Raw genomic sequence first — 114,752 nt, forward strand, 5'->3', positions numbered from 1 at the left:
AATGACGGAAAAGGGAAGGGAATGATGGAAAAGGGGGTCGGGAATGACATAGAAGAGCCGGGAATAACAGACTTTTTTCGGGAATGACAAAATGGGAATGGGAATGACATGAAAGGGGAAGGAATGACAGGAAGGAGAGTGGGAATAGCAAGAAGAAGAGTGGGAATAGCAAGAAGAAGAGTGGGAATAGCAAGAAGAAGAGAGTCGATTAATCGCAGGAGGAAAAGGTGATTGACAAATCGGGATTATCCTTTATAATTGAAATATTGAAGGGGATATCGTGTGTTTTTGAAAACTCCATCCGGGAAATCCCGGGTTGTATATCCTGTTACTAATAGCATTACCGGATGAAGTATGCTATAATGCAACCGTGAATTGACTTATCAAAATCCGGGAGGAACCGATGCGAGATTGTGTCGAAGGCGATTATCGTCCGAAACTGAGATTTCTTCTGCTGGCGGTTATTTTACTGCTGACGGCGGTTGTGGTTTTCAACTGCGGTGACGACAAGGGGACCGATTCCAATAACAACAACAATGGCTCCAATGTGGTCGGGCCGGAAGGGGGCACGGTTTCCGATGGCGACGGTTCATCGGTAGTCATCCCGGCCGGGGCGCTCGACGCCGATATAACCGTCAGTGTCAAGACTATCAGTGAAATTGATGATTTACCTGACAGCCTGCTGTCGTACGGTTTGGGGTTGTACGGAGCGATTGAACTGGGACCGGACGGCCAGCAGTTCAATACCCCGGTAACGATAACATTCCCGATCGATACTCAACTTACCGCGGGCGACAGCCTGCCGTTATTTTCCTGGGTGCCGGAGGATTCCTGCTGGCAATGTGAAGGAGTTTTCGCGGAGGTACAGGCAGGGGGAATGTCGGTCAGCGCCGAGGTGACTCATTTTTCCCACCATACGGTCTGGGGTTCGGTTGGCGGCGGCGGATTATTCGATGGTTTTGCCTGGGAGAAAGGGCCGGAAGCGGCCTTTTACGAGTTCGTCGATTTGTATGATACCTGGCAGGATTCAAAGATCGTAGAGGGGGGCGAATCCGACGGTTGTTGTATGAGTGTGGTGAAAAGGAAATTTTATTTCGAATATCACTAGGACGAAATAAACCTTAATCTGGAACGGGAGGTGGAGGGCTGGACCACGGAATGGGACCGGATGGAAATATACGAACAGGTTCTGACCAATGAACTCAACGGAATGTATGCCAGACTACGGGCGGAAATTTACTGGAACCATGACGATGTGGCGTTACGAGTGTGGGCCAATCCGGATGTGATCGATGTGGCTTCGGATAATCCGACCACGGAGATCCAGATTGATTTCGATTGCGATAACGCTCCGGAGGACGGTGCCATGATAAATCTGTCAACAACCGGTCCGGGGTATCTCGATGTTTCCTCGGTCGTTTCGGGATCATCCAGCCACGGGACCTCGAAGGCTACGCTGACGGCCACCGACAGCGGCCAGATTGTGGTCACGGCATCGTTTACCGCCTGCCGCAACAACAGCGAACAGGATATCGAGGCCAGTGCCAATATTGATGCCGTAAAGGATGAAGGCTGGGCCGGTTACGGATACTATGTGTTCGATCATTCCCCGGGGACCTGGACGTTCCATGACTCGATATATTTCGGTTACATATTCAATGTCGGTGAGGACGGGCAAATCACCGGCGAGGGGACGGGTTATCACCATGTGACGGTTTCTCCGACCGATTGCGCTCTGTTGAGTATCAATGCTCCCGAGTTTCCGATGTATGTGTCGGGGACGACTTTCGGCGATAATTTCGTATTCCAGATATTACCGGTCAGCCCGGCCACTTATCCGGTGGATTTCACGATGCAGTGTGATGATGCCGTCATGACTATTGACGCCTATCGTTACCTTGAAGCGTCGGTGCTTGGTATGCATGTGATTTTCAATATGCCCCCGCAGACTAATTCGGAGGACGAAGGGTCGGGGTCGGAGGATTTCGGCGAGTCCTACCCGATTATGTTCGAGTACTATCTTATGATGAATGAGCTTTAATGCCTGTTTGGCCCGTGTGGGCGGTTTAACCATGTTGTCGGATTTCTCGTGAATGCGCCGGAAAGCTTATTTTCTCGTAAGCTGATATATCGGGGCCGTAACGTGAACTGTTTAATCTCAGGATTGAAAACCCAATCCACGGCAGTTGCGGGATGCCGGATATTTTCTAATTGCGGCGGCCCATTATTCGAAGCAACATTAGAAACAGATTGATGAAATCAAGATAAAGTCTCAGGGCCCCGATAATGGAGTTTTTGCGTTCGGTTTCCTCGCCTTCACCCGCGACAAAACCGCCCTGTTTGATTTTCTGAGTATCATAAGCCGTCAGGCCGACAAAGACCAGGACACCGACAAAAGTCACGATCCAGTACAGCGTTTGATTGTGGAGAAATAAATTAACCAGCGAGGCGATTATCAGACCGATCAGGGCCATGAAAGCCAGGTTACCGATAGTGGTCAGGTCCCGTTTGGTAACATATCCATAGAAGCTCATAATACCGAAGGTTCCGGCCGTAACAAAGAAAGTAGAAGCGATCGAGGCCCCGGTGTAGAGGACGAATATAACCGAAAGAGTCAGCCCGTTAAGAATTGAATAGGCGATGAAAACCGAAGTGGCGGTCAGGGCCGACATTTTGTGTATCCGTGCGGTGAGGAAGACCACGGCGACCAGTTCGGCGATAATCAGGCCGAAAAAGACGATTCGATTCTGGTACACAAAACCCAGAAGGCCTTGTGCCGATGCGGTGTACATGGCAACCAGGGCAGTAATAGCCAGAGCCAGACACATCCAGCCGTAGACTTTGGTTATCAAGGCTTGTTGAGCCTCCTGAACATGGGGCAGGGCGTAATCAACTGTATTCATAGAGATTTCCTTTCCGATAATTTGTCATCATATCTGTCTCTTCTTTATACCCAAAAACAGATTCGCTTTCAATTATAATTGTAACAATCATTCAGAATACTCGGTTTCCTGAATATTTTGCCTGAAATCATAGTATATTAGATAAACAAGGAGAATTAATATGGGCGGAGCAGTTACCGGCGGCGGAACGGCCGCCTCGATGGCCGCGATAATTGCGGCCCGAGAGGCCGCCAGGAAAAGACAGGAGGAGGAAGATATGACCGGGTACGATAAGGATGATATGGACGGATGGGAATTTAAAATCGTTCGAAGCGCAACCGGCAAATTCAAAAAATACGAAGAGGTGCGGAAGGTTTGTGATGAGGAAGCCAAAGCCGGCTGGGAGCTTTTGGAAAAATTCGATGACTATCGGATACGGTTCAAACGCCGGGTGGAAAAGCGGGCCGGGGATCAGTTTTTAAATGCGGATCCATATCGCACCAATACCGGATTATCATCCAATGTCCTCGGCCTGACCATTGCCGGGATAATCATTTTTCTGGCGGGCATGGCGGGCTTGTTGTTTATTCTGATTGGCCGGCATTAGAACCAGGGGCCCGAATCGACTAAAGTAAACATAGGATACTGGATCAATCGGGCATTCAAAGTCATGTACCGGAGACTTTTTTTAATTGGATGGAGTGCTATTGAGAATTTTATCCGTCTTTTGAGTGAATAACAGAATCTCAATAACCGGGCCATTCGACCTTGATATGTTATCAGGTCTTATCCGTACCAATTGGTTGATTGCCTCTTGTTTGAAACAGCATCGGAGCGATCAGCAACAACAAACCTGAAATCATGAGAATTATGCACCAGGCAATGGCAAGATACCCTTTCCATTCCGGCATATTGATACATGGAACAAAAAATCCAAAAGCCCCTGTAAGTATGGAACATACTGATCCGCAAATCCTAAAAATCGGCAGTGATTTTGTTCCTGGGTCAGCTTTTCCCGAATGAATTATTTTGTAAACGAAACTCAGGGAAATCCAGGCAACGGCGCCGGTCCACAGGGCCGGATAGTAATACCCGTCAGGCTGATTAATCATGATAAAAATAACGCCAAATAGAGTCAGAACCATTGGCAGAAATACCATCATCTTGTACAGCCGAAGAGACATAAAACTCTTCATGGAAGCCTCCTGTTTTTCGGAATTCGTGATCCTGTCACTTTATTGAAAATACGTTTTTTCTTAAGATAGTCCCAGCATAAAGCGTAACATGCGGATCGTCCCATTCTTGCCGAATTCACCCACTTCCATCTCAGGGCCGACACACGAGGGACATCCTCCCTGACAGGGACATCCGCCAACCTGCTCCAGACAGGCCCGGAAAAGGTCATCGGAGATATTGAACAACTTTTCCGAATACCCGACCCCCTCGGGAATATTTTCATATATGTATATGGTCGGCAACTCGGTGAAGGGTGAACGGACCTGCGAGATCGAGCGCAGGTCATGCGGATCGCACATCATCCACAACGGGGCAATCTTGCCGAGGATATTGGCCACGCCTCTCAGGGAGCCGCCGAACTGCTCGCCCTCAAGATTGATCCGGAAACGGATATCACCGGGGAAGGAGTACCAGAAAGAATGAGTGCTTAATTCCAGTTCGGGTAAATTGAGTTTGCCGGAACCGACATTTTCATGGGTGTGGAACTTGATTTTTTTGAACAGCACCGTGACTGAAGTCACTTTGACTTCACCCCAGGCCATCCGGCAATCGCCGGATTGTTTTTGATCGGCTACGGAAAGGACTTTCAGATCGGTTTTGGTTTCGGCGTCGGTATAGTAATCGACTTCGGTTTCTTTGACATAGGCTTTCCGTCCCTCCCAGTCGAGTTCGGTGACCTGGTACTGGTCGGCATCATGGAGATAAATCGCCTCGGGGTGCAGGAAAATCGGGGCCGAATAATAATCGATTTCACCTATCACACGGTTGTTGTCGGTCTCGTTGAGGATGACGAAATTTTCGGGCGAGGCTGAGCGAAGCGACACCCCCTGGGCGGGGTAGATTTCCGATGACCAGTGATATTTGCCGCCCGATTTCCGGAGGATATTCTGTGATTCGAGATAATCAAGAATTTCCCCGGTGCCATCGGGGCGGAAGGTTTCATCGACGGACAGCGGTAATTCGAAACTGGCACATTTGATATGATTGGCGCTGATGATCAGGTTGTCGGGGTCAATGATACCCATCTCCGGGGTCCGTTTGAGCAGGTAGTGCGGATCGCGGGCCAGGAACTGGTTGATGGCCGAGCTGTTGGCCACGAAAATAGTCAACGAAATTCCCGAACGCCGTCCGGCCCGTCCCGCCTGTTGCCAGACCGAGGCAATGGAACCCGGATAACCGCAGATGATGGAAACATCAAGGGCGCCGATATCGATCCCGAGTTCGAGGGCATTGGTCGAGACCACCCCGGTAATGGCTCCGTTTCTCAAGCCCGCTTCGATCTCGCGGCGTTGATTGGGCAAATATCCTCCCCGGTATCCGGCCACGCGAATATTTTTTCCGAAAGGTTCGGCGAATTTCTCTCTTAAGTATGACAGCAAGATTTCGACCTGGAGGCGGTAATGGGCGAAAATAATGGTTTGAATTCTCTCCCGTATAAAATATTCGGCCAGTGACAGGCTTTCGGTCAGGGATGATTTTCGTATTCCGAGCTGGCGATTGACGATCGGCGGATTATATAATATGAAGTATTTTTCCCCGGTCGGGGCACCGTTGTTGTCGATCAGTCTGACTTTCTTTCCGGTGATTTTTTCGGCCAGCTCGGCGGGATTGGCAATGGTGGCCGAGGAGGCGATAAAAATCGGGTCGGAGCCGTAGAAGCGGCAGATTCTTCGCAACCGCCGAATGACATTGGAGAGGTGCGATCCGAAAATACCGCGATAATGATGAATCTCATCGATGACGACATACTTGAGATTCTCAAACAATTTGATCCACCGGGTGTGATGGGGCAGGATACCGGTATGGAGCATATCGGGATTGGTGACGACAATGTGTCCGGCCGATCGGATCAATCGCCGGGCGGTCTGAGGAGTGTCGCCATCGTAGGTGAAGGTCCTGATATCGACATCAAGAGTATCGATCAAGCCGGTCAATTCGGCCAGTTGATCCTGTGAAAGGGCCTTGGTGGGGAAGAGGTAGAGAGCGCGAGTCGATTTGTTTTTGATGATACTGTCGAGCACCGGCAAATTGTAACAGAGGGTTTTGCCCGAGGCCGTCGGAGTGACTATCACGGTATCTCTATTATCATGGATGCTGTCGACAGCTTCGCGCTGGTGGGAGTACAGCTTCTGAATTCCCCGTGTTTTCAGCACACGCACCAGTTTTTCATCGAGAAAGTCCGGGAATTCGCGGAATTCTCCCGGTTTGGGCGGGAAGATTTCCCAGTGCACGATATTCCCGGCAATGGCCGGATCGGTTTTAAATGACTCAAGAATCTGCGGCAGGTTCATGTTATTCAGTTAATCCCCGTCAGGCGACGCTGGCAGATATCACAGAATTTTTCACCCTTGCGATCGATATCGAGCATATCCTGGCTGTAGTAGTTGATACATTTGGGATTCCGACAACTGGGAATTTCGAACAGGTGCGACAGTTGATGAATCGATTGCTTGAATAGCCGATCGTACACCTTCATGTCGTTTTCAGGCAGACCGTAAAATTCCTGGCGTAGTTTAAATAATGATATCACGGCCGTTCCCAGCACGATATCGGAATACCCGAGAACAAAAGGCTCATCGGGTAGATAAATATCTTCCTCGCAAACGCCGAGAATCAGCTCCCGTGAGTTGGCCTTGACCCGTTCCAGTTTGGCCAGGATGATGCTGGCGTAATGCTGGGAGCGGATGACATTGTAGGCTTCCTCCGGGATTTTCATGCCTTTGAGAATATCCACCGAGCGGCCGAAAATCGGACCGATACTGGTAGCCAGCCGGTTGACCATCATGAAATCTACATCGCCCAGCGGAACCACCACGATTTTACTTTTCTTCAGCAACATCAATTATTCTATTCGGCCGTAAAAAATTTGCTTTTTGATCCCAGAGGGGAAACCCGGACTTCCATTTTGGCGGCGCATTTCGGACACCATCCGACGAAGGCATCTCCTTTTTTATTCAAATAAATCCGTGAATATATGCGGCAACATTTGAACAGAACCCCGATATGGGGCCGCCGGGGAGTATTAGAATCTCCTTCATTCGGCATGTTCATTTAGTGCCTGCTCCGGATGGCAAGATATTCATTCATTATGTTGACCGATGCCGAGGAACCGATACGCTGAGCGCCGGCTTCGATCATGGCCAGGGTATCGCCCAGGGTCCGGATGCCCCCGGACGCTTTAACCTTGATTCTTCCGGAGGCCGCCTTGTATAACCCGGCAACATCATCGGTTGTTGCACCGCCAAAAAATCCGGTGGCCGTTTTTGCGTAATCCGCTCCGGCGTTGACTATAGCTTCCACCGCTGTATCCCTTATGGTCGGGGTGATTTTGGGCGTTTCAATAATGACTTTAAGCAGGCATTCTTTCGGAAGATGTTTCCTTACCTGTGAGATTTCGTCCTCGACTTTATCATATTCCCCGGAAACCATCCAGCCGATATTGGCAACCATGTCGATTTCATCGGCGCCGTCCTCGACGGCCCGGACCGCCTCGGCGATTTTAATGGCGGTGGTATTAGCCGAGAGGGGAAATCCGGCCACCGATATGATCTTGACCGGGGCGCCGGATAACTCCCTATGGGCCTGAGTTACCCAGCAAGGATTAATGGCAATACCATAGAAATCATTTTCAACCGCTTCACGGCACAGTTTGATAATAGCGTGGTGGTCGGTCTCCGAGGTCAACAGTGAATGGTCGAAATATTTATTCAGGTTGTCGATCATATCTCAATACGCGCTAAGCCGGTTTTTTCTCTATATCTTTTAAAAAACTTGTTCCCGGGAAAGTATAGTCGATCCGGAATATTTCCGCAAGGGTTTGAGCGATATCGGCAAAAGTGGTTCTGGTCTCCAGATTAACTCCGGGTTTTATCTCCCTGCCGTAAACGAGAAGAGGGACATACTCCCGGGTATGATCGGTGGAGTTTTTCAGGGTGGGGTCGCAACCATGATCGGCGGTGATAATCAGCAAATCATCGGTTTTCATAATATCGAGAATCTCCGGTAACCGGGAATCGAAATACTCCAGGCCGCGCGCGAAGGCTTCGGTGTCATTGCGATGTCCCCAGAGCATATCGAAATCGACCAGGTTGGCAAATATCAAACCATATTCGGTTAAAGATATTTCGTCAATCACTTTATCGATGACTTCGGTATTGTTCCCGGTTTTAACGGCCCGGCTGAAACCGCGGGAGGCAAAGAGGTCGGATATTTTCCCGACCGATACAGTCGGTATCCGGGCGGCTTTCAATTTGTCGAGGATAGTATCCTGCGGTGGCGGCAGGGAAAAATCGCGCCGGTTGGGAGTCCGGTTGAAATCCCCCGGTTGACCGATAAAAGGCCTGGCAATAACACGACCCACGGCATGGGGGCCGGTAAGAAGTTCCCGGGCTATGAGGCATATCTCGTAAAGGCGATCGAGGGGGATTACATCTTCATGAGCGGCCAGTTGAAAAACCGAATCGGCCGAGGTATATAAAATCAGAGCGCCGGTTTCAAGATGCCGCTCACCGAGTTTTTTGATAATCTCCGTTCCGCTGGCCGGGTAATTGCCGATGGTTTTCACACCGGCACGCTTTTCGAATTCTGCCACCAGGTCGGGTGGAAAACCATTTGGATAAACCGGGAAAGGCTGTTCGAGAATTATTCCGCCGATTTCCCAGTGGCCGGAGGTAGAGTCTTTGCCGGGGGATTGCTCCGTCATGCGGCCGTAACAGGCGGCGGGAGATACAACCGGTTCAATCCCGGTGATGGGGACGATATTGCCCAGACCCAGTCGCCGGGAGTGGGGCATATGCAACCCTCCCTTCTCAAGGGCGATATTGGGCAGAGTGGCCGCTCCGGTGTCGCCATAGGCTTCAGCATCGGGCAATTCGCCGATCCCGCAGGCATCAAGAATTATTAATAAAACCCGTCGGATCATATTAGGAAATTTACCGGATAAATAGGCCTCATCAAAATAAAAAAAAGCGGTCGATTCCGACCACTCTTTTTGGGCTATTTTATTATCAGGTTACAAATTTTCAATTTCAACAAGGCGGCTTGTGAAATTTCTGATCTCATCGATTTTAAAGTTAATTTCCTGTTTGCCGCGGGTTAGAATACCTTCCCGGACCACATGCGAGGTTTCCTCCTCGCGGACAATCGTACCCAGGGTGTAGGCGAAATAAACGACCCCCTCGACATCGATACGGTCATGACCGCTGGCAGTAATGTCCGGATCTTTTGAAAGGTTGTCGGCCAGAGGAATGAACATGGTTCCCTTATATTCGATAACGGCGCAATCATAACCGGCCTCCCTGACCAGGGCTTTGATTTTATAGGTCGTCGAGGCATCGGTGGTTCCTGTGTTCAACACCGCCTTAACGGTATGATTCCAGTTATAACCGACCGAAACCGGTTCCTCGGGGTACATCGGTGAGGTTTGTTCGAACAATTTTTTATAATAATCGATGGTTTCCGCGGAGGTTTCATCCCCGGCGATGATGTCGATTATTCTCCCGCGGGGATCCATTACAAAATCGGTACTCCAGACCCCGGAATCGGATACTGCGGAAGCGGGCGCGATCTCATTGGCTCCGGAAGGCTCGGTGCTGTAAACATAGTGCAAACGGCCATTGCCGTCATCCGTGATGGCGGCCGTTTCCATGGTATAGGATATTTTCTGAGGCTTTTCTCCTGAATCGACCAGCTTCCCGTTTTCATAAATGGTGGAATTGATTTCACCATCGTATTTATAATGAAATTTTTTATCGGTCGGGAATTTATAGGCAAGCTTAACTTCCTTTGGCCCCGATTCACAGCCGGTCAGTATCAATAATTCGAAGGCAAGGATCATTATCATAATTACGGGTTTGAGTTTCATGGTCTCATACCTCACAAGTTTATGCCGAAGTGACCTGCCATCAGATGTCCGCCCATGGAACCCGGCGGGGACATCATCATGGATCCAAGAATGTCGGAGTCGGGTTTTATGTTTAAAATTAATGATTCGGTTTTAAATTCATCGGATTCAAGACTGGTTTGTAAGGTCCCCGGTTTATTCGGGACAAAGCTGTCAATGGACAGGGAGACAAACAAAAACACCAGAGAGGCGGCCAGGGGAATCAGGATACTTTTCCATGATGATGAATCCTCGGCGGTAGAAACGGGCAGGCTGTTCCATGAGCTGACCTCATTGATCCTGACGCGATCGAAGATGGATTGTTCCAGGCCGTCCCAGTAAAGCTGGCCGGGGTCGGGAATAGTGTCCGATTTGAGAATAGCCAGCAGGGTTCGTTCTCTGTCCAGCTCTTCGCGACAGACCGCGCATAACTCCAGATGATTCTGCAGACGTTCGCGGTCAGCGTCCGAAATACAATTGGCGAGGTAGTCATCGAAGTACTCAATGGCCCGATTGCAATTCATGGTAAAACCGTCTATATTTTTTTTCTGATCCATTTTTTCAATTTTGTTCTTGCGATATGAAGATTTGATCGGACCGTAGCCTGGGGACACCCCAGAGACCGGGCGATTTCCTGTTTGGAAAATCCCTCAATATCATGCAGGATAATCGCCATCTTTTGTTTGGGCGGCAGATCCTGAATAGCTTCCTTAATGGCCGCCGCGATTTCGGTATTCTCGAGGCTCTGATCCGGGCTGACGATTCGCTCGGCCAGTTCTTTTTGAACTTCCGGCAGAAAAGCCAGATCGTCAACCGAAACGAAATTTTTTCGACGCCTGCGAATCATATCGATTGAATAATTAGTGGCAATACGCAAAATAAAACTGGAAAAATATTTTATGGAGCCTAATTCCTGTCTTCGTTCATAGAGCCTTACGAAAGTCTCCTGCGTTACTTCGTCAGCATCAAGATGATTTCCCAGCATTCGATAGGCGATCGAATATATTTTCTTTCCATACCTCCTGACCAGTTCGGCAAAGGCCCCCCGGTCATTGCTGATCAGTCTTTCGATCAGCAGTTTAAGATCATCGTTCATTGACACCGGCATTCCTGTCGGCAATTATTAGACGTCAAGATACCAATACCGTTTAAAACTAAATCATTGACTCTAACCGGCTAAAAGATTATGATTCAACCCTGTGTTGTCAACTGTTTTTAAGACAACAGTTTGTATATGGCGGCAGACGGTTTGGAAGATTATTCGAAATTTCGAAGAAAAGTGCTGATAACTTCCGGGGTGGGGACCTTTATGGCGACCCTGGATTCTTCGATAGTCAATGTTTCTTTGCCGACTATCAGCCGGGAATTGATTACCAGTATAACCATGGTTGGCTGGGTAATTTTATCATATTCCATTGCGCTATTTTCGCTTTTAATGATTTTCGGGGCCTGGTCGGAGAAAAAGGGCTTTCAGTTTTCGTACAAGTATGGCTTTGCCATTTTCGGGATCGGTTCTTTCCTTTGCGGGGTTTCTTTTAATATATACATGTTAATCCTGTCGCGGGTTTTGCAGGGTGTCGGCGGAGCCCTGTTGATATCAATCGGGCCGGCGTTGATTACCCACAGTTTCCCGGCATCGGAACGAGGGCGCGCCTTGGGAGTGATCGGGATGGTGGTTTCAACCGGTCTGATGCTCGGTCCGCCGCTGGGCGGGTTTATAATCGGACTTATCGGATGGCGCTGGATTTTCTGGGTCAATATCCCGGTCAGTATATTTGGTGTTTACTACGCCATAAAATGTCTGTCAGATTTTCCCGTTACCGATCCGGATAAAAAAATCAGCATTCCCGGTGCCGTGTTTCTCTCGGTCGGGCTGTTAACGCTAATGATTACCTTGCTTTTATTCAGCCGGGATATAATTAGTATTGCATATATAATAGTATTAATATTTGTTTCCAGCCTGTTTCTGATGGTCTTTTTTTATTTTGAAAGCCGGCCGGAGACAAGATTAATCGGGGTAGAAATATTCAAGAATCGGGTTTTCAGTTTTTCGGGTGCGGCTATGTTGTTGATATTTATTTCCCTCAGTTCCATAACGGTGTTGATGCCATTTTATCTGGAAGAGGTCAAGAAACTGTCGCCTGAGCAGGTTGGGTTGTTTCTATCCATAATTCCTATATGTGGTTTTTTTCTGGCCACTCCGGCCGGTTATCTGGCGGATAGAATCCAGGCCAGGGTAATATCCAGTCTTGGGGCCACCCTGCTTCTGATCGGAATTTTGTTCACCAGATCTCTTACGGGAGCCTCGACAACCATGCAAATTATTATTCCTCTTCTTCTTGCAGGAATCGGAATGGCCCTGTTTTCAACGCCCAACACCTCTACCCTGATGGGTTCGGTAAAGAAATACCAGCTTGGTTCGGCCTCGGGTATTCTGGCGACCATCAGGACCCTGGGAATAACGGTTGGGGTGGGTTTAAGTGTTTCGATTTTCAGCTATTACCGCCAAATCGGGTTGAATAAATCGGGTGAAGAGCAAGCCTCGTTTATTTTCGGATTCCATTCGGTTTACAATATTATTTTATTTTTTATTACTTTGGCCATCATTTTCAGCCTTATTCGCGGCAGAAATATGAACTCGGAAGGTCGCCCTTAAGTTATATGGGTTGACAAACACTCAAATCTTAATATTTTATCAGGCTAATCGAACTAAACCGGGTGATTAAGATATGTATTCAATGACCGGATATGGCAAAGCCGTATACAAAACCAAGGATCTGGCGGTTTCCGTGGAAATTTCCTCGGTTAACAACCGTTTTTTAGAATATTCATTTCGTTTGCCAAAACAGATTTCGTTTCTTGAAGCGAAATTCAAAGAACTTATTTCATCACAGATCAGCCGGGGGAAGATTAATCTGGCGGTCAGCTATGAAGATTACGGGATCGGGGTGGATCGGCTGGTGGTTAACAGAAAGCTGGCCGATGAGATGTATCGGCAGTTGGCCGAGATGAAGAAAAAATATAAGTTGACCGGTTCCATTGAATTGACCCATCTGCTTGGTTTTCATGAGGTTTTCAAGGTCGAGAAGTCGGATGATATCGAGGATCGGATCTGGCCGCCAATGAAAAGGGCGGTGGAAAAAGCGCTTAAGGATTTAGGCGCCATGCGAAAAAGGGAAGGCGCCAATCTTAAGAAAGACCTGGTTGGAAGGCTTAAAATTCTCAACCGGAAAATAGGTCTGGTGGAAAAACTGGCCGATGAAAATGTCACGGCATACCGGCAGAAATTGACCAAAAGGATTCAGGATATCCTTGAAAACCGGGCTCTCAATACAACCCGCCTTGAAGAAGAAGTGGTGTATATGGCGGAACGGGCCGATATAACCGAGGAGTGTGTCCGGTTTAAAAGCCACCTGAAGCAGTTCGATGCCGACCTGAAAAAAGGCGGTTCCCTGGGTAAGAGATTGAATTTTATACTCCAGGAGATGAACCGCGAAACCAATACAATCGGTTCCAAGTCGGCCAATACCGAAATTTCTCATCTGGTGCTGGGGTTGAAGGAGGAGGTGGAGAAGATGAGGGAGCAGGTTCAGAATCTCGAATAAGTCTTCGGATACATTTCATTAAGGCATGAAAAACATAAAAGTCAAGGGCAAGATCGTCATTATTTCCTCGCCGTCGGGAGGCGGGAAATCATCTATCTGTCAAAGTCTTCTGAAAAAAAATCGGAGGTCCGGCTGGAAATTTTCGATATCTTATACGACCCGTCCGAAGCGGCCCAATGAAAGGGATGGCCGCGAATATTTCTTTGTCGATCATGCCGAGTTTATGAGACTCCGCGATCGCGGCCAATTCGCCGAATGGTGCCAGGTCCATCGGTTTTATTACGGAACCCCGCGGCAACCGCTGGAGGAGGTTTTGTATAACGGTGGAGTGATGATTCTGGATGTGGATGTTAAAGGGGCGCGAAAACTTAAAAAAGAATATGAAAAAGCCGTTAAAATATTTATTCTCCCGCCCAGTCGGGGCGAATTGAAGCGGCGATTAAAGCAAAGGGGAACCGAAGACGATAAGCATTTAAAGATTCGTCAACGGCGGGCTCTGAGTGAAATGAAATTATATAAACAATTCGAATATACGGTGATAAACAGAGACCTTGAAACGGCCGTCAATGAAGTCGATATGATTATTAAATCCCTTCATTGCCGAAGGAATAATCTCGATCTGGAACAAATTGGCCGAATAATTGGTTGAGCAGTTGAATTCATTGGAGGAATAATGGGGAGAGTATCATTCAAAGATGTCGACAAAATGACAAAAAATCGCTATGAGGCGGTTCTGATTGCCGCCCAGCGGGCGCGTCAGATAAATTCCATGAGGCTGGCCCAGCTGGAAAGAATGGCCGAAGAGGATATAACGATTGATGGCCGCAAGGTAACCACGATTGCTCTCCAGGATCTGGCCCAGGGCAAGTTAAAATTTCGCAGAACCGAAGAAGAGGAAATTTCCTGATTAGAACATGGCAAAGAATCTCCTGATAGTTGAGTCGCCGGCCAAGTCGAAGACGCTCAAAAGGTTTCTGGGGCGCGGTTTTGAAATTCTGGCGACCATCGGTCATATTAAAGACCTGCCGAAATCCAAACTCGGGGTAGATACCGATAACGGATTTTCTGTCCATTATGAGACGATAAAGGGCAAGAGCAAGGTCCTCAAGAAATTGAAGGAATCGGCCCAAAAGTCGGAAACGGTTTATCTGGCTCCCGACCCGGATCGGGAAGGCGAGGCGATTGCCTGGCACGTGGCGCAGGAATTGAAAGGAACGGGCGAAATAGTGCGCGTCACTTTCAATGAAATCACGAAGTCTGCGGTTCTGGAAGCGCTGAAAAACAAGCGAGAGATCGATGAAAATCTGGTCAATGCCCAGCAGGCCCGCCGGGTGCTGGATCGCCTGGTCGGCTATAAGGTCTCGCCGTTTCTCTGGAAAACGATTGCTTACGGTTTATCGGCCGGGCGAGTGCAGTCGGTGGCCCTTCGGATTATATGCGAGCGGGAAGAGGCTATCGGTGATTTTGTCGAAGAGGAATACTGGGAAATCGAGGCTCTTCTGGCGGATAAAAATAAGGTTCAGATACTCTCCCGACTGGTCAAGATAGACAATCAAAAACCTAAAATAGAAAATAAAGAGCAGGCCAATAATATCGCCGCCGATCTGGAAAAGGCGGAGTTTATTGTATCATCGGTCACCAAAGCGGAGCGCAAACGGAAACCGTCACCGCCCTTTATTACCAGCACTCTGCAACAGGAAGCGGCTCGCCGGTTCTATTTCACGCCCAAAAAAACGATGATGATCGCCCAGCAACTTTATGAAGGAGTGGAACTGGGGGACGAGGGTCCGACCGGCCTGATTACATATATGCGAACCGACTCCACCCGGATTGCCGAATCGGCTCTGACGGCCGTAAGGGTGTTTATCAAGGATACTTACGGCGATGCCTACCTGCCCAAGAGCGCTGTCAGATACAAAGCTCGCAAGGGAAGCCAGGATGCCCATGAGGCGATTCGTCCGACCTATATGGATCATTCTCCGGACAAAGTGAAAAAACTGCTGACCAAAGAGCAGTTTAAAATTTACAGCCTTATCTGGGACAGGTTTGTCGCCAGCCAGATGTCCCCGGGAGTGTATGATACGACTTCGGTGGATATCGGCGCCGGCAAATACCTTTTCAACGCGAGGGCCCAGGCTCTTAAATTCGATGGGTTCTTAAAATTATATCAGGAAGCAAAAGATAACGGTAATGGAAATGGTAATGGTAATGGCGAGGAACCTCTGATTGATTATATTCCGCAACTGCATGAAGGAGACCGACTGAATCTGGTGGAATTAAAACCATCGCAACATTTCACCAAACCCCCGGCCCGTTTCACACAGGCCACGCTGGTGAAGATACTTGAAGCCGAGGGAATCGGGCGTCCCTCGACCTATGCCACGATTGTCTCCACTTTACTTGACCGGAAATATGTCGAATCCAAAGAGCGTCGTCTTTTTGCCACGGATTTGGGAAGGACGGTCAACAGGATTCTGGTGGACAGTTTCCCGGCCATATTCAGTGTCGAGTTCACGGCGCATATGGAGGATGATCTGGATCAGATCGAAACCGGCAAGGCCGACTGGGTCAAGGTGATCCGGGAGTTTTATAATCCGTTCGATAAAAGGCTGGCAACATTATCCTCCAAGCAACAGGAAATCAAGGAATCCCTGACGGAAAAAACCGAAGAAATCTGTGAGAATTGCGGTTCTCCCATGGTGATTAAATGGGGCCGCAATGGCCGTTTTCTGGCCTGCTCCGGATACCCGGAATGTAAAACGACCCGTCCTCTGGCCGGGGAGACCGAGGAGGTTGTGAAGACCGATGAGAAATGCGAGAAATGCGGTTCTCCGATGGTCGTCAAGACCGGGCGGTTCGGCAAGTTTCTGGCCTGTTCGGCCTATCCGACCTGCAAAACAACCAGACCTCTTCCGACCGGGGTAAAATGCCCCCGGGAGGGATGCGGCGGTGATGTGGTCGTGAAGAGATCCAAGCGCGGAAAAGTCTTTTACGGATGCAGTAATTACCCGAAATGCGATTTTGTGGCCTGGTACAAGCCGGTCAATAAGACTTGTCCGCAGTGTCAGAATAATTATATGTACGAGAAGGTTTCTCAGAAGCGAGGAACCTATCTGGCCTGTCCGACCTGCAAGCATAAGGTTTATCTGGAGACCGAGGAAAAAGAATAATCCTTTCGGTCGTCATTTGTTCCGCTCAAATCCAATTTTAATTGACCTGCGTATCATTATGGGGTATTATTTGATATGCTCAAAAAGGCCCTTGAAAACTATTTAAGATATCTGGCTGAAAAACGTCGTCTTTCTCCGGGTTCGGTTGAAACCTATCGTTACCATCTTACCCCCTGGATTGATTTTCTTGAACAGGAATATCCCCCCGGTTCACCGGATTCCAAAATAACCGCTATTCTTTTAAGGAAATACCTGGCCGGAAGACGCCGGGAATCGATCTCGCTTCGGACGCTGGCCGGTTTTATTTCGGCCCTGTCCGTTTTCCAGAAGTACCTGGCCGCCGAAAAAAAATATGAGAGTTATCTCTGTAAACTTGGCCGGCTTAAATACACCCAGAAAATCCCGGATTTTTTATCCCAGAAGGAGGCCGGAGAGCTTTTTGATCTTATCGGCCGCGATAATTATCCGGCCTGGCGTGATTATATGATGGTGTCGCTGTTTTACCTGTCCGGGATAAGACGGGCCGAGATGGCAGGCCTGAAACTGAGCCATATTGATTTTTCCAGAAGAATTATGAATGTTCTGGGCAAGGGCAATAAAGAGCGGATGGTTCCATACGGAACCTCACTGGCCGTGGATTTGGAACACTACCTGGCCGTTCGAGAGAGTTTTATTTCCGGAAAGGATAACCATCACGGTCATCTTTTTTTGAATTACCTGGGTGGACCCCTGACGGTTCGATCGATCGACCGGATAGTCGGGAAATATTGCGCCCGGTTGGGGAAGCGAGTTACGCCGCATATGCTTCGTCACAGTTTCGCGACCCATATGCTGGAAAACGGGGCCGATATTCTGGCCATAAAGGAACTTTTAGGTCACAGTTCTCTGGCTACCACCCAGAAATATACGCATGTCACCACCGAGCAATTGAAGACGGTATACCGTAAGGCTCATCCGCGAGCCTGACACGAGGGAATGATTATGAGAATGCATGCAACGACAATATTATGTTTAAGGTACAAAGGGGTCGTGGCCATCGGCGGCGACGGGCAGGTTACTTTCGGTGATACGGTCATGAAATCGAAGGCGATCAAAATCCGGAAGATTTACGGAGATACCATTCTAACCGGGTTTGCCGGGGCGGCGGCAGATGCCATGGCGCTGTTCGAGCGATTCGAGGCCAAAATCGAGGAATTTGCCGGGAATCTGCCACGGGCGGCGGTCGAACTGGCCAAAGAGTGGCGGACCGATAAGTACCTTCAAAAACTGGAAGCTCTTCTGGCCGTGGCCGATAAGAAAAATTCATTGCTCATATCGGGCACCGGCGAGGTGGTCGAACCAGACGACGGTATTCTGGCTATCGGTTCCGGTGGACCGTATGCTCTGGCCGCGGCCAGGGCGATCATAGCACTTAATCCGAAAATGTCGGCCGAGGAGATCGTCCGCAAGGCTCTTGAAATAACCGCCGAAATCTGCATTTACACCAATGAACATATCACCGTGGATACCATAAAATGATCAATAAAGAAATTCTGACTCCCCGCGAAATTGTCGAACATCTCGACAAATATATCATCGGCCAGGATAAGGCCAAGAAATCGGTCGCCATTGCCCTTCGCAATCGCTGGCGCCGCCGCGAGGTGACCGGCGAAATCGGGCGGGAAATTCTGCCCAATAATATTCTTATGATTGGTCCGACGGGGGTCGGAAAAACCGAAATCGCCCGGCGTCTGGCCGATATGGCCGGGGCGCCGTTTATGAAGGTCGAGGCCTCGAAGTTTACCGAAGTCGGCTATGTCGGGCGGGATGTCGAGTCGATGGTCCGCGATCTGGTTGATCTGGCCGTTAATATGGTCAAGCAGAAAAGGTCCGAGGAAGTGGCCCAGAAAGCCCGTGAAAATACTAATGAAAAGATACTTGATCTGCTGTTACCGCCGAATCGAAAATCTCTGCCTGTGCCGGGGCAGGAAGTAAAGGCCGAGGAACCGAAAATCCAGGATAGCGGGACTCGGGAGAAATTCCGGCAGAAACTGGCGGAGGGCAAGCTTGAGGAGCGGATTATCGAACTGGATGCTCCGCAGGATCGTTTTCCGGTGGTGGAGATTTTTTCCCCGATGGGCATGGAGGAACTGGGGATTAATTTCCAGGAAATGTTTTCCGGGTTGATGCCCAAGAAAACCAAGCGGCGGAAAATGACGGTGGCCGAGGCGAGGAAATTTATCTATTCCGAGGAGCTTTCCAAGCTGGTTAATATGGATGATGTCATCACCGATGCTCTTGAGCTGGCTCAGGAGGCCGGGATTATCTTTATCGATGAGATCGATAAAATCGCGGGGGAGAAATCCAAGGTCGGTCCCGATGTCTCCAGAGAGGGTGTTCAGCGGGATATTCTGCCGATTGTCGAGGGATCGGCGGTGATGACCAAATACGGGATGGTGATTACCGATCATATTCTTTTCATTGCGGCCGGGGCTTTCCATTCCTCGAAACCGTCCGACCTGATTCCCGAATTGCAGGGCCGGTTTCCGATTCGGGTGGAACTGGAATCGTTGACCTCGGAGGATTTCGTGAGGATTCTTTCCGAGCCCAAAAACGCCCTGGTGAAGCAGTATATCGCCCTGATGGAGGCTGATGGGGTTCAATTGGTGTTTGAAAGCAAGGCGCTTAATCGTATTGCCGAGATTGCCGAGCAGGTCAATACGGAGACCGAAAACATCGGGGCCCGCCGGCTTCATACGGTCATGTCGACTCTTCTTGAGGACATCATGTTCGATGCTCCCGGGAAAAGCAAACGGATCAAAATCACCGCGGCTCTGGTGGATAAACGTCTGAAGGAAATTATCCAGAGTGAGGATTTGAGCCGGTATATTTTGTAGCGGATTTTAATTGCATTATAAAAAGGGTGCGAGGGTCGCACCGGTTTATTTAAAGGAGATCAGATCATGACACGCGGGACCTTCGCGACCGCTATTAACTGTATGGACGGCCGGGTACAACTCCCGGTGATCAACTTCATGAAGGAAAGATACAAAGTTGATCATGTCGATAAAATAACCGCCCAGGGTCCGATAAAAATTCTATCGGAAAACAGGGATATGAAGATCGTCGAGGCCATTCGGGAACGCGTCGCCATTTCGGTCGAACAGCATGGTTCGAAAGTAATCGCCATCACCGGTCATCATGATTGTGCCGGGAATCCGGTGGATCGGGGTATCCAGCTGAAACAACTGGATAAGACGGCCGCCCTGGTGAGAGGCTGGGGATTTAAGGCGGAGATTATCAAGCTATGGATTGATGAAAACTGGGAGGTCACTCCGGTCGAGTAATCGAAAAATACAATCCCATTTCAAGTCGATCAGCGCGAAATATAATTGGCCAGATTCAAAAATTCCGGGCTGTTGATAAGCATTTCAATAATCTTTCTGATGTCATCGGAGACGTTTTTCAACTGGAATCCGGCCCGGTAATAATAGGAGTCGTCATCCTTGCGACTCCACAGATTGCAGGCCTCGAAGGTTAATTCCGTGACGCCGTTAATACTCACGGGTAATTCCAGCCTGAGGTGAACCGGCCCGGTAGCGGTGATATTTTTATCCCCGATTAACATAATGCCTTCGGTCGAGATATCTACCAGGTTCCCGAATGGCTGTCGGGTGTCCAGATTGAAGACATTAATTCTGATACCCGGACGGGCCCGCTCATGTTTTCTGCGATCATTCATAGGTTGTCCCTTATATCCGAAGAGTGCCGATGTTGATACCTGATGCCGATTTCGATCACACCTTATGGGCATGAAGACTGTATCAACATGTCTATTTTAATTATCGACAGGCAGGGCTGTTATTTTAATTAAACCAGCCGATCTGTCGATGGCGATAAGATTATCACTTTCAATTTCATTTCTTTGCCATATATCGGATTTGCCGCGGCGTATAGATATTAAGTGTATGAGACTCATCAAAATACGGACAGCCCGGGTGAGGGCCCGACTGAATTGGAGGCGGAAGAAGGCGATGAAGAAGGTTTCGGTGAACTTCTGAAGTTCACCCTGCCGGGATTTATCGCGGCTTTTATTGCCGGAATCTTTCTGGATCAATTGGGTTTTCAAAAAAGCGGAGTCGGGCAGTGGTTGATCCGAACTCTGGCCGGGGAAGGAGAATCTCTTTTTGAAGGCATCTTCTCCCTGCGCCGGCGATTGACTCGGGCGGCCGGATCGATGGCCGAAGCCTATGGGTGGGGGAAATTACTGGGAATGCTGGTTCCTTGGCTGGTTGACTGGGGAAGCCGTCTGGCCGGAGTCGATGTCTATGGAGTCGATAGCTTTTATATTCCCTATTTTTATGCCATGTCGGACCAGATCGGGGCCAATATTTCCGGCTCGATATATCTCCGTAAAAAGGAAGGTTCCTGGCGATCGGCCGCTGGCAAATACTTCCGTCATCCGGTTATGCTGACCAGCCTGGCGATCATTCTAATTGTCCCCGTCGGGCTTTTATTGGTCCGTTTATCTGGATTCAGTCCGACCACCCAGAAATATACCGCCCTTGAGACCATCGCCGCCAATCTCTGCTGGCTTCCGGTCGTGGTTGGCTGGCTGGCGGATCGCAAATCCGCCAAATAGAAAGGTGAAACAATATTTTCCGGCCACTTTGATTTCCGAATCCATTTCTCGAACATGTATCCTCCGTTACAATTTGAAACAATTAAACCCCTTGATTTTACGAAAGTCTGCCGGATTCCAACCGAGATTATCATCAGGTATGGGAAAATTCCGACACCGATCGGAAAGTAGAAAACAACCCACAGGAGGTAAACATGATTAGCGAAGTCCAGAGCAACATGAGTATGTCGTCGGACATGATGTTGCAGATGCGCGAAGAAATGTTCGCGAAAATCGATCTGAACGGCGACGGTCAACTGGATCAGGATGAAATCCAGCAAATGATGAATCAGAGACCGGCGCCTTCGGAGCACGCGCTGAACGCCGAGGAATTCCTGGCGCAAGTGGATACGGATGGCGACGGCGTGATCAGCAAAGAGGAATTCGAGGCGATGGAGCCACCCAAGCCGCCGACCTACAATCTGGCTGATATTATGGGTGAAGGAAACTCCCAGGAATCGATAGAGTCCCGGATGACGGGCAGCCTGCTGGATATTCTAAGCTGAACGATCCCTTCTCATCTCTCTATCAAGGCAGAATGATTTTTTACTTATTCTGCCTTTTTTTATTTTTATTTAATTAGTCTTTTTTGGTCCAGCGGTGTCATAAATTAAGATATGGATCAATTATATACCGGTTTTAAACTGCAGTCACCGATCAGATATGGGGTGCTGGTGGTCCGAACCCACGATCAGGGGATCCTGGCCGACCGAACCTGTTTTACCGCATCCGGTTTCACGATCCTTGAAGAAATCGGCCCGGGGGATTTCAAGCGGGTTGTCAAGGATATCCGGCCCGATATCGTTCTTATAATCGGTGAGCTGAAAACTTATCATGATGTCGCCATATGTCGGGAGATTTGCGGCGGTTTCAATGGATTAGTGGTGGCTGTGGCGGTCAACGACGCCACCCAATTCGAATCTGTTATCCTTGAAAACGGCGCCGATGATTTTATAAGCGGTCGGTTTTCAATCGATAGTCTTCTGGCCCGTATGAAAGCCCTTATTCGCCGGACCCAGAGCCCAGCCAGTCAGACCGGAAATGGTCATAATGGCAACGGCCTCATCAGGATCGGAGATCTGGAGATTAATGGTACAGGTCGAATGGCCAGCCTTGATAATCGTGAAATCCCGCTGACGACGGCAGAATTCGACCTGCTATGGCTTTTGGCCAGCCGCCCGAATCAAATTGTTTCCCGGGATGAGTTATATCGGGAACTTATGCGGATTGAGTATGATGGTCTTGACCGATGTGTCGATCTGAGGGTTTGCCGCCTGAGAAAAAAACTGGGCGATTGCGGTAAAAAACCGCGAATGATCAAATCCGTTCGAAGCGAAGGCTATGTTTTGGTAGGTGAGCAGCTTAAGTGAAGCTGTTTTTGGATTTTCTCGACAACAATTTCCCCGGAATTAATTTAAATAAAACATCAGGCCTGATGGATTTTGATATCTCCAAAAGTGGTCGAGGCCGTAATCTGGAGTTTATCGGGAGCCGAATCATAATCCTCGGTGCTGGCGGTCAGGCCGGCCGAAAATCCCGAAGCGGCCTTACCGAATAAGTAAATATCTCCCATGGTCGATGAAGCGTAGGCGCTGGCCGCCATATCCGAAGGGACGATAATGGTAACATCGCCAAAAGTGCTCGCTATAACAAGGCGATTGGCACCGGACCGGAGTATTCCGCCGGCCAGGTTAATGGAAATGTCGCCAAAAACGCAGGAATAACTTCGACCGTCAATATCCATCCCCCGGGCCTCAATATTAATGTCCCCGAAAACGTGGGAATGCCCGGTTCGGGAGTCATTTCCGATCTTAATATTGACATCATCATACATCGATGTCGTCTTATTCCGGCGTTTTCTGAAAATCAGGGCGATACCGATTATTATCAGAAGCAGGGGCCAGAGGTCACGAAACAGGTGTCGAGTCGGATAGTGGATGATATCCAGGTTATTCAGTAAAATCCACAGGCCCAGGACGAGAATAACCGCTCCCCAGAATTCCTTACGTTTGAACATATTTAATCCTCCATTGGATTGGGATACGTCTATTTTAACCAAAATGTTGCGATATGCAAGAGAAACCTGGATGGTCGGATTCAATTATTCCGGGCAACTATTACAATCTTGACACAGGCGGATTCGGAGTATTATATTCGTCGGCTTTTAAAAGATGGAAAGGAGGGCGCATGCCCAGATCATTTACCGAGATCACCGATTTGACCGCCGGTGAAATTCATGAGGTTTTCGAGTTATGCCGGAAGATGAAATCCGGCGAGATAACGCCCCGGCCGCTGGCCGGGAAATCAGTCGCCTGTATCTTCACTAAACCGTCCCTGCGAACCCGGATATCTTTTGAGGTGGGAATTAACGAGTTGGGGGGGAATGCCCTCTACGTTACCGATAATGAGATCCAGATCGGCAAGCGCGAATCGGTTCATGATGTGGCCAAAGTTCTTTCTCGATTCGTGGGATTGATCATGATTAGGACCTTCGCCCATACCGATGTGACCGGACTGGCCAAATATGCCACGGTTCCGATTGTCAACGGGTTAACCGACCTGGTCCATCCCTGCCAGATCATGGGGGACTATTTTACGCTTCTTGAACACCGCCGCAAAGACCGTTTTGCCATCGCCTATCTTGGTGACGGCAACAATATTGCCAACAGCTGGCTTAACCTGGCCAGCCGGATTCCCCTTGATCTTCGGATCGGAACGGCCCAAGAAACGCCGCCGAATAAAGCCCTTTTGGAACGAGCTCGGGCCAACAAGGAGAGCCGGATTACAATAACCGAGGATCCTAAAGAAGCCGTCAAGGATGCCGATGTTATCTATACGGATGTCTGGGCCTCAATGGGCCAGAAAGACTTATTAGAGGAGAAGCAAAGGTTATTACGTAAATTCCAGGTAAATGCGGCGCTATTGGCCGGAGCCAGCTCCGATGTGTTGGTTATGCACTGCCTGCCGGCTGAGCGGGGGAGGGAAATTACCGACGAGGTTATGGATGGTTCTCACTCGGTCGTCTTCGACGAGGCGGAAAACCGACTGCACATCCAGAAAGCAATCATGACCTTCCTGCTCGAGCATTAGGAATCATTGCCGTCATGGCCGGCACCCGGTTAAGAGGGCCGCGAAAGGAGATGCCGTATGCGTTCAAAATTCAGTCTTCCGGGATTCGGCCTTGTTTTGATGGCGATCCTCGCGTTGATGTTCGCAGGATGCTCGGATGACAGCACAACCGTCATCTATGACGACAGCCTGACCAATGGTGATCCCGAAGATCCGGAATTTCTTCTGGTACAGGATCGGGTGAACGATTTCTTCACTCAGACACAGGAAGATTTCCTGCTCGGGTTTGAAAATATTTACCAGTTGCCGACCGATACCGAAGAAGTCCGTAATATGTACGGTCCTATGGGACCGGAGGATATCGTCAATTATGTTTATGCCAATGGCTGGCATATTACGTATGTCGAACGCAATAACGCCTATTTCAACGATTTCTTCCATGATTCCGTGCAATTTCAGATCGACAGCGAACCGGTGGAAGAACCGACCGGGCTCGATCTCCTGCATTACATTCGGTACTGCGGGTATGCAACCAATGTGACCGATGAGACGCATACGGATTACAATGGCCATGTCGATCTGATCTTTGAAGATCTTGACACGGAAACCTGCACAATCAATGGCACCAACAGCAAGCTACTCGAATATACTTATATATGTCCCGAATCGACCGTGGTGTCGACATATGACTTCGACAATACGATAAGTGATGTCAATGTAAATGAGGTTCCGTCTTATGGCTGGTCCGGCAGTTATCCGGTTACCGGCGAGATGGTCATCACCGTCGCTCAAGTTCGCGATGTCGATTATGGTTCCGGCAGTCAAATCACGGTTCGTAACTGGTCGGTTTCGGTTGAAATTGAAGATGGTGTTGCGGCAGTGCGGGTGGTCAGCGATGATTTAGTCTGGGATTATGAGATGGAGCTTTGATCCTTGAATCCGGAAAAGACACTATTAAACGGTAATATAAAACCCGGCCTTGCAGCCGGGTTTTTTTGTTGATTGACAGTTTTCTGAAAATCAGTAAATTAAAATATATGAAGGAAATAGCCAAATATTCAGGATGTTTTATTTGCGGTGAAAAAAATTCTATCGGTCTGAAATCTCGCTTTTATTTTACCGGAGAAAAGGCGATCACCGATGTCGTTGCGGAGAAGCAGTATGAAGGTTATCTGGGTATTTATCACGGCGGGATAACCGCGGCATTGCTCGATGAGGTCATGATTAAAGCCTTGCTGGCCCGTGAAATATATGCCTTGACGGTCGAATTGACGGTTCGTTTTCAAAAGGCTATTCGGATCGGCCAGAAGTTACATTTCGAAGGATACCTGGAATTACAGAAGGGTCGTCTGTTCGAAACCCGGGGGAAAGTTATGGTTGAGTCGGGAGACGTGGTCGCTTCGGCCAGCGGTAAATATCTCCGGGTCGATGGGGATATGCGCATGGAATTGATGGAATCTCTGGAACCGTGATAAAGACTCTGCGTATTGATTTATAACGGGCGAAATACCCAATGATAAAGCAAATTTACATATGTTGATATATTACCTCAGTTTTGATTGGAAGACCTCACCGCCGATAAATATTTTTTGAGAGCTGAATAATGGGTCCAGCCAGGATTTTTAACGGAATATTGTTGGTTTTTTGTCTGTTTTCAGCGGCCTATTCCGCGGATTTATATCTGCTGGATATTGATAGTTACCGTGAACTTGGTACGGCCCGGAGATTTGTCGATCACGCCCGGGGCCGGATCGGGTCCGGATTTGTTGTCGATCTTGATAAAACCACTGCGGGAGATATGGCGGCTGAGGGATTAAAGATCAGTCTGCTGGCAGAGGATATCGATTTCAATGGAGTTTATTATATCAGCCGGATTCACCCGGAACCATCCCAGACCGTTCTGGCTTTTGAACCTCTGGTTTCCGCCGATGGGCGGCATCTGGTGGAACTGGCTCCGGCCGAGGCAGGGATTTTGAAAAAAGACCGTTATACGGTCATTCCCGTATCGGGCCTGGAAACGCCCCTGTTTTATAACCCGCCGGTGGTCATGGCCGAATATGAGGATTATTATCCGCTGGATACGCTGGCCGATCGGGTCAGTCAGGATTCGCTGTACAGCTACGATACGCGTCTGGAGGCTTTTCAGACCAGATATATAACGACCGATTCCATTCTCGCCGCCCGGGATTGGCTGATCAGTAAATTTCAGGAATTCGGCTATACCGAGGTGAGTACCGATGTTTTTTATTATACCAGCGGGACGACATCATATGGTTGTTATAATGTCCTGTGTTATAAGCAGGGATCGGCGGAACCGGATAAACTGATAGTCATCGGAGGTCATTATGATTCTATCAATCACGATTCCCCGCCCACGATTTATGCCCCCGGGGCCGATGACAACGCCAGCGGAACGGCTGTGGTCCTTGAGATAGCCCGGATTCTTAAAGATGTGGACACCCGGAAATCATATCTTTTTGCGGCCTTCACGGCCGAGGAAGTGGGTTTGTTCGGTTCGCAACATGTGGCCTCGAATCTCTATGATGAGAATGCCGATGTCGAGTGTATGCTCAATTTCGATATGGTGGCATACAGCGAGGATGCCGTCAACGATGTTACTTTTTTCAGCGGCAGTGATCCGGTCTATGCCAATGTTTTGGCCGAAGCCGCCGGAAGGGTGACGACATTGTTGCCGTATTATGGTGGTGCGGCCGGCAATTCCGATCATGCTTCGTTCGATGATTATGGTTATCTGGTGGCCTATACCCAGGAGGGTGATTTCAATTATGACGGCTGGCATACCAATCTGGATATCAGCAGTCGGCTTGATTTCCCGTACTTCGAGGAGATCGTCCGGATGACGGCCGCGGCGGTGGGACATATCGATGTGGCCGCCAGTCCGACGCCGATCGATGAGATCCGGGATATCGGTGACGGGCAGTCTCTGCGTCTGATCTGGGACAATTGCGACAATACGTATTCGTATAAAATGCTCTTTGGGACCCAGTCGGGGGTCTATTCGGATACGGTGGATCTTATTACTCCGCCCTGCTCCTATGATTTAAACGGGCTGGAAACGGGAGTAGAATATTACTTTGCGGTTATGGGTATCAACCCGGATGGGATCGGTCCGCTTTATTTGATTGAGAACAGCGGGGCTTCATATATCGAGCCGCGGAAACCGACCGGCATAAGTGCGGAACCGGGGTATCGCAATATCAGTCTGAGCTGGAATCCCAATATGGAACTGGACTTAAGCCATTACCGTCTATTGCGCCGTCCTTCCGGAGGAACCTGGGCGGTTTTACAGGACGACCTGACGGAGACGGAATTCGAAGACAGTAATGCCGGCGGGCATATTGTCTATGAGTACCTGGTCCAGGCGATTGATAATGATTTCAATCTTTCCGACAGTTCGAATATTGTCAGCGCCATGGCGGCCACTTTTGACTACCCGCTGTTACTGGTCGATGAAACCGGATCGACGGGCTGGCTCAGTCCCTCCGAAAGCGCCCAAGCGGCCTTCTATGACAGTATTTTCACCGGTCTCGATTACGATAAGGTCAGCGTTGGAACGACGCCGGATCGTATCGACAGAATTACAGTCGGGCAATATGGTTCGATTTTCTGGGTCGATGATGATCAGACGGTGCAGGTTTTATCCAGTTCGGTGGATACTCTGAATTGGTATCTGGGGTACAATAACGATCTTTTTGCGGCAGGCTGGCAGACGATATATTATATGGCAACACCAGCCGCAATGTCGCCGGGCGGATTTTTATATGATAATTTCGGGATATCCGATCTGGATATGAACCTTGATTTCGATTTTATCGGGGCTGAGGGACAGAACGGCTGGCCGAGTGTTCAGACCCGGACGGATAATGCTATCGGCGGTCTGTTTCCCAATATTCCTGTTTTTGGTGTTAACCCGGGAGCCGAGGTAATATATACTTTTGATTCCGAAACCGATGATCCCGCGTTTGAAGGCCTTCCGGCCGGAGTGGCCTATGATACGCCGCAGGGCAAAAGAGTGGCGCTGGCTTTTCCGCTGTATCATCTGACCGAAGCGGGAGCCCAGGCTCTGATTGCCAGAGCGGCCGAGTATTTCGGCCTTCAGGATTATTACCTGTATGGCGATGTCAATCACAGCGGGAATATCAATATTATGGACGTTGCCTACCTGATCAGCTATTTGTACCGGGGCGGTCCAGCTCCGGTTGTTCTCAATCAGGGTGATCCCGACGGCAATTGTGAGACAAATATTCTTGACGGTGTGTATATAATCAACTATCTGTATAGAAAAGGACCGGAACCTCAGGCAGGATGTATTGAATAATTATTATGATCGGAAGATATATCGATCTGATTAAATACGCGTTGATTTTGATTATCCTGATTCCGGCGGGAGCCCATTCATTTCGGCTTCGGCAATTGGAATCGATTCCACTGGAGGGAGGGGCAAAAGTTTATGGACAGGCCTCGGGTAATATCGTTATTGCCTCGAAATCAGGATTGAAATTTTTTGATTGCCGCTGGAAACCTCGTTTTGAACTGGCTCCCGATTCAGCCGTGCGGAGTGTCGTGGCCGAAAGCGGTCTTTATTACGGTATCGAGGGGCAAATTCCGAGTCTCAATGGCCGGGCGCCAGTCAATATCATTAATATTTATAACGCCCGCCAGTTGCCTCTCTGGTCGGCCTATGATCTGGCGTCGGGGGAATATTACCTTTCACCCGATGGCAACTTTCTGGTGGTTGCGTCCGGAGCCGAGGGATTGAACGATTACGAATTGCTGATATATCATATTGATCGCCAGGTGATAAAAGTATCTATTGGATCTTTCGTTGGTCTCACAATTTCGTCCGACAGCAAATTCATTCTGGTCGATTGCGGTTCCAGAGGGGTAAGATTATTGAATTCCGATGGTAAGATTCTGGGGAAATACGATTACCAGAAAAAATATGCTTTTTCGGAAGACGGCCGCCTGGCGGGATTCTATGTCAACGGCCGGATAACAATAATTGAGCCGGGGAAAAACGAGCGCCGCCTGGACTTTCAAAAAACCCTTCTCAATGATATGGTCATTCGGGATGATCTAGGACGGCTGGCACTTGCTTTTTCTGATGAATTTATCATGGCAGACCTGAAGGATGGCAGAGTCCTTTGGAAATATCCTCCCAATATCAAGCTGGGCAAATATGTTTCCGCCGATATCTCTCCCAACGGTAAATTCGCGGCCGGCGGGGTTGACGTTTCCCGTGGAAGTGATGTCGATATTGCGGAGAGACATGTCCAGGGTTTTATCCATGTTTATGATATCGGTGGCCAGACGGTGGAGAAGTTTGAAGTCGGGTACAGCGGTTACGGTCAGGGAATGCCCGAGGTGGTTTTTTCTCCGGACAACCGGACAATAGTGGTACAGACGAAAGATTCACTCCATGTCATCGGTATTTATTAAAACCTGAATTGCTTTGCATATCACCTATTGCTTCTCCCTGATTGTTTTTTTTAATTCCCGCAACAAAGGTATATTCTCTTTTGCCAAAAGAGGTTAACATTTGTTGTTGCATGACTATTCCAAAGGATGCCTCCCGGCATCTCAATTGCTTGAAAAGCTCTAATAATTACATATTTCCCGAGGATTGTTGTCATGAAGCCAAATCTTAAAATTGTTCCGACTTCGGAAATTCTGCCCTTGACCGGTTTTAGCGAGAAGAAAGTCATTTATCTTAAGAATATTATCGAGAATTCGGAGTCAATAAAAAACCCACTGGCGCTGGCGGCGGTAGAACATAAGTATTTACTGCTCGAGGATGCGGCCTTGCTGGAAGCCATCCGGCGGGCAAATATCCACTTTGTTCCGGCCCAGGTGATTCGGCTGAAAAAGAATCTGAAAATATATGCCAATTTATTTGCCAAAGATCCTGTTGATTCCTGCTTGGATGATTTCCAAGCCAGATTCCCGCGTTCCTGCCGGTTTGTAAATGAAAGTGCTACCGGGGACTTCAATAATTCTCATACCATCTTTGCCCCCGGTTCGGGTAAACAGGATGAAAAAGTTTTGGCCATTAAGAAAACCGGGGCAGGTTACATTTCGCCCCTTGTCTTTGATTTCCTGGAATATCTCGCCTGTTCCTGCACCCTGATCGAAAAAATATTCCCGTCGGAATGGCGGGCGGTTAACCTGAAAAAACATGATCCCCCGGAACTCCTCCGCATTACCAATCTGACCGGCACCGATCTCCGTTTTTCGGGAATGAATGGTTATTTGCTTCCTTCCGGCAGTCTCAGGGTGGAATTCGGTAGCCGGATTATCGGCATAAATTTTCCGGTCCGGGTCCTCAATGAGGGCGTTCCTGCCCATCAGAAGGAGCAATTCCTTTACGACCTGGTCAACTTCCGATTGAAATCCGGATTCTCAGAGTATATCAAGAGCGGAGTCTACCTCCTGAATTACTGATTGATGTCCATTATTTAGTTGTCTCGCCGATGGCGCCATAATAAATTAATCGCGTTATGGTGGTGATATTCCAATCGCTTTGTCTGGAATGCGGGGGGTGTGTTCCCCTGTGTCCCGAAGGGGCCCTGTTTTTATCATTTGAAAAAATAGAATGCGATCAGGATCTTTGTACCATGTGCAGGGTCTGTATCGAATTTTGCCCCACCGGGGCCATAGGAGAGGATTCCCTTGTCGAGGTATGACGCGGTTATTATCGGGGCGGGACCGGCCGGGGCGATGGCGGCGCACGAAATCGCCGAAGCCGGGTTTAAGGTGCTGATCCTGGAGAAACACCATCGTCCCGGGCGGCCCCTGTGTTGTGCCGAGGCGGTGACCCGACAACCCCTTCATGACCTGCTGGAACCCCTTGAAAGCTGGATCAAAAGCCGTATCAACCGGGTGAAAGTATTTGGTCCCTGGGGATATTCGTTCGAGGTCTATCATCCGGAGGCCGGTTACATTCTGGATCGAACGGTTTTTGATTATGATCTGGCAAGCCGGGCGGTGGAAGCCGGTTGCCGTCTGGAATGCGAAACCATCGGCCTGAGACTGGAATGCGGGGAACGATTATTTTCAAAGCTTGAAATCCTTAAACCCGGCGGGGTCAAGAACATGGTGGAAGCCCCGATTTTTATTGCCGCCGATGGAGTCGAATCCGGAATCGCTCGCCGGGCGGGAATTGACAATGATATTGATCCGACCGAAGTTGAATCGTTGCTTCAATATCGGCTGGAGGATATCTCCCTCGATCCGGAAACCATGGAATTCCACATGGGTCATGACATCGCGCCGGGCGGCTATTTATGGGTTTTTCCCCGGTCCTCATCAGCAGCCAATGTCGGTCTGGGGATTACGATCAAGGGGCAGCGTTCGATAAGACTGGAGAATCTCCTGAACGGGTTTATAGAAAGTCGTTTTAAACATTCAAAGATTGTCGAGAAACACTGCGGCCTGGTACCCAAGTATCAGGGTCGGAAGGCGTTCCGGCGAGGCAATTTACTGGTGGTCGGGGATGCTGCCCGGGCTTTGGATTCTCTGACCGGGGCGGGGATCATTAATGCCATGAAATCGGGTCGTTATGCCGGCCGGGCGGCCGTCGAATATCTTTCGGGAAGAATTACCGGTATTGACGATATTGAGGAATTGTATCCGGGGCGGTTTTTTGAGGAAAAAGAGAAGGAACTGGATTTATATTTAAAATTGAGACAGATGTATTTGCGTCTTACTGACGATGAAATTAAAGATATTATTGAAGTTCTTGACAATTATTTTGGGGGTAAGACAGTCAGGAGTGTCAATGCCTTTAAACTGCTGGCCCATCTGACACGAACCAGACCGCGTTTGTTGCGGCTGGTTCGGCATTTAATCTAAAGCGGTCGGCGATTAAGCGGGCAGATTTTTGACAAAGGACATTAATTTGGATTTATCCCTGGCCGCCTTGTTTTTATGAATTACGCGATGCTGAGCTGCCTTATCTATGGCGCTGATGACACTGTTGATCATGTTCTCCGCTTCCGGGCGAGATTGGAGACTCCTCAGCGACTTGATCGACTTTTTCATAAACGAACGAGCATTGCGATTCCGCTCGCGCTGGATAGTCGATGTTTTCATCCTCTTCTTACAAGACTTATGATGCGGCAATTTATTTATTCCTTTCCAATATAAATTTTAGCCTTTTAATATATACGTTAATTGAAAATTGTCAATGGATAAACTTCGCAGTCAATCATTCGCCGGTTCGGCCGGCACGGTTTCCCTGGCCACCGCTTTTTCGCGGGTTTTGGGTCTTATCCGCGAGCAGGTAGTGGCCTATTTTTTCGGAGCCGGGATGGCTACCGATGCATTTGTGGCGGCCTTCAGGGTCCCCAATCTGCTTCGTGACCTGTTCGCCGAGGGTGCCCTGTCGTCGGCATTTATTCCGGTTTTTAAGGATAAAATGGTTAAAAGCGGGGAGGAGGCCGCATTCCGGCTGGCCAATCTGACATTATCGGCCCTGTTATTGATTGTCGGCCTGGTGGTGGCCATCGGAATAATCCTGACTCCGGGTATAATTTATATTTCGGCCAACGGTTTCACCTCGGAGCCGGCCAAATTCGAAATGACGGTCAACCTGACGCGAATCATGTTCGTCTATCTGCTGATGGTTTCGGTTTCGGCGGTTTTGATGGGGATTTTAAACTCGCTTGGCCGGTTCGGAATTCCGGCCCTGTCTCCGGCTCTTTTCAATATCGGGATGATCCTGGCCCCAATTATCCTGTATGATTATTTCAGTCTGCCGATCTATACGCTGGCGATCGGGGTGGTAGTCGGCGGTATCGGGCAACTGGTTTTTCAACTGCCCTCGCTTTATCGGGTCGGCTTTCGATTCCGATTTATGTTCAGCCTGGCCGATGAGGGGATACGCCGAATCGGTCGGCTGATATCGCCAATGATTATGGGACTTTCGGCCTCGAGAATAAATATCCTGGTTAATACTCTTCTGGCATCGATGCTGATCGAGGGGGCAATGTCATATCTTAATTATTCTTATCGTCTGATGCATTTCCCACTGGGGGTATTCGGGGTGGCACTGGGAACGGTGACACTCCCGCGGGTTTCCGATGATGTGGCGCGAAATGAAACGGCCAGGCTGGTCAGGACTTTTCATGAGGCTATCGGCCTGTCGATGTTTCTGGTTATTCCTTCGGCGGTTTACCTGGCCGGATTCGGGGAGGATTTGATCCGGCTGATTTATCAGCGGGGGGCTTTCGGAGTTGAGGACACCGTGCAGACGGCCCGGGCACTGTATTTTTATGCATATGGTCTGGTTGGTTTTGCCGGAGTCAGGGTGGTCGCTCCGGTCTATTATGCCCTGGGTGATGCCCGGCGGCCGATGTATTACTCGATCATATCGGTCCTTATCAATATCGGTCTGAATTTCGCCTTTATTCCGCTCTGGGGATTCGCCGGTCTGGCGGCGGCCACCTCAGCGGCCGGGCTGGTTAATCTGACCCTGTTGATTATATATCTTCGAGACAAAATCAGCGGGATAAAATACCGGGGAATAATAGTTCATACCGGGAAAATTTTATTTGGAGCCATGGCGGCATTAATCCTTGTCAAATTGATCGACTTTGGTATATTTGTAAATATGGAGAATATTTTCGGCAAAATAATTGTCGTGATTTTGCAGGTCGGCCTGATGGGTGTTTTTTATGTCACCATCCTCTGGTTTTTTCGGCTGAATGAAGTCCGGCGACTGCTGGGATTATTGCATTTGAAAAAGAGATAATTGACGGTTGAGGTTTTTTTGGCAAGAAAACACCCGGCCATACTGGTTCTCGGTGCCGTGGCTGCGGGGATAGTTCTCGCCGACTATTTTGATATTGCTTCCTGGATTTTCCTATTTGTCGCGCTGTTGTTTTTCCCGCTGATCGTCTGGCTTTACCTGAAGGATCATTCCTGTGCGGCAGTCCTGGCCGGACTGGTTTGCCTGACGGCGCTTTCGGCATTCAGTTATACTTTTCGGATAAAAAGCTTTCCGCCCGGTCATATAATTCATCTGGCCGGAGACGGGCGAAATTATACCATTTTCGGAACGGTGACCGATTGGCCGGTTATTAAACGTCATCAGACCACTCTCCTTCTCGATGTCGATTCTCTCGGTTATGAGGGAGTCGTAAGGAAGGGGAAAGGGCGGTTGCTGCTTAAAATTGCGACCGAGACAACCCTGCTGGAATATGGCGATCGAATAATTTACCATGCGAAAATCTATCCGATCAGCGGCGGACCGGGACCGACCGGTTTCAATTACCGCCGTTATCTGAATTTGAAAGAGGTCTTCGGAACCACTTATTTGCCTCACCTTTACACCATCCAGATCGACCCGATCGGGGGATCGAATTTTTATCGGGTTATCGGTTCAATGCGATCCTTTATAATCGATGTTTTTTCACGGACTCTGGACAGCCACACGGCGGCCCTGGCCTCAGGATTTTTAATTGGTGAAACGCGCAATATCCCAGTCGATATCTATAATCTTTTTCGTGACAGCGGGACGCTTCATTTGCTGGCCGTGTCCGGTTCCAATGTAGCTTTGATTGTCGGTCTGTTTTTGATAATATTGCGGGCCTCGCCGTTGAAAACGACCGGGCGGATCGTGATCCTGCTGACGGTTATAGTGTTTTTTTCCTTTTTGTCATACAATCAGCCATCGGTGGTCCGCGCGGCCGTGATGGCCGCCCTGGTGATTCTGGGCCGGGCATTGCAGCGGCGGATAGAATTGAATAATATTATCGCCGCCACAGCCGTGATAATTTTGGTTTTCAAACCGACGGAGTTGTTCGATGTCGGATTCCAGTTATCATTTATAACGGCCTGGGGATTGATTTTTTTCGTTCCCCGGATCGACCGTCTGTTTGGGGGTTTGAAAACGCGATGGTACTACAGGTATTTAATTTTACCGGTCCTGGTTTGCGCTGTGGCCCAGATAGTATCGTTACCCTTGAGTGCCTATTATTTTCAGCGCCTGCCGGTCATTTCCTTCCTTTCGAATCTGGTAATAGTTCCCCTGGTGAGTCTTATGGTGGTCGGAGAGGTCATTTTGATTCTGAGCAGTATGTTACTACCTGAACTGGGTTTTTTCGTCGGATCGCTGTTAAATCCGCCGGGGAATCTTATTTTGAATTTTTTGGAAATTTTCGGTTCGGGGGATTTGAGCGTGTTGCTGAAATTCCAGGTGTCAGGAGTGATTCTGGGAGTCTATTTTATTCTGGTCACGCTTGTTTTTTTCGGCCTGTCATCGCTTCGGGCTCGCCGTATGGCGGTGCTGGCGATTTTGATTATCGCCAATATTGGTCTGTCGGCCCATCTATTCGCCTCCGGGCGGGGAAAACGGATGACGATTTTTCCCGTTCCCGGAGGGATGGTGATGGTCAATCATGGCCCCCCGGCCCAGGTGATTATGACCGATCTGATCGGGCGCGACTATCTTATTTCGGAAACCATTATCGCTCCTTATTTGAATATCAGTCGGGTTGATCGACCTGACATTATTGCTCTTTCCGATGATTATGCCACCGTTCGGGAGGCGGCTTTTCTGACCGATATGTATCCCGGAAGTCAGGTATATATTCCATCCGGGGCGATTCCGGTTTACTTCGATATCAGGGGGAGCGACAGTCTAATGATTGATTCTGCACGGACCCGGTTTTACACTACTGCGGAAGTCGATTTTCGGGATGAATCGCCGGATATTTTTCTTTCGGAAAACCTGATAATTTATGACTGTGACTCATTGGCGCTGGTTTTCGCCGGTGAGGATTATAATCTGGCCGACCTGGTTGAATCGGTCAGGACCGATTCTCCGGCCGACAAACTGGTGCTGGTTAAGCCCAATCTAAGCAGATCAGATCAGGAAATCTTGAAGGGAATCTCGGATCGACTGGATGTCGTTATTTCTGACCGATTTAAGGCGGTTCCGGGGCTATACGAAAATGAGCCGCCGGAATACTTTGAAACCGCCCAAGCCGGTGTTATAGAACTGGTTATAAAGGATGGCCGGATTTCTGTTGAGGATTGAGTAAAATCAGACTATCTCCATGTAAAGAATAATCCCTGTTTTCCCGATAACATTAAAGAAATAGTTGAATTATGGGCTTTTTCCGGCAATCCGCCGGTAAATGAAATGATACGATATGAGTTTAACCGGTAATCTTAAGACAGTTTCATTTCCGGACATACTGCAACTTCTTTCAACCGGCAAAAAGACTGGTGTTCTGCAGGTTTCGACAGCGGCCCGCGAAAAGGAGATCGCTTTCCGGGATGGAAATATTATTTATGCATCATCGATCAATTCTTCCGAGGATCTCCTGGGTAATTTGTTGTTGAAGCGGGGTAAAATATCCAAAATTGATCTTGAAAAGGCAATTGCCCAGCATAAACAGACCGGGCGCCAGCTCGGGACTACGCTGGTGGATATGAACCTCTTCGAAAAGGAAGAGGTGATTGACTGCCTGAAGATGCAAATCGAAGAAATCGTTTATAATCTTTTCAGCTGGAGCGAGGGTGAGTTCAAATTCATCGAGAATGCGGCTCCAAGGAAGATGCAGTTTTCCATTGAGTTAAGCACTATCAGCATTATCATGGAGGGCACCCGCCGAATCGACGAATGGGTTGAAATCCAGAAAGTCCTTCCCCCCGATGATGTCAAATTACAGTTAAGCCTGACTCCTAAAATCCATAAAGAGACTATTACGCTGTCACTCGAGGAATTCAAGATTCTGTCGTTGATTAACGGGGAGCGAACCCTGCCCGATTTAATCAACGCCTCGCCGGTCGGGGAATTCGTCACCTACCGGGCGCTGTACCGGTTGATTCTCGGCGGCCTGGTGCAATCGGCCGGCCGGGCGGCCAGCCGGGATGAGATCGTAGAAAACGAGGAAGAGGTCATTCTTTCGATCCTGTTTACTTTATACAACAGCTGTTTTTATCGAATCCGTGCCATAGTAGAGGAAATTGTCGGCGATCAGAATCCGATGTTCAATAAATATCTGGCCAGTTTCCGGAACGGTTTTCTGACATTTTTCCCGGGATTCGATCCGGGCTCGAATCTCAACTCGTCTTTTGACAAATTTTACACCGAGATTTTAAAGATTCCGGCGACGGTTCGGATGCATAATGTTATGAGTGCGCTGGAAAATATGCTCAGCAATCAACTTGAATATGTTTTTTACTTTCTTGGTTCGGGCATTTATCGTTCTGCCGCCGGCAGGGTGAGAAAAGAGATATCGGAGCCGATGGCATTACGACGCGAACTGGTGAAAAGGTACAAGATTGATGATAATCTTTTCAGCTCTATCAAGAAAGCCGATAGGGTTGTCAAGCTGGTGAAAGGTGCATCGTAATGAAAAGAGTCGGTTCCCTGATATTCATAATTGCGTTAATGGTGCTGGGTTCGCATCAGCCGGCCCGGGCGGCATTCAACATGGATAATTTATCTTCCCCTTCGGGCCTGATAAATATTGTAGTCCTTTTGTGTGCCGTTATTTGTCTGGTCTGGGCCTTAAAGATAATGTCGCTGGTTCGCGGCGGTTTGATTTCAAAAAGCTGGCAGATGTTTGCGCTTGGATTCAGCTTTTTAATAATGGCCCAAGTCATTGTTGTTCTGCAGGAAGCGGGCTTTTTCAGTGTGCCCGGATACCTGACGACCGCACTATATTTAATTATGACAATAACTTGGCTGATGGGATTATATCAGACGCGAAAAGTGCTGGGTTAGTTTTTTATTTGATTGACATAAGTGCAAAGGACCATTATAATTATGGTGCGAGTAAATATGACCCATTTTAATTCTTTGAAATACAATGGCTTGTCGGTCATAATGGAGCGGTAACATGGCTCAACTTACGGAACTGGACGATAGAATAGCCAAATGTAACAAGATCTTAGGCGAGAATCCTAATTCGCAGATCTTTGCCGCCCTGGCCGAGGCTTATCGCAAAACCGGCGAGGTGGATAAGGCTTTTCGCATATGCCAGAACGGACTTAAAATCCATCCGGACTATGGTTCGGCCCATATGGTCATGGCCAAAATCAATCTTGATAAGGGCCTTTATGACTGGGCGGAGATGGAAGTAACCAAGGCGGTAGAACTGGATGGTGAGAGTCATGCCACCATGGTGTTGATGGCCGAAATATTCATATACAAGGGGGAATTCGCCAGGGCCACGAAAATATTGAACCAGCTTCAGGCCATTGATCCCCGGAATTCCCACGTTAGCAAGCTTCTTGAGATGGCCCGGAAGATACCTCTGGAATCACCGGAGAAAAAGACGGTTGTATCCGAACCGATAGCGGGGGCCAAGGAAGCCCCGATTTCATCTCAGACGGCGGTATCGGAAAGCGATGAAAAGATCAGTATTGGCGGAATGCTGGACAGTATTTCTTCCATCAACGGTATTGAGGGGGTTTTATTGGTCAACGGTGAGGGCCTGGTGGCCGATGCCCGCTGGGACAGCCGTCAGCCGGCCGAGTTATATGGGGCGGTGGCCAAGGATATTGAAGCGGTCATCAAATCGCAAATAGAGATATCTCATTTCGGCAGTTATGAAAATATACTGGTGGAAGCCGAGGATCTAATCATTAATCTTCTGCCGATTGACAATAACCTGCTGGTGATAAGAGCCAACAAGCATATCAATCTGGGGACGCTCAGGATGAAGTTGTCCGGGCTGATGAGTAAATTGTCGTTGGAAATCAGCTGATGGGTGGTAAGTTAACATGTTGATTTATAACAAAGAGTATTTCAAAGTCCTTCTTTTCTCGACTTTACTGGTGATGGTTCCGATGTTTTATTTCCCGGCCCGGTTCGGGATGGACCTGGCCATGGGATCATTCACGTACTCCATGTTTGAAATTGTTTTTTACGGCCTGGTCTTTTATCTATTCCGGCCGAAAGTCACCCTTATTCAACTTTTTGCCGGAGCCGGCCTGACTTTTTTGTATCGAATCATGATCGGGTCGGTATTCGGTATTTTCCTGTCCTTTATGTACCACATGAATTTTTCCGTATCTCTGGCGCTCGGTGTTTCCCGTTATTTGCCGGCCATCCTGCTGCAAGTTATGGCGGCGCCATTTGTCATGCGGCCGTTTTTCCTTTTGATCGTCGATCAGACGGTTGTGGAACGACGCCCCGCCAGGCGTGAGCGGCCGATCACAACCGCCGTCCAGCCGAGAAAAGATATAGAGGAGGTCGAATCAATCATGCCATTCCATTCGCGTCCGGAAAGCCGTCCGGTTCGAACCGGGAGTGATAGTATCTCCGAGGGCGGGCCCTCCGGTATTTCTCTCGGGTCGAATATGGATGGTTTCGATCGGGCTGTTAAATATCTCGGGGAGCATCATGCGGTCGTATTGGCGACGGTGGTCGATTCCGAGGGGCTGACCCTGGGGACTTTCAAGCGCGGCGATATCGACCCGGATATCTGGGCTCCATATTCGCTGTTGTTTCGGAAAGCCAACAGCGCCCTGTTGCACCGTGCAGGCGATCAGGACAATATTGAAAATATCGATATGATTTTCGGGTCAAGACGACTGGTTATTGTCAAGACCGTCAACTTTAACCTGCTGGTTCTCTCGAATCATGAAGAAGACGAGCTTCTCAATATCAGAATCAAGCAGGCGGCTGAAATTGTAAAAAAATACGCATCCGAACGCTATGGCAGGCTGCTGCCGGCGAATACGGGGGAGCAATATGTATCACATACTTGAAGATCTTAATAAAACCAGCGGCATAACCGGATCGATGATTGTCGGTAAAGACGGCATTGTCATAGCTTCTGATCTTGATACTTCTTTCGAGGAAGAAGCGGTGGGGGCCCTGGCGGCTTCCATTACCAGCAATATCCAGAAATCCATGGATCGTCTGGAGCAGAGACCTCTCAACCAGGTAACTATTGAGGCCGGGTCCGGAAAGTTATTTTTCTCCGATGCCGGAATAGGCCTGTTGGTGGTTACGGCTGAATCGGATGTTAATATCGGTTTGATTCGGCTCGAAATTAAAAATGCCATTTCCAGGATAAGCAGTAATAATTAGCCAAAAAGGGAATTATGGTAGCTATTAATTACGCAACCAGGGAAGTCACCTGTAAGATCGTCTATTACGGTCCGGGGCTGTCAGGCAAGACGACCAATCTGCAGATGATTCACGACAAGGTCCCTCAAAATACCAGAGGGAAGATGATTTCACTGGCAACCGAGGCTGATAGAACCCTTTATTTTGATTTTTTGCCGATCAATATCGGGACTATCAGCGGTTTTGCGGCCAAGTTTCAACTGTACACGGTTCCGGGACAGGTCTATTACAATGCCACCCGGAAACTGGTTTTACGCGGGACCGACGGTTTGGTCTTTGTCGCCGACAGCCAGCCGGATAAAATGGATGAAAATATTGAATCCCTCAATAATATGAAAGAGAATCTGGCCGAGTATGGTTATGATATCAAAGACCTGCCGATTGTCATTCAGTACAATAAACGGGATTTACCCAACATTCTTCCGGTCGCCGAACTTGAAGCCAAACTCAATGAGCTGGGCTGGAAGCATTTCGAGGCGGCGGCTGTCAGCGGGACAGGAGTTTTCGATACTCTGAAAATGATAATCAAACTGGTTCTTGATAAAGCCCGTTCCAGTCAGTCGAACTCGGCGAGGTCCAAACCCTCGGTTGCCGCGGCCCCGGCCTCGCGAGCCGAAGGGGGCGCCGATCAGGCCCCGCCGGCGGTGCATACGGAGACAAAAACGGAAGTAGCCCCGCGATCGGCCTCGGATACCGCCCCGATTAGGCAGGCGGCTTACCAGGCCGAGAGTGTCCGTGAGGCGGAAGAACAGGCCGCTCGCCCGGAACATGAATTCCATGGAGATGAAGCTCCGATTGTCCGGGAATCACGTCAGGCCGCGGAGTCCCATGAGGATCGCGAGGCCGGACCTTCCCCGGAGCAGGCCGCGATTGAAGAGGAAAACTGGGGGCAGGATCGGCCGTACCCGGGATCGACGGGCAGAATACCAAGACGGGGAAAACGGATCACTGTTTCAGATTTCCAGCCGGCTTCAAAAGATGAAGATATTTCGACGCTCAAGAGCGGTTTAAGTGAGACCGCCGATGGCGATGATACAGAAAACGACCAGAAGCTGCCGACCCCGATGATGGCGCGTTCCAACCGGGTGGTCAAGAAGAAACGCGGTTTCTTTAAGCGGCTGTTTGGAATAAAGCAATAAGGAGGAGCCGTCCGTGAACGATGATAACCTGATTATTTATGAAGAAGAGATAGAAAAGATAGATTCTATCCTGGCCCGGATGTTGAAAGGGGCCGAGGCCAAGTGCGCTCTTCTGGTTGACAAAGACGGCCATTTAATTACCCGTCAAGGTTTTACGCATTCTCTCGACACTACTGCTCTGGCGGCCCTGCTGGCCGGCTCCTTTGCCTCGACCAAAGAAATCGCCAGACTGGTCGGCGAATCGGAATTCTCGGTTCTTTTTCACCAGGGCAAGAAAGACCATATTCACATGTCGCTGGTGGGGGACCGTTCGATTCTGGCGGTAATATTCGATGACCGCACGACCATCGGGATGGTACGTCTGTATGCCAAAGAGACAGCCATTGACCTGGCCCGTATTTTCGTGTCCCTGAAAGCCAAGGGGCAGGCCGATAACCGCGGGCTGGCCGACGATTTTGCCGCTTCTGCCGGAGAGAAACTGGACGACATATTCCAGGATTGAGATCTGAGTCGGGCATATGATGTTTTCTGCCGGAGGATGTCTCTGCACCGAGAGTTGGGTTTTTCCAAATGTCTGATGAATTAGGTGCCATACTCGTCAAGGCGGGCAAGATTTCGCAGGAACAGCTGGATCGAGCCCTAGCCCTGGTGAATGATAAAAAACAGAAATTCGAGCAGGCGTTGGTGACCGTGGGCGCCATTGCTTCCGAGGATGAGTATACCACATTTATCGGCAAGCAACTCAATATGGGCACGCTCCGGCTTTCCGATATTGAACTTAATCCGGAAATCGTCAAACTCATCCCGGTCGATATCGCCCGTAAATTCAATGTAATCGCCATTTCCAAGCTGGGCAAAAACCTGATTGTTGCCATATCCGATCCCAATAACATTTATGTTCTCGATGCCGTCAAGTTCATTACCGGGTGTTCTATCCAGCCGGTTATCTCGCCGGAAAAGGCCATCCAGAAGTCTATCGAGGTTTATTACAAGGATGAGAATGCCCTTTCGGTGATTATCAAAGGGTTGGAGGACGATACCAACCTGGAAGTCATCGAGGCCGAGGAAGGAATTTCGGAGGCGGATTTACAATCGGCCATCCAGGACAAGCCGCTGGTTAAGCTGGTTGATTCCATTATCGCCGACGCCATCCGGACCGGAGCTTCCGATATTCATTTTGAATGCTATGAAAAGCGGATTCGGGTTCGTTTTAGGGTTGACGGGGATCTACATGAAAAGGACCCGTTGCCGTTCAAGTATCGGGCGGCCATCATCTCCCGGCTGAAAGTCATGGCTGATCTGGATATCTCCGAACGGCGGTTGCCGCAGGACGGGCGAATCAAGATTAAAATCGGCGAACGTACGGTTGACCTGCGAGTCTCGGTTTTACCGACCATTTTCGGCGAGAAGGTGGTTATGCGAATTCTTGATCCGAAGGCGCTCATGGTCGATATGACCAAACTCGGATTTACCACGGCGGCTTTGAAAAGATTCGACAAAGCCATTCACCTGCCTTACGGAATTATCCTTGTAACCGGACCAACCGGTTCCGGTAAAACGACCACCCTGTATTCGGCCTTGAAGCAGATCAATACGACCGATATCAATATCATGACGGCTGAGGACCCGGTCGAATTTAACTTCGACGGAATCAACCAGGTTCTGGTCAAGTCCGAAATCGGATTGACTTTCGCCGCGGCCCTTCGGTCTTTTTTGCGGCAGGACCCCGATGTCATCATGGTCGGTGAGATTCGAGACGGGGAGACGGCCGAGATCGCCATCCGGGCCGCTCTGACCGGACATCTGGTTTTCTCTACTCTGCATACCAATGATGCCCCGTCATCAATCATGCGTCTGGTCGATATGGGAGTCCCGGCCTACCTTGTGGCCGGGGCCACGCGTTTGATTATGGCTCAGCGAATGACGCGGAAAATCTGCCAGGCCTGCAAGGTGGAGCAAAAGCTGACCGAGGAACAGCTTCAGGCTCTTCATGTTCCCGATGAGATGCTCAAGGGACTGGTTGCCTATCGCGGTCAGGGATGCAGTGAATGCAACAATACCGGCCTTTCGGGTCGATCCGGCATATATGAAGTGATGAATGTTTCCCATGATGTCGAACGGATGATTCTGGCCAACGCCTCGGAAAACGAGCTCCGGGAGCAGGCCATCAAGGATGGTATGTTAACTCTGCGGATGGCGGCGGTGGACAAGCTCCGACAGGGCTTGATTTCTATCGACGAGGTTTTTGCGGTCACTTCTTAAAAAAGCCGTCCCGATTTTCCCAAAAATTCAAATTCCTTACATTTCAACAGGTTAAGTAATTCAAACCATAATATTCTTTTCAAGATTGGCCCGTATTTTCCGATAACTATTATGATGACCGGACTGATTAGGAATTTATTTCTCAGGAGAAAATATGGTAGGCTTACGACAGCTTCTTGAAGAGATGGTGAAAATGGATGCTTCCGACCTTCATCTGACCGTCGGTTCGCCGCCGGTGGTCCGTGTCGATGGCAAATTGAATCGAATGCCATATGATCTTCTCATGCCGGAAGATACCAAGAAACTGGCCTATTCGATGATGAATGAGAAGCAACGATTAAAATTCGAAACCAACTCGGAGCTTGATCTATCATTCGGGATTGAACAGATGAGCCGTTTCCGCTGTAATATTTTCATGCAACGGGGGAATGTGGCCGTCGCCCTGAGACAGATTCCTTTTCGTATAAAGACCTTCGAAGAACTGGGATTGCCCAAGGTAATCGCCGATATGGCCAAACTGCCGCGGGGGCTGGTCCTGGTAACGGGTCCGACCGGGTCCGGTAAGTCCACCACGCTGGCGGCCGTGATTGATAAGATCAACCGGGAGCGACCCTGCCATATTATTACGGTCGAGGATCCGATCGAATATCTGCATCGGCATCAGGCCTCGATCGTCAATCAACGCGAAGTTTACAGCGATACCCAGTCGTTTTCATCGGCCCTGAAGTACGCTCTGCGCGAGGACCCGGATGTGGTTCTGATCGGTGAAATGCGCGATCTGGAAACGATCGAATCGGCCCTTAATATCGCTGAGACCGGTCACCTGGCTTTTGCCACGCTACATACCAACTCCACGGCCGAATCGATCAACCGGATAATCGACGCCTTTCCGACCAACCAGCAGGAACAGATTCGGATTTCCCTTTCCTTCAGTTTGCAGGCGGTCGTATCGCAGTGCCTTATTCCGAGGATTGGCGGAGGGCGCTGTCTGTCGATGGAAATTATGGTTTGCACTCCGGCTATCCGGGCCCTGGTTCGTGACGATAAGGTTCATCAGATATACAGCATGATACAATCCGGCCAGAAGTACGGCATGAAGACCATGAATCAGTCTCTGGCGGAGTTGTACAACACTGGAAAAATAACCATAGGTGATGCCATGGGCTTCAGTTCCAATACCCAGGAATTGAATGAAATGCTGTCGCGATCAAAATCGCCGGCGATGGCCTGATCAGGCATGCAGGAAAGGGATAGCTTATGCCCGTCTTTGAATACAAGGGAAAAACACTGGCCGGTGCGGTCGTTCAGGGTGAACTGGATGCCAAGGATAGAGGTGATCTGGAACGAATTCTGCGCCGTAACCGAATAATGGTATCAAGTATCCGCAAAAAACCGGCGGAACTCAAGATTAAATTCGGGACCGGTATTAAAAAAGTCGATATTTCCAGGTTCACCCGGCAATTCGCCACCATGATCGGGGCCGGTTTGCCAATGGTGCAGTGTCTCGATATTCTCTCCTCCCAGATGGAGAACAAAGAGCTGTGTAAGATTATAACCAGTGTCAAGGAAGGTGTTCAGGGAGGGGAAACGCTCTCGGAGGCTCTTAAAAGACACAGCAAGGTGTTTGACCAGCTTTATACCAACATGGTTGAGGCCGGAGAAGTGGGTGGCGCGCTTGACAGTATTCTTGTCCGTCTGGCCATTTATCGGGAAAAAGCCGATGCCCTGATCCGCAAGGTCAAGGGAGCATTAATATATCCGACCATCATCAGTATTGTGGCGGTTGGCGTCACCATCGCCATGCTGGTTTTCATTGTGCCGGTTTTTGCCAATATGTTCGGCAGTCTGGGGGCGGAACTTCCCAAACCGACCCAGATCGTTCTTTCCATAAGCGGTTTTCTCCAGCGGAACTTCCTTTTCATACTGATTGGGTTGATGGTCGCGGTAGGGGTTTTCATCTACTGGATTCGAACCCCGGGTGGGCGTTTGACCTTTGATGGGCTCCTGTTGAGGGCGCCTGTTTTCGGCGACCTAGTCAGGAAATCCTCAGTTGCCCGGTTCACGCGAACGCTGGGGACACTGTTGTCATCGGGTGTGTCGATTCTTGATGCTCTGGAAATCACGGCTAAAACGGCCGGCAACATGGTTATTGCCAGGGCCATTAAAAAATCGGTATTATCCATCGCCGAAGGTGATACCATCACTGCCCCGTTGAAGGAATCCGGCGTTTTCCCACCTATGGTAACCCAGATGATTTCGGTCGGTGAAAAAACCGGCGGGCTGGATGAAATGCTGGCCAAAATCGCCGAGTTTTATGATGAGGAGGTCGATGCGGCGGTTTCGGCCCTGACGTCAATCATCGAGCCGGTGGTTATTGTCGTCATGGGTATTGTCATCGGCGGTTTGCTGGTAGCCATGTATCTCCCGATGTTTGATATTATCGGCAAGATATAGATAACGTCAATCAGGATAAGGGCGCCCGGCGGCGCCCTTTTATTTTCAATATGAACAGCAGGACCATATCGATCAAAGCCGGCTGGCTGATTTCGCTGCGCCTGGCCACTTATGTAATCATCTCCGGGATTGTAATATACTGGTTACGCTATCCGAATTTACTCAGTTTTCCTTTTTTCGCCTATTCGCTTTTGACCCTGATGCTCCCGATGCTGCTGATTGCCCAAAGATGGTTCGATTTACGATTTCTTTCGAAAGCCATTCCGCTGATCCAGATCGTTCTCGAAATAGTGATCGAAGTGGGAATCATTTATACTACCGGAAATATTTCGTCGGCTTTTTCGGCTCTGTTCATCCTGACCATCATATCGGCGGCCCTGGTGACCAATCTGGCCGGGACTCTCGGGGTAGCCTCACTGGTATCAATTTCATATTCTTTTGTGGTCTGGTTCGGTCTGACTATCGGGGGGACTCCCGGGTCATCGACCAAAGCCCTGCAGACCATTTTTTCATCCGATGATGCCGCTTTTTATAATATTTTTCTTCACATCCTGACTTTTTTCCTGGTGGCTTTTATCTCCGGCTATTTGGTCGAACGTCTGAAGTCGAAAGACCGTGAACTGGAGGATACATCCAAGGCTTTAAGGCAGGCCCGGCTGGAAACGGATGATATTCTCAGACATCTTAATTCCGGTCTCTTTACGATCGATCGGGACGGCAGGATTATTTATTTTAACCGCGCCGCGGAGGAAATCCTTGGGTACAGGGAGGAGGATATCAAAGGCAACGACTTACGGGATATTTTCAGCACCCGGATGCCGGAACTGGTTGAGAATCTGCTTGAGGTTCTGAATTCCGAAAAACGCAGTCCCCGCAGTGAAATATCCATAACCAATCCGGCCGGGATAAATATTCCGCTGGGCATTTCGACATCGCTTCTTATTGACGATGATAGCGCTATTCGCGGTGTTATTGCCATCTTCCAGGATTTGACAGAAACAAAGAAGCTGGAGGAAAAAATCAGGGCCGCCGATAAGATGGCCGCGGTGGGCGAATTGTCGGCCGCCATAGCCCATGAAATCCGCAATCCGCTGGCGGCCATATCCGGGTCGGTCGAGGTTCTTCGGGAGGAATTGAAACTGGCCAATGAAAACCAGAGACTGATGGATTTAATTGTCCGGGAATCAAGCCGCCTTAATAATATTCTGTCCGATTTTTTACTCTATGCCCGGGGACGCCGATCGGCCTTTAAAAAAGTCGAGTTGTGCCGTTTGGTGAGCGATGTCATCGAGGTCGTCAAGCACCATCCTTCGTATCATAAAGGAATCGATCTCAAAATGAAGGCCGAGGAATCGTTCATTTATATTTTCGGTGACGATGACCAGATCATGCAAATTCTAATCAATCTGGCGGTCAACGGCTGTGAGGCCGTTGGTGATAAAACCGGCCATATTGTCATTGATATTATTCCCGATGATCCGGGGGGAATTATTATCGAAGTTAGTGATGATGGTCCCGGAATCGATGCTTCCATCCGGACCCGGATCTTCGATCCTTTCTACTCCACCAAAAACTACGGAACCGGGTTGGGATTGGCAATTGTCCAGCGCCTGGCCGGAAATCTCGGAGCCGAGATTTCCTGTTACCCGGGCTCCCCCGCCGGTACGGTTTTCAGGCTGCAATTCAACCAGATGTCGGGTTTTCCGCAAAAATCAGAATCCCGCCCGATGACAATTTCATCCCATTCCTGAAATAGACTCGCCCGGAATATATTTGGGCTTGATTTTCGCAGCGAATTGTATAAATTTCGTATTTTCTGTAATTAAACGTTTAGAAAGACGGAATTGTATCATGAAGAAGTGTCTTTTATTGATTATAGCAATCCTGGTTACCGCGGCTGTTATAGCAGGATGTAAAACCGAATCGCTGACCCGTGACGATATTCTCGCCAATAATTTTCCGGTGGTTGTTATTGATGACGGTCAGTCGAAAGTGATGGCCACCGATCTTTATTTGCGATTGGCCAATAGTGATTTACTTGAAAAAGGCGGGGTGGTTGATTCCAGTGTATTTTTCGATACCCTGCGGGAAATTGTCCTTGATTCGATAATATCCCTCGAGGCTTTCAAGGTTGATCTTAAGAAAGACCTGCCTCTTTACCGAACTTACCGGGTTCGGTTCGAGGATTTTTATGTTAAGTATCTTTACGAGAAACTGGTTATTGATTCCATTCAGGTCGATTCGGCCGAGGTGGACAGCTTTTTCCGAAGCCGGCCGGAGACTTTCAGTTACCGGGAACAGGTCAGGGCGCGCGCACTGGTTATTTCCGCCGATGGTTTGAAGCGCGGAGCTGATTCCCTGGAATATAAAGGATACACAGATCCCCAGTTGGATTCCATGGCCCGCGACAGTATTTATGTTCTTCGGGCCCAGGTTGACTCCGGGGCCGATCTGGGGCAGTTGGCTTATGATTATTCGATGAATCGCGAAACCGGTAAGAAAGGCGGGGAACTGGGATACTTTTTCCGGAATACATACCGCAAGGAGTTCGAGGATCATGCCTTTTCGCAGGCCCCGGGGACTGTTTCCGAGCCATTCAAGACACCCGATGGCTGGAATATCCTGGAGGTAATCGATCATGTCGATTCCGGGCAGGCTCCTCTGACGCCGGAATTCTACGAGCAGGCTCGTCAGATGCTGCGTCTGGAGCTGGCCCGGACGCGCAGTGTCGGATTCATGGATTCCATTATAGCCGCCGCCGATATTGTCTATAACGATTCGGCTCTGTCGAATCCCAACCTGTATGCCGTTCCGGATTCGGAATGGGCCGCCATTATCAATCATATCGATACCATATTATTTTATAAGTTGCCGGATTATCTTCATCAGTACAAAGCCGGGAACGGATATGATACCCTGACGCTGGATCGGATCCATGATGGTATTGCTTTTAAGGCGCGGACCAACCTGCTGATACTGGCGGGTAACGATCTGGGTATGCTGGAGCGGCCCGATGCCAAAAAACAGCATGATGATCTGTACCATAAATATGCCAAGGATATGGTGGAAAAAGCCAGCCATGACTATGATTGGACACCATCGGACAGCCTGATTGAGGATTATTACCAGCGTAATATAAATAAATATGTTTTTGATAAGCCGGTTTATGTGCAACATATAATAGTCCAGGATTCCCTGTACGGAGAATTCCTCCGCGACCAGGCGCTTTCGGGTGTAGATTTTCTCGATCTGGCCAAGGAAAATTATCCTGGGGCGGAAGAAATTCGGGTGGCCGCGGCGGATCTGGGCTGGATCGGGGAAGGGGAAATGCCGGAGGCTTTTTACCGGGCGGCTCTTATGACCTCACCCAAGCATATCACCCATCCGGTCAAAACCGAATGGGGTTATCATATTATCAAGGTGGTCGATCGACGGTACAATATGACCCTGGAACAGGTTCGGGCTTCTATTGTGGATGCCCTGAAAAAGATTCATCAGGCGGAACTCCGGGCCGACTGGGAACGCTCCTTGATGGATAAACACCGGATAAAATACAATCTTGAGCCCATTAAACGAATCACCATGGCGTCCAAAGACCGCCGTTAGTGCGTTTTAGATGGTGCAAAATCAGGCTTCAAAGAATATTTCTTTCAAGGGGGAACTCCTCCGAAAGCTGACTCACCTGGGCGCTTTCACCATTCCGGTTGGCTATTATGTTCTCGGCCTGAGCCGATCGGAAGGCCTGATAATCATGATCCCCATTACCCTGCTTATGATCATGATTGATATTAGTCGATTGCGGGGATGGGAATTGTGGGATCGGATCGGCTGGCTGATTCGGCCGATGTTGCGCCGGACCGAAACCGGCGGGGATTTCACAGGGGCCACTTATATTCTTGTGACCGCCTGTCTGGTGATCGCCATATTCTCCAAACCGATCGCGGTAGCCTCGCTGGCCTTCATCATCGCCGGCGATCCTCCCTCGGCCCTGATCGGAAGCCGCTGGGGTAAACGCCGGTTCAAAAACAAATCGTTCGAGGGCTCGCTGAGTTTCCTGGCGGCGGCTTTAATCGTAGCTCTGATAACGCCCGGTTTGCCATTGACAGTTACACTGATAGGAGCCGTGGTGGCAACCGTTACCGAGGCGGTATCATTTGAAATCGATGATAATATCACTGTCCCGCTGGTCAGCGGGCTGGCCATGTTTCTTCTATTGAAATTATTTTTTTAGCAGTTAAATATTATCAGTCGAGGGGAATGCTGTAAATTAATCCCCCGGTAATATTTATCCCCGATCCTTTTAAACCGTTAGGAATTTCAGCCCAATCTCCAATGCCCCTGGCCCGGCTGTAATTAATGTATCGATAGGTAATACCGGCATTGAGATTCAACTTCGGCATGACATAAAGATTAATTCCGGCGCCAAGGTTGATTCCGACTCCCGTGAATCGGGCGTCTTCAAAGACGCTTTGATAGGTTCCTGAGACGGAGCCGTTCTTGGCTGTGAAACGGGGGACGGAGATGCCGAATAATAAATATGGTTCTACCGGAGAAGCATCATAAAATGCTTTAAGATTGCCACTGAAGATAATCAGAGTAGCAGTGCTGGTCCAGGTGCTTTGCGTTACATCATGTGATGTCCGTTCAAAGGCAAGTTCAGCGCCGAAACCTAATTTTCCGTTGAAATATTTTTCATATCCGGCAACGGCACCGAATCCGATTGCCCCATCGGCATCAGGGATATAAAAGCCTTCCTGAAGGCCGCTGTTATAAAGAGAAAGGCTTCCATCAAAATCGCCACCGACGGTATTGTAGGGCAGGGTCAATCCCAGGTAGATTTTTTTAGGGAATGACTGCGAGAATGCAAAAGACGAAGTCAATATTAACATGGCCGCTATGCAAAAAAGGCATCGGCGCAGATTATTTCCTGAAAGTAAATTCATATCATATCCTCCGGTTTTTGAAAATGATGTGGTCATATATACCATATAATGGTGCTGTTGTCAATTATATCCAAAAGCAAAATTCCTCTGGTCAGAATCGGTTTGAGTGGTTATATTCGGCAGATGGAATATATTGACCTAAGATCCGATACTATCACCAAACCGTCGCCGGCCATGCGGAAGGCTATTGCCGAGGCCGAGGTGGGCGATGATGTTTTCCGTGATGACCCGACTGTTTTGCGTCTGGAAAAAACGGTCGCCGAGCTTTTCGGCAAAGAGGCGGCCCTTTATGTACCTTCCGGAACGATGGGCAACCAGGTGGCTTTGAAAACCATATCGGAGCCGGGCTGGGAAATTCTTTGCGAACGGGATTGTCATATTGTCAATTATGAGACGGCCGGTCCGGCGATCCATTCCTCGCTTTTGGTTAATATGATCGACACCGAATACGGGGCTTTCACGGCCGAGCAAATCGAAAGCCGGGTGCGTGATATTACCATCCACAGTCCGATCACCAAAATTGTAGAGGTTGAGAATACCCATAATCGCCACGGGGGAACCATTTTTCCGCTGGAGGAAATCCATCGGATCAGAAGGGTGGCGGATCGACATAACCTGATCATGCATCTCGACGGGGCGCGAATCTGGAACGCTCATGTGGCAACGGGGATTCCCCTGGCCGATTGGGTGGCACCGTTCGATTCGGTTTCAGTTTGTCTTTCAAAAGGACTTGGGGCGCCGATCGGGTCAGTTATTCTGGGTAATCATGATTTTATCAAGCGGGCATTACGGACTCGCAAGCTGTTCGGGGGCGGGATGCGCCAGGCCGGGATTGTTGCCGCGGCCGGGCTTTATGCGGTCGAGCATAATATTCCCAGGCTGGCCGAGGATCATGAGAACGCGCGTTTGCTGGCCGAGGGGTTGAGCCGAATTGATGGTTTCGATATCGATTTGAAACGGGTGCAGACCAATATTATTCTGGCGGACATCCCCAAAACCGGTTTGACCTCGATGGAGGCCTTAAAAATAATGAGGGAACAGGGAGTTCTGGCAGTGTCCTTCGGCAAAACCAGGCTGCGTTTTGTGACCCATCTGGATGTCAATCGCGAGCAATGTCTTAAGGCCGTCAAAATAATCGCCGGATTGAAATTGAAAAAGTGAAATAAACGGCGCCAGTTTCATATAGATGATAACCGGGCCGGAGAGGATATGATTATGACGATGGAAACTTTTATGGATATCCCGACACTCAAAGATTTCTGTAATCATCCTGATTATGAAAATAGCCTGCATCGGATCGAGGAATTGAATGCGCGCGAGAGGTTGAATCTGAATCTCAACCTGTTTCCCTTTTTCGAGCAACTGGGAACTTCCGAGAATGAGGAATCGTACCGTAAAATCCAAGGATTTATCAACAGCACCCTGGCTATCAAGGATGAAAACGTGCTGTTGCCGGTGGAGCTTTATGTCTGGCGGATGTCGGATGCTTTGCCGGATGATTCTCTTCGGGACGGTAGTTTATTCTGGTTCGAGTTAATCAACGATTTTTTCCAGGGTAAAGGGCCTGAGGAAATGGCCGACAACCTGGCCAAGGTCAAAGATTACCGGGACAAGGCGTACAAGTATATCACCAATTTCGGCGAGGCGGTGCGAGCCCATGCGGCGGGATTCGCCAATCCGTCCGGACTGCGGCAGACTTTTGCAGGCAACAGCGATCTCGTCAATGATTTCCGCCGGTTTATTTTCGATAAACTTCAATTGCGGTTTAAACTCAAGGGAGTCATGAACAATTACCCGGATTTTCAATACATGGTGCAACGGTTGATTTCATTGTTTTATCTGGCTGATGTGCAAATTTGTTACAACCTGAATCTGCTTGAGGGTGCCGCGCCGGATGACCGGGAGTATATCGATCTGGAACAGATTGTTTATCTTAACGGTTGTGATTATTTTATTACCAATAATAAAAAATATCTCAGGTTAATTAACGAATGTTCTTTTGCGGATCTTAAGGGTCGAGCGATTTCACTGGATACATTTATGGAATGGCTTAAATCCGAGAATTTCAATCCGGAGAAAAAGGCGCTGGTGTTTGTCTCCCGGCTGGATTTCGAGATCGAGGAATAGAGAGACGAAAACTTTAAGGGGGGGAAGGTCAGAATGATAAAATGGACAGTGCTGGGGTCGGCGTCGGGAATTCCGTCGGGGGAACGAAACAGCTCCGGGCATGTTCTCGACCTCAATGGCGATCTGATCCTGTTCGATTGCGGCGGAGGTGTCGCGTCGGCTTTTCTTCGGGCCGGTTTCGACCCCACCCGGCTGGCGGCGATCTTTATCTCGCATATGCATCCCGATCACTGCTCCGATCTGCCGTTGTTGATGCAAAAATTGTATCATACCCGGCGGGAGAGGTCAATTGATATATTTGTTCCCGATGAGGCGGTTATCCCGGTGGGAAGGTTTTTTGATGCCTGTTACCTGTTTCAGGAAAAATTTCCTTTTCGGGCTAATTTACTGGCGGTCGAGGATGAACATCGGCCGGCCGGCGGCCGGGTAATAGTGCGGTCATTTCTCAATGGGCATCTGGAAGGTAACGCCCGTCTGATTGCCGATTACGGTTATACTAACCGGATGCAATGTTATTCTTTTCTGATCGAGGGGGATGGTAAGAAAATTTATTATTCGTCCGACCTGGCCTCGCTGGATGATATCCACCCCGCCCCCGATGATCTTGATTTGCTGATCCTTGAAACGACCCATATCGATCTGACCGTCCTTCCGGAACTTATATCCGGGAAAAAGGTCCGGAAAACAATCCTGACCCATATTGCCGATGAAGATGAATCGAGAATAAGGGAATTCGTGGCCGATTTATCCGGGAAGGCCGATATTACCGCGGCCTCGGATGGTTATACATCCGAACTTTGATAAATTTTAAAATCCCGCGCGGGGACCGGGAATTCTATACTTTCAGGGATAGAATTAAAATAATACGGAACCGGCGTATCGGGCCGATCTAAGGTTAATCGACGCCGGCCAGAGACGATCATTCGGGGAACCGCCGGTGTCATTCAACATATTGCTTGACAAGGGCCAATTTAATCATCTAAATTTGAAATCATAGACATGATTGAACCAGTATTTCCAAGGAGGATTTAATGGCAGAAAAAGTGTCGAACCAGAGCGCCCTGGCCTGGTTTCTGCAAAGAATTTCCGGCATTTTGCTGGCGTTCTTTCTGATAACACACTTGAACGTGCATCACCTATTCCATAATATTACCGCCGAAGGAATTATCAATTTTCATTCGGTACAGGAAAACCTGACATCATCGGTATGGTGGAAGGTGTACTATATGCTGTTCGTTCCCTTTGTGGCTTTTCATGCCATGAACGGAATCTGGCAGATAATGGCCGATTTCCGGTTGTCGCCCGGGGCGACTATTTTCCTGAAGGCTATTTTCTGGGTGGTTGGGTTGGTATTAACGGCAATCGGCGCAATGACGCTGATTAATTTGTTTTAAGGGGTGACGATATGACATCAGATTCAAAATTGAAGGATGTCGTCAACGACATCAATTTGAACAAGAATATCGGTAATTTCACATATTGGGTGCATCGTCTCTCCGGAATCGGCCTGGCCATTTACCTGATCATGCATACCTATGTGTTATCATCGGCGATTTCGAGTCCGGAGGCCTTTTCAGCCCGGATGGGTCAGGTGCAGAATCCGTTTTTTGCCGTATTGGAAGTGCTACTGGTGGCCGGGGTTTTCGCCCATATGCTCAACGGTCTCAGAATAACGCTGACCGATTTTTTCGGCTGGACCCGTGCCCACAAGGCCCTTTTCTGGGCGGCGGCGGTTCTTTTTATTATTCTGATGGTTATCGCCATCATTCTCCAGTGGCCGAAATTCAGTCCGGGCAGTTACATGGCGGGAGGAAACTGATATGTTTTATGATATTATTGTCGTCGGCGGCGGACTGACCGGACTGAGGGCGGCGGTAGCGGCGCATGATGCCGGTATTGCCAAGGTGGCGGTAATTTCGAAAATTCATCCGGTGCGGTCGCATTCGGGTGCCGCCCAGGGGGGAATCAACGCCGCTCTGGGGAATCACCCGGACGGTCATGATGACACTCCCGACCGTCATGCCTATGACACGATCAAGGGTTCGGACTTTCTGGCCGATCAGGACGCGGTTCAGATAATGACCTCGGACGCCCCGGGGATTATCATCGAGATGGAACACTGGGGTTGTCCTTTTTCCAGATACGAAAACGGCAAAATCGCCCAACGGCCGTTCGGGGGGGCGGGATTTCCCCGCACCTGTTACGGGGCCGATCGAACCGGGTTGTACTTATTGCATACCCTCTACGAACAGGGGGTCAAACGCGGGATAACGGTTTTGTACGAACGTTTTGTCACCAAACTGGCGATTCGAGACGGTCATTGTGCCGGGGTGGTGGCGATGAATCTCCACAGCGGCGAATTCGAAACTATCGGAGCCAATGCCGTTATCTGGGCGACCGGCGGTTCGGGGCGGGTTTATTCGGTCAACACCACCAACGCTCATGCCTCGACGGGACTCGGAGTGGCCATACCGTACTGGGCCGGAATACCTTTAAAAGATATGGAATTCATTCAATTCCATCCAACCGGACTGGACGGTTCCTCGATCCTGATGACCGAGGGATGTCGGGGAGAGGGCGGCTACCTGCTCAACAATGTCGGCGAACGCTTCATGAAAAACTACGTTTCCGAGAAAGTGATGGAACTGGCGCCGCGGGATATCGTGGCCCGTTCCATGCAAACCGAAATCAACGAGGGACGAGGGTTCGAGGACCGTTATTTGCATCTAGATCTGCGGCATCTGGGGGCGGCCAAAATCATGGAACGGCTTCCGGGTATCAGGGAAATCGCCATGAATTTCCGCAATGTCGATCCTATCAAGGAGCCGATTCCGGTGCATCCGGCCATGCATTACACCATGGGCGGAGTGGACTGCGATAAAGACGGGGTGACAGTTTGTGACGGTTTCTATGCCGCCGGAGAATGTGCCTGTGTTTCGGTCCATGGTGCCAATCGTCTGGGCGGAAATTCGCTTCTGGAGACGATTGTTTTCGGGGCCCGGGCCGGTTACCATGCCGCCGGACGGGTTAAGGAAATGTCGAAAACCGAGGATGAGGAAACGCTGGACCGGGCCAAAAGAGAGGAAGCCGATCGGTACAAGCAGCTTCGCAGTGCTTCCGGCCGGGAGAATCCCTATACTATCAAGGATGAACTGGCCCGGATCATGATGGATAAGATCGGGATTTTCCGCAACAAGACCGATATGGCCAAGGCGGTCAGCGAAATTAATATTCTCCGGGAACGGATGAAGAAAATCCGGGCTATTCCCGAAACCGGTAAATTCAATTATGATTTTCTGTGGGTGTCCGAGATTGCCGGGAATCTGGATACGGCCCTGACCATTGCGGTCGGGGCGCTCAACCGGACCGAATCGCGCGGCTCTCATTTCCGGCGCGATTTCAACAAACGCCTTGACGATCAATGGCTGAAACACTCCATGTTTGTTTATCGGGAGGGTGAGCCGGAAATATCGTATAAGCCCGTGACCATGGGTAAGTACGAACCCGAGGAAAGGAAATATTGATATGGCGATTTTCAAGGTTTTTCGATACAATCCCGACACAGAGGATATGGCGCATTTTCAGGAATACCAAATGCCCGATACCAGTTCGATGACGGTCCTCGAGGGGCTTTACTATATCCTCGAGAATCTGGATCCGACCCTGGCTTTCCGTTCTTCGTGCCGGCAGGGTGTCTGCGGATCATGCGCCATGCATATCAACGGGCAGTACCGCCTGGCCTGCGAAACGCAGGTGGCGGCGATGGGGGAGATTGTGACAGTGCGACCGCTGTCGCACATGAAAATAATCCGCGACCTGGTGGTTGACCTGACCCCGTTTTTTAAGCAATTCGAGGCTATCAAGCCGTATCTTATCGATGACGGCAACCCGCCGGAGAAGGAATATCTGCAATCGCCGAAAGATCGTCTCAAGCTGGATCACCTGGTTGATTGTATTTTCTGTGCGGCTTGTTACGGGTCCTGCCCGGTATTGGCGACCGACCAGAAATATCTTGGGCCGCAAGCGCTGTTAAAAGCCTTGCGGTGGGTGGATGATTCCCGCGATACGGCCACCAACGAACGGCTGGCCTATCTGGCGACCGATTACGGGGTGTTCCGGTGCCATACCATTTTCAACTGCCAGCAGGTTTGTCCCAAGGATCTCGATCCGACGGGGGCGATCGGGAAGCTGAAAATGAAGGCGATCAAGGCGAAGTTCCTGGGGCGGTTGAAAAAGACGGGAAGCGATTGAATTGTGTATAGATTACTGGATTAAAAAAGCGGGCGGAGGCCCGCTTTTTTACATAGTATTACCTCAAGATCAAATTCGCTATCAATATTGGCGGCCCTGGTTCTTATTACTCTCGAAAGAATATAGTCCTTCAAGTTTTTTCCAGATTAATTTTATGGCGATATAAATTATACATGAAACAACTACCAGAAATATCAAGGACCATAAGGTGTTGGGAGCATATGTCCAACCGTACAATTCAATAGACCTTTCAATTGAACAATATCTGCTTAAACACCACATGCCCATTATTAAAGATATAATCACGGATATTGCAATCATCAGCCAGTACTGAAATGATCTCTCCCGTGACTCAATTCCCGGGTTACCGTTATTATGGAAAAGTTCACGGCTGATTTCCATCATGGAAAGTCCGGAGTGACGGGCAAGTAACTGGAGGAAGAAAAGGGCGATGATCAGAATGCCCCATCTTAGGAATAATAATCCGACCACATCATTTGACCAAACTTTTTGATCGAAAAAAAACATTGCCGGAGCCCAGCTCTTTGTTCCGGTAATCATGCAATAGGCTTTGCCATACCAGATCATCGAAGTTATATCCTCAAAGAGATTGAAAAGAATCGCAGCGAAGGGGACGAAAAACATCAAGAATGCCATGGGACTTACTGAACGCCTTGATCGTATAAAGATGAACTGCATTGGTATCCAATCTTCGAAAAATCGTCTCTTTGCAGAATAGCCTGGGTAATTTATTAATAAGCTGCTGGTATTCTGCTTTATTTGTTTGAGATTCAGCGTCAACCATATCATGGCGACTAACAGAATGGTTGAGCCAACGATTTCAATGTCATCCTGACTCACACTGAGGCCGATTACGGGAACAGTGGTTTGAGGAATTCTTATGACGTCCTCGGGTAATTTGGTGTTGGATATTTGTCCTCTTTCAAGAACGATGTTGGCAAGGTCGGTATATTTAACCTGATGGCCTGAGACGGAATCATAAAAGGTGGAATCTTTCCATTGTTTGAGTATCAGCGGGTAGTATTTCTGGCACCAATAAATAATATTTTCATATGAAGGATTAACGGGCAACACAATTTGTTCCGAATCCACCTGGTATTTAATATAAGCTCCCATACGTTGATCAGATGAGTCAAAATAGTCATACCTGATGGAATCCGCATCTTTATTCAGCTTTATTAAATTCATCTGATTCAGCCCGGCCTGAACAACATGATGACTGAAAGGTGTCCTCAGAAATTGCCACTTTATGAGTCCGGACAATTCGCAGGCTATTATCCAGACCGATATTAGAGAGATGGTGAGCAATAAAGCCCTGGTTCGTTTGATGGATGCGACAATCGACTTCATGCATTCCTTATCCATGTCGGACAGGAGATTCCGAGGTATTTTATTATTCATGATGCACCTATATTGAAAATGCCACGATATCCAGAATCATTGAAATCAACCGGATTGGTTGCTATTTAAATTGCTGATATGAAATTGTCAATAGGAGCATAATATATTTATTCAATAAAAAACCGTCGGGCTGATTAAAGTCCGGCGGTTTTGGTTTAGGTCAAGTATCCGATTATTCTACTTAAATGTTCGCATCGTGCCCAGATACCTGGTGGTGTATTGACGGGCCTTGGTGCTACTGCTGGTGTAATCAGGAAGAAGCATCGGAGCCACTTTTTCCGGTTCGATTCCGGCTTCGGCGACTTCCTTATTGTACCTGACCACATGTTCCAGAGACAATTTACTGCCATTGGCTTTTTCCCTGGCATAAATAGTGGCACTTTTGCCGGCAATACGGCCGAAAACCATAATATCGAGAAGGGAATTACCCATCAGCCGGTTTTCGCCATGAATCCCGCCGCCGACCTCGCCGGCCACGTATAATCCCGGGACTTTTGTCTCACCGGTATTTTTAAATTCAAGGCCGCCATTCTGGTAGTGCAGGGTGGGATAGATCAACATCGGATCTTTGGAGATATCGATACCGAACCGTTTATAAAGAATGAATTTTCCGGGGAATTCGCGCTCGACAGTGCCCTCACCGGAAAGCATGTCAATCATCGGGGAATCAAGCCAGATACCCATCTTGCCCGTCGGCGTCGGGATGCCTTTGCCTCTGCCGATACATTCCTTAATAATGGAAGCGGCCTCGACATCGCGCGGCTCGCGTTCATTAACAAACTGCTGTCCATCGATATTGACCAAATTGGCGCCGGATCCGCGGAATTTCTCGGTAATCAGGATACCTTCGGCCTGTTCCGGGAAAACGATTCCCGTCGGGTGGTACTGGACGGTATGAAGGAAACAGACGGGAACACCGGCCCGGTAACCCATGACGATACCATCGGCAGTCGCGCCATAGTGGTTGGTGGTCATAAAACCCTGAATATGCAGGCGGCCGGAACCGCCGGTGGCCATGACGACGGATTTGGCCTTAATGATAAAATATTCCTCGGTTTCCATGTTATACAGAACGGCCCCGGCGCAGTGGCCTTTTTCATTGAGGAGCAGTTCCACGGCCGGAGAGAATTCAATGACTTTGATATCGGCTATCCGGTTACGGGCCTCATCGCGAATAGTGCGCATCATCTCGGCCCCGGTGATGTCGGCCGCATAGTGCATTCTTTTGCGGCTGGTTCCGCCGCCGTGAATGGTATGAAGCGTCCCATCGGGGAACTTGGAGAAATTGCACCCGAGACTCTCAAGCCATTTGATCACGTCAGGGGCTTCGGTAACAAGTTTTTCAACCAATTCCGGGACATTGTTAAAATGTCCGCCGCCCATGACATCGAGATAGTGATAATAAGGAGAATCCTTATGGCCCTTGGTGGCGGCCTGGATTCCGCCCTCGGCCATCATGGTGTTGGCGTCGCCGTGACGGAGCTTGGTGGCGATAATGACTTTGGCTCCCTGTTCCTGGGCCAGAAGAGCGGCGGCCGTTCCGGCTCCGCCTCCGCCGATCACCAGGACATCGGTTTCATAATCGATTTTAGACAGGTCTATGTCATCGGGATTGACTCGGCTACGAGCCTCAAGGAGATTACACATTTCATGAGCGATACGATAGTTTTTGGAGGGACCGACCTTGAGCGGCCGACGGCCCTCTTCTTTGAAATCGGGGTGGTTATTGAGCATTTCCTTGCGTTCGTCAAGGGAAAGAAACGGGACTTCCTCGTTTTTCTTTTTCCGTTCGACCCGTTCCGCCCGGGTGCTCTCGACGATTTTGATGAGTTCTTTTAATTCCTGTGGATACGGCATATATTCAAACCTCGTTTTATTCTCATTTGCAGTTAACAAATCCCCGATTTACAAACAGGTATTTTCTTTGGGGGTCCAGTCTTCTCCCGCCGACGCCGGTTCCATTTCACGCGCGGTGTACAGCTTTTTCAGATTTTCCTCATCGGACGCCTTGAGTTTGCCGAGACATTCGGTATAACGTCCGGCCTCGATATTGGCCACCATGGTTTTCAGGTGTTCGGCCCGGGGAGTCAGATAGGCGCCGTTCAGGCGGCGGGCCAGCTGGGCGATATGATACTGGGGCAATTCACCCATACACCGGCTGGCGCACAATCCACACTGGATGCAATCGAACGAAATCTGGGCGGCCGCCTTGATATCTCCACGCTTGAGAGCGGCGATATAGTCCATCACTTCGACATCCATCGGGCAGACCTTGGTGCAGGCATTGCAGGCCACGCATCGGAACAGCTCGGGATAGAGCTCGAAAATCTGTTCCGGTTCCCCGGTCAATTCGGCGAAATCATAGGTGGCCCGCAGGGCCGGGTAAAACGGCAACTGGGTCAGGTACATCTCCGGTTCGACCACTGTCTGGCAGGCGAGCCCGGTGTATATTTTATAATCATTGGGTCTACGGTAAACCGTACTGCAGGCGCCGCAGACGCCGCCGCGACAGCCGCATCCCCGGATATACTTATACCCGGCATACTCCATCGCTTTCATAATCGTCAGCGACTCGGGCACATCGTATTTTTTTCCCATGATATAGATGGGAATCATTTTGGCTTCCACGGCCGCCACTTTTTCTTTCATTGTATCGCTCATTGTCACCTCATCTATACTGCAACATATTGTTTTTTTATCATTGTCATGCCGAAGCCTTGATTAAATTACGAGCTTTCAGAAGTTCCAGGGCGCTTTTCCGGTTTAGTTCAAAATGCGAAATACCTGGATCAACGCCAAGGGCAATGGCCATTAACTGGGTGAAATAGTAAACCGGCACCTCGCCGGCATCGTCGTACTTCTCCAGCATCTTATCCTGCCGACGGCCCAGGTTGTAGTCGCACAGGGGACAGGTCAGGGCCAGGGCTTCGGTGCCATGCCGGACGGCATCGCCGAGAATCTCATGTGAAACCCGGAGCGAGGCCTCGGGTGCGCCCAGGACCTGATAAGTTCCGCAACAGGTAGTCGATGACGGGAAATCAACCACCGTGGCTCCGAGGGCCTCAAGAAATCGATGCAGGACTGACGGATTATCGGGTTTGTCGATAGCCACTTCCCTTGGTCGTAAAAGGGTACATCCGTAGTACGGTGCGACTTTCAAGCCGGTCAGGGGATTGATTACTTTTTCCTTTAATTTATCGAAACCATAATCGTCACGGATGAAATCAAGAAAATGCACGACTTTCACTTCCCCGGCATAATCGGGTTCCTCATCCATGAAAGTATTGATGGTGAATCGTTTTTCCTCATCGTGTTTCATCAACTCATTGGCGCGGGCCAGGGTATTGAAGCACATTGAACACAGTGTCATAACAGTGTCGTGACCGCTTTCTTTGACACGGATCAGATCACGGACGGGCGCCACCAGGTGAATTAGATCATCATCGGCCAGCGAATAAACCGCCCCGCAGCAGTTCCATCGTTCCAGCTCATCGACCTCGATCCCCAGCGCTTTGAGAGCGGCCAGGGCGGAGAGTTCCAGATTTTTGGCCTTGGTTTTTAGAGTACATCCGGGATAATAGCTCAATTTCATGGGTTCACCTCACGATGTCATCTTGCGGAAGCCGGAAACCATAGCGATCTGGGGCAGGTCGGAGACTTCTTCGGGTTTAATCTTTTTCAGTTCCACGTGATCGATATTCCGACGGAGTTTTAGCAGACGCAGTGCCTCCATGACCCGGGGAATATCAATTCCGCGCGGGCAACGAACCATGCAGGTATGACATGAAGCGCAGATCCATGGGGTATTGGCCTCCTCGAGAGCCTTTTTATTCCCCAGTTGCAGAAGAGCCATGATTTTTCGCGGAATAACGGTAATATGGTCGGCCATGGGACATGATCCGGAGCAGGTTCCGCACTGGAAACATGTTTGAAAATTCTGGCCGCTGATTTCCATAACTTTCCGCCGCAACTTATCGTCGGTGTCGCGTTTGGATATGAAAAGTGGCATCAAGACCTCATTTTAGAAAGGTTGATCGCTGAAAAATTTACAAAAGGGTATATTTTTCTTTATATTAACTAAAAAGCAGACAAACATTTAGTGTATTCCCACGCCTTGTTTTAAACCGAAAATCGTGAATTATTTCACAATAAAAACCGGCTTAATATTTCAATATAATCAAAATAATCCCGGCTGACAATATTCTATCCGGTTTTTTTAACATTTTTTTATGTATTTTTCTTAAAAAAATAACACTCTGATTTCAATTTACCCGACTTCCATTCCTAAGACATTGACATTATCAAGCAAACTATTAAATTGCCGAATCATAAGAAACGGCGTTGAAATTTTACTCCGATTAAAGGTGTCAAGGAATGAGACTTTATGAACATGAGGGCAAAGAGCTTTTTGCCAGATTTAAAATCCCCATCCCGGCCGGGGAAATAGCTCTGAATACGGACGAAGCGAAGAAAATAGCTACGGAAATCGGTCTGCCGGTGGTGTTGAAGTCGCAGGTTTTGACCGGCGGGCGCGGTAAAGCAGGTGGAATAAAAGTGGTTGATAGCCCCCAGGCCGCCGAAATTGTTGCGGGGGAGTTATTCCGTCTTAAAATCAATGGTTTTCCGGTCGAAAAAATCCTGGTGGAACCAAAACTGAATATCGCCCGGGAGCTGTATATCGGGGTGACTATCGATCGGGTTAATTATAAGCTGGTTGTGATCGCTTCCTCGGAAGGCGGCGTTGATATTGAGGAAACGGCGGCCAAAACGCCGGAGAAGATATATCGCCGGTCGTTTGATATTGATCAGGAGATGTATGGATTCGAGGCCATAACCATCGCCAAGGGGATCGGCCTGGATTCCGAGCTGATTAAGACCGGATCGGCCATAATTTCCGGCCTGTTTAAATTGTTCAAAAAGTATGATGCCAAACTGGCCGAAATCAATCCACTGGTCGTTACCACGGATGGTAAATTGATTGCCGCCGACAGCCGGGTGTCACTTGATGATGATGCCGTTTTCCGTCATCCGGAACTGGCGGAAATGGGGATCGAAAAAAGGCACGAGGAAGGGGAAATGACGCCGCGCGAGCAGAAAGCCACCGAGTGGGGGATACCGTATCTTGATCTGGACGGCAATATCGGCATGTTTCCCGGGGGGGCCGGATTCGGTATCATGGGTAACGATTTTATTCATTATTATGGTGGCAAGCCGGCCAATTTCATGGATTCCGGCGGCGGACCAACTCCGGAACGGCTGGCCCGGATGCTGGTTCTGCTCGATGAAAATCCCGAGGTTAAGGCTATTTTCGGGGCGAGATTCGGCGGTATCTCACGTTGCGATGATTTCGCCAAAGGGGTAATCATGTTTCTCAAAGACCACGGACTTTCCAAACCGATGGTTTGCCGGATGACCGGGAATATGTGGCAGGAAGGGGTGCGTCTTTTCGATGAGGCCAAGAAGCAAAATCCGGAGTTGTTCCGGAAATTCGAATTTCACGGTATCGAGACACCGATTGAGGAGATTTCAAAGCGGGCGGTGGAACTGGCCCGCGAGGCGGAAGGAGGGTGGTGATGGCGATTCTGGTCGATAAACATTCAAAGGTTATGGTTCAGGGTATCACCGGCGGAGCCGGATCGTTTCATACCCGGCGCATGATCGAATACGGCACGGTTATTGTCGGCGGGACTTCACCCGGTAAGGGCGGGCAGATAGTCGAAGGGAAACCGGTTTTCGATACGGTGGCCGAATGTGTCAAAGAAACCGGAGCCGACACCTCGGTTATCTTTCTCCCGGCCCCATTTGTCAAAGAGGCGGCGATCGAAGCGATTCGGGCCGGATTGAAATTTGTGGTTGTTATCCCAGAACATATTCCCATTCATGATATGCTCCTGGTTCGCAAGGAGGCGGTCGCTCACGGATGTACCGTCCTGGGCGGCAACACGGCCGGTATTATCACTCCCGGCGAAGCCAATCTGGGTATTATGCCGGATATCGCCTTTACCCCGGGGCGAGTCGGAACGGTCAGCCGGTCGGGATCAATTACATATTATATCGCCGATACTCTGACCCGGACCGGTTATGGCGAGACAACCTGTGTCGGTTTGGGCGGTGACCCGATTCTGGGATCGACTTTCGACGAGATACTCTGGATGTTCGAGCAGGATGAGAAAACCAGAGCGGTAGTTATGACCGGTGAAATCGGCGGGGTGTATGAGGAACGTGCCTGCGATACGATTACGAAAATGGAGACGCCGGTGATAGCCATGATCGGCGGTATTTTTGCGCCTCCGGGCAAACGGATGGGACATGCCGGGGCGATTGTCGAGGGGAAGATGGGAACGGCCAAAGAGAAACTTGAGGCCCTGGCCGAGGCCGGCGCTCACCCGGCCAGGACTTTTCTGGATATTCCGGAAATTTTGAAGAAATTGAAGGTATAATATCAGGAGAGACCGGGAATAAGGATAAATTCAGGGGCGATTTGACGGCCTCATGAAATGTGCTGTCGTTTATGAAATGCGGCAGTCACACCAGCCGAAATTATTGGCTTGTTTCGGCTCCTTTCGTTAGAGCGGGGTGGATAACCACCCCGCTTTTATATGTCGTTTCCAATTACAGAATACCAAAAGGACTTGAAGTTAGTAACCCGGGTTCGTATTTTGTTCCGTGTTTATGGATTATTCAAGTATTGTCAATTATAAAATGCCCGCCTGGTGTTTTTATAGGAGTTGTCCGTGGAAATCCGTTTGATTACCAGTGGTGAAGAGGAGCTTTGTAACCAGTTTCATAACAGAATCTTTAAGCATGACAGAACTCTCCTGCAATGGCGCTGGGATTTTGTCTTGAATAATTACCGGGCCGATTCGATACCATATGCAGTTGCAGTCGATAAAGGCAGAATTGTCGGAACCCAGGCGTTTATTCCGATTCGGATGATCGACCGTGAAGGAGTATATTGGACAGCCAAATCCGAGGAAACGCTGGTTGATCCCGATTATCGCGGTCAGCGGCTATTTGAAAAAATGTATGCCCTGTTGTTTGATTTCGCCGCCGATCATGGTTTTGCCCATGTCTGGGGTTTTACCCCGGCAATTAAAGCTTTTGAGCGATTGAATTTCACCATTCCGGGGAAAACAGAACAAATTTTCATGCCATTCTCAACCCGTTCGGTCCCCATTTTTCTGGATAAAGGCCGGACCGATCGGAAGGCAATGGTGAGGAATAGCCTGAAAATGGGGGCTATGTATTTCGGATGTGCGGCCGCTCAATCATTAAGTTCTATACGGTTTGGTGTCGGGAGAAGACGAATATTGCAAAATCTGCAAATTCGGACTCCGGACAAACCCGATCCTCAGATGGGGGAAGTGTGTAAGCGTTTTATTGATAAATGGGGCGGAACCACCATATATCGGGATCATGATTATCTTCAATGGCGTCTATTCGATAATCCCTATGTAAAAGGCATCGTACGCGCAATATATAATGAGGATGAGTTGTGCGGCTGGGTAGCTTTTGCCCTTGGTGATGATGGCCTGGGTTATCTGGTTGATGTAATGGCCGCAGGAAATTACGGTCAACACCGGGAAGAAGACATTATCGGGGCTCTGCTAATTGAAGCGGTCATGGGGGCGCGAAATATGGGAGCGGTTGGTATTCGGGGCTGGCATGTCAATTGCCATCCTTTTGATCGGCTTATTTTGCAGGTGGCAAAAAAGACAGGCTTTTATCACAGCAAACGCGGACATTCAGTCGTCCTGTACAATTGCGGGGCCGGAGAAGACCGAGTTTCTTTCAAGCGATTCGATGACTGGTATGTCAGCCGAATATACACAGAAGGGGTACTGGGTTGATGCTTCCTCCCGAAGTCGAGTATGTAAAAAAACAGATTATCAATCATCTTATGCTGTTTTTTGAGCGGGATGTACTCAATCTGTTCTACTCCGGTTTTATTCGTTTCCTGCCTTATGATGAAGCCATCGCCGTTAATGATAGGACCGTGGTCATTCCTTTCGATATCCCGATGCCTTTTGAAATAGGGCATCCGTTCAATGTTGGCTTTAATGGTACCAACCTGACGTTATGGAATCGGATACCTCCGCCGGATGGCGGCTTTTGGAAGGGTATCCCGAATGAGGCGGCGCCGCTATGGTACCAGAATCCAGGAGGGACCTTGATTCCGGCCTGGAATTTGTTTGGAAATCTGTTTCAACTTCTGACTTTTGGGGAAGAACGAGCCACCTCTAAGAGAGATGCTCACGGTAGATATGCCGCTGTTTTCAGTCCCCGGAGTCTGTTGAATCTCATCGAGGTTCCGGCTTTCAATGAGGCGGTCGCGGCTCTGGTCGGGGCCGCGGACGGGCTTCGCCGGAACGCGGAGCCGTCCTATGAACTGGAAAGGCTTATAAGACCGGCCATAATAGTCCTGTCGCATGATTGTGATATTCTTCGGGGCAACGATTTCTGGACGCAATCTGTAAGATTGTTGCGGATTTTTCAGCCTCTCCTGAAGGCCCGATTGCCTAAAATCGGTAATGCCTGGTGGATGGTTCGCAATGCATTTACACCCAGGCGGTTTTATTTTGATAATGTCACCGGGATGATTGATCTGGAAAGGTGTTTCGGATTCAAATCGACATTTTACCTTTTGAATGGAAGCGGCGGTCGATTTGGTGCCAGAAGCGGATCGGCCATTATGCCTGATGTGTTGGCGAATATCCCGGATGACTGGAATATCGGCATGCATTACAACTATGATACCTTTCTTAATGAAGAATGTTTTTCAGCGCAACTGGCACAACTTCAAGAAATAGCTGAATCCGAAATCACGACAGGCCGGGCTCATTATCTTAAATTCGATCCGGAAAGATCATTTCCATTTTTGTGCAAACACGGTATAAACGTTGATGAATCTTCCGGATATGCCGACCGGATAGGTTATCGAAACGGCATTGGCGGATGTTTTCAGGTTTTTAATCCTGAAATTTGTGCCCCTCTGGATATTTGGGAAGTCCCTATGGTTGTTATGGATGCGGTTTTGGTACGGCAATACGGGGATAAAGCCGTGAACAAATTTTCTGAACTGGTAAGCCATTTGAGTCGTATCGGCGGGGCGCTGACCCTGATATTTCACCCCGGTCAATTTTTTAATCCGGAATACGGACAAATGCTGGGTATCTATCACAAAATCCTGATTGCCTGCCGCCAATCGGGGATTAGATCGCGGACCGCGCGTTCGCTGGTCGATGAAATTCGATCAAATTCTGCTTGATTTCCATTTGGTTAATATCTTGTCATTAATCAACGCTTTGATTATATAATATTTGATCCAGCTTTTTTTTCAGGAGCGTTATTAATGACTGACGAGAAACCCTGGCATGAGAGCGATGAATTCTGGGAAATCGCCGGTCAGATTCTTTTCGCTCAGCCGCGAATCACCGAGGCCAGTGAAACGGTCGATAAAATCATCAGGCTCTTAAATCCTGAACCGGAACTAAAGGTTCTTGATCTCTGTTGCGGGGTGGGGCGTCATTGTATCGAGTTCGCCCGGCGCGGTTTCACCGTTACCGGGGTGGACAGAACTACTTCCTATCTGGAAAAGGCGGGTAAAAGGGCAATCTGGGAAGGGCTGGAAATTGATTTTGTCCGCGAAGATATGCGTCTTTTTCGGCGGGAGAGCGCTTTTAATCTGGCAGTCAATTTATTCACATCGTTCGGTTTCTTTGAAGATCCCGAAGATGATCGGCGGGTGGCGGAAAATATTTATCATTCTCTCAAACCGGGTGGGGTTTTCCTGCTGGAGATGATGGGTAAGGAAATTAATGCGAGAATCTTTCAGCCCCGGGGCTGGAATAAGGTCGATGATGTTTATATCCTTGAAGAGCGGGAAGTGATAGACGGCTACGGCGGGATAAAGATGAAGTGGATTATTATTAAAGATGAGAAAATAAACGAACTGGAATTAATTGTTCGACTTTATTCGGCCGCCGAACTGAAAAGGCTATTAACCGGGTGCGGATTTAACAGGGTTGATATCTATGGGGGTCTGGACGGTAGTCCTTATGACCATCAGGCTAAGCGGATGGCGGCGGTTGCCCATAAGTAAGGTGTTTATTGTAAATCATTTAAAGAGGCAGGGGGATCCCTGCCTCTTTATAATTCAGCGATTATTCTTCAATATAGATGCAACTTTCCGGACAAGTTTCGGCCGCTTCCCGAACCGCTTCCTTGTGCTCATCCGGGACTTCATCGACGATGACATCAGCCTGGTCGTTGTCATTCATCTGAAAGACTTCCGGGCAGATATCGGCGCAGATGCCATCACCGCTGCAGAGTTCATGGTCAACCGTGACTTTCATTGAAAACCTCCAAATAACACCAGTGTTTATTTCCAACGGGCCGCACCAGCGGCGGCCGAATTAATCCCGGTACATCAGGATTATACGAAAGTTATTTTTAATCAGGGGCCAATTTAATTTTATTGAGCTTAAATTCATAGCTTTATTTTTATTTTCATTAAAAAAAGTTATTCCCGGAAAGAGGTTGTAAATTTAAAATGAAGAAAAATTGTTTACTATTTAGTGAGGAAATCATTGATATTCGGCATTTGAAGGAATTGTCCAAGGGGATTGACAATTACTTTTGTGATAAATTCATATACACTTCAAGGGAAATTGATCCTCAAGATCTTTTCACCCGTTGACTTTTTATCCCTTTTAACTCATCTTAGGCCATGTTTGACAGGCATTTATTCGGGGGCATATCCGCTGACGGCGTGAGTCCCCGACGCGGGTAGATAAAAGGAAAGAATTTATTATGTCTGAAATAGTCGCCAGAGTATATCGGGGCGCGAAAGCGGAATCGGTTCACTGCGGATCGATCGCGGTAGTCAACGCCAAAGGGGAGCTGATTCATTATTTCGGCGACCCTCAATTTTTCACATTTGCCCGGTCTTCCCCGAAACCATTTCAATTGATGCCGTTGATTGCCACCGGGGCGGCCGATAAATACGGTTTCAGCGCCAAACAATTATCGATCATGTGTGGGTCGCATATCGGGAGCGATCACCATCGTGAGGTGGTTTTAAGCAATCTCAAGGCCGCCGGTAACAGTCCGGAGGATCTCAAATGCGGGACCCATGTGCCTATTTATATGACCATGGCCGGAGAGTATCCCCGGCAGGGCGAAGATAAAGACCCGCTTCGCCACAACTGCTCCGGCAAGCATTCCGGATTTCTGGCTCTGGCTCGTTTTCTGGGGGAGGATGTGGGCGAATATCTCAATCCCCGATCGAAGGTGCAACAATTGGTGCTGGATGGTATTTCGCGGATGTGCGAAATCCCGCGCGATGAAATCCTGGTTTCAATCGATGGTTGTTCGGCGCCCAATTTCGGAATGCCGATCATTAATATGGCTATGGCCTTTCAAAAACTGGCCGGCGGCCGCGGAGGCGATGAAAAAGAATCACAAATCCTCCAGCGAATCAAGGCGGCCATGACTGAATTCCCTGAGATGTTTTCAGGCGAGGGGCGGTTCGATCTGGCTCTGATGCGCTCGTTTCCGGGCAACATTATCTGTAAGGCCGGCGCGGAAGCCATGCAGGGAATCGGATTTGCCGATCCGCCGCTGGGAATAGTGGTCAAAATTCATGACGGTAACCCGCGAGCTCTGTACCCGGTCTGTGTGGAACTTCTTCGACAATTGGGAATTATCGATAGAGCCGATAACTTTAAACATCTTCGTCCCTTCTATAATCCCGAGGTTAGAAATTACGCCGGTTTATTGACCGGGTCGATTAAGGCCGAATTCAGCTTGAAAAAGGCATAGGTTGTTGCTATTATATTAAATTTGAAGGTAATATCTGGCTATGGAGGCATTTTGAAAGAACATAAACATCCCGCCGAGCCTTTTCGTATTAAGTCGGTGGAGCCGATATCTCTTTTACCCCGATCGTCACGCGAGAAAATTATAAAGGAAGCCCGTTTCAATATTTTCAAGGTCAGGGCCGAGGATATCTATATTGACCTTTTAACCGATTCCGGAACCGGGGCCATGTCCAACGAGCAGTGGGCCTGGCTCATGCGCGGCGATGAATCCTACGCCGGGGCGCGCTCGTTTTACCGCTTCGAAGAAATCGTCCGGGATCTGACCGGTAAGCAATTTATCCTTCCGACGCACCAGGGACGGGTGGCTGAAAATGTCTTCTTTTCCTCGGTATTAAAGAAAGGCGACTTTGTCCCCAACAATACTCATTTCGATACCACCCGCGCCAATGTCATGCATAAGGGCGGAGTGGCTCTGGACATGCCTTGCCCCGAAGCCGATGTCGAAGATGAGATGCCGTTCAAAGGCAATATGGATACCCGGCGGCTGGTGCAATTTATCGAGGAGCATGGGCCGGATAAAATCCCGGTGGTGTTCATGACGGTGACCAATAACTCGACCGGCGGGCAACCGGTTTCGATGGCCAATATAAAGGAAACGGCGGAAATCTGCGGTCGGTATGGAATTATGTTTTTCTTTGACTGCGCCCGTTTTGCCGAGAACGCCTATTTTATCAAGCGCGATGAACCGGGCTATGAAGGCCGAACCATAAAGGAAATCGCCCAGGAAATGTTTTCGTACGCCGATGGGGCGTTGATGTCGGCCAAGAAAGATGGATTGGCCAATATGGGCGGTTTTGTAGCTCTCAATGATGAGGACCTGGCCCGTAAAATCACGGAATTGATGATTGTTATTGAGGGTTTTCCGACCTATGGGGGAATGTCCGGGAGAGATATCGAGGCGGTCGCGGCCGGATTACGTGAGGTGACCAATGAGGATTATCTGGCATATCGAATCGGCCAGATGGAATATTTCGGGCAGATAATCGAACAGGCGGGGGCGCCGATTATCAGGCCGACCGGCGGGCATGCCATCTTTATCGATGCCGGGAAATTTCTGCCCCATATTCCGCCGGGTAAATTCCCGGGGCAATCGCTGACGGTCGAGCTGTACCGTGAGGGAGGAATCAGAGGTGTGGAAATCGGATCGCTGATGTTCGGCGGAATCGACCCTGATACCGGGAGGGAATTTTATGCCCCGCATGAGCTGGTCCGGCTGGCGGTTCCGCGCCGGGTTTACACCGGTTCCCATCTGGAGTATGCGGCCGATGTTATCGCCCGTATCGCGGCACGCAAAAAGGAACTGAAAGGCTATCGATTGACCCGTGAGGCCAAGCTCCTGAGGCATTTCACGGCCGAGATGGAAGAGATATCAGGCAAGCAGGTCGAGGTAAGTTGATTGGATAGGTTAGAATAAAGCTGGAATGAGCGATAACCAGATTCGATAATTGTGAATCAGATTTCACTTTTTTCGTTTAGGAAAGACATCAAACGATTATTGGGTAGAATTGTAAATGGTTGACATTCAATGCGATAATGACAATAATCAACAGTCCGTCTCTTTCTGGCCGATTTTTTGCGGAAACAGCCGATAATATTAATGAATTATTAATTATTGAGCGGTTGACTTATTTTCGGGAACTTTATATATTCTAAACGTTTATAAAAGCAGGAGGAACATTATCGAGCCAACGGTTAAAGGAACTGTAAAGTAGTTATAACATTTGTATCGGCTTATTACTTTATAACGGACCTTTGACCGTGAGTTTTATAAGTTTGCTCATTTTAATAATCGGCCATCGCCCTGCCTGTCGTTATCATTCTTCATTAAAATTATTTTCCTACATATTTATAATGATTTTATTACTGGCATCCATTCCGGCCAAAGCCTCACGTTATGATAATATCAGGATAATATCATCGGATGAAGCAGGATTGGTTTTCGAATTGAATCTCGACGATCCCGCCGAGTATGCCAATCCGATTGCCGATGGACAGGGAATAGCGCTTTTTATTCCGATTCTTATTGCCGTGCCGCCGAATCATGAGGCCTTTATAAGCGAGATCTCCGGCAGTGAACCATTTTCCTGGATCTGCCCGGGTGGTTTACCGATTCGATCACCTTCCAAAAACCTGGCCGCCATAACGGGAACGAGTGTGGTCCGCGGTCGCCGTCTGGCGGCTCTTGAAATATATCCCTATTATCAGGGAATATTGTATGGAAAGATAAAGACAGCCATTCAATTCCGGCAAACCGGGGGTGCCGTAACACCGTTCCATGTTCGGACGGAGGGGAAAATTTTCGATGCCGTTTTCGGCTATTCGGTTTTGAATTATGACCATGCCAAAAGCTGGCCGCTGGAGGAAAGCGGTCCGATTGCGGCTAAAGCCCAGGAGTCGGTATTCGATCTGGCCGATGAATGGTACAAAATTGAAATCGGAACCGGGGGTTTCATTCGTATCACCGGGCAGAATCTGGTTACGGCCGGGATGGTTCTAAACAATATCGCCAGCGATTCGATTCACCTGTTTTACGGCGGCGGGTTGCCGGTTCCGGTCGATAACAGTGAGGATCGTCCGGTGTTGCGAGAAGTGGCTATCACCGTCAATGATAACGGCGACGGTATTTTCAATGTCACCGATAATCTCATTTTTTATGCCGAGGCGGCCGACCGTTGGATTTATCCGTCCGATTCCCTGCCGTACTTCTTCGAAAATCACTACACCAACACCAATTGTTACTGGCTGGCGGTTTCGGGAAGTTTCGGGCAGACCGGTAAAAGAATTCAGAGTATTGATGCCGCTCCCGATGAAGTCGCCGATACGGTTATGGAACGCGGCTGGTTTTATACCCGGGTGGGGGAGAATAAACTGCTTTACCGCGATAATTCCAGTCATATTTATGATTATTTCAACTGGTACTGGTCGGATACCACCAGCAAGACATTTTCCATATATATGCCCAACGCCGTGACAGCTGAATCCTCGCAGGTCAGAATCAGGGCCAGGGTCAATGGAATTAATGTCAGTGTCAACGGATCGGCGGCCACGCTGTTATCCTCGCAATCGCTGGTATATGTTTACCGGACCTACCAGCTTTTCGGAGGGTTGAATCGGTTTGTCGTAACCATGAGTCCCAATTATGATGCCCCGCCGTACATGGGTTTCTGCGAGGTGGCCTACCAGGGATATTTATTACCGCAATCGAGCCTTCTTGATTTCTATATATCTCCGTTTGAGGGTCGCGGGGAGTTTGTGGTAACCGATCAATTCGGCGGCGAAACACCTCGGATTTATGATTTGAGCGATGTCTATGAGCCGGTATTGCTGGTTAATGCCTCGCTGGGGACGGATATCATCTTCCAGGATGATTTATCAGGTGGATCCGGTAAACGATATTATATCTGCGCGCCATCGAAAATGACCGGATCGGCGACCATTTCAAAAGTAACTCCGATGGGTGATATCGCCTCGGCGGATATGTACATTATTGTCCCGGAAGAATTCATCGGTGATCTTGGGGATTTCGAGCAGTATCGGGAGACGAAATCGAATATCAGTGTCGCGCTGGTCGCCCTTGAAGACATTATTAATCGTTATTCGTTCGGCCTGTATGATCCCGGGGCCATTCGGGATTTTCTAAAAAACAGCTATGATAATCCGAACGGCGCGGTTCCCTCGGCGGTGCTTCTGGTGGGCGATGGCAGTTACGATTATGAAAATAACCTTTTGACCCCGACCCGGAATTATATCCCGCCTTATATTCATGAATTGGACGCTACATCATCCGATGACAATTATGTATATTTCGGGGATTACGGTTTACTTGACAGTGACAGTACTTACTGCGACACCTGCAGTGATCGCGGCTACGATATGATTATTGCCCGCTGGCCGGTTTCCGGTGCGGCCCAGATTTATACCATTGTCGATAAAATCAAAAACTATGAATCGATGGATAATCTGGGGGATTGGCGCTCCTTTGTGACCCTTGTGGCCGATGATGAGTATGATGACGGCGATTACGAGGGATTGACTCATACGCGGCAAACGGAGATTTTGCAGGAGAGCCATCTGCCCCGGGCTTTCCGGAGGAACAAGATTTACGCCTGGGAATATCCATTTAATTCCGATAAAGACAAACCCGAGGTCAACCGGCAGATTGTCCGGTCGATCAACGACGGCACTTTGCTGATCAATTATGTCGGCCACGGCAACCCCGACACCTGGGCGCATGAGCATATTTTAAATCGGAGTACGGACTTACAGAAACTGACCAATCTGAATCGCCTGACTTTTGTCTATATTGCCTCCTGCGCCATTGGTTTCTTCGATAACCCGTCCCGGGAGGGAATGGCCGAGGAACTTTTACGGCTGGCTTCGGGCGGTGCTGTGGCGGCGGTTTCGGCCACGCGGCTGGTTTATTCCGGCGAAAACTCGGGACTTAACCGGCAGGTCTTCGACATTCTCTTCGATAACGACGATCTTTCCATATGCCAGGTGTTGTATGCCGCCAAATTAATCCGGCAGTACAGCAACGGCTACATCCAGGAGAAAATCAATGATCGGAAGTATACCTTTTTTGGTGATCCTTTTGTCCGGCTGGGAATTCCCGCCCGGGGTATCAATTTTACCGAGTATCCCGGCACCCTGGTGGCTCTGGATACCCATCTGGTGATCGGAGAGGTGGTGGATGAGGTGAGCGAAGTTCCGGTCGATTTCAACGGAACGGTGCATATAGCAGTTTACGATTCGGAGATCCTTCGGCTGTACCGTGGTGTTAATAACAGCGGGGTAGTGGTCGATAGTCTTTCGTATGCGAAAAACGGGCCGATTCTATTCCAGGGAACGGCCGAAGTCGTCAACGGGAATTTCAGTTTCGAATTCATATCCCCGCTCGATATCGGTTATGGTGGTTCCGGGGCGTGTATATATGCCTATGCCGAGTCTCCCGGAAGCGATGCCTTCGGTCTGGCCGATTCGATCGAAGTATCATCGACGATTGTTTCAACCGAGGATAGCGATGGTCCGGAGATCAGGTATTCTTTTTCTGATCGCGAGAATTTTGTCTCCGGCGACAGAATTGCATCGGGATCGATCCTGAATATTGCCCTGACCGACGGTTCGGGGATTAACCTGACCGGGGGAACGGGTCACGGAATCGATCTGACTATCGATGGGGATACGGAAAATATTATTGGTTTGACGGATCTCTTTGAGTATAATTCCGGTAGTTTTACATCGGGTGAAATTCGGTATTATCCGGGTTCGCTTCCGGTGGGACGGCATCGTTTTAAAATTAAGGCCTGGGATAATGCCAATAATTCATCGGTTGTCGAATTCGATGCCGAATTAGTCGAGACGGGGAAGATGCAGGTCAGTGAGGTAATGAATTATCCCAATCCCATGACCGATAAAACGATGTTTTCATTTGCCCTGACGGCTGATGCGCGGCTGGTCAGCCTGGAGATTTTTACTCTTTCGGGTAAAAAGATAAAGTATTTTGAAGAAAATTCGGTTCCGGACGACTACTATGAATTTTACGAGTGGGACGGCCGGGACGATGATGGCGACCGGGTTGCCGCCGGCGTCTATATATATAAGGTGACCGCATTTTCGATGGATTCGGAGGAAGTGGTTGAATCGTTCGGGAAGGTAGTGGTCTTAAATTAACGCTGTTCGGAGGAATTTTGATGCGAAAACTAATTGGCCTGCTGATAGTTGTTATGGCTTTAACGGTTATGGGTGCCGACTCCTACGCCCAGATATCCAGCGCCGCTGTCCTTTTCTTACGAATTGCCGCCGGTGCCAGAGCCGCCGGTATGGGCGAAGCCTATGTGGCTATTGCCGATGATGCTACTGCAACCCACTGGAACCCTGCCGGGCTCGGTCAATACCCGCTTTCAAGCCGGTGGGATGAAATCCTGATTTCTGAGGAGTACCTGCCTATCCGGGATATGACGCTATATTCCGGCGATGGTAGTGCCAATCAGTATTCCGATTTCGCAATCTGGATGCTGACCTCGCAGGGTTTGGTTAAATACGAAAAGGGTAACTGGATCAACAGGGATATTATTTCCACCACAGCCGATCAATCAGTGGAATCCATACTCCGCAATTACGCCGGAATATACGGTGAGACCGATTCTGATTCCCTCAAGGCGTTATTCGATATCATTGGCCAGGTCAATAATCTTAATTCTCCCGACGTTATTGATTCGCTTGAAGTTCGGGTTATGGCTGGAATCGCCGAGGATTATAAATCTCGGGAAGATCTGGTTAATGCCTTTGTCGCCCTGAAGGAAGCCTATAATCAATGTCTTATTGACTGGGAAAAATTCCTGGAGGCACAGGAAAGAGCCAATAAGGGTTTGAAAGACAGTACCTTAAACGAGACGGAAGCCGATCGAATCCTGTTCGCGGTGGAGAAAGCGCGCCGGAATTATCTGCCATCGGAAATTGTCATACCCTTTAGTGTCAATCGCATGGGCGGTCTCAATGATCTAGCGGCCGACGAGGATTACCTCTATTTGGCCGCCGAAAACGGTTTATACCGTTATAATGGCGCCAACTGGCAGCATTTCGGTATCAATGACGGTCTTCCGATGCTGAATATCGGTAGGTTAAGTATATACGACAGCCGTGTTTTTATGGCGACCGATACCGGTGTGGTAGTGTATTTCGGGGGAGCTTTTACCCATTATGGTCCTGAGCAGGGATTGCCTCAGTTGCCGGTTTCGGCAATCACGGCAACGGGTAACAATAAGGCCTGGGCGGTAGTCGATAATGATCTTTTTCAGTATGACGGGACAATCTGGAGAAATTATGCCGAATTGCAATCGACCGGTGAGCATTCGGCCGAAAGTATTTATGAAATCATGAAAATCTACGACACCCCGGCTGAAAAAGAATTATTCATGACCAGGTTCAAAGCCCTGAATCCGTGGCTCGGTGATACTCCTGAAAGTCCGCCTATGATGCCGGGCGGCTCGGTCGATGAATTGCAGGGTAAAATTGATTCGATGGGAGTCCTCAAGGCTTACCGCGACAGCCAGATGAAGTCATCCGCCCCGGAATCCGAGGGAGAATCCGAGTTGACAATTAAAATACCTTATACCTCCGGACTCAAGACGGTTGTCCGTGATATGGAAGTCGATAGTTACGGCAATCTCTGGCTTGGTACCGATCAGGGCGTGATGATGTTCTCGGGTCGTAAATGGCGCCGGTTCGGCTATAGAAGATATACGCCTGAAAAGGATATCGCTGTTTTTGAATTGGCCCTCGGTAAAGTCCGGGGCGATTCCTCCAGAGCGGAACTTCTGGCCGACAACATCCGGGAGGTCAATGATCTGAAGTCGGAGACAATCGCCGCCGGGCAGGCTATTCTTCTCTATGCCAATCCGGCCGGAGCCCGTGTGAATGATATTCTGGTTCATGGTAATAAAGTTGTTTTTGCTACCAGCAGCGGGGCCATTTTCTTCGACAGTTACTGGGATCGTTACAACGCCCGCGACCTGGGTTATAGCAATGTCAACGAGGTTTTTGAAAGGGATGGTAATCTCTGGTTTTTGACTCGCGACCGAATTGAAATCAACGCCGCGGCCAAAAGCGAGATAACTCTCATGCATGTTAACTGGCTACCGGAACTGGCCAGCGATATTTATTACGAATTTCTGGGATATACCCAGAATATCGAGGGCTGGGGGACGGTCGGGGCCAATATAACCTTCCTGTCCTATGGCAATATTACCCGAACCTCGGAAACCGGGGCGGTCGAAGGCGAGTTTTCGGCTTTTGATATTGCTTTTACTCTCTCATATGGTGTCCCGCTGACTCAGACGCTCAGCGGCGGCATTTCGGCCAAAATTATTTATTCCCATTTGTCGGAACTGGGCGCCGGGCGCGAGAAAGGCAGTGGTACTTCGACCGGTCTGGCTCTCGATCTGGGATTACTTTATAAAATCGATCCGCGTCTTTCGCTGGGAATTGCGCTGACCAACCTTGGTCCGGATATATCCTATATCGATGTTTCTCAGTCGGACCCGCTGCCACGCAACCTGGCGGTCGGGGTGGCCTGGAAAATGATCCAATCCAATTACAATGAAGTTCTGTTTACGGTCGAGGCGAATAAATCTCTGGCCGAGCGCGATAAAACCATTCTTGAGGATTTCCGGGATGTTTTTGCCAATCCCCAGGATGGTTTGATGGGATTGATCATAAATCCGTTTACCGCCGGCGGCCTGACGGACAATTTCAAGGGCGTTATTATTAACGGCGGCGTGGAGTATAAGTACGCTTCTTTCTTTACTCTCCGGGCCGGGTATATTCATGATGAGGAAGGGGAAGTCAAGACCCTTACCCTGGGCGCCGGATTGTCGTACAATATGTTTGGTTTTGATTTCGCCTATATTCCTTCAAGCGGCGATGTTCCGCTGGCCAATACCATGCGATTCTCACTCTCGGTGGGTTGGTAAACGGAGATCATGGAGGATATGACATTGATTTCAAAATTAGGAATAATTCCGGCGATAATAGGACTGCTGTTCATATGTTCGCCGGTGGCGGCGAATAAAGGCGGTAAGTTGCTGATACCGAAGGCGATTGAGAAACGCGCCATCGATCCGAATGATCAAAAAATAGTCGAGAGCGGTTTTCTGTCGACACCGTCGCCCAGGAATATACTGAATCTTAATCGGGAACATCCCTGGGCACTGCCCAAACAGGCTATCCCGGCCGGGGTTGTCGATACCATCAGGGTTCTTAGCCTGAGGTTTGATTTTATCCAGGAATCGCCCGATGATCCTCTGACCACCGGTAACGGGAAATACGATATGCGGACATTTGAGCAATTCCGCGATGAGGAAGGCCATGAGATTGATCCGGCGCCACACAACCGTCAGTACTTTGAATCACACCTGCAGGCCCTGGCCAATTATTACAGTTTTGTATCCGATTTTAAAGTTGTTATCGAATACGAGGTTTTTCCCCGACAGACCGATTCGGTTTACCATCTTTCGCATGAAATGGACTATTACGGCGGGGTAAACCCGTATATCGGGTTGACCAATTATTTTATCGACTGCATTCAGCTGGTCGATACCTCGGAAGCGCAGGTTGTCTTCGGGGATTATGATGCTTATTTTTTGTTTCATGCCGGGGCCGATCAACAGAATAATATTGGTTTTCCGGATACCCCATCGGATTTGTACACCGGTTATATTTTCTTTCTGGACACGGCCATGTATGTCGATCGCACCGCTTCCGATTCGACGGAAATCAGGGATGCTTTGAATATGCCTGAAACGGCCAGCCAGGATAATCGCGCCACCGCTATCAATGCCGTTATAGCCCATGAATTTGGCCATCAGCTCGGTCTGATTGATCTTTACCGAACCGATAATTTTTTCACACGGTTAGGCGATTTCGCTTTGATGGATAATAACGGTTTCGGAACCGGGGTCGATTTCGGGTTTGATGTCGGACGTGCTTTCGGGGTCTCGCCGGTCTATCCCATGGCGTGGTCACGGGCCTTTCTCGGTTTTGAGGACCCAATAGTGTATCGCAGGGGGACGGACATCGAATTGGTGGCGGCTGAAATGCAGGAACTGGGCACCAAAGTAGCCAAGATCCCTATTTCCGAATATGAATATTATTTGATTGAAAATCGGCAGATTGCCATCGGTCCGGAAACCGCTATCCTGGCCGATTCCATCACCTCGGTTATCCTGGGACCATGCGATTACAGTAAAAACCTGACCGGTGAATACGATTTTCTTATCCCGGGTTCGGGGATATTAATCTTTCGTGTCGATGAGGTGGTCGCTTATATGGATTTTGACGGCGATGGGATTCTCAATTTTATCGATAACCAGCTTCAGAATGATCCCTTGCGTCCTTTTGTCAAATTGATGGAAGCCGATGGTATGATCAATTTTGGGGGGATTTATTATTCCGGATTCGGAACCCAGGAGGATATGTACTACGCGGGAAACAACAATTCCTTCACGCCCAATACCAATCCCCCGGCGTACGGTTACGGCGGCAAGAATACGCATATTTTCGTTACCGATATTTCCGAATCCGACCTGACCATGACATTCGATCTCGATTACGATCTGGTTTCCGACAGCTTCCCGCAGAGGGCGGGTGTTCCGGCGTACGGTTTGTCACCGATTGCGGCCGATTTGAACAATGATGGGCGCGAGGAAATAATCACCGCCTCGAATAAAAACCTGATCGTCCTCAACGATGACGGGACTGATTTTACGCCGTCATTTGCTCCGCCGTTTTATGATACCGCTTATATTCTAAATAATGAGGCGTCTTATCCCGTGTATCCGGTGCCTTTGTTCGCCCGGGTCGGGGAAAATATCAGCGCCGGACCGGCGGTGGGTGATTTCGGGCTGGATAATGATACGCAATATGTGGCGATTGGAGCCGGGCCATGGGTGCATGTTTACGGCCTTGTCGATGCCGATTTGAATGGCCTGGCCGAGCCGTTATTCGACTCCCTGTCTATCGGCGGCTGGCAGGTCGTCTGGCTGGCGTTCGGCGATAAACTGGTCGTGGCGACGATGGATTCGTTAGCACACTTCGTTCGGTTTTATGGCATTCTATCCGATGGGACATCCTACCCGCTTTCACGGCAGATAAATCATCCCGAGCTCTACGGCGCGTCGAGATTCGACAGTACCTATGCCGTAATTGCCGGTGATGATAACGGGGTCATTCTTTATCTGGTTACATCGCCGACGGTATTGAAGGAGTATGATCTCGGCGGCTATTATATTTACGGACCGGTAGTGGCCGATTTCAACCGCGACGGATTACCGGAAGTAGTGGTGGCCACCCCCGATGGGGATATCAAGGTAATCACGCTGGATCGGTCGGCGGATGATCCCTTCACCGAATACGCCTCAGCCTCGCTGGGTGACTCTGTTTATGTCAATCCGATTGTTTCCGATATCGACCGCGACGGCTATCCGGATATAATTCTCGGGAGTAAGAACAAGATTATCGGACTGGACCGATATTTGAATTCGCTCCTTGATTTCCCCATTGAAATGGACCGGTCGTTTCCCGATGATGTTGTGGTGGCACCGCCGGTGGTGGGTGATCTGGATCATGATGGTGTTAAAGATATCGCGGTTTTAAGTTCCAACGGCAATTGCTATGCCTTCAAGACCAGGTATACCACCAATGACTGGCTTCTGTATGGCTTTCCGACTGCGGCCGGGGGAATCGGATTCGGCGCCCCGGTCATTCATCGCCGCGGGACGGTCGGCGGCCTGGGGATTATGGGGATCGATGGCTGGTTTTATTCATATGATACGGGTTATGATTCGGCCCTGACCGACTGGCCGATGGGCGGCGGGGGAGCGGAAGGATTGTACTATTTTCCGTCCAGCCGATTGGGTGCGGTTGAAGTTTCCGGGGCCATGCTTCCGGATGATGAATTTTTCAATTATCCTAATCCGACTTATGACGGACTGACCAATGTTCAGTACAGGCTGGGCGATAATGCCGATGTGACGGTGAATCTGTATGATATGTCGGGCAAAAGGGTTGTCGATGAGATGAATTTTACCGGGCAGGAAGGCGGCCGGGTTCATGTTATATACAACTGGGATCTGTCTTCTCTGGTAACGGGCGTGTATAGATGTGTTCTTGAGGCGGACTTTGACAACGGCGAATCAGTTTCCGCTTTTACCGATATCGCCATTATAAAATAAGAAAGGACATATAATGAACAAGCTGCTCTTATCACTGATTCTGATATTAGTCATGATTCAGATGCCGGCCCTGGCCATAGATCTGGGATACAGTCAGCTGGAACTCGAAGTCCAGTCCATCAGGAATAGTTCGCAAAATCATATTGATATTCTCGCGGCCGATGAGGGTTTTGATGATGATTTCGAATTCGGTTTCGAGCAGGAGAACATTTATGATTATGATTATAAATCGCCCCAGAAGGCCTTCATATATTCTCTCCTGATTCCCGGTTGGGGTCAGAGGTACTGCGGCTCGCATATCATGAAAACCATGGGGTTTCTGGGCACAGAAATCGGTATGTGGATGGGCTATTTTAATTTTCATAATAACGGCAATAAGCTGACCGATGATTTCGAGGCTTTTGCCGATGATCACTGGGTCGAGGGCGACAGCACGGTCTCGGAATCATACCGCGGCTGGCTTTATGCGGTCGATTCCACCGAAGATGAATTTACCCATACGCTGCCGGACTTCAATAACCAGCAATATTATGAAATGATCGGTAAGTACGATCAATTCCGGACGGGCTGGGACGATTACTGGCTTGATCCGGACTATTATGAAATTGTCGATTCCGCCACCGGCGGGAAAGTTTATCTGTCACCGAACCGGGCCAAGTATGAAGACATGCGTAAAGACGCCAACGATGAGCTGGACAAGGCCAATAAATTCATCATCGGTTCGGTTCTGGTTCATCTGGTGTCGGCTTTCGATGCGGCCATATCAGCCAAACGCCACAACCGCAATGAGGCTTCCAAGATGTGGTTGTCGGTGAAGGCGGAGATGAAACGATATTCGGCCAAAGAAATAATTCCGGTTTTTACCATAGCCTGCAGGTTTTGACATGAAAAAAACTGATTTCATAATCGGTCTGTTCTGGATAGTGCTTGTATGCGCCGGGTCAGGCCCATCGCCATTAAGAGCCGAAATTCCTATTCCGGAATCACCTTTGAGTCAGGCCTCACTAATGGCTTTCAATAGCATTCCGGAAGAGAGAAATCTCGAACCCGAGGCCGATGCGGCCATGCCGGTTACCGGTCCTCGCAAAATCTCAAAAGCCAAGGCGATTTTTCTTTCTGTTCTGGCTCCAGGTGCGGGACACCTTTATATGGGAGAAAAAGGCCGCGGTGAGGTCTTTCTCGGGGCCGAGGTGGTTTCGTGGGCAGGATTTTTTGCATTCCGAACGGCCGGTAAATGGAAAAAAGAAGACTATATTAATTATGCCGAGAAATATGCCGGGATTGATCCCGATGGCAAAGATGATGATTTTTACCGCAACCTGACATTTTATAACTCAACCGAGGAGTACAACGAATCCGGGCGTATTATCAATCCCGGTTCGCCCTATTATTATCCTGAAACCGGTTATGACTGGCAATGGGTCAGTGACGAGGCCCGGGCCGATTACCGGGATATGCGTAATTCCAGCGAATCATATTATCGTAATGCCACTTTCATGATCGGAGTGGCGGTGGTCAACCGTATTTTCGCCTCAATCGATGCTATTAGATTGCTCCGCAAACACACCGGGTCCGGTCATGCCGAATACGGCGAGGTTAAAAAACTTGATTTTAAGGTGAAGGCCAATCCCTTCGGGCATAATCCCGAAGTCAAACTGACCGTTTTGCATCGGTTCTGATGATGCGTAAAGACTATCCTCTGTTATTAATTGTTTTTGCGATTTTGATAATATCGCTTTTACCGGGATGCCGGGGTAATGGCGGTTTGCCGGATGAAATGGCGACAGTCAAAATTCCCAATGGATTATTGCCGGTGAAGGAAATCAAAACCGACCGTTCCGGGAATCAGCTTCGGGGACCGATCGGGGTGACCGTCGATAATAATGGCAATCTCTATATCGTGGATTCGGGGAATAACCGTTTGCTCAAATTCGATTCTGATTATATTCCCCTGCGCGAGGCCGGGGGATATGGCAATGCCGAGGGATTGCTCAACAATCCGACTTTTATAACCCTTGATAATAATCTTAATTTATATATATCCGATACGGGTAATCGCCGTCTCTCGGTATTCGATGTCAAGCTCAATTATGTGGGCCAGGTCGATTTGATTGACCCCGATGATCCGTTACGTTTCGGGCGTCCGGCCGGGCTGGCGATCAATGATTATGGCGAATTATGGGTGGCCGATCCGGATAACTCGCAGGTGATGGTTTTTAATATCTACCTGAGTTTTGATCGTATGGTCGGCGATGCCGAATCCTATAGCGGTCTGATGTTGCGGCCGGCAGATATTGCCCGGGGGCCGAATAGTAATATGTATATTACCGATGAAGGTCGCGGCAGTGTGTTCGGATTCAATACCTCGGGGGTATTCCTGTTCGAATATAAAGATGATCAGCTCAGACAGGCGACCGGAATCGCGGTTGATCGCTCCGGCTGTTGCTGGGTGGTCGACACGGAAAACTCCCGGCTCGAGTTCTTTGACCGGAACGGTCATTTGCTCTATTCCGAGGGTATGAGAGGTACCGGCGGTGATTATGGTTTCAATCGGCCGACCGGGGTTGCCGTGCTGCCCGATGATCGGATTGCTTTTTGCGATACCGGCAATAACCGGGTTATGATTTACAGAATTCTCTATCCGGAATAATGTCGATCAGAATAAAAAGCTTTTCTCGGCTCTTTTGCTGCTCAATCATATTTTCTCTGATTCTTTGCTCTGCCTTATCGGCCGCTGTCAAAATAATTCCCGCCAATGAAATCACATCCAGAATCAGATTACATGACGGGCCCATTATCGATCATTCCGACAGCGTGGTAATATCAACCGGGTGGTTGATCCGGGATGTCGATTATGATATTAATTATCTTGAGGGCGTTTTTTACTTGCGCAGAAAAATCTCTGCGGGCGATACCCTGACAGTCTTCTATACGCCTCTTCCGACCTGGCTGAAACGCCATTACGGTTTACAGCCGGAGCTTATTTCCGGCGGGGATGTTAGGGCAATTTCTCCCGATATTCAGCCGATATCACCGGCTGGTTCCCTAACCAAATCATCTCTTTCGATTACCGGAGCCAAGCGTTTTTCTATTCTGTCGCAGACCGGCGGCAGTTCGCAGTTTGACCAGTCGCTCGATCTGACTGTCGGGGGAGAACTGACTCCGGGGGTAATTGTCTCGGGATCGGTTTCGGATCGTGGTTATGATCCGGTTTACGGCACTATCAACAGCCGTATCAGTGAACTGGATAAAATCAATCTTCGCGTGGAATCAAGGAAATTTTTCTCGGAAATCGGGAATCTCGAAATTGCCGCCGCCTCGGATTTTGGACTGCAAAAAAAACAGGTCAGCGGTCTTCAGGCGGTGTACCATGATTCTCGTTTTTCGGCGGCCACGCTTTTTGCCCGTCCCCGGGGGGAGTACAAAACCATGCGTTTTTATGGTACCGATGGGAATCAGGGACCTTATCGGATTGTGGCCGATAACCTGACCCGGGCCATCGTTCCCGGCTCGGAGAGAGTCTGGGCTGACGGCCGTCTTCTGGAACGCGGTTCCGACCGTGATTATATTATGGACTATCCGGCCGCCTCGATTACTTTTATGTCCGATATCCCGGTTGACTCGCGAACCAGGGTGGAAATCGATTTTGAGCCTCTGGCCGCCGATTATCAAAGAGAAATGTACCAGCTTTCCGGCGGGATTGCCTCCTCCGATTCCGTTTTTCAATTACGGGCCGGGTTTATACGCGAGGGTGATGATCGAAACCGTCTTAAAACCAGTGAACTCGCTGAAATCGATATTGCGCTTTTGGAGACAATTGGCGATTCGACCGAACTTAGCTTTAAAAGCGGGGCTGTCCCGGACACGGCTGGCGATTACCGTCAATCAGTCGATTCGCTGGGCAATCCGTACTATGAATATGCCGGCGAGGGCGCGGGGGATTACAGGATCAGTTTCACTTCGGCCGCGACAGGGCGGGGCGATTATTTGTACAACGGCAATGGCGTTTATCATTATATCGGTCCCGGGGAGGGTGATTATCTGCCGTTAATCAGGGTACCGGTTCCCAGTCGGGAAGATTTCTATGAAACGGAATTGGAATTACGGCCGGAAGCCGGCAGCAGCATAAATCTGGTCATGCGTCAGTCGAGCACCGATCAGAATCTGTATTCATCCCGCGATGACGGCAATAATCTTGGCGGTCAGTATCTGGCCTCGTTTAATGTCGGGGGGATACCGGTCAGCGGCCGAAACGCCACCGCCATTAGCGGTTCGATGGGATTCGTCAGTAGGTATTTCAAACCTCGGAACAGAAGAACTCGACCCGATTTCGAACGGTGGTATCTTATTCCCGATAATCTGATTGTCACCAATGACGAGATTGAAATGACCCTGTCGCTTTCAGCTGTCATGCCCGGACCATATTCATTGCTTGTTGAATCGGAGCGGCTTGAATATCGTCATCAATTCGAATCAACCGGCGGATCATTAACCGTATTTCCCAAAATTCACGGAAGGCTTTACCCGACCGCGACCTACCGTCATCTGGAAACAGCGTATCGAATCGATAATAATCGCCTGAAAGGGCGCAATGACCGGTTGACCGGTGGAATGGAATATGATTTAAACGAAAAAACCCGGTTTTCATCGGGCTTAAAATATGATCGGAGATGGAATTATTATACCTCGTTTCTTCAGGGGACAACCGAACGACAGTATGATTTTGGAATGCAGTATGGCTCAATTGGCCTTGATCTTCAACGTTATGAAGAAGATACTCTACTTACCGATTGGAATCGCTTGCGGGATCGTAATCGGGTGATCTTAAGTTTGTCCGGCCAGCTGGGCGCGGTGCGGGCCGATTTGTACCTGGTCGGGCAAAGACTGACTCAGAATGACTTCAGGGAAAATCAGTTGCTCTCGAGGTTGAATTTATTTTACAGCAATCCGCGGAAAAAAATGTCGGTTGGCGGGACCTATGCCCTGTCGGACGAAAACCGTTATGAACGGGGTCTCCGTTATCTTGAGGTCGAACCGGGGATGGGGAAGTACATTCTGGAGGACGGGCAGTATATCCCTGATCCGGAAGGCAATTATATCGAAATCGAGGAAATTCATTCGACTCTGGCCTCGGTTAATAAGGGGGATAAATCATTCAGTCTGAGTTATACCCCACGGAATATATATTTTAAAATTCAATCAAACTCGAATGAGGACCTTCTCGCCGACGGCCATCGTTCCTGGTTATGGCTTCTGCCTTTTTATTCCGATGGCGGGGAACCGTATTTTTATCGGCGGCTGTACCATCAGGGGGACCTTCGTTTGTTCAACGCGGGAACCTATTATATCCTGAATCTGTCAGCGTCATACAGCTATGAAGGCCGCCGGATCGGCGGGATCGATTATGTGAAAGATGATCAATCCTATCGGATCGCGGTGAACCAATCGACGGGCGACTGGCAATTCATTCAGGAAGGAACCTATTTCGCCTATTATCGGGACAGTTATTATTCCTCGCCGGGTGATATCGACGGTTTCCGAATAGAAGTCGGCGCCATTAAGGGTGTTCCGATGGGACACTTGAGCAGTTTCGTCGCATATCGGTATGCCGGTGATGACCGGAAGTCGAGTTCAAAAATCTATTCGCTGATTGTCAATCCCGATTTTCGTACGGTCAAGGCCGGGGAAACATCGATTCGAGTGGAAATGTACTACCAGGATCTAAAAGCGGTTGAGGATATTTCTTATCGACTTACGGATAACATGAATGGCCGCCGCGGAGTAATCTGGTCGGTGCATTCCGATTACCGGTTCACTCGAGATCTCAAAATGACGCTTACTTTCAGCGGCCGGCATTCCGATAACCGGAAACCGAGAATAACCGGGAGGGGAGAGATTGTCGCCAGTTTTTAGGTATATGATAGTTGCCGTTATTCTGATGGTGACGGTCGAAACTTCGGCGGTTGAGGTCAGGTTTGCCGATGGCAACCCGGACTGGCAGAGGCTGGTGGCGCGATATGTGTTATCCGTCAAGACTGATAATATGGTGGATTCGCTGAAAGTTTATCTGATTAACCGTGGTTTTTTTGACGGCCGGGTGGGAGCTGATTATGATAACCCCGATTCGGGATTGCGCGTGACTTTCGGGGAAAGATATCATCTTGGTCAAATCATTATAACGGGCGATTTCCCCGATACAATTATCGTCAACCGTCCCTTTGCACGGGACATACTGGATGGTGTCGTCGATTCGATTATAAGTTCCCTGCAATCACTGGGGTACTACTATGCCAGCCTGTCGCCGGAGAAATATTCAGCGGCCAATAGTACTCTTGATATTGCGACGCGTCTTGATAACGGACCGAGGTTGATTATCTCGGCCATAGAAATTAAGGGTCTGAAACGGACCGATCGTGACTTCCTGAGGCATTACCTGGTTATAGCCACCGGGGACACGCTGATCCCGGAACGGATTCGAGAATCTACTCGAATTTTGGATTGTCTGGATTTTGTTCACCTTGAACGGGATCCTGAAATAATTCCCGATCCCGGATTGGAGTCGGCCCGGATTCGTTACTGTTTTATCGAGGCCCGCCAGTTTTATTTCGAAGGATTGGGCGGGTATATACCCGAGGATGATGGTTATTTTATCTGGTATTTCGATTTACGGGGAAGGAATATATTCGGCCGAGGACAGAAAGCCGGTTTGACCGCCGATTACCGCGAGGGAAATAAATCGGTGTTCAATGTGTACTACGGCCAACCGGTCTTCTGGCTGGGCAATGGGGATATTACATTGAGTCTTCAAACCCGCGATTATCGTGATCAGTTTTATGAATTCGGGGTGGGATTGGAATATGGTCTGGATCTTTTTTCCCGTTTTGCCGTGAGATCATCGCTGGGCTGGAAGAATGTGGAACCGGCCGATTCAAATCTGCGTTCATTCTCAGTCTATAATGTCGGTTTCGGTATCGAGACCGGAACCATCAGTGAGAAACGCGATGCATCATCGGGTTATGCTCTTGCATGGAATATTACCTATTCCGGGAGGCGATATGATCGTACGGATAATCAAAACGAACTTCTTCAATCAGTTTATAATGATACCCGGAATGAGTTGACCGTCAAAACCGATTTGCGGCCCCTAACTTTGTTGTCGTTTTACTGCCGGGCGGGATTTCGAGATATCGAGAGTTCTGAAAAACCGCTACCGGTTTCGGAGATGTTTTATGTCGGCGGTCCGCCGGATCTCCGGGGATATCGCAACGATCAGTTTCTTGCCCAGCGACTGGTATCGTTTACGTTTGAAAGCAGGATGTTTTTATCCGACCGCGACTGTGTTTACCCCTTTGTCGATGGCGCCTATTTCGAGTGGTACGATCTTGATCCCGATCTTAATCCGAAGAAGAATGATGATTTTCAGTGGGGTTATGGTTTCGGTATCAATCTTTCGGCCGAAAACCGCCGATTGAAAGTCGAACTATCATGGGGCCGGCAGGTCGATTTCGGGGAGCCCCGCTTGAGTATCACCATGAGCAGTCGTTTTTAAGATTGACTTGATTTTCTTCCCGCCTTATCGTTATCGGATTATGAAACTTGTTGCTTTTCTGCGGCTGGTGAGAATCCACAACTGCCTGATCGCCGGGATTGCAGTCTGGATAGGCGGTTACCTGTCCGGTATCACAGGTAATAATCTGAAGTTGTACCTGGCTTCTCTGGCCGGGGCCCTGGTTTGCGGTGCCGGGAATGCTCTTAATGATTTTATGGATATTGAGAGCGATCAGATCAGTCACCCCGGGCGGCCGCTGGCATCGGGACAATTACCTCTTTATGCTGCAATTCTCGCAGCTATCGTCATGAATCTGGCGGCAGTGGTTCTGGTGGTACCGGTCGGGTGGGCTGTAACGGGATTGGTGGTCATAACTGTTTTTCTTCTCTTTCTGTACAATTTCAAACTTAAAAAAATCCCTGTGACAGGAAATTTGATAGTTTCATTTCTCGGTGGTCTAACCTTCATCGTGGGCGGTCTGGCGGTTCAGCCGGAGAATATTTTTGTTATACCCGGTCCGGTTATCCCGGCCATGTTTGCCTTCCTCTTTCATCTGGGACGGGAATTGCTCAAAGATTCGGCCGATTGCCGGGGGGATCTGGCCGCCGAATACAAAACTCTTCCCATGATAATTTCCCCGGCCATGGTTTTGATAATTATTACCATAATATATCTGCTTCTTATTATGCTGACGTTGGTCCCTCTGGTATATAAATGGTATCGCCCCGCTTATGGCTATATAGCTATCCTGTTGGTGGATATTCCGTTATTGATAATTCTCGGTTTTCTCCGGGGCTCGAGATCCGAAAGAAAATACCAATTGGCCGGGGGATGGTTGAAATGGTTGATGATTTTCGGACTGATGGCCTTCTTTTTAGGGGAATCCAAAATTTCTTGAAACCCCAATAATCGAATAAAGTATAATGCTAATTACAACCCAAGCTGATAAAAGATATAGGGTTTGACATAGAGAAAGAAATTGTTATTTTCCATTTTCTAAATATGAAACATAGAAATCTAAATAAATTGTCAATCATATATCTTGTTCTGGCTTTTATTGGGGTCATTTCCAATCCGGTATTGGCGGGTGAGATCAGTCTGACAGGGACGGTTGACAGGACCGAAATGGCTTTCGAAGACAGACTTAATTTGGAATTACAGATCAGATGGCAGGGCGTAATTACAGATTATACTTTCGAGATTATGCCGCTTCCAACCACTGAAAATTTAAAGGTGGTTGGAACCAGTTCCACCATCTCCAGCACTCTGGAAGATGGAGTTGATTATACCACCCGATCTTTCAAATACAGTCTGCAGCCAACCGGTTCGGGAATCGGCGCGATTGAACCGGTGACTTTTAATTATGTCTCATTGCCGGATTCCATACCGGGCCAATTGACCACCCAGCGTTTTACGGTGCAGATAGCCAAACCTGCGGCACGTCCTCAAGAAACCGGCACAGTCCCTTATATTATCATTTATGTGACCATACTGGTTATTATAGCCGCGGTTGTTGCTGTAATTATAATAATCCGGAAGAAAAGAGCGGCGCGGGCGGTGCCTGAGCCAAGCCTTGAAGATAAATTCCGCGATCAGATGGAGACTTTGAAAAAAGAGGCAGGCGGGGATCGCCAGTTGTTTTTCACCCGTTTCTATCGGCTGATTCTTTTATACCTGGAAAGTAAGTTTGGAATTAAAACGGCCGGTAAAACCACCGCCCTGATTCTGGCGAATCTGGAGAAAACGGATATGCCTCCGGAGCGACAAGAAAAAATTGCGGGTTGGTTAAAACAGGCCGAACAGGAGAAATTCGCTCCCGGGCGCGGGACGCCGGGCGACGTTATGCGAATAATTACGGAAGTTGATGATTTCTTAAGATAAAGAGTAATTTTGATATATCGGAGGTCAAATGAACAAGGACATTGAACAAATACAGGCGATCGTTGAGAAAGAATCGGTTTTTGTGGAAAAACTTCTTTCACAGATCAGCCGGGTTATTGTCGGCCAGCAGTACATGATCGAACGGCTGTTGATCGGTATCCTGGCCGACGGTCATGTATTGCTCGAGGGTGTTCCGGGTTTGGCCAAGACCATGTCGGTTCAGACCCTTTCGGATACCATCGATACCCGTTTCCGCCGTATCCAGTTTACGCCCGATTTGCTACCGGCGGATTTAATCGGCACCATGATTTATAATCCCCAGAAATCGGAATTTTCGGTCAAGAAGGGTCCGATCTTTTCCAATATCATTCTGGCCGACGAAATCAACCGGGCTCCGGCCAAGGTCCAATCGGCCCTGCTGGAAGCCATGCAGGAGCGCCAGGTGACGATCGGCGATAATACTTATCGACTGGATGAGCCCTTTCTGGTCCTGGCGACTCAGAATCCTATCGAGCAGGAAGGGACCTATCCCTTGCCTGAGGCCCAGGTGGACCGTTTTATGCTCAAGTTGAAAATAACCTATCCGACTCCGGCCGAGGAGCGGGTGATTATGGACCGGATGACGGTGGCTCAAAAGCCGAGTGTCGATAAGGTCATCAGCCCGGATGAGATTATCAGAGCCCGGAAGGTCATCACGGATATATATGTTGACGATAAAGTCAAGGAATATATTATCAATATCGTCCTGGCCTCGCGGGAGCCGGAGAAATACGGTTTGGCTGAGATTAAGGATCTGATCGCCTACGGGGCCTCGCCCCGGGCGACCATCTATCTTAACCTGGCCGCCAAAGCCCATGCTTTCCTTCGTGGTCGGGGTTATATCACTCCGGAAGATATCAAGGCGATCGGTTCCGATGTGTTGCGCCATCGGCTCATTGTCACGTACGAGGCCGAGGCCGAGGAAAAAACATCCGATGATATTGTCCAGAGTATTTTCGATACTGTCGAAGTACCATGATGGGAATCTGAAACATTATGGATCAGAAAGAGCTATTCAAAAAAATCAGGCGGATTGAAATTCGCACCAAACGACTGGTCAACGACCTGTTTTCCGGGGAATATCATTCCAGTTTCAAGGGACAGGGGATGGAATTCGAGGAAGTCCGGCAGTACCAGCCGGGTGATGATATTCGGCTGATCGATTGGAATGTCACGGCCCGGACGGGATATCCCCATATCAAGAAATTCCGCGAGGAGCGTGAATTGTCGGTCATCTTTCTGGTCGATGCCTCATCATCGGGAGATTTCGGGACCCGGGAGCGGTTCAAGGCCGATACCGCCGCCGAATTATGTGCCGTCCTGGCCTTCTCGGCCATCAAGAACAACGACAAGGTGGGCATGATTATTTTCACCGATCGGATCGAGAAATTTGTCCCGCCCAAGAAGGGCCGGGCCCATGTCCTGAGATTGATTCGCGAAATTCTGCATTTCCATCCCGAGGGAACCGGGACCGATATTTCCGGTGCTCTGGAATATTTCAACCGGGTTATCAAGAAAAAGTCGGTCGTTTTTCTGATTTCCGATTTTCTCTCGGAAGCCTATATGAAGCCGCTTCAGATCGCCAACCGCAAGCATGATATGATTGCCATCAAGATTTCCGATCCACGGGAGTTGCAATTCGATAATGTCGGTTTGATTGAACTCGAGGATGCCGAAACCGGGGAGACCCTTGTGATCGATACCGGGTCGTATGAATTCCGGCGTGATTTCGCGGCGCGAGCCGAAGAAGACAATTTCGGTCTTCGTCGGTCCCTGAAATTAATCAATCTGGATTTTATCCAGATCATAACCAATCAGTCGTACATTGTGCCATTGATCAATTTTTTCAGGCTCCGGGAAAAGCGTCATTGACAGGCGGGGAAGAAAAATGAACGGATCAAAAAATACAATATCGATCATGGGACTGGTTATATCGCTGGTCACCCTGGGTCTGGTTATTTACCTGGTTGTTATTCCGGGCGACCGCAGGGGCGAGGAGAGGTTCTCGGTCGAAAAAAATCTGGCCGGCGAATTGACTGATAATAATCTCTACCGGGCCGCTATTGATGAGTACAAGAAAATTCTGAACAGCGATAAAACGGACTCCGAAACAAAGGCCAATATCAATTATCTGGTGGGCAAGATTTATTTCGAAAATCTGCATGATTATGAAGATGCCGCGGCTCATTATGTTATGGCGCGGGCTTTGAATCCGGAGGGCAGTTTTTATAATGAAGCCGGCAAGAACCTGATTGCCTCGCTGGAAAAGATGGGGCGGATTGTCGATGCCAAACGTGAACTGGATAAAAGCGCCAATATCGATTCTGTCGCCGCCGCCGGTCAGGGGAAGACAATGGTGGCCAAAATCGGTGAAATCCCGGTTTATCTGACTGATCTCGAAAAAGAGATTCAGAATCTTCCGCCGGAAATGCAAAAGCAGTATCTCGGAGCCGAGGGCAAGAAGAATTTTCTCTGGCAATATATCGGGCTGGAATTGATGTACCGTGCGGCTATTCGCGAAGGACTCGAAAACGATCCGGAAATCGTCGACAAGAAAAACCAATTCGAGAAGCAGTTAATGGCCGAGAAATATATTGTCGAAAATGTCATGCCCCAGGTAAATATTGATTCCAATGATGTGGCCAATTATTATGCGGCCCATAAGGCGGATAAGTATGCCGATAAGGCTTATGATGAGGTCAAGACGCAGGTATTCTTCGATTATCAGCAGGACAAAGCCCAGCAGGCGTTTTCCGATTACGTCCAGAAACTGGCGGCGGCCGAGAAGGTTCAGGTTTTTGAGGATAATCTCAGGTGATATGACTATGACCGGATCGAGTAAAGGCAAAATGATATTGTCGAGTATTTTTCCGATAGTGCGACATTCGGTGATGTCAATACTTCTGGTACTGTTTTACGGTGCCGGTGTTTCGGCGCAGGAGCCAACCCCTGTTGATACTGTCACCGGCATTCCCGGATTGACTATCGAAAGCGCCGTTGACCGGGCCGAAATTTATATCGGTGATTTGATTACATATCGTTTGACGGTCACATATGATTCCACCTATACCCTTACTCCACCGCCGATCGGAGCCAACCTGGGGGCTTTCGATGTTAAAGATTATCAAAGCGATGAGGAGAAAAGGCTCGAGGACGGCCGAATTCAGCTGGAAAGCCGTTTTCGTTTGACCACTTTCACCACCGGAGATTATATTATCCCGCCCATTCCCATCGAGTTCATGACTCCCGACAGCACGCGAAAAATTTTGATTTCGGAGCCGGTTTCGATCAAAGTCAAATCGCTTCTGGCCGAGGCGGCCGATACCAGTGATATCCGGGATATCAAGGGTCCGATTGAGTTTAAATCGGGTTATCCCTGGTGGTATTACGCGGTCGGAGCGGGCATAATTATCATTGTGGCCGGATTTATAATCTGGTGGCGGATTCGCCGCCGCCGCACGGGACCATCCGAACCGATCGACACCAGGCGTCCGTGGGAAATCGCCTTCGAAGCGCTGGCTTTCCTCAAGGAGAAAAACTACCTGGATAAAAACGAATACAAACAATTCTATGTGGAATTGAGTGAAATTGTCCGGGCTTATTTCCAGGGGATTTATAAAATCCCGGTTCTTGATATGACCACCGGAGAATTTCTCCATGCCCTTGAATCTCAGGAAATTGAAGCCGGTCTCCATGATCGTTTGAAAGTCTTTCTGGCATTCGCCGATCTGGTTAAATTCGCCAAATATATTCCGGAACGTATCAGGGCGGAAGGTGATTATGAGGAGGCCGTTGATATTGTCGGGTGTTTGCAGCAACAAATAATCGCCTATGAGGCGGCCGAAAAAATGAAAGCAGTGACGCCGGCGGAGGAAACCAGTCATGTTTAGGTTCGCCGGATTTCATATGACGCTGTTCGAGCAGGATATCACTATCCCGGCCCTGGCCATATTTATAATCGGGCTAGCCATAATCGGTGTGATAATCTTCTATTATATCAAAAAGCGGCATTACACCTCGGCCTCGATCAAGTACAGCGATCTTCAGATTGTCCGCCGTTCGGCCCGATCCGGTCGGCAGCGTTTCAGGTTTCTTCTGCTGATTCTCCGGTTACTGGCGGTAGCGGCTCTGGTTATTGCTTTTGCGCGGCCGCAATCCGGAACGGAAAATCGCGAGGTTTCCACCGAGGGTATTGATATTATGCTGGTGCTGGATGTTTCGGGATCCATGAAAGCCGAGGATTTCAAGCCGCAGAATCGTTTGTATGTCGCCAAAGAGGAAATAAAGAAATTCGTGCAAAAACGAACCTCGGATCGAATCGGACTGGTCGTTTTCTCCAAATCATCTTTTACCCAATGCCCGTTGACTCTCGATTATGGTGTTCTGCTTACCTTTCTCGATCAGGTGAGATTCGGGATGATCGAGGATGGAACCGCTATCGGGATGGCTCTGGCTAATGGTGTCAATCGGCTGAGGGAAACCCCGGCCAAGTCGAAAATAATTATTCTTCTTACCGATGGTGTCAATAATTCCGGTCAGATCGACCCGCTGACGGCGGCTACAATTGCAAAAACAATGAATGTCAAAATATATACCATCGGGGTGGGACGGCCGGGAAACGCCATGTACCCGGTCGATGATCCCATTTTCGGCAAGCGTTATGTTTATATGCCCAATGAGATCGATGAAAAGACACTGCAGGAGATTGCCGATAAAACCGGCGGCAAATATTTCCGGGCTCGCTCTGAAAAGGAGCTGGAACAGATTTATGATGAAATCGATAAGCTGGAAAAAACAGAAATAAAAGTAAATGAATATGTGCAATATCGGGAGCTTTTCAGCCTGTTTGTATTCTGGGGATTGGGTTTTCTGGTGCTGGAGATGGTTCTGTCGCAGACAGTGTTCAGAAAGATCCCGTAATGATTATATATGGATGAAAAATGAGATTCGCGGCACCTGAAAATCTGGCCCTGCTGGGATTAATCGTTGTCCTGGCTTTGTTTTACATCTGGGCCATACATCGCAAGAAAAAATTCCTGACCCGGTTCGGCGATATGTTTTTGATTATGAAAAATGCGCCGTATATTTCCTATGCCCGCCAGGGGGGCAAAGCCGCTTTACTTTTGGCCGGGGTCTTTTTTCTGGTTTTAACTCTGTCGCAGTTTCAATGCGGGACCCATATGGAGATGATGAAACGCGAGGGGATCGATGTTATCGTAGCCATCGATGTCTCCAATTCGATGCTGGCCGAGGATATGAAACCCAATCGGATTACCAAGGCCCGCCAGGAGGTTCGCGGCATATTGGAACGGCTTCGCGGGGACCGGGTCGGTCTGATTGCTTTTGCCGGTGAGGCCTTTGTTCAGTGTCCCCTGACTCTCGACTATTCCGCGGCCCAGATTTTTCTTGATGTAATCGATGTCGGATTGATTCCTCAGCAGGGGACGGCCATTGGCGATGCCATCAATAAATCGATTGAAGCTTTCGAAACCCGGGAGAAAAAACACAAGGTCCTGATTCTATTGACCGATGGGGAAGATCAAACCAATAAGGCCGAGGCCGCCGCCGAAGAGGCCCGCAAGGCCGGCATCAAAATATATCCGATCGGAATCGGTTCACCGATCGGTGAACCAATCCCCGTGGTCGACCGTCAGGGCCAGCGAGTCGGATTTAAAAAAGACAGCAATGGCGAGGTTATTGTCACCAAACTGGACGAGATGACCCTTCAGAAGATAGCTCTGACCACGGGGGGAAAATACTATCATGCTTCCGCCGGTGAAATGGAACTGGATAAAGTCTACGATGAAATCAATAAAATGGAGAAAAAGGAGCTGGAAGGGAAACTCATGATGCAGTATGAGGATCGTTTCCAGTATCCGTTGTTAATCGGGATTTTTCTTATTATCTTGGAGTTCTTCGTTTCCGAAAAAAGGAAAGTGAAAAAGACTGAGTAGTATAAAGTATGATGGCACGTTTAAGCATATATTCGCTGGCAATAGCCATAATATTCCCGGCTTTGGTTGCGGCCGATGACTTTGCCAATATGGCCAACCGTGGGACGGCCGCTTTTAAGGAGGGTGATTATCAGAAGGCGTTGGATTATTATCACCAGGCCGAAGTCGAGCGGCCGGAAACACCCCAGCTTGATTATAATATGGGCAGCGCCTTATTCAAGGAGCAAAAATACGAAGAGGCCGAAGAGAAACTTCAGAAATCCCTGGTGACCGATGATATTCAGGTCGAAGCCGCATCGCATTTTAATCTCGGCAATGTTTATTTCAAAATGGGTGATTACCAGAAATCCATATTGGCCTACCAGAAATCGCTGGAGATTAATCCCGATGATCTCGATGCCAAATATAATCTGGAACTGGCCCGCAAAAGACTCAAGGAACAAATAAAACCGGAGCAGAATCAACAGAATCAGCAACAGCAGCAGCAGCAACAACAACAGCAACAACAGCAACAAGAACAGCAGGAGCAACAACCGGACCAGCAACAACCTCAGGACGATCAGCAGAAACAGGATAAACAGCAGCAACAGGAGCAGCAGCTTCAACCTCAGCCCGATAATAAAGAAATGAGCCAGGAGGATGCCGAACGGATTTTAAACGCCCTAAAGGATGATGAGAAAGACCTTCAGAAAGAGCAACAGAAGTTTCGGGGTCAGGGGACATACCAGGGGAAAGATTGGTAATGAATCGGAAGCTTTTGTTGATGATCATACTCTGTCTGATTCCGGGTCTGGTTTTGTCCCAGAGTCAGGATGAAGTTAAAATCACCATGACACTTTCCAAAGACGTGGTCAATCTCGGGGAACAGGCTTATCTGAGTATCTCCGTTTCCGGGCCGTCACAAAACCTTCCCCAGCCGGAATTGCCAAATTTATCCATGTTCGATGTCTATTCGCAGGGAACCTCGACCAATATATCTATTGTCAACGGCAAAATGGAATCATCGGTGGTCTACAATTTTATTCTTCAACCCCGTAAAGAGGGGACCATGATTATCAAACCGGCTGTTATTGTATTGAATCGCAAGCGTTATGAATCCAATGAGGTCACTCTGAAGGTATTATCAGGCGGGGCGCCATCGGTGTCGGAGAAACAGGCCGAACAGGAATCAACCGAGGGGGGCGATGTCAAAGACGTTTTTTTAACCGCCGAGGTTGACAAGAAAAATGTATATGTCAACGAGCAGATTACGCTTTCAATAAAATTTTATCATGCTGTCAATCTATATACCCAGCCCGATTATACGCCTCCGCAAACTACCGATTTCTGGGCCGAAGCTTTTGAAGGTCAAAACACCTACTATCAGGTAGTCGGAGGACAGCGGTACAAAGTGATCGAACTCAGAACCGCGTTGTTCCCAACGCGTTCGGGAGAATTGACTATTGGACAGGGTATGGTGTCGGTTGATGTTCCGTCTCGGACTCCGCAACGCCGAACCGATCCGTTTTCGGTATTTGATGATTTTTTTACCCGGGGCGAAAAAATAACGGTCCGATCCAAAGCTCTTACAGTGCAGGTCAAGCCATTGCCGGAAGCAGGCAAACCGACCGATTTCAGCGGAAATGTCGGCAATTTCAAGATATCTTCCTCGGCAGACAAGACGACGGTCGATGTCAATCAACCGGTGACAGTGACGTACCGGATAACCGGTACCGGGAATATAAAGACGGTGGCCGAACCAAAGATCGGTGATCTTAAGGATTTCCGGGTGTACAATGCTTCATCGGACGAAAAAGTTTCCAAACTGGGTGATATCATGGGCGGAACCAAAACCTTCGAAGAAGTTTATATTCCCCGTCGGGCCGGTAAATTAACCATTCCCCCGGTTGAATTCAGTTTTTTTGATCTGGGGACCAATAAGTATAAAGTTCTTTCCACCACGGCGATTAATCTCAATGTCCAGGCCGTCGAGGAAAGTGAATATGCCGACCTGCCATACCGGCCGGTAGCCGGAAAGACTATCGATCCCAATGCCCGGGACATAAGATTTATCAAGATCGATCCGGGCGATTTATCGCTCAAGCGGCCGTTAATAATTTTCAGGCCTGCTTATTTTGTTCTGAATGCTCTTCCGGTGGCGTTGTTACTGCTCACCATGATTATTACTCGGCGCCGGGAAAAATTTCAGAAGGATATCGGCTATGCCCGTTCGCGGGCGGCCCGTAAAATGGCCCGAAAAAGACTGACCCTGGCCCGCAAATTGGTTAATTCCGATAAGGCCGCCGAATTTTATTCTGAAATCAGGCGCGCCATTTTTTCCTATATTGCCGATAAATTGAATATCTCACCCCATGGCATAACCGGTGATCGGCTGATTCAAATACTTCGGGATTCGGGTTGCGATGAGACCACATTGGATATTGTGGCGGGGCTTTTGCACCACGCCGATTTTGCCCAGTATTCATCAGTAGGAGTTTCGCGTGATAAAATTATCGACTCCCTGAACGAGGCCGAGAAACTACTGGTCAAACTGGAGGGGATTGAAATTGTCCAGAATTAAATCCATAATATTATTTTTTATCATACTGCTTTTGAATGCCGTAGCTGTTTCGGCTGATCAGCCCGATTCCCTGTTCGCTTCGGGGAACGGTTATTATCAGGCCGAGCAGTTCGACAGCGCTCTGGCAATATATCAGCGTCTTGAAAAGAAGAATTACTCATCAGCCGAACTATTTTTCAATATTGGCAACTGCTATTTTAAAAAGGGTGATCTGGGATATGCCATACTCTATTATCTCCGGGCCGAGCGACTGCAGCCAAATGATGATGATATCCAGGCCAACCTTGATTTCGCCCGGCAGTTTATGCCGACCAGGCTGGAGGGAGTAAAGATCAATCCGGTTTCTGAATTCATGAAGACGTTGGTCAAGCCTGTCACGCTTGACACGGCCGCCTGGATTTCCTCTTTGTTGTTTATCCTGATGATTTTCAGTCTGATCATCATCGTATATTTCCAGATGCGAGGTTCTGCCGTGAAAATAACCGCCATTTCGTTGGTGGTTATGTTTATTATTGGGGCCGGTTTGACGACTTATAAATTCCGCTCTGAATATCTTGAGCAAACCGGTGTAATTGTCGCCCAAGAGCCGCGGATTTTGAGTGCGCCGACCGATAATGGCGAATTGGAGTTTAACGGCAATTTCGGGCTTACTTTTATCGTGGAAAAATCTGTCGAGGATTATTATCTGGTTATCTTCGAGAATAAGCGAAAAGGGTGGATCAAGCGGGAGGATGTCGAGCTTCTCTGATTCGGAGGTTGGTCAGGCCACATTTTGATTGACACCCCTTTGCAAAAGTTCTATCTTCATTAATTATTGACCGGCATATGCCGGTTTAATTTTTGGTGATAAATGCCGTCGTTTTTTAAGAAAAAAGAGTTGTGGGGAATTCTCATTGGAGCGGCCCTTCTGGTCTATTGCGTCAAGGATATCCGCCCGGAGGATGTAAGAGATCTAATCATCAGGGTCGATTTTTACTATTTGATTCCGGCCCTGGTTATGGAATTTTTAATGATTATTACTAAAAGCATCCGATGGCGGACAATTGTGGAAAATACCCGGAAAATCGGCATTATGCAAGTATTGCCGCTTTATTCGGCCGGTCAGGTTATCAATATTGTCATGCCGGCTCTGACCGGACAGATCGGACGTCTGTTGCTTTTTTCCCGCCAGGCATCTCTTTCCAAGACTTATGTTTTTTCCACGATCGTACTTGAAATCCTTTTCGATGCCATTACCCTGTTGATTCTTATTCTCCTGCTTTCGACTGTCTTTGTCTTTCCGGCCGAATATCGTTCGATCGGGTATATAATAGCCATTGCCACCGTTTCGCTGTTTGTTCTCCTTTATATGATTCTTCATTATAAAAATCAGATCGGCAATTTTGGTCGCCGCCATGTACGAAACCGCTGGCCGGGATTATATATTACCCTGAGGAAATTCGCCCGGTCATTTACCCGGGGTATTGATCTTTTAAGGTCAACCCGATATCTGACCCGAACCGTGATTTTTTCTTTCCTGGGTTGGTTCTCACACATAATGGTAATATATTTTCTTTTCAAATCTTTCGACTTCGATTTACCTTTTATTGCGGCCGTGGTTGTTATGGTGATTAACACGGTTGCTCTGATGATTCCAATTACGCCGGGTAATGCCGGAACCTTTGAATTTGCCGTGGTGGTGGCCCTGAAAACCTTCAGTATCACCAAATCCGATGCCGTTTTGTATGCCCTGGCCCTTCATATTCTTGATTTAATACCGATCTTTGTGATGGGGCTCTTCTTCTTCCGAACCAACCGAATGACCATCAAGGAAATCAAGGAGGAGGGTGAAAAAGAGGAGCTTCTCGAGGAAGTTGAAGATGATAGTGATAGTATTGCTGTCAGGGAGGAACAGCCATGATCAGATCACTCCTCTGGAAACCGGATCAGCCCGTCAGGCATATTGACGGAATCGCTGACTTTGATGCTCTTTTCGCCGATCCGGATGCAGTGTTGTGGATCGAGATGTTTGATCCCACCGATGAGGAATCGTTTATTCTGACGCATGATTTCCATTTCCACCCCCTGGCCATCGAGGATGTTATCGAGGAAGAGGATGCTATCTCCGAGCTGTCCCGTTCCAAAATCGATGACTATAAGAATTATATTTATGTCGAATTTTCCTTCGCCGACAGTATCACCCGGGAGGAAGGGATTCACCTGCAGGAAGTCCATATTTTTTTGACCCGCAATTCGGTGGTGACAGTCTGTGATGAGAAGCACAAGATCTTCAATTATCTTCATAACCGGGCTTTAAAGGATGACCGATTGATGTCGCGGGGGGCGGAGTTCCTGTTTCATACACTGCTTGATGTCATGGTGGATAATTATAACAATATCCTGAAATATTTTGAGCGGGAGGTGGATGAGATTGAGGATGATGTTTTAGAGGAACCGGATCAGGAGACAGTCAAAAAGATCTTTACTTTAAGGCGCGATATATATGATCTCAAACGTATTCTTTTGCCGCAGAGAGAGATTGTCCGGCGTCTGAGCCGCGGTCAGTTTTCCCAGATTTCTGATCGAGCCAACCTTTATTTCCGTGATGTCCATGATCATCTGACCAGGATAATTGAACTTTCGGAGTCGCATCGGGATACCCTCATTTCAGCTCTTGAGGTTTATTATTCCAACGTTTCCACCAAAACCAATCAGATCATTAAAATACTTACCCTGTTTACTGTCATTTTGATGCCGCCGACGTTCCTGACTGGATTATGGGGAATGAATTTCGCCTATATGCCGGAACTCCAATGGGAGTATGGATATTTTATTTTCTGGGCGGTCCTGGTTCTTATCACTGTTATTATGATTCTCTTTTTCAAGAAGAAAAAGTGGTTATAGTGCTTTCCTAATTCGTTATCTAACAGGGAATTAATAAATTCCTGACAAAATCCCTACTATTTTCGTTTATTTGAGAAAAAATCACAACTTTTTCTTGACTTGGGCGTATCACCCGATATATATAAATACCCAACAGTAGGTATTTGGATACCTACTGTTCAGTATGTTAGAGGAACCGAGAATAGTGCGACAGAGTCCCAAAATGCCAGCCGAAAAAAGGCGTTCCCAGTTAATCCGGGCGGCAGAAAAGGTTTTTGCCCGTAAAGGCTATCTGGGTTCGACAACCGAGGAAATCGCCCGGTCGGCGGGATTAACCAAAGGGGCTCTTTATTTTCATTTTAAAGGCAAGGAAGATATTTTTTTCGAGGTTATTCGCCAGATAAACGAGAACAATTTGAATTCGATTGAAAAATATATTAAAAGCGATCTGGACCTGGAAACATCGGTGGAGATGATGATTCGCTCGGCTTTTGAAATGATTGAGAAGAACCGCTATTTCAAGGCTGATTTCTGGAAGCAGGCCTACGATATCCCGCATATAAGAAAGTATATGTGTCGGAGTCATGAGGACCTGGTTGATCGGCTGGTCGGCTATTTGATGGATAACAGCCATTTGGGGCAGGAAGACTCGGAAGATTTTATTACCATTATCAACGCTGTGATAGATGGTTTGGTTACCAGGATTATGTTCGAAGGGGAGCGTCTCAATATTGAGCGTCTGACCGATCGGGTGGTTAAAATATCGAAATTGTACCTGAAAAAAGATTTATTGGGAATGGGTTGATTATGCCAAAGAAACTTTTGTTAATGATATTCATTATTGCCGGATTGAGAGTTTCGGCCGGGGCCGAAACCGTTCTGACTGTTGACCGAGTGCGGCAGTTGGCATTGGAGTACAACCGGCAGTTGCAGTCGGCCAAAAGAGAGCTTGATCGTTCCAGCGGTGAAATAATATCCGCCCGGGCCGGAGCCTTGCCCCAGATAAGTATTAATGGCACTTATACGAGGAATATGGTGAAACGAGAGATGTTTTTGCCGGGGGCGTTTTTTGATACCACGGGATTTGTGAAAATCCCTGCGGCTCAAAATAATGATTTCGGCCTAGCTTTATCATTAACACAACCGATTTACAATGGCGGTAAGGTGGGGGCCGCTCTCAGTATCGCCAAAATATATTCCAAATATTCCAGGGAAAAAGTGGCCCAGGTGGAATCCGAAATAGTCTATGGGGCCGAATCGATGTTTTACCGCGCTGTCCTGGCGGAGTCCGGTCTGGAGGTCTTAAAAAGTGCCCATGATCAGCTTGCCTACAATTATGAAGTAGTGGAGAAATACTACAATCAGGGGATGGTTTCGGAATTCGAATTGCTTCGAGCGCGGGTGGAAAAACTCAATCTTGAGCCGCAGATTGTGGCGGCCGAATCTCAGGTGAATCTTTCGCGCAAGCAATTGAAATCATTTCTGGGTCTGGCTCTTGATGAAGAGGTCCGCCTGGTGGTCGATTATTCCGATACAACCACGACCAATCTCCCGGAGCTTGATACTCTGATAAACCTGGCTTTGCAGAATCGGCCCGAAATCAAACAGGCGGCGCTTCAAAAACGCGGTTATGATAAAGCCGTCAGGATTGCCCAGGGGGATTGGCTGTATCCCAGTCTAAATCTGAATACTACCTATGATTTGAGCGCTTCCAGCGATGATTTCCGGATCACTGAGAATAATCTTTCTAAAAGCTGGACGGCTTCGGTCCTGCTTACGATTCCTATTTTTGACGGCGGTCGGACGATTGGTGAAGTACGCAAGGCCAAGACTGATTATTATCAGGCGGTTCTATCCGAGCAGCAGGCTCGTGATGATATCAGGCTGGAAGTCGAGGGGGCTTATGACACCTTGATACAGGCTAAAAAAGCGCTGGAGCTTCAAAAAGAAACAATTCAGCAGGCCGAGGAAGGGATGCGTATCGCCAATTTGCGGTATCAGACCGGGATTGGAACCCAGCTGGAAATACTTTCGGCTCAAACGGCTTTAACCGATGCCCGGACCAATCTGGCCGGAGCAATTTATCAAACACGGCTGGCCAAATCAGCCCTGAAAAAAGCAACCAGTTTTGAAGTTAAATAGAGAGGCTACTGATGAATACAATGAAATCCCGGCGATTAACCTATATAAAGGCCGCTTTGATAATACTGTTAATGGCTGGATGTAGCGGTAAAAAAGATACCGAATCGGCAGTTGATGTCGAAAAGGCGGTTTCAATCAAGGGTCAGATTGTCGTTGCCACCGATGCGGTTCTTAACCGGGTTTTCACCGGGACCATCGAAGGTGAAAAACAGGCCGTATTGACAGCCAAGATTTCCGAGGCCGTGGAAGCCATTACCGCCCGGGAGGGCGAACTGGTTAAAGCCGATGATATCATAATCAGGCTTGATCGCAGTGGGCCGACCTCCAATTATATTCAAACCCAATCCGTTTTTCAGAATGCCGAGAAAAATTATTTTAAAATGAAGAATTTGTATGAGGCCGGGGCCGTCTCCGAATCGGCCTATGATGGCGCCTTGACCGAGTACGAAGTGGCCAAAGCCAATTTTGAGGCCGCCCGGCAAACGGTGGAAATCAAGACACCGATAGCGGGAATGGTAACTTCGGTTGATATCTCCGCCGGTGATTACCTCTATCCCGGGCAGACAGTGGCAACCGTGGCTTCAATGGATCGGTTGCGTATGAAATTGGGAGTCAGTGCCACCGACATTGGTCTTTTCCGGGTCGGGGAGAAGGTGGCTGTCTTTGTTGAGTCGGCCGATTTGTTGGCAGCCGAGGCCCGTATCGCCCGGGTGGCCCGTTCGGCGGACCCGGCCACAAGAACCTTTGCAGTCGAAATTGAAATCGACAACAGCGCTCGGACGCTGAAACCGGGGATGTTCGGCAGGGCGAGAATTGCGGCCGTGCAAATGAATGATGTCATCGCCATCCCCCGCAGTGCTGTTATCGCTACCGGTAATGCCGACCGGGTATTTGTTGTGAATGGTGACCGGGTGGCCGCCCGTGATGTCGAGCTGGGAGTAGATTTTGATGGCACTGTCGAAATAAAAAGCGGCCTTAATCCAGGAGATACGCTGGTAACGGTCGGGCAAAATTATCTCGAGGATGGTAAGCTTATCAAGTTGGTCCGCTATGTCAACGAAAGGGGAGAGGAGATCACACTGTGAAATTAGCTGATGTTTCCATACGCCGGCCGGTTTTCACGGTCATGATAATCCTTGCCCTGGTCGTTCTGGGCTATTCCTCGTTCAATCAAATGAATATCGACCTGATGCCCGATGTTGATTTTCCTTATGTGGTTGTTCAGACTGTTTATCCGGGGGCCGGGGCCGAGGCTGTCGAAACAGAGGTAAGCAAAAGAATAGAGGACGCCGTTAATCCTATCGAAGGCGTCAAACATATTACGGCCCAATCCCAGGAAGGTTATTCCCTGGTTTTAATAGAATTCATTCTCGAAAAAGAAGGTCAGGTGGCGGCCCAGGAAGTCCGTGAGAAGGTGGCGGCAATCAGGGGCGACCTTCCTCAGGATATCGAAGACCCAGTTGTTTCGCGCTACGATCCCCAGAGTCAACCGATTATTTCTCTGACCGTTTCCGGCGATCGGTCTCTTAAGGAGATTACCACATTCACCAAGGATAATATTAAGAAACGCCTGGAGTCTATTCCGGGAGTCGGGGCGGTTACTCTGGTTGGGGGGTACGAGCGGGAGATAAATATCTATCTTGATATCGATAAGATGGAATCATATGAGATATCTGTCGATATGGTCGCAAAGGCTCTGCAGGCGGCCAACCTGGAAATTCCCGGCGGCCGAATCAATGAGGACAATGTCGAATACACGGTCCGGACCATGGGAAAACTGACTTCGGTTTCCCAGTTCAATAATATTATTATCGACAATCCCCACGGACAGCCGGTTTACCTGAAAGATATTGCGGTTGTGGTTGATGATGTCAAGGAACAGCGTTCGCTGGCCCGGGTCGATGGCAGGGATGCGATTACGCTTGATATTTCACGTCAGTCGGGTGCCAATACGGTGGAAGTCGCCAGCTCAATTAAGGCGACGGTTGACGAACTGCAGAAGGAATTGCCCCCGGGATTTTCGATTAACATCGTGGTCGATGATTCCACTTATATCGAAGATTCGATTCATGAAATCCTGACCAATATCATATTCGGCGGTTTGCTTGCGATTTTTGTTATATTTCTTTTTCTGGCCGATATTCGGTCAACCATAATATCGGCCGTAGCTATCCCCACTTCGATCATTGCCACATTTACTTTCATGCGGGCGCTGGGTTTCACTTTGAATATGATGTCCCTGATGTCATTATCACTGGCGGTAGGACTTCTGATTGACGATGCCATTGTGGTCATCGAAAATATTTTTCGGCATCTCGATGAAGGCGAGGCTCCTTTTCAGGCGGCTTTTCATGGTACCAGGGAAATCGGTTTGGCGGTGATGGCGACGACTTTTTCCATTGTCGTGGTATTTCTGCCGGTCGCTTTCATGAGCGGGATTGTCGGCCGCTTCTTTTATCAATTCGGGATGACAATCGCGTTCGCGGTGGTGGTGTCGCTGTTTGTAGCTTTTTCTCTGACTCCGATGCTTTCATCGCGGTTTCTCAAAAAAGAGGGTGCCGGGGGAGAATCTCCCAAATTTTTCCTGTTTCGGATTGCCTGGCGCTTGTATCAATTAATCTTGAAAGCGATATCCCCCTGGAATAGATTTTTCAATCATATCAATGGATGGTATCGGGAGCTTCTGGCCTGGTCATTACGGCACCGTCTGATAGTCATACTGGTGGCGACGGCGACCTTTATTTTTTCTCTCTGGCTGGGGAAGTCTCTCGGGCAGGAGTTTATGTCGGTATCGGATCGCGGACAAGTCATAATAGATATTAAGACACCTCCCGGAACCGATCTTAAGACAACTTCGGACCGGTTGAGCGAGGTTGAAGATTTAATAAGAACCTTCGATGGTGTAGAGTTAATATTCACCACCATCGGTTCCGGGCAGAATCCGGTTAATGAAGGTCGAATTTTTGTCAAGCTGGTCGATGCCAGTCTTAGACCGCTCTCGGCCCAGGTCATAGTTGATAGTGTCAGGCAGGTCATTGCCGGTGTTCCGGGGATAGAGTTCTCGGTAAGCCCCGAAGCTGGCATGGGCGGCGGCGATAAAAAGGTGGAGCTGTCTATTCGCGGAACCGATCGAACCATTCTAAATGAACTGGCCCATCAGGTTCAAAACATTATCGAGCACACGCCCGGGACGGTCGATATCGGGAATACTATGGAGGAAGGCAAACCGGAATTACGCCTGAATATTGATCGCGAGAAAGCTAATGATCTGGCTCTTAACGTTTATGGGATAGCTTCTTCAATCCAGAGTCTGGTTGATGGCGAGGAAGTGACACGATATAAAGAAGGCGACGAGGAATATGAGGTCCGTATCAGGCTCAGGGAATCGGATCGCTCAAGCGCCGCTGATGTCGGCCGTCTGCTTATTGCCAGTGGCAAAGATATTGATGGCCGCCGGAATTTCCTGGTGCCGATTTCGCATGTGGCCCAACTGGAAAAAACCAGTGCGATCGGGAAATACAATCGTTACGATCGACTCGGTGAGGTTAGAGTTAACAGTAATGTAGAGTTGGGATATTTTTCCGGGACAATTGTCAATCAGGTTTATGCTGAGTCTCAGAAAATCGATATGCCGCCGGGATATCAGATAAGTATATCGGGCGAGGGTGAAATTATGGCGGAATCTTTCGGGCATATATTTACTTCCCTGATCCTGGCAGTTATTTTTATCTATTTATTGCTGGCCTCTCAGTTCGAATCATTTTTTGACCCATTTTCGATCATGTTTTCTCTTCCAATGTCGCTGGTGGGAGCGGTAGTCGGGATGCTGATTTTTAAAGATGCGATGTCGATTATTACTTTAATAGGCATAATTATGCTCATGGGTTTGGTGACCAAGAACGCCATTCTTCTGGTCGATTTTGTTAAGCAGAACCGCCGCAAGGGGATGGGCCGGACGGAGGCCATTCTTAAGGCCGGCCCGATACGACTCCGCCCGATATTAATGACGACTTTTGCCATGGTTTTCGGGATGCTTCCTCTGGCCCTGGGGATTGGCCCCGGGGCTGAAATGAGAGCCCCGATGGCCCGGGCTGTTATCGGCGGTTTGACAAGTTCGACCTTACTTACGCTGGTGGTTGTGCCGATAGTATATACTATAATTGATGATATTGTGGCTTTCTTCATGGGGAGAGAAACCATTCAACCCGAAAAGGAAGAGCTAAATGATGACGGATCAATTGATTACCCCAACCCGGCAGTTTAACCACAGCCAATTGTATTTAAATTTTCTGAAAAATGATCCTGGCCTGAAAAAGTACCTATACCGGGAAAGCCCGCAACAGGCGGCCGAAAATATCGGCCCTTCACGGGTTGATCGGGACACTCTTTGCGATGTCCTTGTCGAGCAAAATAAAGAATTTATGTCTCGCCCCAGGGCTTTCGGTTCTATCGAATCATTAAGGCAGAAAGATGCCCTGTGTATTTTTAGCGGACAGCAGTCGGGGCTTTTCGGGGGACCGCTTCTGACTCTTTTCAAGGCTATTGATACGGTCAAACGCGCCCGAATGCTCGAAAAACAACTGGATCGACCGGTCGTGCCGGTTTTCTGGATTGCCTGCGATGATCATGATTTTGCCGAAGTCAATCACACCTATTATATCAACTCAGATGGTGAACCGACCAGGGTAAGTTATGAACCTGCAAATGTCCCGCCTCTGCCGGTTTCTCGGCTGGCTTTTGATGATGAGGATGCTTTTGCCCATCTGGCGGAGGAAGCCCGCCTGGCTTTCGGTGGAACGGATTTTTCGGAAGAATTACTCAACCGCATTTCCCGGGCCTATGCCCCGGGAGAATCGCTGACGCGGGCTTTTGCGAAGTTGTTAAGTGACATTCTGCCCGATCTGGGTCTGGTATTTTTCTGCCCGGATAACCGGGTTATAAAGGAAATCTCGAAAGATTTCTTCAAGAGGATTGTCGAAAGCTATTTTAGACTCAAACAGGCTCTTAAAGAAACCTCGCAGAATCTGGAAAATGATAATTATCATATTCAGGCCGAAAAAAAGGAGTCAGCGGCGCACCTGTTTTATCATAATCCGGGACGGGAACCGATTCATTATCTGGATGAGGCTTTTCACTATGGCGACAAACGGGTGGGGCTACCGGCCATGCTTGATTTGATTGATCGCAATCCGGAGGATTTCTCGACCGATGTTCTTACCCGGCCCCTGTGGCAGTCGTATCTTTTTCCGGTGGTGGCCCAGATCGGCGGCCCGGCGGAAATCGCATATTTTTGCCAGATCGGCGGGCTGTTTAAACTCTATGATATAACCCAGCCGTATTATTATCCCAGGGTCAGCGCCACCATTATCGAAAAACGGACCGAGGAGTTATTTCGGAAATTCAATCTCAAATTATCCGATCTAACCGGTGATATCGAGCAGACAATCAATCGCATGGCCGATGAGTCTTTCCCGCGGGAAATTATGAAAAAGATGGAACGTTTCCGTAAGGTACTCGATGATGCCTATCTTGTTTTCGAAAATGACATGGTTGAATTTGATGACAAACTGGAGCCTATGTCGAAACAGACTTATGGTAAAATCGATTATGCCATAAAGGAATACGAAAAGAAAATATTCGCGGCTCACAAACGTAAAATGAAGGATGATCGAAATCAGATTTATCGGATGGTCCATGTCGCTTATCCGGGGGGCAAACTCCAGGAGAGGTCGCTGAATATTAATTATTTTATTTCGAAATATGGGTTCGGAGTCGTAGATTATATCGTTGATAATTTGAATGTTGAAACAACCGACCATCAGATGATTTATTTGTCGAGATATACCGGCTGATAATGCGCATCGGAATTACCTGCTATCCCGTGGCCGGCGGCTCGGGTATTGTCGCCACCGAACTCGGCCAGCAGTTGGCCGGACGCGGTCACGAAATACACTTTATCAGTTATGCCTTGCCGTTTAGGCTCGACCGTTTTCAGCAGAATCTTTATTTCCACGGCGTTGAGACGACCGCTTACCCGCTGTTCAAGCATCCGCCCTATGCCCTGACCCTGGCGGCGAAAATGGCCGATGTGGCCTGCGAATTCAAGCTGGAAATCCTGCATGTGCATTATGCCATTCCGCACGCCACCTCGGCTTTCCTGGCCAAGCAACTGGTTAAAAGTTGTTCCCCGAAAATAATCACCACTTTACACGGGACCGATATCACCCTGGTCGGATCGGATCCATCTTTCTTTGATATCACCCGATTTTCAATTAACGCTTCGGATGGTATTACGGCGGTGTCGCAATACCTGGCCGATGAGACTCAGGAGATTTTCCAGCTCGACAAACCCATACGAGTCATCCATAATTTTATCGATAACGAGCGTTTCCGGCCATTTACCGATGAATGCTGTAAGAGAAAGACTTTTGCGGCCGACGATGAGTTTATTATCACCCACATATCAAATTTTCGGCCGGTTAAAAGAACTATTGATGTGATTGATATATTCGACAAAATCAATGAGAAACTTCCGGCCCGACTGCTTCTGATTGGTGAGGGACCGGAAACCATCCTGGCCCGGAGGCAGGTCAACAAGAAACAATTGTCCGACCGGGTGACGTTTCTTGGCAATCAAAGCCGGGTGGAGGGTATTCTGCCGATCTCCGATCTCTTTTTGCTTCCGTCAGAGGAGGAATCATTTGGTCTGGCTGCTCTGGAGGCGCTGGCCTGCGGAGTTCCGGTAATCGGGACTCTTAAAACCGGACTGGCGGAAGTTATTACGGATAAGGTTAACGGATTCCTGTTTCCCATTGGCGATACCGCCTCGATGGCTCAGGCGGCTATAGAATTACTCCGTGACAAGCCGCGCCTGGCCGGGTTTAAGGCCGAGGCCAGTCGCCTGGCAGTGGAACGATTCAACAACGGTAAAATTGTCAGTGAATACGAAAATTACTACCGGGAGATTTTAAATGGATGATCCCCGACTCGATGTTCTGGCTATTGCCGCCCACCGTGATGATATCGAAATCACCTGCGGCGGGACGATAATAAAGATGGTCGATTCCGGGAAAAAAGTCGGTATTCTTGATCTGACCCGGGGCGAGATGGGAACCAAGGGGACGGCTGAGGAACGTGAGCGCGACTCAATCGAAGCGGCCCGGATTATGGGTATTCACTGGCGCGGTAATCTGAATTTGCCTGATGCCGGGATTGAGATTACGCGGGAGAATAAACTCAATATTGCGCGGGTGATCCGAAAATTCAAACCGGAGCTGGTCATATTGCCATTCTGGATTCAGCGCCATCCCGATCACCTCTACGCTTCACAATTGGGTTACGATGCCTGTTTCCTGGCCGGGCTGAAAAAACTGGAAATCGAAAACGAACCGCATCGACCGCGCAAGATAATATACACCTCGTCTTTTCGTGATGTGCATCATTCGTTCTTTATTGATGTGACAAAGCAAATGTCGCGTAAGCTCGATGCCGTAGCGGCCTATAAATCTCAGTTTGACGGATCGCCGCAGTCAAAGGAAATCTTCAAACCCGGGGTTGATATCTTCGAATTTATGACCGTTACGGCCAAACATTATGGTCATCTGGTCGGGGTAGATTACGCCGAGGCGTTTTGTGTTAAAGAGAATATTTTAATCGATGATCCGACAGCCATGCCGGTTCGTTCTATCTAAAGCAATCAGTTTTTCGAGCAATATTACTACTCGGCCTGGCCAAGCACCACAGGCCGGCTAACCTGGGATTCCAGGGTGTCCATTTCTTTTTCAAGAGCATCCGGATTATAGCCGTCTTTTCGAACCCGGAGATCGAAATAAATAATGACTCCAACTATTGGTATCAACGGGCTGGCTATCATCCAGCCTAAATGTTTGATGTAATCCGGCACGAGTTCGAATATAATCATCAGGACAAACATTACTATATTCAATATCAAACCAATCCAGAATATTTTCCACCACGAACCCTTAACCAGATTGCGGCTTCGGGCCAGAGAATCCAGAACTCCACATTTTTCAAATAATATAGCGGGAATGAAAACATACCAAGCCACACTTAAGTAGATTGCAAAAGGGATTCCAACAATGGTGATTAATAAAGCGGTAACAGCCAGTGAATAAAGAATACCCGCAAAAACCATCGTTCCATAGCGTTTGAAAGCCCGTTTATAGCTGTGGCCAATTTTTATTTTTCGGTTAAGATATTGATCTCCAATCAGGCATACAATGGCGGCATTGTAAAGAGGGGCGACCACAATGGTCTCAATCATGAACAGAATCGCTTCCGGGAATGAGATAATTATATCACCATTATGGAAGGAGGTTATGTCAAGATTATTCCATATGTTGATATGAGACAGGATATATAACGGTAAATAAATAAGAGCCGTCATAATCATCAGATTAAGGAAGTGTTTAACATAAATTCTGAACGACTCCCCGAAGATTTCCGAAATATCTCGCGGCCCGAGGATGTTTTTTTCGACCGGGGGAGAAAGGGGAGGCGGTTGGATGGGCAGGAAGTTTGTGTATTCGGGTATCCGATCGGATATTTCCGCAGTGTCGGGGACAATGACATCATGACCGCAATTTCGGCATCTGGCCGTATCGCCCGGCTTGAGATACTTAAGAAGTATCTCCGCGCCGCACGACGGGCATGTGAATTTGAGTGACATAAGCCCTCCCAAAAGCAATTCCTAAATAGCGATATAGATGATGCGAATCAAAGTCAGCAGATAATCCAACTATCTAATTCTAAGTGAAAATATATTTTATGTCAATGGCTTTCTTTTTTCCATAAGCTTCTCATTTATATTGATATGAAAATGGCGGGACTTGATTTCGGGCAGATGAATTGTTATAGTAATCCCGGAAGCGGATAGGGTCTGGTGGCCCTTGCGGTCTTCAAAACCGTGGGGAGGCGGT

Annotated in this window: 100 protein-coding genes; 80 read left to right on the forward strand and 20 right to left on the reverse strand. The window is 48.8% G+C overall.

The features are described 5' to 3' along the window. Positions 1-403: 403 nt before the first annotated feature. Entirely contained in the window at positions 404-1,108 is a 705-nt protein-coding gene (locus tag JXQ28_02860; GenBank protein MBN2276667.1) for a hypothetical protein, read from the forward strand. 60 nt (positions 1,109-1,168) lie between these two features. Continuing rightward, entirely contained in the window at positions 1,169-2,041 is an 873-nt protein-coding gene (locus JXQ28_02865; GenBank protein MBN2276668.1) for a hypothetical protein, read from the forward strand. Between the two features lie 166 nt (positions 2,042-2,207). On the opposite strand, the gene JXQ28_02870 is transcribed toward JXQ28_02865, so the two are convergent. Continuing rightward, complete coding sequence (locus JXQ28_02870) at positions 2,208-2,903, reverse strand: Bax inhibitor-1/YccA family protein (protein MBN2276669.1); 696 nt, start codon at positions 2,901-2,903, stop codon at positions 2,208-2,210. A 160-nt stretch (positions 2,904-3,063) separates the two neighbouring features. On the opposite strand from JXQ28_02870, the gene JXQ28_02875 reads away from it, so the two are divergent. Then, positions 3,064-3,489 (forward strand): hypothetical protein, encoded by a 426-nt coding sequence (locus tag JXQ28_02875; GenBank protein MBN2276670.1) that lies wholly within the window; start codon positions 3,064-3,066, stop codon positions 3,487-3,489. 172 nt (positions 3,490-3,661) lie between these two features. Here the strand turns inward: JXQ28_02875 and JXQ28_02880 are convergent, their stop codons facing one another. The 8 genes from JXQ28_02880 to JXQ28_02915 form a co-directional block, all read right to left on the reverse strand. Continuing rightward, positions 3,662-4,078, reverse strand: coding sequence for a hypothetical protein (locus tag JXQ28_02880; protein ID MBN2276671.1), 417 nt, complete (start codon positions 4,076-4,078; stop codon positions 3,662-3,664). A gap of 60 nt (positions 4,079-4,138) precedes the next feature. Further along, a complete protein-coding gene (locus tag JXQ28_02885) occupies positions 4,139-6,409 on the reverse strand; it encodes a DEAD/DEAH box helicase (GenBank protein MBN2276672.1) in 2,271 nt (756 codons plus the stop codon). A gap of 5 nt (positions 6,410-6,414) precedes the next feature. Next, on the reverse strand, positions 6,415-6,957 hold the full coding sequence (locus JXQ28_02890; GenBank protein MBN2276673.1) for a hypothetical protein: 543 nt from the start codon (positions 6,955-6,957) through the stop codon (positions 6,415-6,417). Between the two features lie 212 nt (positions 6,958-7,169). Next, positions 7,170-7,841, reverse strand: a complete 672-nt coding sequence (gene deoC, locus JXQ28_02895) for a deoxyribose-phosphate aldolase (GenBank protein ID MBN2276674.1) — start codon at positions 7,839-7,841, stop codon at positions 7,170-7,172. 13 nt (positions 7,842-7,854) lie between these two features. Further along, the gene (locus JXQ28_02900) at positions 7,855-9,039 is read right to left on the reverse strand and encodes a phosphopentomutase (protein ID MBN2276675.1); all 1,185 of its coding nucleotides are present in this window, start codon (positions 9,037-9,039) and stop codon (positions 7,855-7,857) included. Between the two features lie 90 nt (positions 9,040-9,129). Next, a complete protein-coding gene (locus tag JXQ28_02905; GenBank protein ID MBN2276676.1) occupies positions 9,130-9,981 on the reverse strand; it encodes a hypothetical protein in 852 nt (283 codons plus the stop codon). Positions 9,982-9,992: 11 nt separating this feature from the next. Beyond that, positions 9,993-10,556, reverse strand: a complete 564-nt coding sequence (locus tag JXQ28_02910) for a zf-HC2 domain-containing protein (GenBank protein MBN2276677.1) — start codon at positions 10,554-10,556, stop codon at positions 9,993-9,995. Next, complete coding sequence (locus JXQ28_02915) at positions 10,535-11,095, reverse strand: sigma-70 family RNA polymerase sigma factor (GenBank protein ID MBN2276678.1); 561 nt, start codon at positions 11,093-11,095, stop codon at positions 10,535-10,537. Before JXQ28_02915 ends, JXQ28_02910 begins: the two co-directional genes overlap by 22 nt. A gap of 153 nt (positions 11,096-11,248) precedes the next feature. Between JXQ28_02915 and JXQ28_02920 the strand changes: the two genes are divergently transcribed. From JXQ28_02920 to JXQ28_02960, 9 genes are all read left to right on the forward strand, one after another. Then, positions 11,249-12,655 carry an MFS transporter gene (locus tag JXQ28_02920; GenBank protein ID MBN2276679.1) on the forward strand — a complete coding sequence of 469 codons (1,407 nt, stop codon included), beginning with the start codon at positions 11,249-11,251 and terminating at the stop codon, positions 12,653-12,655. A 73-nt stretch (positions 12,656-12,728) separates the two neighbouring features. Beyond that, a complete protein-coding gene (locus JXQ28_02925) occupies positions 12,729-13,604 on the forward strand; it encodes a YicC family protein (GenBank protein MBN2276680.1) in 876 nt (291 codons plus the stop codon). 25 nt (positions 13,605-13,629) lie between these two features. Continuing rightward, positions 13,630-14,253 carry a guanylate kinase gene (gene gmk, locus JXQ28_02930; GenBank protein ID MBN2276681.1) on the forward strand — a complete coding sequence of 208 codons (624 nt, stop codon included), beginning with the start codon at positions 13,630-13,632 and terminating at the stop codon, positions 14,251-14,253. Between the two features lie 24 nt (positions 14,254-14,277). Continuing rightward, complete coding sequence (gene rpoZ / locus JXQ28_02935; protein ID MBN2276682.1) at positions 14,278-14,511, forward strand: DNA-directed RNA polymerase subunit omega; 234 nt, start codon at positions 14,278-14,280, stop codon at positions 14,509-14,511. A gap of 7 nt (positions 14,512-14,518) precedes the next feature. Next, positions 14,519-16,774: a type I DNA topoisomerase gene (gene topA / locus JXQ28_02940; GenBank protein ID MBN2276683.1), complete on the forward strand. Its 2,256-nt coding sequence runs from the start codon at positions 14,519-14,521 to the stop codon at positions 16,772-16,774. A gap of 75 nt (positions 16,775-16,849) precedes the next feature. After that, positions 16,850-17,740, forward strand: coding sequence for a tyrosine-type recombinase/integrase (locus JXQ28_02945; GenBank protein MBN2276684.1), 891 nt, complete (start codon positions 16,850-16,852; stop codon positions 17,738-17,740). Between the two features lie 12 nt (positions 17,741-17,752). After that, positions 17,753-18,292: an ATP-dependent protease subunit HslV gene (gene hslV, locus JXQ28_02950; GenBank protein ID MBN2276685.1), complete on the forward strand. Its 540-nt coding sequence runs from the start codon at positions 17,753-17,755 to the stop codon at positions 18,290-18,292. Next, positions 18,289-19,650, forward strand: a complete 1,362-nt coding sequence (gene hslU, locus JXQ28_02955; protein ID MBN2276686.1) for an ATP-dependent protease ATPase subunit HslU — start codon at positions 18,289-18,291, stop codon at positions 19,648-19,650. The genes hslV and hslU overlap by 4 nt, the downstream gene beginning before the upstream one ends. A 66-nt stretch (positions 19,651-19,716) precedes the next feature. Then, on the forward strand, positions 19,717-20,100 hold the full coding sequence (locus JXQ28_02960; GenBank protein ID MBN2276687.1) for a hypothetical protein: 384 nt from the start codon (positions 19,717-19,719) through the stop codon (positions 20,098-20,100). Between the two features lie 29 nt (positions 20,101-20,129). Here JXQ28_02960 and JXQ28_02965 read toward each other — a convergent pair whose 3' ends face one another. Next, positions 20,130-20,495, reverse strand: coding sequence for a PilZ domain-containing protein (locus tag JXQ28_02965; GenBank protein ID MBN2276688.1), 366 nt, complete (start codon positions 20,493-20,495; stop codon positions 20,130-20,132). A 273-nt stretch (positions 20,496-20,768) separates the two neighbouring features. Here JXQ28_02965 and JXQ28_02970 point away from each other — a divergent pair, with 273 nt between their 5' ends. From JXQ28_02970 to JXQ28_02980, 3 genes are all read left to right on the forward strand, one after another. Beyond that, on the forward strand, positions 20,769-21,395 hold the full coding sequence (locus JXQ28_02970; protein MBN2276689.1) for a hypothetical protein: 627 nt from the start codon (positions 20,769-20,771) through the stop codon (positions 21,393-21,395). Positions 21,396-21,589: 194 nt separating this feature from the next. After that, positions 21,590-21,940 (forward strand): EF-hand domain-containing protein, encoded by a 351-nt coding sequence (locus tag JXQ28_02975; GenBank protein MBN2276690.1) that lies wholly within the window; start codon positions 21,590-21,592, stop codon positions 21,938-21,940. Positions 21,941-22,051: 111 nt separating this feature from the next. Next, entirely contained in the window at positions 22,052-22,804 is a 753-nt protein-coding gene (locus JXQ28_02980; GenBank protein ID MBN2276691.1) for a winged helix-turn-helix domain-containing protein, read from the forward strand. 56 nt (positions 22,805-22,860) lie between these two features. On the opposite strand, the gene JXQ28_02985 is transcribed toward JXQ28_02980, so the two are convergent. Next, entirely contained in the window at positions 22,861-23,451 is a 591-nt protein-coding gene (locus JXQ28_02985) for a hypothetical protein (GenBank protein ID MBN2276692.1), read from the reverse strand. Positions 23,452-23,621: 170 nt separating this feature from the next. Here JXQ28_02985 and argF point away from each other — a divergent pair, with 170 nt between their 5' ends. The 8 genes from argF (at position 23,622) to JXQ28_03025 (ending at position 32,375) form a co-directional block, all read left to right on the forward strand. Beyond that, the gene (gene argF / locus JXQ28_02990) at positions 23,622-24,524 is read left to right on the forward strand and encodes an ornithine carbamoyltransferase (GenBank protein ID MBN2276693.1); all 903 of its coding nucleotides are present in this window, start codon (positions 23,622-23,624) and stop codon (positions 24,522-24,524) included. 57 nt (positions 24,525-24,581) lie between these two features. After that, a complete protein-coding gene (locus JXQ28_02995; protein ID MBN2276694.1) occupies positions 24,582-25,433 on the forward strand; it encodes a hypothetical protein in 852 nt (283 codons plus the stop codon). 68 nt (positions 25,434-25,501) lie between these two features. Further along, positions 25,502-25,975 (forward strand): PaaI family thioesterase, encoded by a 474-nt coding sequence (locus tag JXQ28_03000; protein ID MBN2276695.1) that lies wholly within the window; start codon positions 25,502-25,504, stop codon positions 25,973-25,975. 131 nt (positions 25,976-26,106) lie between these two features. Then, the gene (locus tag JXQ28_03005; GenBank protein MBN2276696.1) at positions 26,107-28,842 is read left to right on the forward strand and encodes a M20/M25/M40 family metallo-hydrolase; all 2,736 of its coding nucleotides are present in this window, start codon (positions 26,107-26,109) and stop codon (positions 28,840-28,842) included. Between the two features lie 5 nt (positions 28,843-28,847). Continuing rightward, positions 28,848-29,963 (forward strand): hypothetical protein, encoded by a 1,116-nt coding sequence (locus JXQ28_03010; GenBank protein ID MBN2276697.1) that lies wholly within the window; start codon positions 28,848-28,850, stop codon positions 29,961-29,963. A gap of 192 nt (positions 29,964-30,155) precedes the next feature. Beyond that, positions 30,156-30,965 carry a hypothetical protein gene (locus JXQ28_03015; GenBank protein ID MBN2276698.1) on the forward strand — a complete coding sequence of 270 codons (810 nt, stop codon included), beginning with the start codon at positions 30,156-30,158 and terminating at the stop codon, positions 30,963-30,965. 56 nt (positions 30,966-31,021) lie between these two features. Then, on the forward strand, positions 31,022-31,207 hold the full coding sequence (locus JXQ28_03020; GenBank protein MBN2276699.1) for a 4Fe-4S binding protein: 186 nt from the start codon (positions 31,022-31,024) through the stop codon (positions 31,205-31,207). Continuing rightward, entirely contained in the window at positions 31,194-32,375 is a 1,182-nt protein-coding gene (locus JXQ28_03025) for an NAD(P)/FAD-dependent oxidoreductase (GenBank protein MBN2276700.1), read from the forward strand. Before JXQ28_03020 ends, JXQ28_03025 begins: the two co-directional genes overlap by 14 nt. A gap of 12 nt (positions 32,376-32,387) precedes the next feature. Here the strand turns inward: JXQ28_03025 and JXQ28_03030 are convergent, their stop codons facing one another. Beyond that, the gene (locus tag JXQ28_03030; GenBank protein MBN2276701.1) at positions 32,388-32,615 is read right to left on the reverse strand and encodes a 30S ribosomal protein S20; all 228 of its coding nucleotides are present in this window, start codon (positions 32,613-32,615) and stop codon (positions 32,388-32,390) included. Between the two features lie 94 nt (positions 32,616-32,709). On the opposite strand from JXQ28_03030, the gene murJ reads away from it, so the two are divergent. The 15 genes from murJ to JXQ28_03105 all read left to right on the forward strand — a co-directional run bounded on the left by murJ (position 32,710) and on the right by JXQ28_03105 (position 50,703). Then, positions 32,710-34,275 (forward strand): murein biosynthesis integral membrane protein MurJ, encoded by a 1,566-nt coding sequence (gene murJ, locus JXQ28_03035; protein MBN2276702.1) that lies wholly within the window; start codon positions 32,710-32,712, stop codon positions 34,273-34,275. Positions 34,276-34,293: 18 nt separating this feature from the next. Next, a complete protein-coding gene (locus JXQ28_03040) occupies positions 34,294-36,564 on the forward strand; it encodes a ComEC/Rec2 family competence protein (GenBank protein MBN2276703.1) in 2,271 nt (756 codons plus the stop codon). A gap of 115 nt (positions 36,565-36,679) precedes the next feature. Continuing rightward, positions 36,680-37,888: a DUF4388 domain-containing protein gene (locus JXQ28_03045; protein MBN2276704.1), complete on the forward strand. Its 1,209-nt coding sequence runs from the start codon at positions 36,680-36,682 to the stop codon at positions 37,886-37,888. Beyond that, positions 37,888-38,262, forward strand: coding sequence for a hypothetical protein (locus JXQ28_03050; GenBank protein MBN2276705.1), 375 nt, complete (start codon positions 37,888-37,890; stop codon positions 38,260-38,262). The genes JXQ28_03045 and JXQ28_03050 overlap by 1 nt, the downstream gene beginning before the upstream one ends. A 115-nt stretch (positions 38,263-38,377) precedes the next feature. Beyond that, positions 38,378-39,247 carry a tetratricopeptide repeat protein gene (locus JXQ28_03055; protein ID MBN2276706.1) on the forward strand — a complete coding sequence of 290 codons (870 nt, stop codon included), beginning with the start codon at positions 38,378-38,380 and terminating at the stop codon, positions 39,245-39,247. Positions 39,248-39,263: 16 nt separating this feature from the next. After that, on the forward strand, positions 39,264-40,253 hold the full coding sequence (locus tag JXQ28_03060) for a hypothetical protein (GenBank protein ID MBN2276707.1): 990 nt from the start codon (positions 39,264-39,266) through the stop codon (positions 40,251-40,253). Beyond that, the gene (locus JXQ28_03065; protein ID MBN2276708.1) at positions 40,237-40,578 is read left to right on the forward strand and encodes a roadblock/LC7 domain-containing protein; all 342 of its coding nucleotides are present in this window, start codon (positions 40,237-40,239) and stop codon (positions 40,576-40,578) included. Before JXQ28_03060 ends, JXQ28_03065 begins: the two co-directional genes overlap by 17 nt. 14 nt (positions 40,579-40,592) lie before the next feature. Further along, the gene (locus JXQ28_03070) at positions 40,593-41,756 is read left to right on the forward strand and encodes a hypothetical protein (protein MBN2276709.1); all 1,164 of its coding nucleotides are present in this window, start codon (positions 40,593-40,595) and stop codon (positions 41,754-41,756) included. Between the two features lie 13 nt (positions 41,757-41,769). Then, the gene (locus JXQ28_03075) at positions 41,770-42,258 is read left to right on the forward strand and encodes a roadblock/LC7 domain-containing protein (protein ID MBN2276710.1); all 489 of its coding nucleotides are present in this window, start codon (positions 41,770-41,772) and stop codon (positions 42,256-42,258) included. A 68-nt stretch (positions 42,259-42,326) separates the two neighbouring features. Further along, a complete protein-coding gene (gene pilB, locus JXQ28_03080; protein ID MBN2276711.1) occupies positions 42,327-44,018 on the forward strand; it encodes a type IV-A pilus assembly ATPase PilB in 1,692 nt (563 codons plus the stop codon). A gap of 154 nt (positions 44,019-44,172) precedes the next feature. Further along, positions 44,173-45,249 (forward strand): type IV pilus twitching motility protein PilT, encoded by a 1,077-nt coding sequence (locus JXQ28_03085; GenBank protein ID MBN2276712.1) that lies wholly within the window; start codon positions 44,173-44,175, stop codon positions 45,247-45,249. Positions 45,250-45,275: 26 nt separating this feature from the next. Next, positions 45,276-46,472, forward strand: a complete 1,197-nt coding sequence (locus tag JXQ28_03090) for a type II secretion system F family protein (protein MBN2276713.1) — start codon at positions 45,276-45,278, stop codon at positions 46,470-46,472. Positions 46,473-46,522: 50 nt separating this feature from the next. Further along, the gene (locus JXQ28_03095; protein ID MBN2276714.1) at positions 46,523-48,223 is read left to right on the forward strand and encodes a PAS domain S-box protein; all 1,701 of its coding nucleotides are present in this window, start codon (positions 46,523-46,525) and stop codon (positions 48,221-48,223) included. A gap of 100 nt (positions 48,224-48,323) precedes the next feature. After that, complete coding sequence (locus tag JXQ28_03100) at positions 48,324-50,078, forward strand: peptidylprolyl isomerase (GenBank protein ID MBN2276715.1); 1,755 nt, start codon at positions 48,324-48,326, stop codon at positions 50,076-50,078. 10 nt (positions 50,079-50,088) lie between these two features. Continuing rightward, entirely contained in the window at positions 50,089-50,703 is a 615-nt protein-coding gene (locus JXQ28_03105; GenBank protein MBN2276716.1) for a hypothetical protein, read from the forward strand. Between the two features lie 13 nt (positions 50,704-50,716). Here the strand turns inward: JXQ28_03105 and JXQ28_03110 are convergent, their stop codons facing one another. Next, complete coding sequence (locus JXQ28_03110) at positions 50,717-51,415, reverse strand: porin family protein (protein MBN2276717.1); 699 nt, start codon at positions 51,413-51,415, stop codon at positions 50,717-50,719. 123 nt (positions 51,416-51,538) lie between these two features. Between JXQ28_03110 and JXQ28_03115 the strand changes: the two genes are divergently transcribed. From JXQ28_03115 to JXQ28_03145, 7 genes are all read left to right on the forward strand, one after another. Then, a complete protein-coding gene (locus tag JXQ28_03115; protein ID MBN2276718.1) occupies positions 51,539-52,576 on the forward strand; it encodes an aminotransferase class I/II-fold pyridoxal phosphate-dependent enzyme in 1,038 nt (345 codons plus the stop codon). 48 nt (positions 52,577-52,624) lie between these two features. Further along, entirely contained in the window at positions 52,625-53,542 is a 918-nt protein-coding gene (locus tag JXQ28_03120; protein MBN2276719.1) for a hypothetical protein, read from the forward strand. A 33-nt stretch (positions 53,543-53,575) separates the two neighbouring features. Further along, complete coding sequence (locus JXQ28_03125; GenBank protein ID MBN2276720.1) at positions 53,576-54,343, forward strand: MBL fold metallo-hydrolase; 768 nt, start codon at positions 53,576-53,578, stop codon at positions 54,341-54,343. Between the two features lie 230 nt (positions 54,344-54,573). Continuing rightward, entirely contained in the window at positions 54,574-54,936 is a 363-nt protein-coding gene (locus tag JXQ28_03130) for a hypothetical protein (protein MBN2276721.1), read from the forward strand. 11 nt (positions 54,937-54,947) lie between these two features. Beyond that, entirely contained in the window at positions 54,948-55,361 is a 414-nt protein-coding gene (sdhC, locus tag JXQ28_03135; GenBank protein ID MBN2276722.1) for a succinate dehydrogenase, cytochrome b556 subunit, read from the forward strand. Position 55,362: 1 nt separating this feature from the next. After that, on the forward strand, positions 55,363-57,066 hold the full coding sequence (locus JXQ28_03140) for an FAD-binding protein (GenBank protein MBN2276723.1): 1,704 nt from the start codon (positions 55,363-55,365) through the stop codon (positions 57,064-57,066). A gap of 1 nt (position 57,067) precedes the next feature. Next, positions 57,068-57,793, forward strand: a complete 726-nt coding sequence (locus tag JXQ28_03145) for a succinate dehydrogenase iron-sulfur subunit (GenBank protein MBN2276724.1) — start codon at positions 57,068-57,070, stop codon at positions 57,791-57,793. Between the two features lie 81 nt (positions 57,794-57,874). Here JXQ28_03145 and JXQ28_03150 read toward each other — a convergent pair whose 3' ends face one another. The 5 genes from JXQ28_03150 to JXQ28_03170 all read right to left on the reverse strand — a co-directional run bounded on the left by JXQ28_03150 (position 57,875) and on the right by JXQ28_03170 (position 63,224). After that, positions 57,875-59,164, reverse strand: a complete 1,290-nt coding sequence (locus JXQ28_03150) for a hypothetical protein (GenBank protein MBN2276725.1) — start codon at positions 59,162-59,164, stop codon at positions 57,875-57,877. A 228-nt stretch (positions 59,165-59,392) separates the two neighbouring features. Beyond that, positions 59,393-61,072, reverse strand: a complete 1,680-nt coding sequence (locus tag JXQ28_03155; GenBank protein ID MBN2276726.1) for an FAD-binding protein — start codon at positions 61,070-61,072, stop codon at positions 59,393-59,395. Between the two features lie 48 nt (positions 61,073-61,120). Further along, positions 61,121-61,864 (reverse strand): 4Fe-4S dicluster domain-containing protein, encoded by a 744-nt coding sequence (locus JXQ28_03160; protein MBN2276727.1) that lies wholly within the window; start codon positions 61,862-61,864, stop codon positions 61,121-61,123. 55 nt (positions 61,865-61,919) lie between these two features. After that, positions 61,920-62,807, reverse strand: a complete 888-nt coding sequence (locus JXQ28_03165) for a CoB--CoM heterodisulfide reductase iron-sulfur subunit B family protein (GenBank protein MBN2276728.1) — start codon at positions 62,805-62,807, stop codon at positions 61,920-61,922. 9 nt (positions 62,808-62,816) lie between these two features. Beyond that, positions 62,817-63,224 carry a 4Fe-4S dicluster domain-containing protein gene (locus JXQ28_03170; GenBank protein MBN2276729.1) on the reverse strand — a complete coding sequence of 136 codons (408 nt, stop codon included), beginning with the start codon at positions 63,222-63,224 and terminating at the stop codon, positions 62,817-62,819. A gap of 365 nt (positions 63,225-63,589) precedes the next feature. On the opposite strand from JXQ28_03170, the gene JXQ28_03175 reads away from it, so the two are divergent. The 5 genes from JXQ28_03175 (at position 63,590) to JXQ28_03195 (ending at position 69,317) form a co-directional block, all read left to right on the forward strand. Beyond that, positions 63,590-64,789, forward strand: coding sequence for an acetate--CoA ligase family protein (locus JXQ28_03175; protein MBN2276730.1), 1,200 nt, complete (start codon positions 63,590-63,592; stop codon positions 64,787-64,789). Next, positions 64,789-65,655, forward strand: a complete 867-nt coding sequence (gene sucD / locus JXQ28_03180) for a succinate--CoA ligase subunit alpha (GenBank protein ID MBN2276731.1) — start codon at positions 64,789-64,791, stop codon at positions 65,653-65,655. The genes JXQ28_03175 and sucD overlap by 1 nt, the downstream gene beginning before the upstream one ends. 294 nt (positions 65,656-65,949) lie before the next feature. Continuing rightward, positions 65,950-67,065 (forward strand): GNAT family N-acetyltransferase, encoded by a 1,116-nt coding sequence (locus tag JXQ28_03185; GenBank protein MBN2276732.1) that lies wholly within the window; start codon positions 65,950-65,952, stop codon positions 67,063-67,065. After that, positions 67,065-68,483 carry a hypothetical protein gene (locus JXQ28_03190; GenBank protein MBN2276733.1) on the forward strand — a complete coding sequence of 473 codons (1,419 nt, stop codon included), beginning with the start codon at positions 67,065-67,067 and terminating at the stop codon, positions 68,481-68,483. The genes JXQ28_03185 and JXQ28_03190 overlap by 1 nt, the downstream gene beginning before the upstream one ends. Positions 68,484-68,567: 84 nt before the next feature. Beyond that, positions 68,568-69,317: a class I SAM-dependent methyltransferase gene (locus JXQ28_03195; GenBank protein ID MBN2276734.1), complete on the forward strand. Its 750-nt coding sequence runs from the start codon at positions 68,568-68,570 to the stop codon at positions 69,315-69,317. Between the two features lie 61 nt (positions 69,318-69,378). Here the strand turns inward: JXQ28_03195 and JXQ28_03200 are convergent, their stop codons facing one another. Next, positions 69,379-69,570, reverse strand: a complete 192-nt coding sequence (locus JXQ28_03200) for a ferredoxin (GenBank protein ID MBN2276735.1) — start codon at positions 69,568-69,570, stop codon at positions 69,379-69,381. 457 nt (positions 69,571-70,027) lie between these two features. On the opposite strand from JXQ28_03200, the gene JXQ28_03205 reads away from it, so the two are divergent. From JXQ28_03205 to bshB1, 30 genes are all read left to right on the forward strand, one after another. Then, on the forward strand, positions 70,028-71,038 hold the full coding sequence (locus JXQ28_03205; protein MBN2276736.1) for an asparaginase: 1,011 nt from the start codon (positions 70,028-70,030) through the stop codon (positions 71,036-71,038). A 51-nt stretch (positions 71,039-71,089) separates the two neighbouring features. Next, a complete protein-coding gene (locus tag JXQ28_03210; GenBank protein MBN2276737.1) occupies positions 71,090-72,493 on the forward strand; it encodes a tryptophanase in 1,404 nt (467 codons plus the stop codon). Between the two features lie 455 nt (positions 72,494-72,948). Continuing rightward, positions 72,949-76,767 (forward strand): type IX secretion system sortase PorU, encoded by a 3,819-nt coding sequence (gene porU / locus JXQ28_03215; GenBank protein MBN2276738.1) that lies wholly within the window; start codon positions 72,949-72,951, stop codon positions 76,765-76,767. A gap of 20 nt (positions 76,768-76,787) precedes the next feature. Next, the gene (locus JXQ28_03220; GenBank protein MBN2276739.1) at positions 76,788-79,568 is read left to right on the forward strand and encodes a PorV/PorQ family protein; all 2,781 of its coding nucleotides are present in this window, start codon (positions 76,788-76,790) and stop codon (positions 79,566-79,568) included. Positions 79,569-79,586: 18 nt separating this feature from the next. Next, positions 79,587-82,826, forward strand: a complete 3,240-nt coding sequence (locus tag JXQ28_03225; protein MBN2276740.1) for a VCBS repeat-containing protein — start codon at positions 79,587-79,589, stop codon at positions 82,824-82,826. Between the two features lie 13 nt (positions 82,827-82,839). Then, positions 82,840-83,709: a hypothetical protein gene (locus JXQ28_03230; GenBank protein MBN2276741.1), complete on the forward strand. Its 870-nt coding sequence runs from the start codon at positions 82,840-82,842 to the stop codon at positions 83,707-83,709. A 1-nt stretch (position 83,710) separates the two neighbouring features. Further along, a complete protein-coding gene (locus tag JXQ28_03235) occupies positions 83,711-84,505 on the forward strand; it encodes a hypothetical protein (protein MBN2276742.1) in 795 nt (264 codons plus the stop codon). Next, a complete protein-coding gene (locus JXQ28_03240; GenBank protein MBN2276743.1) occupies positions 84,505-85,476 on the forward strand; it encodes an NHL repeat-containing protein in 972 nt (323 codons plus the stop codon). Before JXQ28_03235 ends, JXQ28_03240 begins: the two co-directional genes overlap by 1 nt. Before the next feature lie 236 nt (positions 85,477-85,712). Next, entirely contained in the window at positions 85,713-88,739 is a 3,027-nt protein-coding gene (locus JXQ28_03245) for a hypothetical protein (protein ID MBN2276744.1), read from the forward strand. Then, positions 88,723-90,375: a BamA/TamA family outer membrane protein gene (locus JXQ28_03250; protein MBN2276745.1), complete on the forward strand. Its 1,653-nt coding sequence runs from the start codon at positions 88,723-88,725 to the stop codon at positions 90,373-90,375. The genes JXQ28_03245 and JXQ28_03250 overlap by 17 nt, the downstream gene beginning before the upstream one ends. A 40-nt stretch (positions 90,376-90,415) precedes the next feature. Then, positions 90,416-91,273: a geranylgeranylglycerol-phosphate geranylgeranyltransferase gene (locus JXQ28_03255; GenBank protein ID MBN2276746.1), complete on the forward strand. Its 858-nt coding sequence runs from the start codon at positions 90,416-90,418 to the stop codon at positions 91,271-91,273. A gap of 128 nt (positions 91,274-91,401) precedes the next feature. Further along, positions 91,402-92,256 (forward strand): hypothetical protein, encoded by an 855-nt coding sequence (locus JXQ28_03260; GenBank protein ID MBN2276747.1) that lies wholly within the window; start codon positions 91,402-91,404, stop codon positions 92,254-92,256. Positions 92,257-92,284: 28 nt separating this feature from the next. Beyond that, positions 92,285-93,274 carry a MoxR family ATPase gene (locus JXQ28_03265; GenBank protein MBN2276748.1) on the forward strand — a complete coding sequence of 330 codons (990 nt, stop codon included), beginning with the start codon at positions 92,285-92,287 and terminating at the stop codon, positions 93,272-93,274. A 17-nt stretch (positions 93,275-93,291) separates the two neighbouring features. Beyond that, complete coding sequence (locus JXQ28_03270) at positions 93,292-94,167, forward strand: DUF58 domain-containing protein (protein MBN2276749.1); 876 nt, start codon at positions 93,292-93,294, stop codon at positions 94,165-94,167. A 16-nt stretch (positions 94,168-94,183) separates the two neighbouring features. Continuing rightward, positions 94,184-95,113 carry a hypothetical protein gene (locus JXQ28_03275; GenBank protein ID MBN2276750.1) on the forward strand — a complete coding sequence of 310 codons (930 nt, stop codon included), beginning with the start codon at positions 94,184-94,186 and terminating at the stop codon, positions 95,111-95,113. 70 nt (positions 95,114-95,183) lie between these two features. Continuing rightward, the gene (locus tag JXQ28_03280; protein MBN2276751.1) at positions 95,184-96,185 is read left to right on the forward strand and encodes a hypothetical protein; all 1,002 of its coding nucleotides are present in this window, start codon (positions 95,184-95,186) and stop codon (positions 96,183-96,185) included. A gap of 16 nt (positions 96,186-96,201) precedes the next feature. After that, on the forward strand, positions 96,202-97,215 hold the full coding sequence (locus tag JXQ28_03285) for a VWA domain-containing protein (protein ID MBN2276752.1): 1,014 nt from the start codon (positions 96,202-96,204) through the stop codon (positions 97,213-97,215). Between the two features lie 20 nt (positions 97,216-97,235). After that, complete coding sequence (locus tag JXQ28_03290) at positions 97,236-98,249, forward strand: VWA domain-containing protein (GenBank protein ID MBN2276753.1); 1,014 nt, start codon at positions 97,236-97,238, stop codon at positions 98,247-98,249. Positions 98,250-98,257: 8 nt separating this feature from the next. Further along, positions 98,258-98,992 carry a tetratricopeptide repeat protein gene (locus JXQ28_03295; protein MBN2276754.1) on the forward strand — a complete coding sequence of 245 codons (735 nt, stop codon included), beginning with the start codon at positions 98,258-98,260 and terminating at the stop codon, positions 98,990-98,992. Between the two features lie 20 nt (positions 98,993-99,012). After that, complete coding sequence (locus JXQ28_03300) at positions 99,013-100,809, forward strand: protein BatD (GenBank protein MBN2276755.1); 1,797 nt, start codon at positions 99,013-99,015, stop codon at positions 100,807-100,809. Then, positions 100,796-101,557 carry a tetratricopeptide repeat protein gene (locus JXQ28_03305; GenBank protein ID MBN2276756.1) on the forward strand — a complete coding sequence of 254 codons (762 nt, stop codon included), beginning with the start codon at positions 100,796-100,798 and terminating at the stop codon, positions 101,555-101,557. The genes JXQ28_03300 and JXQ28_03305 overlap by 14 nt, the downstream gene beginning before the upstream one ends. A gap of 102 nt (positions 101,558-101,659) precedes the next feature. Then, a complete protein-coding gene (locus JXQ28_03310; protein MBN2276757.1) occupies positions 101,660-102,709 on the forward strand; it encodes a flippase-like domain-containing protein in 1,050 nt (349 codons plus the stop codon). Next, entirely contained in the window at positions 102,706-103,692 is a 987-nt protein-coding gene (corA, locus tag JXQ28_03315) for a magnesium/cobalt transporter CorA (GenBank protein MBN2276758.1), read from the forward strand. Before JXQ28_03310 ends, corA begins: the two co-directional genes overlap by 4 nt. A 202-nt stretch (positions 103,693-103,894) precedes the next feature. Then, positions 103,895-104,476, forward strand: coding sequence for a TetR/AcrR family transcriptional regulator (locus JXQ28_03320; protein ID MBN2276759.1), 582 nt, complete (start codon positions 103,895-103,897; stop codon positions 104,474-104,476). Positions 104,477-104,478: 2 nt separating this feature from the next. Further along, positions 104,479-105,813, forward strand: coding sequence for a TolC family protein (locus JXQ28_03325; GenBank protein ID MBN2276760.1), 1,335 nt, complete (start codon positions 104,479-104,481; stop codon positions 105,811-105,813). An 11-nt stretch (positions 105,814-105,824) separates the two neighbouring features. Further along, positions 105,825-106,898: an efflux RND transporter periplasmic adaptor subunit gene (locus JXQ28_03330; protein MBN2276761.1), complete on the forward strand. Its 1,074-nt coding sequence runs from the start codon at positions 105,825-105,827 to the stop codon at positions 106,896-106,898. Next, positions 106,895-110,077 (forward strand): efflux RND transporter permease subunit, encoded by a 3,183-nt coding sequence (locus tag JXQ28_03335; GenBank protein MBN2276762.1) that lies wholly within the window; start codon positions 106,895-106,897, stop codon positions 110,075-110,077. Before JXQ28_03330 ends, JXQ28_03335 begins: the two co-directional genes overlap by 4 nt. Then, the gene (gene bshC / locus JXQ28_03340) at positions 110,037-111,665 is read left to right on the forward strand and encodes a bacillithiol biosynthesis cysteine-adding enzyme BshC (protein MBN2276763.1); all 1,629 of its coding nucleotides are present in this window, start codon (positions 110,037-110,039) and stop codon (positions 111,663-111,665) included. Before JXQ28_03335 ends, bshC begins: the two co-directional genes overlap by 41 nt. A 2-nt stretch (positions 111,666-111,667) precedes the next feature. Then, a complete protein-coding gene (bshA, locus tag JXQ28_03345) occupies positions 111,668-112,792 on the forward strand; it encodes an N-acetyl-alpha-D-glucosaminyl L-malate synthase BshA (protein ID MBN2276764.1) in 1,125 nt (374 codons plus the stop codon). Then, entirely contained in the window at positions 112,785-113,504 is a 720-nt protein-coding gene (bshB1, locus tag JXQ28_03350) for a bacillithiol biosynthesis deacetylase BshB1 (protein ID MBN2276765.1), read from the forward strand. The genes bshA and bshB1 overlap by 8 nt, the downstream gene beginning before the upstream one ends. A gap of 26 nt (positions 113,505-113,530) precedes the next feature. Here bshB1 and JXQ28_03355 read toward each other — a convergent pair whose 3' ends face one another. Beyond that, positions 113,531-114,502, reverse strand: a complete 972-nt coding sequence (locus JXQ28_03355) for a hypothetical protein (protein ID MBN2276766.1) — start codon at positions 114,500-114,502, stop codon at positions 113,531-113,533. Between the last annotated feature and the right edge of the window lie 250 nt (positions 114,503-114,752).

The organism is Candidatus Zixiibacteriota bacterium (assembly GCA_016933955.1).
GTDB lineage: Bacteria > Zixibacteria > MSB-5A5 > GN15 > PGXB01 > JAFGTT01.

Excerpts from the sequence above, each read along its gene's own strand:
- JXQ28_02860 (MBN2276667.1), top strand. The coding sequence starts at position 404 with ATGCGAGATTGTGTCGAAGGCGATTATCGTCCGAAACTGAGATTTCTT.
- JXQ28_02865 (MBN2276668.1), top strand. The coding sequence starts at position 1,169 with ATGGAAATATACGAACAGGTTCTGACCAATGAACTCAACGGAATGTAT.
- JXQ28_02870 (MBN2276669.1), bottom strand. The coding sequence starts at position 2,903 with ATGAATACAGTTGATTACGCCCTGCCCCATGTTCAGGAGGCTCAACAA.
- JXQ28_02875 (MBN2276670.1), top strand. The coding sequence starts at position 3,064 with ATGGGCGGAGCAGTTACCGGCGGCGGAACGGCCGCCTCGATGGCCGCG.
- JXQ28_02880 (MBN2276671.1), bottom strand. The coding sequence starts at position 4,078 with ATGAAGAGTTTTATGTCTCTTCGGCTGTACAAGATGATGGTATTTCTG.
- JXQ28_02885 (MBN2276672.1), bottom strand. The coding sequence starts at position 6,409 with ATGAACCTGCCGCAGATTCTTGAGTCATTTAAAACCGATCCGGCCATT.
- JXQ28_02890 (MBN2276673.1), bottom strand. The coding sequence starts at position 6,957 with ATGTTGCTGAAGAAAAGTAAAATCGTGGTGGTTCCGCTGGGCGATGTA.
- deoC (MBN2276674.1), bottom strand. The coding sequence starts at position 7,841 with ATGATCGACAACCTGAATAAATATTTCGACCATTCACTGTTGACCTCG.
- JXQ28_02900 (MBN2276675.1), bottom strand. The coding sequence starts at position 9,039 with ATGATCCGACGGGTTTTATTAATAATTCTTGATGCCTGCGGGATCGGC.
- JXQ28_02905 (MBN2276676.1), bottom strand. The coding sequence starts at position 9,981 with ATGAAACTCAAACCCGTAATTATGATAATGATCCTTGCCTTCGAATTA.
- JXQ28_02910 (MBN2276677.1), bottom strand. The coding sequence starts at position 10,556 with ATGGATCAGAAAAAAAATATAGACGGTTTTACCATGAATTGCAATCGG.
- JXQ28_02915 (MBN2276678.1), bottom strand. The coding sequence starts at position 11,095 with ATGAACGATGATCTTAAACTGCTGATCGAAAGACTGATCAGCAATGAC.
- JXQ28_02925 (MBN2276680.1), top strand. The coding sequence starts at position 12,729 with ATGTATTCAATGACCGGATATGGCAAAGCCGTATACAAAACCAAGGAT.
- gmk (MBN2276681.1), top strand. The coding sequence starts at position 13,630 with ATGAAAAACATAAAAGTCAAGGGCAAGATCGTCATTATTTCCTCGCCG.
- rpoZ (MBN2276682.1), top strand. The coding sequence starts at position 14,278 with ATGGGGAGAGTATCATTCAAAGATGTCGACAAAATGACAAAAAATCGC.
- topA (MBN2276683.1), top strand. The coding sequence starts at position 14,519 with ATGGCAAAGAATCTCCTGATAGTTGAGTCGCCGGCCAAGTCGAAGACG.
- JXQ28_02945 (MBN2276684.1), top strand. The coding sequence starts at position 16,850 with ATGCTCAAAAAGGCCCTTGAAAACTATTTAAGATATCTGGCTGAAAAA.
- hslU (MBN2276686.1), top strand. The coding sequence starts at position 18,289 with ATGATCAATAAAGAAATTCTGACTCCCCGCGAAATTGTCGAACATCTC.
- JXQ28_02960 (MBN2276687.1), top strand. The coding sequence starts at position 19,717 with ATGACACGCGGGACCTTCGCGACCGCTATTAACTGTATGGACGGCCGG.
- JXQ28_02965 (MBN2276688.1), bottom strand. The coding sequence starts at position 20,495 with ATGAATGATCGCAGAAAACATGAGCGGGCCCGTCCGGGTATCAGAATT.
- JXQ28_02975 (MBN2276690.1), top strand. The coding sequence starts at position 21,590 with ATGATTAGCGAAGTCCAGAGCAACATGAGTATGTCGTCGGACATGATG.
- JXQ28_02980 (MBN2276691.1), top strand. The coding sequence starts at position 22,052 with ATGGATCAATTATATACCGGTTTTAAACTGCAGTCACCGATCAGATAT.
- JXQ28_02985 (MBN2276692.1), bottom strand. The coding sequence starts at position 23,451 with ATGTTCAAACGTAAGGAATTCTGGGGAGCGGTTATTCTCGTCCTGGGC.
- argF (MBN2276693.1), top strand. The coding sequence starts at position 23,622 with ATGCCCAGATCATTTACCGAGATCACCGATTTGACCGCCGGTGAAATT.
- JXQ28_02995 (MBN2276694.1), top strand. The coding sequence starts at position 24,582 with ATGCGTTCAAAATTCAGTCTTCCGGGATTCGGCCTTGTTTTGATGGCG.
- JXQ28_03005 (MBN2276696.1), top strand. The coding sequence starts at position 26,107 with ATGGGTCCAGCCAGGATTTTTAACGGAATATTGTTGGTTTTTTGTCTG.
- JXQ28_03010 (MBN2276697.1), top strand. The coding sequence starts at position 28,848 with ATGATCGGAAGATATATCGATCTGATTAAATACGCGTTGATTTTGATT.
- JXQ28_03015 (MBN2276698.1), top strand. The coding sequence starts at position 30,156 with ATGAAGCCAAATCTTAAAATTGTTCCGACTTCGGAAATTCTGCCCTTG.
- JXQ28_03020 (MBN2276699.1), top strand. The coding sequence starts at position 31,022 with ATGGTGGTGATATTCCAATCGCTTTGTCTGGAATGCGGGGGGTGTGTT.
- JXQ28_03030 (MBN2276701.1), bottom strand. The coding sequence starts at position 32,615 with ATGAAAACATCGACTATCCAGCGCGAGCGGAATCGCAATGCTCGTTCG.
- murJ (MBN2276702.1), top strand. The coding sequence starts at position 32,710 with ATGGATAAACTTCGCAGTCAATCATTCGCCGGTTCGGCCGGCACGGTT.
- JXQ28_03045 (MBN2276704.1), top strand. The coding sequence starts at position 36,680 with ATGAGTTTAACCGGTAATCTTAAGACAGTTTCATTTCCGGACATACTG.
- JXQ28_03050 (MBN2276705.1), top strand. The coding sequence starts at position 37,888 with ATGAAAAGAGTCGGTTCCCTGATATTCATAATTGCGTTAATGGTGCTG.
- JXQ28_03055 (MBN2276706.1), top strand. The coding sequence starts at position 38,378 with ATGGCTCAACTTACGGAACTGGACGATAGAATAGCCAAATGTAACAAG.
- JXQ28_03060 (MBN2276707.1), top strand. The coding sequence starts at position 39,264 with ATGTTGATTTATAACAAAGAGTATTTCAAAGTCCTTCTTTTCTCGACT.
- JXQ28_03065 (MBN2276708.1), top strand. The coding sequence starts at position 40,237 with ATGTATCACATACTTGAAGATCTTAATAAAACCAGCGGCATAACCGGA.
- JXQ28_03070 (MBN2276709.1), top strand. The coding sequence starts at position 40,593 with ATGGTAGCTATTAATTACGCAACCAGGGAAGTCACCTGTAAGATCGTC.
- pilB (MBN2276711.1), top strand. The coding sequence starts at position 42,327 with ATGTCTGATGAATTAGGTGCCATACTCGTCAAGGCGGGCAAGATTTCG.
- JXQ28_03085 (MBN2276712.1), top strand. The coding sequence starts at position 44,173 with ATGGTAGGCTTACGACAGCTTCTTGAAGAGATGGTGAAAATGGATGCT.
- JXQ28_03090 (MBN2276713.1), top strand. The coding sequence starts at position 45,276 with ATGCCCGTCTTTGAATACAAGGGAAAAACACTGGCCGGTGCGGTCGTT.
- JXQ28_03095 (MBN2276714.1), top strand. The coding sequence starts at position 46,523 with ATGAACAGCAGGACCATATCGATCAAAGCCGGCTGGCTGATTTCGCTG.
- JXQ28_03100 (MBN2276715.1), top strand. The coding sequence starts at position 48,324 with ATGAAGAAGTGTCTTTTATTGATTATAGCAATCCTGGTTACCGCGGCT.
- JXQ28_03105 (MBN2276716.1), top strand. The coding sequence starts at position 50,089 with ATGGTGCAAAATCAGGCTTCAAAGAATATTTCTTTCAAGGGGGAACTC.
- JXQ28_03110 (MBN2276717.1), bottom strand. The coding sequence starts at position 51,415 with ATGAATTTACTTTCAGGAAATAATCTGCGCCGATGCCTTTTTTGCATA.
- JXQ28_03115 (MBN2276718.1), top strand. The coding sequence starts at position 51,539 with ATGGAATATATTGACCTAAGATCCGATACTATCACCAAACCGTCGCCG.
- JXQ28_03120 (MBN2276719.1), top strand. The coding sequence starts at position 52,625 with ATGATTATGACGATGGAAACTTTTATGGATATCCCGACACTCAAAGAT.
- JXQ28_03125 (MBN2276720.1), top strand. The coding sequence starts at position 53,576 with ATGATAAAATGGACAGTGCTGGGGTCGGCGTCGGGAATTCCGTCGGGG.
- JXQ28_03130 (MBN2276721.1), top strand. The coding sequence starts at position 54,574 with ATGGCAGAAAAAGTGTCGAACCAGAGCGCCCTGGCCTGGTTTCTGCAA.
- sdhC (MBN2276722.1), top strand. The coding sequence starts at position 54,948 with ATGACATCAGATTCAAAATTGAAGGATGTCGTCAACGACATCAATTTG.
- JXQ28_03140 (MBN2276723.1), top strand. The coding sequence starts at position 55,363 with ATGTTTTATGATATTATTGTCGTCGGCGGCGGACTGACCGGACTGAGG.
- JXQ28_03145 (MBN2276724.1), top strand. The coding sequence starts at position 57,068 with ATGGCGATTTTCAAGGTTTTTCGATACAATCCCGACACAGAGGATATG.
- JXQ28_03150 (MBN2276725.1), bottom strand. The coding sequence starts at position 59,164 with ATGAAGTCGATTGTCGCATCCATCAAACGAACCAGGGCTTTATTGCTC.
- JXQ28_03155 (MBN2276726.1), bottom strand. The coding sequence starts at position 61,072 with ATGCCGTATCCACAGGAATTAAAAGAACTCATCAAAATCGTCGAGAGC.
- JXQ28_03160 (MBN2276727.1), bottom strand. The coding sequence starts at position 61,864 with ATGAAAGAAAAAGTGGCGGCCGTGGAAGCCAAAATGATTCCCATCTAT.
- JXQ28_03165 (MBN2276728.1), bottom strand. The coding sequence starts at position 62,807 with ATGAAATTGAGCTATTATCCCGGATGTACTCTAAAAACCAAGGCCAAA.
- JXQ28_03170 (MBN2276729.1), bottom strand. The coding sequence starts at position 63,224 with ATGCCACTTTTCATATCCAAACGCGACACCGACGATAAGTTGCGGCGG.
- JXQ28_03175 (MBN2276730.1), top strand. The coding sequence starts at position 63,590 with ATGAGACTTTATGAACATGAGGGCAAAGAGCTTTTTGCCAGATTTAAA.
- sucD (MBN2276731.1), top strand. The coding sequence starts at position 64,789 with ATGGCGATTCTGGTCGATAAACATTCAAAGGTTATGGTTCAGGGTATC.
- JXQ28_03190 (MBN2276733.1), top strand. The coding sequence starts at position 67,065 with ATGCTTCCTCCCGAAGTCGAGTATGTAAAAAAACAGATTATCAATCAT.
- JXQ28_03195 (MBN2276734.1), top strand. The coding sequence starts at position 68,568 with ATGACTGACGAGAAACCCTGGCATGAGAGCGATGAATTCTGGGAAATC.
- JXQ28_03200 (MBN2276735.1), bottom strand. The coding sequence starts at position 69,570 with ATGAAAGTCACGGTTGACCATGAACTCTGCAGCGGTGATGGCATCTGC.
- JXQ28_03205 (MBN2276736.1), top strand. The coding sequence starts at position 70,028 with ATGTCTGAAATAGTCGCCAGAGTATATCGGGGCGCGAAAGCGGAATCG.
- porU (MBN2276738.1), top strand. The coding sequence starts at position 72,949 with ATGATTTTATTACTGGCATCCATTCCGGCCAAAGCCTCACGTTATGAT.
- JXQ28_03220 (MBN2276739.1), top strand. The coding sequence starts at position 76,788 with ATGCGAAAACTAATTGGCCTGCTGATAGTTGTTATGGCTTTAACGGTT.
- JXQ28_03225 (MBN2276740.1), top strand. The coding sequence starts at position 79,587 with ATGACATTGATTTCAAAATTAGGAATAATTCCGGCGATAATAGGACTG.
- JXQ28_03230 (MBN2276741.1), top strand. The coding sequence starts at position 82,840 with ATGAACAAGCTGCTCTTATCACTGATTCTGATATTAGTCATGATTCAG.
- JXQ28_03235 (MBN2276742.1), top strand. The coding sequence starts at position 83,711 with ATGAAAAAAACTGATTTCATAATCGGTCTGTTCTGGATAGTGCTTGTA.
- JXQ28_03240 (MBN2276743.1), top strand. The coding sequence starts at position 84,505 with ATGATGCGTAAAGACTATCCTCTGTTATTAATTGTTTTTGCGATTTTG.
- JXQ28_03255 (MBN2276746.1), top strand. The coding sequence starts at position 90,416 with ATGAAACTTGTTGCTTTTCTGCGGCTGGTGAGAATCCACAACTGCCTG.
- JXQ28_03265 (MBN2276748.1), top strand. The coding sequence starts at position 92,285 with ATGAACAAGGACATTGAACAAATACAGGCGATCGTTGAGAAAGAATCG.
- JXQ28_03270 (MBN2276749.1), top strand. The coding sequence starts at position 93,292 with ATGGATCAGAAAGAGCTATTCAAAAAAATCAGGCGGATTGAAATTCGC.
- JXQ28_03275 (MBN2276750.1), top strand. The coding sequence starts at position 94,184 with ATGAACGGATCAAAAAATACAATATCGATCATGGGACTGGTTATATCG.
- JXQ28_03285 (MBN2276752.1), top strand. The coding sequence starts at position 96,202 with ATGACGCTGTTCGAGCAGGATATCACTATCCCGGCCCTGGCCATATTT.
- JXQ28_03290 (MBN2276753.1), top strand. The coding sequence starts at position 97,236 with ATGAGATTCGCGGCACCTGAAAATCTGGCCCTGCTGGGATTAATCGTT.
- JXQ28_03295 (MBN2276754.1), top strand. The coding sequence starts at position 98,258 with ATGATGGCACGTTTAAGCATATATTCGCTGGCAATAGCCATAATATTC.
- JXQ28_03300 (MBN2276755.1), top strand. The coding sequence starts at position 99,013 with ATGATCATACTCTGTCTGATTCCGGGTCTGGTTTTGTCCCAGAGTCAG.
- JXQ28_03310 (MBN2276757.1), top strand. The coding sequence starts at position 101,660 with ATGCCGTCGTTTTTTAAGAAAAAAGAGTTGTGGGGAATTCTCATTGGA.
- corA (MBN2276758.1), top strand. The coding sequence starts at position 102,706 with ATGATCAGATCACTCCTCTGGAAACCGGATCAGCCCGTCAGGCATATT.
- JXQ28_03320 (MBN2276759.1), top strand. The coding sequence starts at position 103,895 with ATGCCAGCCGAAAAAAGGCGTTCCCAGTTAATCCGGGCGGCAGAAAAG.
- JXQ28_03325 (MBN2276760.1), top strand. The coding sequence starts at position 104,479 with ATGCCAAAGAAACTTTTGTTAATGATATTCATTATTGCCGGATTGAGA.
- JXQ28_03330 (MBN2276761.1), top strand. The coding sequence starts at position 105,825 with ATGAATACAATGAAATCCCGGCGATTAACCTATATAAAGGCCGCTTTG.
- bshC (MBN2276763.1), top strand. The coding sequence starts at position 110,037 with ATGATGACGGATCAATTGATTACCCCAACCCGGCAGTTTAACCACAGC.
- bshA (MBN2276764.1), top strand. The coding sequence starts at position 111,668 with ATGCGCATCGGAATTACCTGCTATCCCGTGGCCGGCGGCTCGGGTATT.
- bshB1 (MBN2276765.1), top strand. The coding sequence starts at position 112,785 with ATGGATGATCCCCGACTCGATGTTCTGGCTATTGCCGCCCACCGTGAT.
- JXQ28_03355 (MBN2276766.1), bottom strand. The coding sequence starts at position 114,502 with ATGTCACTCAAATTCACATGCCCGTCGTGCGGCGCGGAGATACTTCTT.